We start from the raw sequence: 115,343 nt of genomic DNA, 5'->3' as shown, positions 1-115,343 counted from the left end.
CCTCTTGCTCCATATCCACCTCGAGAGGAGTGGCGTCCAGCACGGCATTCATGCCCGGATCTCCTGACGCATCGCCTGCCCGAGTTGGTTCACCAAATCACGGACCGGTGGCGTCAGGAAGAACGTCGCATCCATTGCGGCGCCAATGTCGAAACTGGGTGTATTTTCCGGCAGCGGCAGCACGCGGGCGATGTTCCCCGGCAGGGCGGTCACCTGTGCACGGACCAGCGCCCACATGGGCGCAGTGCCCGATGCCCTGCCGTCATCCATGCGTGCCTGCGCAAGATCGCCGCGCAGTCGCGATGACGCAGGGAAACCCATCAGCTGACCATCTGCAGGGTCCGTTATGCGGGGAACGCCGGCGCGCGGCGGTGGCCGCATCGCACGCTCGCCGGCATCGCCTTGCACGAGTTCCTGCAGCCAGGTTCCGCCATCGACGACCGGTTCCCAGAGCACGACGAGGTCGGCCACGCCACCGCGACCCAGCCAGTTGCGCACGGCGAGCGCGCTGCCGCGCCACGCGAGCAGGACCAGCCGCTTGGCACCGGTCCTTTCACGCAATGCCGTTGTCGCCAGGTCCAGATCGCGATGCATGGACGCGAAATCCAATTCGTCCCCGCTGCCTGTGGAATCACCGGTGCCGTGGAAGTCGAAGCGAAGCGAGGGCAGCCCGATCGTTGCAAACTCCCGGGCCACCTCGGCGATGAATCGCCGGCTGCGTGGCATCTCGTGCAGCAACGGGGGCACGAGGACGACGCCCGTCGAGGGCGAGCCAGGCACGCCATGCAATGCGGCGTAGAGCCGGCGCGAAGACGGCCCCAGCCAGAACGGCTCCCAGTCGCCGATGCTCATCGCAGTCGCCTCCGATGGCTCCCGGGTGTGCAACCGGCGCGGTTCATGGGCGCGCTCCCACGGCACGTCGGAACAGTCGTCGCAGCTTGTTGCTGATGCGCCCACTTGCACCCGGCGTGGTTTCGTCGGCCGGAATCGGTAGCGCCGCCGCGACCTGGGCCAGGGTTTCCGCGCCCAGGCGGATCAGCTTGATCCTGTGGCCCGTATCGCGCTCGACCCGACTGGCCATCTGCACTGCGAGCATCGAGTGGCCGCCCAGGTCGAAGAAGTTGTCGTCCGGCCCGGCAGGCAGGCCGAGCAGACCGGACCAGACATCCGACAGGTAGCGGACGCGCGGGTCGATGTCCGCTCCGATCGCGCTCGACGGACGTGGAGCGGCCGCTTCCATCGCAACGGCTGGTGGCAGGGCCTTCCGGTCGATCTTGCCGTTGGGCAACAGCGGAATCTCGTCAAGCACGACAAAGTGCTGCGGCAACATGTATGCCGGCAGCAACTCACGCAGGTGCGCGCGCAAGGCAGCCTCTTCGATGGTCGCACCAGGCTTGGCGACGAGGTAAGCGACCAGTCGCTGATCGTCCACGCGGTCCTCACGCACGATCACGAGCGCGCGTGCGATCTCGGCCCGCGTGGCGAGATTCGCCTCGACCTCGCCAAGTTCGATGCGATAGCCGCGTACCTTGACCTGGTGGTCGAGGCGTCCCAGATGCTCGAGGTTGCCATCGGCTCGCCAGCGGCCGCGGTCACCGGTGCGATAGAGCAATGCCGGGTCAAGAGCGAAGGTTCTGCCCGGCGAGGCGGTAAAACGATCCGCGATGAACCGTTCCCCGGTCAACTCGGGGCGCTGCAGGTATCCCTTGGTGACGCCCTGCCCGCCTATGCAGATCTCACCGGGCACTCCGAATGGGCAGAGCTCGCCGTGCGCATCGAGTATCCAGACGCTGGTGTTGTCGATCGGACGGCCGATGTGGACGTCCGGCGTCTGTCCATTCGGCGCGGCACTGATGCGCGCACAGGTCGACCACACCGTGGTTTCGGTGGGCCCGTATACATTCCACAACGATCCGCAACGCGACAGCAGGGATGCCGCCAGTTCAGGCGCCATGGGCTCGCCGCCACACAGCGCCTTGAATTCACTCGAGCCTGGCCAGCCCGCATCGACCAGCAGGCGCCAGCTCGATGGAGTGCCCTGCATGACCGTCGCCGCGCTGTTTTCCAGCAGTGTCCGCAGCGCCTTGCCATCGGCGGCCGTATCCTTGTCCGCCAGGACGATCTGCGCCCCCGCCGCCAGTGGCAGCATCAATTCGAGCACGGCGATATCGAACGACAATGTCGTGATGGCGAGCAGGCGGTCGTGTTCCGCCAGCCCTGGTTCGCGACGCATGCTGTGCAGGAAATTCGACACCGCGCGATGCGGAACGACAACGCCCTTGGGGCGTCCCGTCGAACCGGAGGTGTAGATGACGTACGCGGGGTCCTCGGGCTGCGCGGCGCCGTCATCAGCATCCAGGCGCGTCGTTGCAGCAGCAGCGAACTGTGCGGCGTGGTCGTCGAGCAGCAGCACCGGCCTGCCGCGCAGGTCGAAACGCTCGGCGTGCGCCCGTGTGGTCAACAACATCGCGAGCCCGGCATCGGCGGCCATATACGCAAGACGCTCGGTCGGGAACTGCGGATCCAGGGGCACGTAACCGGCGCCTGCTTTCAGGATGCCCAACAGCGCCGCGAGCATGTCCGCACTCCGATCGAGCGCCAACCCGACCAACGCGCCGCGCCGCACGCCATGACCGCGCAGTACGTGCGCTACCCGGTTCGCCCGCGCCTCCAGGTCGGCGTAGCGCAGGACGATGCTGCCCGCACTGAGTGCAATGCGTGTCGGCGTCCGATCGCATTGCGACTCGAAGTACTGGTGCATGCGATGGGCGCGTGCATAGRCAACCGGTGTCGGTTGCAGCGCATCCAGTTCCGCGCGCGCTACCGCATCGACCAGCGGCAGGCTTGCAAATTGTGTGGCTTCGCCCTCGACTGCCGCACGCAGCAAGGTCTCGTAGGCACGCAACCAGCGCCGCACGGTGGCGGCGTCGAACAGATCGGTGTTGTACTGGCACTCGAGCACCAGCTTGCCCTGCGTATGCACGGCATTTACGAACAATTCGAACGCCTCGCAGGTGCGCGGATTGCTCTCATAGTCCATCTTCAGGCCGGGATAGCCCGTGCTTTCCTGGTCGAACCCCGTGTCGACATTGAACATCACGCTCACCAGCGGCATCCGCGCGGGATCGCGCGGGACTCGCAGCTTCTTGAGCAGCGTGCCGAAGGTGTATCCCTGGTGTTCGATCGCATCGATCAGGGCCGCCTGCGCACCCTCGATCAGCCTGGTGAAGGGCGCGGACGTATCGATATCGAAGCGCAGCGGCAGCGCATTGACGCAATGTCCCACCAGCGAATCGCTGCTCGCGGCCGGCTGCCCGGCAGAGGGGATGGCGACCACGATGTCCGATTGCCCGCTCAGGCGCGCCAGCAATCCAGAAAAGCCGGCCAGCAGGGTGGCAAACATGCTTACCCCGCGGCGGGCGCCCAGCTTGCGCAGGGCCGTCAGGAGGGCGGCATCGAGCACGTGGTCTTCGCGGGCGGAAGTGAAACTGCGCACCGCTGGTCGCTGCCGATCAGTAGGCAATTCAAGCACCGGTGGTGCGCCTTCGAAGCGCGACAGCCAGTACGCCTCGTCCGCGACATGCGTCGCGTCCGACGCCTGTTCGGACTCGTTCAGGGCGTACTCGGCAAAGCTGGCCGGCGCATCCAGGGGTTCGGTGTCCAGCCCACGGTGTTTCCCATACAGCACTCCCAGTTCCTGCACGAGCACCCACCAGGACCATCCGTCACAGATGACGTGGTGGGTGGTGAGCAGCAGCAGGTGATCCTGATCGCCCAGACGCAGCAGCTCGGCCCGCAGCAAGGGATCGGTACTGAGCGAGAACTGGGTTTCCACCTTCGCGCGCACATGCGCCGCGACGGCCTCATCGCGCGCGGAATCGTCCAGGTGTGCAAGGTCAACACTCGGAAGCGGGATATCCAGGCGCTTCAGCACGGTCAGGCTCTGGCCGTCTGGGCTGATATTGGCGCGCAACGCGTCGTGCCGGTCGACCAGCTCCTGGAGCGCGCCGTGCAACGCGCCCACATCCAACGCGCCCTTCAGTCGCAATGAAATCGACAGGTTGTACGCCAGCGAAGCCTCACGGCCCAACTGGTCCGCGAGCCAGATTTCGCGCTGCGGTTCTGTCGATGGCACGACCATGGCCAGTTCACCCCGGGCGAAGGGGTCGTAGTTCACGGGCTCGAACGCGCGCGACGTCATGAGTGCTGCAGTGTTCATGTCCCCACCTTGAGCAACCTGCTTGAGAATCTTTCCGGGCTGGTCCGGATCAGCGATGAACCACGCTGGACGACCATCGGGTTCATGCCCGAGGCGTGCGCCGGGCATCACCGGCTGCGCAGCGTTCATCACTCTGCGCATGGCGCGACGCGGCAGGAATCCCGCATCCTGCAATTCCAGTATCGAGCTGCGGAACGCCTCGACGATGTGGCGGCACTCCGCGTCCCCATGCGCGGTGGTCAGGAAGCAGGGGAAATTGTCGAGCATGTGGACGCCGCGGCTGCGCATCATCGCGAACAGAAGGTCCTGGAACGGATGCTCCTCGAGGAACGCCGTTTTCCACACGGACGCGAAGTGGTTCACCACTACCGGAGCACCCATCTCCGCGCAGAAGGCATTGATCTCCTCGACCATCGCCGTCGTGCGCGCGTTCAAGCGCTCCTGCAACGCGGGCCCCTCGCGCTTCAACGTTTCCAGCACCGCCTTTGCGGATGCCAACACCAGTGGGTGCCGCACGAACGTGCCTGCGAAATAGGTGACGCCCACCGTGGGCACGGATTCGTCGCCGAACTGCCATGCGCCGCCATCGAGCGCATCCATGTATTCGCGCTTGCCCGCAATGACCCCGATCGGATTGCCGCCGCCGATCACCTTGCCGTATGCGGCGATATCGGCCTTGATGCCAAACAGGGCCTGGGTACCGCCGGGATGCGAGCGGAAGCCGGTCACCACCTCGTCGAAAATCAGGACGGCACCCGCGGCGCGGGTGATCTCACGCACTTCCTTGAGGAACTCCACAGGACGCAAGTCGGTGTGGCGGCTTTGCACGGGTTCGACCAGCACGCCGGCCAGCTCATGCGCGCGTTCGCGGATGATCTGCAGAGACTCGGGCGTGCCGTAGTCGAGCACCAGCACATGCTCGGAGGTGTTCCTGAGGATGCCCGGTGCGGCGGGCACGGCACGCAGCTTCCGCGTGCCACGCACGAGCACTTCATCGTTGATGCCGTGATACGAGCCGTTGAACAACACGATGGTCTCGCGCCCGGTGACAGTGCGCGCGATCCGCATCGTTCCCAGCACGGCCTCCGATCCCGTATTGCACAGCGCGGCACGGTCGTGCCCGGTCAGCTCGCATACCAGCCTGGTCACGTCGCCCGCCAGCGGATGCTGTGGCCCGATCTCGTAGCCCAGATCCAGCTGGCGTCGCACCGCCTCGAGCACGAAGTCGGGCTGCCATCCGAACAGGCTCATGCCGAAGCCGTTGGTGGCGTCGACGTATTCGTTACCGTCGATGTCCCACAGGTGCGCGCCCTTCGAGCGTTCGATCACGATCTGGTAGATGATCTCCTTCAGCAAAGGACGGAAGCCGTTGACCACTCGCGGGTCGGCCATGTGCGACCGGTTGGCCTGGTTGTATTCCTTGGATTTCCGGGTACGGGCGACGTAGCGCTGGATGAATGCGTCGAGCTTTTCGTGCTGGACTGCACTCAGTTCCTGCTTGTCGGTCGTCGTGATCCTGGCGATCGCGCCAAAGGCTTTCTTGACATCGTATTTGGTGTGGGCAAGTTCGGCTTCGTCATCGGCGGGCGGCGGCGCCGCCGCGGCCACCGGAGCCACCACCTTCGCCGGCGCCGCGACGGGTGCCGCGCCACCGGTCAACAGGGCCAGCTGTTGGGTCAGCAATTGCATCTGCTGCTGGAGCATCTGCATGGCAATGTCGCCACCCGTGATCGGCGCCGCCTGGAATCCTGACGGGCCGGACGCGGGAGTCGCCGCCGCTTGCGTCGCCAACGGAGTCGGCTCCGGGGCCGTCACGACTTCTGCGGGCAATTGCGCATCGACGAACGCGGCCAGTCGATCCAGGCTCGCAAGTTCGCCCATCAATTGCCGGAAACTTATCTTGACCGGGAAGCTCTTCTGCAACTGCAGGGAGACCTGGGTCAGCATCAGGCTGTCCAACCCGAGTTCCATGAAGTTCGCATCGGGATCGGCGTCGGCCAGGTCGAAACCCGCCACGTCCTCGAACAGGTCTCTGAGCTGCGCGATCAGGCGCGAACGCCGGTCGCCCGTTTGTTGCTGCATGGCAAGTGGCTCGACGGTGGGTGGTGGGGCCACGTGCAGCTCCGGCTCCGCGGCAACGACGCCCGACAGCGACACGACGTTGTCCGTTGCGGGGACGGCATCGACCCAGAAACGCTGGCGCTCGAACGGATACGTCGGCAACCGCACACGCCGGCGCACGTGGCGACGATCGAACATGCCTGGATCCAGCGTGATGCCCTGCGTCCACAACTGGCCCGCGGCCAGCCGGACGCTTGCCAGCTCTCCTTCCGGGTTGTCAGCGAGCGTTGCCACGCTGGGTACGTGGTCTTTCTGGACGCCGGGATGCTGGCGCGACAGCGTGCACAGGGTGGCGCGTGGTCCCACTTCCAGCAGGACGCGCGAGGGCGTGCCAAGCACCTGGCCCAGTGCCGTCGCAAACCGCACGGGCTCACGCAGGTGGGAAGCCCAGTAATCAGGCGAAGTCGCCCGCGCTGCATCGAGCCAGTCGCCGGTCGCCGTCGAAACGATGGGGATGCGCGGAGCGGACAACTCGAGCGACGCCACTTCCGCACGGAACGGCGCAACCACGGGGGCCATCATCTGCGAGTGGAAGGCGTGCGACGTCCGCAACGCCCGGCAGGCGATGCAATCGGCTTCGAGCAGCGCCTGGAATCGCGCGATCGCCTCCAGCGGGCCCGACACGACGCAATTGCCGGACGCATTTTCCGCCGCCAGCGACAAGTCCGCGGGGAGCCGCGCAAGCAGCTCGTCCAGCGGCAGCCGCACGGACAACATGCCGCCGGCAGGCTGTGCCTGCATCAGCGCGCCGCGGCGCGCGACCAGCCGCAGTGCATCCGGCAGGGTGAAAACCCCGGCGAGCGTCGCAGCCACGAATTCACCGATGCTGTGGCCGATCATCGCCGCCGGCATGACGCCGTGGCTCATCCACCACTGGGCCAGGGAATATTCGATCGCGAACGTCGCCGGTTGCATGATCGCAGTGGGCAGCAACGCTTCCGGATCGTCGGCGAAAACACGTTCGCGCAGGTCGAATCCGAGTTCCGCGCGCAAGGCGTCGGCGCAGTCATCGAACGCCACCCGGAAGGCGGGCTCCGATTCATACAGGTTGCGCCCCATGCCCGGATAGGTCGCGCCCTGCCCCGGGAACAGGAACACCACATCGCCTTGTCGCGCCGGGACCCCGCGCGCGGCAGCCGAGGCGACCTCGGAGCTGCGGAGTTGTGCGATCGCGTCGTTGATGTCGGCGGCGACCACGGCGATGCGCTGGGCGAAAGCCTTGCGGCCGACGGCGAGCGTCCAGGCCACATCGGCGAGGTTGGCATCCGGCTGCGCTTCGAGGTGGTCGGCCAGTTGCGTGGCGGCGTTGGCGAGCGCCGTGGAGGTGCGCGCCGACAGCACCAGCAGATTCGGACCGCTCGCCGGTTCCGATGCCGGCAATTGCGGCGCTTCTTCCATCACCACATGGGCGTTGGTTCCGCCCACGCCGAACGAACTCACGCCGGCCCGGCGCGGCACCTCCGTCAAGGGCCACTCGCTCTGTGTGGCGTTGACCACGAATGGCGACGTGGCGAAGTCGATGGACGGGTTGGGCGCGTCGAAATGCAGGCTGGCCGGAATGCGCTGCTCGGCCAGCGAGAAAGCGGTCTTGATGACGCCGGCGGCACCGGCGGCGATCACCAGGTGGCCGACGTTGCTCTTCACCGATCCGATCCTGCAGAACCCGCTGTCATCGGTCGCGCGACGGAAGGCCCGTGTCAATCCTTCGATCTCGATCGGATCTCCCACTGGCGTGGCGGTGCCGTGGGCTTCGACATAACTGATGGTGCGCGGATCGATCTGGGCGCGATCATGGGCCATTGCGATCACTGCCGCCTGCCCTTCGCCACTGGGTGCGGTGAAGCTGGCCTTGCCGGCGCCGTCGTTGTTGACGGCGCCGCCGCGGATAACGGCGAAGACCTGGTTGCCGTCGGCCACCGCATCGGACAGACGCTTGAGCAGCACGATCGCGGCGCCATCGCTGAAGACCGTGCCCTGCGCATTGGCAGCGAACGGCCGCGTATGGCCGTCGGGCGACAGCATTGCGCCTTCCTGGTGGAAATAACCACTGCGCGGCGGACAGGTCACGGTGATTCCACCGGCCAACGCCATGTCGCAATGACCGAGGCGCAGGCTGTCCATCGCCTGGCAGATCGCCACCAGCGATGTCGAGCAGGCCGTGTGCACGCTGACCGCGGGACCGGTAAGGTTGAGTTTGTGCGCGACGCGCGTGGCGATGAAATCCTTCTCGTTGTCCAGCATCACCTGGAAGGCGCCGACCTTGTCGATCAGGTCCGGACGCCCGGAGACGTGACGCTGGAAGTAGCTGGCATTGAACATCCCGGCAAATACGCCGACCGGGCCAGATGTCGCATCGGGAACATGGCCGCCCCGTTCCAGGCATTCCCACGCCAGCTCAAGGAAGATCCGCTGCTGCGGGTCCATCAGTTCGGCTTCCTTCGAGCCGATGCCGAAGAACGCCGCGTCGAACTGCTCGACACCGTCGATCACACCGCGCGCCTTCACATAGGCCGGATCGTTGCGCTCCTGCGCGCTGACGGCGGGATCGAGGTCATCGGGGCCGAACATCGTGATCGAATCGCGGCCCTCGCACAGATTGCGCCAGAACGCCTCAACGTCCTGGGCCCCTGGAAAACGACCGGCCATCGCAACGATGGCGATGGGCTCGCCTGCCATCTGGCTGTTGGTGCGGTGTGCCGCCGCGAACCGCTTGGGCTCTATCCCGGTGCCTTCACGCCCTTCCAGCGACGCGGCAAGCGTCGCCGGAGTGGGATTGCGGAACAGGAGCGATGTCGGAATCACGCCGCCGGATTCGCGCGGACGTGCCTTGCTGATCTGCTGCAACAGGCGCGCCGCGAGCAGCGAGTCGCCGCCCAGTTCGAAGAAGTTGTCGTGCCGGCCGACATTGTCCATCGCAAGCAGGTCGCCGAACGAAGCGCACAGGTAGGTTTCCATCGGCCCTATCGGCGGCTCGTAGGCATAGGCCAGCTCGGGGCGCTGCCGCGTGGGTGCCGGAAGCGCGCGACGATCGAGCTTGCCGTTCTCCGTCAGGGGCAGCGCCTCGAGTTCGACGAAGGCGCTGGGAATCATGTAATCCGGCAACGACGGCGCGAGGTACGCGCGCAGCGATGCGTGCGATGCCGCTGCTCCCCGGGGCACGACGTAGGCCACCAGTCTTGCTTCGCCGCCAGCGCCGTCGTTGCGCGCGATCACTGCGCATGCGCGCACGGATGGGTGGCGGGCAAGGACGCTCTCGATCTCACCCGTCTCGATGCGGAAACCGCGGATCTTCACCTGGTGGTCGCTGCGCCCCAGGTATTCGAGATCGCCATCCGGAAGTTGGCGTGCGAGGTCGCCGGTCTTGTAGAGACGCAGGGATTCGCCGGCGGGAGACTGCCATTGCAGGAATCGTTCGGCCGTCAATTCCGGACGATTGAGATAGCCACGCGACACACCGGCGCCGGCCACGTGGATTTCGCCGACTTCCCCAACCGGGACGGGCACGAGGCCAGGGTCGAGTACGAACAGGCGCAGGTCCGGGATGGGTTCTCCGATGACGCTGCCGGCGTTGCGCTGGAGGTCATCGACGCTGATCGGGCGGTAGGTGACGTGGACGGTGGTTTCGGTGATCCCATACATGTTGATCAGTTGCGGATGCTGGTCGCCATGGCGCTCGAACCAGGGATGCAGCATCTGCAGTTCGAGCGCTTCACCGCCAAAGATCACGTATCGCAAAGAAAGCGCGGAAGGTGCGACGCCGGAAGCCAGATCGGCATGGATCAGGTTGCGGAACGCCGATGGCGTCTGGTTCAGCACGGTGACGCGTTCGCGCACAAGCAGAGCGTGGAACATCTCTGGCGAGCGGGTGTGCAGGTACGGGACCACGACGACGCGGCCACCATGGATCAGTGCACCCCATATCTCCCACACCGAAAAATCGAAGGCGTGGGAATGGAAGAACGTCCACACGTCCGCTGGCCCGAACTGGAACCAGTCGCGGGTCGCGGTGAACAGGCGCGCGACGTTGGCGTGCGTGACCTGGCAGCCCTTCGGCTTTCCGGTCGAACCGGAGGTGTAAATCACATAGGCGAGATTGTCCGGCTGCGCCAGCGGCACCGGATCGTGTGAAGACTCCGTTGCGAACTGCTCCCAGCCCTGGTCCAGCAGCAAGGTCGGCACATCGCTGGCAGGCATGGAGTCGCGCTGCCCGGACGATGTCAGCAACACCGCCGGACGCGCATCCTCGAACATGAACTGCACTCGCTCGCGTGGATATGCGGCATCGATCGGCAGGTACGCCCCGCCCGCCTTGAGGATGGCAAGAAGCCCGACCACCATTTCCAGCGTGCGTTCCAGGCCGATTGCGACCAGGGTTTCCGGGCCGACACCCAACGCGCGCAGCCGATGGGCCAGCTGATTGGCCCGGCTGTTGAGTTCCCTGTAGCTCAGGCTGGCGCCTTCACAGGTGACCGCTGTCGCATCCGGCTGTTTCGCGGCCTGCTGCTCGATCTGTTGCGGTATGCACGAAGCCAAGTTGGTTGGAAAAATACGCGGTGAAGGACCGTCGGATTGCCTGTTCATGCCCACCTTCCAATGCCCGCGCTGCACCACCAGGGATAACCTGTCATTCGTGATGCCCCACTCAAGTCGTCCCCGGTTCGCGCCGGCCGGGCGGTCATGAAGAGATCGCGCTGATGTCCGGGCAAACGTCCTGGGACACCCCATGCGGCCACGCAGTGACCGCGGCGAACCTCTCCTGGGGGCGTTTCCAAGGCTGGCCCGCGTTACGATAGGTCGATGGATGGCACGCCATGAAACCCGACCTCACCATGCTCTACTCCGAGCTGGGGCTGAAGCCGAACTGCAGCCTGGCGGAGCTCCAGCTCGCGTACCGTCGACGGATCTCCGAACTGCAGCCCAATCGCACCGGCGGCGCACAATCGCCCGAGTCCACTGCTGTCCTGCGTGAACTGATCGGTCTGTACACCACCGCAAACCGCTTCTACCGACGATACGGGCGTCTTCCGGGCGCAGCGCCACATCAATCAGGCGTGTGGAGTTCCGGCGTAGTAGGTGCCCGGCGAAGGTACGCGGAGGACGACAGCCCTCCTCCTTCCGGCAATCGCGCGTCATCGCAGCCCCGGGTCGCGTTGGCCCTGGCCGTCATGCTCCTTGTCTTGCTGTTTGTCCTGCTCGCCATGGCCTCGGGTGAGTGGCTGAGGTGATCCCGGGGTGACGGGACCCGGCACTGCTCCGTCCATCATGTGAATGTGCCTTCGGGCACGCCACGGTTTGACCGCAGATATGTGGCAGCCCCGTTTGTCGAAATAGGACGACAGGGGATCACGTGAATGGCTGCACGCCCGATTTCCCGACGGACCAGCAAGGTCTCGATCGATCCCTGGGCCATCACCTGGCTGCTGACCCTGGCGGCGGCCCTGCTGGTGGTCGTCAGCTTTGGAATGCAGCTGTACCGGCTCGCGATCCATCGCGAGTACGTCTTTGGCCTGGCGATGATGAGCCTGGACCGCGAGCACAACATCCCCGCGCATTTCTCGACGATATTGCTGTTGATCGCGGCAGCGCTCCTTGCCCTCATTGCGACGCTCGAACGAAAACGCCGTGAATTCGACGCGCCGAAATGGGCCATCCTGGCCGCGGGCTTTGTATTCATGAGCCTGGACGAAGCCGTTTCGCTGCACGAGCACCTGATCGATCCGATGCGCCACCTGCTCGGCGGCGAACACCTCGGTCTTCTCTACTTTGCCTGGGTCATTCCGGGCATTGCCCTCGTCGCCGTCCTTGGAATGTTCTTTCTTCCCTTCATGCTCCGCCTCCCTCGCCGGACCGCAATCGCATTCGCGCTATCCGCAGCGATCTACCTCGGCGGCGCCCTGGGCGTGGAACTGTTCGAAGGCGCGTGGAAGGAAGCATATGGGCACCGCAACGTGGTCTATCACGCGTTCGTCACCCTCGAGGAGGCCATGGAAATGGCCGGTGTCATCTTCTTCATCAACGCGCTGATGCGTCACGTCGCCGGACGCTACGGTGAAGTGGGATTGAATTTTGATGGCGTCCGGGCCGCGGCTGTCATCGAGCCGGCGCATGCATCAACGCGAGCCGCGGTGAAATAGCACCACTTCCACCGTCTGCAGCAGGATCAGCAGGTCGAACACCAGGCCGTGGTTCTTGACGTAGAAGAGATCGAACGTCAGTTTTTCCTCGGCGTCCTGCACGGATGCGCCATAGGGATAACGCAGCTGCGCCCAGCCGGTCAGGCCGGGTTTGACGCAGTGGCGGACGTTGTAATAACGCACTTCCTGGCTGAGCATGTCGACGAATTGCGGGCGCTCGGGTCGCGGGCCGACGAAGCTCATGTCGCCACGGATGACGTTGAACAGCTGGGGAAGTTCGTCGAGGCGCACCAGGCGGATGATCCGTCCAACGCGGGTAGTGCGATCGTCGCCCTCGCTGGCCCAGCGGGCGACGCCATCTGCTTCGGCATCCACGCGCATGCTGCGGAACTTGATCAGTTCGAATCGTCGTCCGTTCTCGCCGATGCGTGTCTGCCGATACAGGATCGGGCCGCGCGATTCCAGCGCGACGCATGCCGCCACTACCAGCATGACGGGCCAAGCGACCAGCAACAGTGCGCCGGCCGCCACCAGATCGAAGAAGCGCTTGTTGAGGCGACGTGGAATCGAATGGTCGAAGCCGCCGCCGAATGCGAGCCAGGACGGGTCTGCCACGCTGAGCTTGACCATTCCCGCTTCGCGCTCGAAGAACGTCGAGAGATCGGTAACGGTGATCCCCCGCTGCGCGCATTTCAGCATCTCTTCCATCGGAAGTGCGCCGCGTCGTTCGTCGGGCGCGACGACGATTTCGTAGACCTGCAACCATTCCGCTATTTCGGACAGGGAAAAATCCGTATTGAGCAGGAGTTTTTCCGGCACGAGCACGGGCTGGTCCGGCACTGCCAGGAATCCCACCACCACGAAGGATTGCCTGTCGGAGCGCCGGCGAAGGCGGMTGTTGATGAGATCGGCATTCTGGCCCGCGCCCAGCACCAGCACCCGGCGCCTGAATATGTCCGTCTTGACCAGGCGCCCGACGGCCATGCGCAGCGCCGCCACCGCGACAAGGCCGATTGCCAGCGCCAGCGCCAGCACGCCGCGGCCAATGTAGGCAGGCGGGACCAGGTAATACAGGACCAGCAACGAGACGCCGCCGAATGCGAACGACAGCAACAGCCGAATGAAGAACTCCATGCGGTTGTGGCGTACATGCACCTGGTACAAGCCGAACGCCACCATCGATACGGTGATGAAAGCAGCGAACAGGAAAGCCCGTTCCGGCGCGGATTCGAAGAAGACCCCATAGCCTTCCGAATCGCGCAGGAAGCGCAACCCGGCCGCGCTTATGACGGCAAGCATCAGCAGCCCCATCTCTGCCAGCCATAGCAGCACCAGTGCACGACTCTTCCGGCTTGCCAGGGCGATGCTCATGGCGTCACCCATTGCGCGCGGAAAGCAGCGACGGCCACTCGTTCACGATGGCAATGCACCATGGCGCAGGACTGCTCGCACATTGCAACGGGAGACGAAAGGGCTTGTGACCCCAGACGCTTTTCCTGCCGACGCATTTCGCCCCCAAAGTTGTGGTGCCTGAGCAGGCCGATGTTGCGATCCAAACGGGTCGGCTCGATTAGTGAAACGACAGAAACGCCGTTTCCCGGCCGCTTGCGCAGGCGGTGCGATGATTGACCTGGACGGGCCAACAAGCGATCGCCGGTGCTATTCAGTTCCAGTGGTGCAAATCCGCAGCCAGCGGCTTGCAATCGGGACCTCCGGCGCTCCCGCCACCGCGGCGACCCAGTGCGGCCCTGCCTCGAGCATTCGCACCCGTGTCAGCTCGCCACCGGGCAATTCGAGCAGCGCATCCCGTGGCGCCGCGAAGGTCCCCATCTCACGCTGCAGGCCGATGCCCGCCGCCTTGAGGTAAGCCTCCTTGCGCACCCAAAGCGCGAGCAGGGCTTCGCTTCGCGCGGGCTCCGCCAGTAGCCTCAATTCAGCCATTTCGTGGGGATGGCACACGCGTTCGGCCAGCTCCGGCATGACCGATGCGCGATTCGAGGACTCGATATCCACGCCTACGCGCCCGGTTGCGGTAATCGCCAGTGCCAGGACGCGACGGTCCGCATGGCTGAGGCTGGTGCACAGGATCCCACCCGGCAGGCAGGGACAACCCGCCGCATCCCGCCCGATCGGTACCTCGGCGGGATCGCAGTCCAGCACCTTGCCCAGCAGCAGGCGATGCAGCGCGTAACAGAGTGCCAGCTGGTCCCGATCCACGACGGCGCGCCGGCGCTGCACGCGCCGCTGTTCCTGCGCATCCAGCATCGCGTAGGCGCCCGCCAGCCACGGCAGCCAGTCATCGAGATCGAACAGCCCCACGAGCACACAGGCGTCCGCCGTCGCGCTCCAGCCCGACTCCTTCAATGCGCTTTCGAACGCCTCGCGCAACGTTTTGCATGACCACCGCGTGTCCGCGAAGCCAGGGCTGGCTTTCAGTTGCAGCATGGATCCTGCCGTCAACGCCGCATCGGCGCCGTACCTGAAACAAACGCCTTGCCGCTGGCAGAACGGACGCCTCGGATGCTGGCCGCGCGTGGCGGAAGGACGCAGGGCGCCCACTGCCTGTCCGGCAAGCAACGCCGCGCCAGGCTCCGCTGCCGCCACGAATAATTTCGTCTTCAACTGGAATTAGTGATCGTAACCAGCTGAAATAGCTAGTCTTAATATGTGAGACCGCATTGTTAGTATTATTACTAACATGCATCTCTCCTACCCTCGCCCGACATCACGAGACCTGCCGTCATGGGCTCGGTGACGGCACTCGGCGGAATCGCAGCGGAAGGCGCGAATACGCCTTCCCTCGACGGCCTGATCTCACAACGCCGGGTGTGGCGCGGGCAGTCGTCCGCGGTCACGCCGGCCTTCGAACACCCGACGGGATGGCCCGCACTCGATGCGGTGCTGCCCATGCACGGCTGGCCCGATGCCGCATTGAGCGAACTGCTGCTGCCAGCCGATGGCATTGGCGAGATGCAGCTGCTGTGGCCCGCGCTCGCGCGCTTGAGCCAACCCAGGGATGGCGTCATTGCACTGATCGCTCCGCCCTACCATCCGTATCCGCCGGCATGGCATGCCGCGGGCGTGCGCCTAGGCGCCTTGCAGGTGATCCGGACGAAGACGCCACGCGATGCGTTGTGGGCCGCCGAGCAGTGCCTGCGCTCCGGCGCATGCAATGCCGTGCTGTGCTGGCCGCAGCAGGCGGATGATCGCGCCCTGCGGCGCCTGCAGGTCGCCGCGGAAACCGGCCAAGCGCTGGGCTTTGCCTTCCGGCCGATGAAAGCCGCGGTGAATCCGTCACCGGCGGCGCTGCGCATCGCCCTCGATGCATCGCCGCGGCAGCTGCGCGTGCTCAAGTGCCGCGGCGGTATGCCGCCGGCGCGGCCGATTCCTTTTCCGCAAGTTGGGCATCCGGAGTTGCCTTCGCGTCAGCCCGAACGCCGGGAAGGCGCTGTCTTCCCCGCGGCCGCGCAGCAATTCCCCGTTGCGCGGGAAAGAACGGTTTCCGATGCCCGGCATTTTCCGCGCATCGCTGAGATCGCTGAGTTCGTCCCGCTCGCATCCGCGCGCAACGCGCCGGCCAGGATCGGCGCCCCTGAGGCCTGATCGATGCACTGGGCCTGCCTGCTCCTGCCGCAACTGGCGATCGACGGCGTCCTCCGGCGTCATCCCGCCCCGGAAGCGCCGATGGTCTTGATCAGCGGCCCGGCGCAACGCCGCGTGCTGCATGCCGTCAATCCCGCGGCGCGTGCACTGGGCCTGCGGCCGGGCATGCCGCTCGCCGCCGCGCAAGCCCTGGGTAATGGCTTCGCCACCGTCGAGCACGATCCACTCGATGCCGAGCGCTGGCGCCAACTGCTGGCCGCATGGGCCTATCGCTTCAGTTCGCAGGTAAGTACCGACCTTCCGCATGCCCTCGTGCTCGAAGTCGGCCACAGCCTGCAGTTGTTCGGGCCCTGGCCGCGCCTGGAAGCGCAGATGCGCGAGGAACTGCGCGCACTCGGTTTCCGCCACCACCTCGTCGCGGCGCCAAACCCGTATGCGGCACGCGTGCTGGCCAACGTCCATGACGGGCTGGCCGTGGGCGACAGCACGTTCCTCAATGCGCTGGGCCAGTTGCCGGTGGAGCGTGCCGGTTTCGCGCCGGACGTGGCGCGTTCGTTGTCGCACATGGGCCTGCGCAAATTGCGGCAGGTATTCGCCCTGCCGCGCGATGCGCTGAATCGGCGCTTCCCGCGCGAGGTGCTGCAGCATCTCGATCGCCTGCGTGGCGCGGAGGCACCGCTGGCCTGGTACCAGCCGCCGGATGTGTTCGAAGGCCGCATCGAATTCGACCACGAGGTCGAATCCAGCCAGGCCTTGCTGTTCCCGCTGCGCCGGCTCACCGCGGATCTCGCGGCTTTCCTCGCCGGCCGCGATGGCGGCGTGCAGCGCTTCACCGTGGTGCTGGAACACGAACTCGTCGCGCACAGCGAAGTCGAGATCGGCCTGCTGGCGGCCGAGCGCGAGCCGACGATGCTGTTCGAACTCGCGCGCGGCCGCATCGAGCAGGCACAGGTACCTGCACCCGTGCGCGGCATGCACCTGGTCGCGCGCGAATTGCCTGCGTTCGTTCCCGCCGAGCGCGACCTGTTCGATCCGCGCCCGCAGCAGGCCGTGCCATGGACGCAGCTGCGCGAACGCCTGCGTGCACGGCTCGGCGATGACGCCGTGCAGAACGTCGGCTGGCTGCCCGACCATCGGCCCGAACGCGTGGCCAGCGAAGCGCCACTGCGCAGGACACCGGACGGGCCTGCCCTGCTTCGCCCCGGCTGGCTGCTGCCGCAACCCATGCCGCTTCGCGATCGCGTTCAGCACGTTCTTGCCGGCCCCGAGCGCATCGAGTCGGGCTGGTGGGACGACGAGGACATCCGCCGCGATTACTACCTTGTCGAAACCGCGCAGGGGCAACGGGCATGGGCATTCCGCATCGCCGGCGAGCAGGCCGGGCCGTTCATGCTGCACGGGTGGTTCGCATGAACTCCCTGCCCGCCTATGCCGAGCTCCATTGCCTTTCGAACTTCAGTTTCCAGCGCGGCGCTTCGAATGCCCGGGAACTGTTCGAACGCGCCAGGCAACAGGGTTATGCCGCCCTGGCCATCACCGACGAATGCAGCATGGCCGGCATCGTGCGCGCGCTGGAGGCCGCGGAAGCCACCGACCTCAAACTGATCGTCGGCAGCGAATTCCGCATCGAGGACGGCCCGAAGCTGGTGCTTCTGGCCGAAACCCTGGCCGGCTATCAACGGCTATGCCAGCTGATCACCCTCGCGCGACGCCGCGCCGGGAAGGGGACGTACCGCGCCCTGCGCGAGGATTTCGAAGGCGCCAACGACGGCCTGCTGGCACTGTGGATTCCTGGCGATGAGCCACAGCCGGATGAAGCCCATTGGATGAAAGCGAAATTCCCGCATCGCACCTGGCTGGCCATCGAACTGCATCGCGGCCCCGACGACGCCGGACGCCTGCAGTCGCTGCAACAACTGTCGAGACAACTGGACATTCCCGCCGTCGCCTGCGGTGACGTCCACATGCACGTCCGCGGCCGCCGGGCCTTGCAGGACACGATGACGGCCATCCGCCTCCGCACCACGCTGGCAGAGGCCGGCCATGCCCTGTTCCCGAATGGCGAGCGCCACCTGCGCACGCGCCAGGCGCTGGCGGCGATCCATCCGCAAGCCTTGCTGGCCGAATCGGTTGTCATCGCAGGGCGCTGCGCCTTCAGCCTGCGGCAACTCGAATACCAGTATCCGCATGAGCTGGTGCCTTCCGGCTATGACGCCACCCGCTGGCTACGCCGCCTGGTGCGGATGGGCATTCGCAAGCGCTGGAAAAAAGCCGGATCCGGCAGGAAGGAAAAAGCGAAAGCCATCGAGCTGATCCGCAAGGAGCTCGCGATCATCGCGAAGAAGCGCTACGAGTCCTACTTCCTCACCGTGCACGACATCGTGCGTCATGCACGCAGCCGGGACATCCTCTGCCAGGGCCGCGGCTCCGCCGCCAACTCCGCAGTCTGCTATGCGTTGGGAATCACCGAGCTGCAACCCGGCGAGACCGAGCTGCTGTTCGAACGCTTCGTTTCGGAAGAGCGCGACGAGCCGCCCGACATCGACGTGGACTTCGAGCACGAACGTCGCGAGGAAGTCCTGCAGTACGTCTTCAACCGCTATGGCCGCGAGCGCGCCGCGCTGACCGCCGTCGCCATCCGCTATCGCGGACGCAGCGCGGTGCGCGACGTGGCCAAGGCCCTGGGGCTGCCATCGGACCAGGTCGAGGAGCTCGCCAAGACCATGGACCGCTGGGGCGAAGACGTGCCTCCCGCCGAATACCTGCGCGAGCATGGCTTCGATCCGGAGTCGCCGGTGATGCGGCGCGTGATCGCCTTGACCGCGCAGTTGCTCGGTTTTCCGCGGCATCTGTCCCAGCATCCGGGCGGATTCGTGATTTCCGAACGGCCGCTGTCGACGATCGGGCCGATCGAGAACGCGGCGATGGACGAGCGCACGGTCCTGCAGTGGGACAAGGACGACCTGGACGTGCTGAAGCTGCTCAAGGTCGACTGCCTGGCGCTGGGCATGCTGACCTGCATCCGCAAGACCTTCGACCTGCTGCGCGACAGCGGGCGCCGCGACATGAGCATGGACGACATCCCACGCGAGGACACGGCGACCTACACAATGATCCAGACCGCCGATACCGTCGGCGTGTTCCAGATCGAATCGCGCGCGCAGATGGCGATGCTGCCGCGCTTGAAGCCGAAGACGTTCTACGACCTGGTGATCCAGGTCGCGATCGTGCGCCCGGGGCCGATCCAGGGCGACATGGTCCATCCCTACCTGCGGCGTCGCAATGGCGAGGAGCCCGTCGACTATCCATCGCCGCAACTGGAGGAAGTGTTCAGGCGCACGCTCGGCGTGCCGTTGTTCCAGGAACAGGTGATGCAGGTCGCCATCGTCGCGGCCGGGTACACGCCCGGCGAAGCCGATGCGTTGCGTCGCTCGATGGCGGCGTGGAAGCGCCACGGCGGACTCGAATCGCATCGCGAGCGCCTGTTCGACGGCATGCTCAAGCGCGGCTACACGCTCGAATTCGCCACGCGCCTGTTCGAGCAGATCAAGGGCTTCGGCAGCTACGGCTTCCCGGAATCCCACGCCGCCAGTTTCGCCCTGCTCGCCTACGCCAGCAGCTGGCTCAAGCGGCACGAGCCGACAGCCTTTGCCGCGGCGTTGATCAATTCGCAACCGATGGGCTTCTACTCACCCGGCCAGATCGTGCAGGACGCGCGGCGCCACGGCATCGAGGTGCGTCCGGTCGATGTGCGATACAGCAATTGGAACTGCACGCTGGAACCGGTTTCCATCGATCCGGCAACGCAGCCTGCCCTGCGCCTTGGATTGCGCCTGGTCAACGGCTTCCGGGAAGACGCGGCATCGCGCATCGAGCAGGCCCGCGCACGGCAGGCCTTCCACGATGTCACCGATCTGTGCCAGCGCGCGGACCTGGACCAACGCCTGCGCGGCATCCTGGCCGATGCCGCGGCCTTGCGCGGGCTGGCAGGCCATCGCCACAAGGCGAGCTGGGCCGTGGCAGGCGTGGAAGCGCAGCGCCCCTTGTTCGATGCCATCGGTGCCACGGCCGAAGCCGCGGTGGCCCTGCCGCTGCCGAGCACGGCCGAGGATGTGCATGCCGATTACGCAACGACCGGACTCAGCCTGGGCCGGCATCCGTTGAGCCTGCTGCGCAAGCAACTGCGCGCACGCCGCTTCAAACGCTCCTCGGAATTGCGCGACCTGCCGCATGGCCAACGTGTCAGCTTCGCCGGCCTGGTCACCATGCGGCAGCGGCCGCAGACCGCCAGCGGCGTCACTTTCATCACCCTCGAAGACGAGGACGGCCTGGTCAACGCGGTCGTCTGGCAACACGTGGCCGAGCGGCAACGGCGCGAATTCCTCGAATCCAGGCTGATGGCCATTGAAGGACGGATCGAACGTGCCGACGGCGTGCAACACCTGATCGCCACGCGCCTGGAAAACCTGACGCCGCTGCTGTCGGGCCTGGTTACTAACTCACGCGACTTCCACTGACAGCACGGCGAATGAACTGAAGCCGGGCTACCTCTGAAGCACCGTAGTGGCGTACCCCGCCTTGTTGAAGGCTGGCTCAGAGACGCTCGGTGTGCTGAGGCTTCACCGCGGTACTTCCGGCACGTTCACCGGCCCATGTTCGAGGTCTAGCGTTGCGGCGCATCGACAACCGCAACGCACCGACAACCGCAGGTGGTCCGACATGCCGACGCTCAGCCGCCGCCATTTTCTGAAGCTCGCCGCCGCGCTGGGCGCGACCCTGGCATGGGGCTGCGCGACGGTGCGTCCTTCCTCCAGTGGCTGGCGCGAGCGTCGTGACCTGTTTCCGCAAGGCGTCGCTTCGGGCGATCCCGATGACCAGAGCGTCCTGCTCTGGACGCGACGCCCCTATGCCGATGGCCGCGAGCGCGCCACGCTGCTGGTTGAAGTGGCGCAAGATCCGGCATTCATGCGCGTCATCGCGACCACGGCGGCGCCGGTGCTGGCCCAGGCCGACTGGACCTGTCGCGTGCTGGTCGGCGACCTGCCGCCGGCCGGCGAATACTGGTACCGCTTTGTCGACGAGGAGGGCAATGGCAGCCGGATCGGCCGGACGCTGACGGCACCCTCGCCCGACGATGCGCGCCCGGCGCGCTTCGCCTTCGTCAGTTGCCAGACCATTTGCGAGGGTGCCCAGAACGCATATCGGCGGATGATCTGGGAAGACGAGCGCGCCGCGCCCGAGGAAAGGCTCGGCTTCGTGCTGCACCTGGGGGATTTCGTCTACGAAGTCGTGCAGTACCCGGACCAGGTCAAGAACGGCCATCGCTACGACCGCCTCATCAAGTTTCCGATCAAGTTTCCGAAGGGCAAGGCGGTCGCCAAGAACCGCTTCTGGGCGCCGGACTCGTTGGAGGACTATCGCGCTCTCTACCACGCCTACCTGCAGGACCCCGACATCCAGGATGCGCGTGCGCGCTGGCCGTTCGTGGCGATGTGGGACAACCACGAATTCTCCTGGCAGGGCTGGCAGTCGATCCAGGAGTTCCCTGGCGACGAGGGCTGGGTGCCTGCGCAGACGCTCAAGGTCGCGGCGAACCAGGCCTGGTTCGAATACCAGCCGGCACGCGTTTTACCGCCAGGCTCCGCGCGGGACACCTTCAACGCGCCGAACGTCGTCGACACGCTGGTCAAGGATTTCGACGACGATGGACTGGGAACCGAAGCCAACAACCTCGCCGCGATCAACAGCCTGATCGCGTATCGCGCCTTGCGCTGGGGCCGGCACATCGACCTGATCATCACCGACCAGCGCAGCTTCCGCTCGCGCGACCCCGGTAATCACGACGAAATCAACCCGCTGTTCGAAGACGACACGCTGGGCTTCGTACCCGAGGAATTGATGCGGCAACTCGACGGCGGCCGCGACTATGCCAACGGCAATCCACCGGCGAAGCTGTCCTTCGGCGCGAAGAGCGTGGCCAATTACCGCGCAGGCGAAGCGGCGCAGACGATGCTGGGAGCGAAGCAGAAAGCCTGGTTTCTCGAGCGCCTGCGTGGTGCGAAGGCCACCTGGAAGATCTGGGGCAATTCCCTGGGAACCCCCGACTGGCGCGTGGATCCGCAGAATCTCCCGACCGCGCTCGGCAAATATCCCGAGGGCGCAGGCTTTGCCATCATGGCCACCGGCGACTGGGGTTGCACCTACCACGAACGCGCCGAGATCTTCGATGCCGTGCGCGATGCCGGCATCACCGGTTTCGCCATCGTGTCCGGCGATCGCCACAGCTTCTGGGCGGGCTACGCGGCCAAAGCCTTGCCGCCTACGGCGTTCGAACCCGTGGGCGTCACCTTCGTGACCGGCTCGATCTCTGCCCCGGGCATGGCCGAAGCCAACGAGCACAACCAGAAAAAAGAAAATCCGTTGCGCCCGCTGTACGTCGCCAACCCGGGTGGCGGATCACCGCAGGCTACCGTCAACCTGCTGTTGCACCACGGCGTGCGTTCGGCGCTGGAGTTCGCAAGCAGCGGCGACCTTCAGAAGGCGCACGCGGTGAGCAATCCCGACCTGGCCCCGCACCTGTCCTTCGTCGACATGGGCGGACACGGCTACGCCACGGTACGGGTCGACGCCAGCACGATGGTGACCGACTTCGTCTGCATCCCGCGGCCCATCGAACGCAGCCCCGGCGTGGACGGCGGGCCCCTGCGGTATCGCGTCCGCCACGAGGTGCCGCTCTGGCGGCCAGGCGAACGGCCACGGATGCAGCAGACAATCCTGGAAGGCGATGCCGGAGTGGCTGTGTGATGCGCGTAGTGCGTGGACAACTCGATGTCCGCTTCGGGTCGTTAGCAGCCGTTGATGACCTCGTCTAGCGACGGACTCGCCTCACCCTTGGGTCCGCTTCCGGCCAGACGCGGCCAATCGCCTAGCCCCGCGAACTACGCTGAAAGTGCATCTCCTGCCAATCACTGACCCGAGAGCGGTCAATGAGGATACGCCCATGGGCGCCATGGCTTGCCCCGTCGGGCGACAGGCAAGAAAATCTAATCGGCAGGGCCCAAAAAACCTGCTTGAGGGCGATCGGGGACGCACCTAGCATGCGTAGCGCTAAACGACCGTCCACATGAGCAATGGTCACCATGCAACCCCATGCGCAGATCATCGATACCTGCTTCGCCGCCTCGCCCAACGTGCGCTATGTCGCCGTCTACCTCGACGGGAAAGTTAGCTTGCGTTCGCGGGAAGACGTCCAATTGCTGGGCTCAAACGAATCGGACCAGTATGAAGAAATAATCGTCAACCCGACGCTACTGAAGCTTGTCACGCAACGCGGCAACATCGATTGCGGCGGTGTGCAGCATGTCGTCGTGCGATACGGAATGTTCGTCGCGCTCATCCTTCCGATCGACGGTGGACACGTTACGGTGAGTTTCGAGCTCGATTCGAACCTCGATGAAGAGATTCCCAGGGTCACGGCAGTGATCCATGGTGTCGTTCCGGTGTCGACGACCTGCGGCTCACAAGCCGACGCATAGCTTGGTTGACGGATCGAATGTCCGCTAAGGGTCGCTGGCGGTCATTCGCCACTGTGTTCCACGCTGCCTTCCCCAGAGCCGATTCGACCGGCTCCACGTAGCGAGCCGTGCCAGCGGACGATCAGCGGACGCTCGCTCACTACGCTCACGGCTCCTTATCGAACCTGGAGCCGCTCATGGCGATCTTCGATACCAACCGAACGTTGTTCGCCGAAGACGATCAGGCGACCGTCGTCATCTTCAATCATTCCCGGCCGCACTCGCGCGCGCCGGTGTTCGTCTGCCTGCCGGCGATGGGTGTCGCCGCGAGCTTCTATACACCGTTCGCGGAAGCGCTTGCGCAAGCCGCCGCGGGCGCGGCGGTGCTCGCCGATCTGCGCGGCCAGGGCGACAGCGCGGCGCTTGCACGACGCGGCGCGCGATTCGGCTACCAGGAAATCGTCGCGCAGGACATTCCGTCGTTGATCGCCGCGATCGCCGCGCAGTTCCCCGGCCGGCCCATGTATCTCGTCGGCCATAGCCTGGGCGGCCAGCTCGGCAGTCTCGCGGCAGTGCACGCGGCGCCCGGACTCGCGGGTTTGATCCTGGTGGCGAGCGGCACCGCGCACTATCGCGTGTGGCCAAAAGCGTTGCGGTGGCGCGCGGGCATCGCGGTGCAGGCCGTCCGCGTCGTGGCTGCATTGCTGCCCTGGTACCCGGGCCGGCTGCTGGGCTTCGGCGGCGATCAGCCGCGTCGATTGATGGCCGATTGGAGTTACAACGCCAGCACCGGCCGGTATCGCTGTGCGGGCAGTAGAATCGACTACGAGGAGGCACTGGATGACCTCGTGTTGCCCGTCCTGTCGATCGAAATCCGTGCCGATCCCGTCGCACCGACGGGCGCGACGACCGAGCTGCTCGCGAAGCTCGCATCCTGCGCGATCGAGCGCCGGCAGATCGATGGCGTCGCGGCCGACGCGCCGTGGCGGCGTCACTTTTCCTGGGCGCGGAGTCCGGACGAGGTGGTCGCAGAAATCATCGCCTGGGTGCGCGCACCATTGTGCCGAGCCAACGTCGAAGTTCTCGAGCGGGCCGTTGCATGAGCCCTGAAGTGACTGGACGTCTCGTGCTTCGCGTGCTCGGGCCGGTGCGGCTCGAGCACGAATCGGGGGCGTTCGAGCCGGGCGCACGGCGCGAGCAGGCACTCCTCGCCCTGCTCGCCGCCGAGGCGCGTCCGATGAGTCGCGCCCGCCTCGCTGCCATGCTCTGGCCCGATGCCGGCGACGTTGACGCGCGCGGGCGCATGCGCCGGTTGTTGCACGAGCTGTCGAGCCGCGTTGGGCACGACGCGCTCATCACCGATCGTCACACTGTCATGCTCGCGAACGATGTGTGTGCCGCCACCGATCTCGCTTCGCTACGCCGCTCCCTCGCGCAAGGACTCTATCGCTCGACCGATGACGCGAGCGATGACGCGAGCGAGGAGAGCCTCGCCCCCCTCGAGCACGCGGCACGCCTGGCTGCCGCCGAGTTCGCGGAAGGGTTGGTGCTCGACGAATGCGACGAGCTGTCGGCGTGGCTCGAACGACAGCGCGAATCACTGCGTCAGGCACGCGCGCAGGCGCTGGCGCAGCTTGTCACGCGGCTCGAGGGCGCACGGCAGCACGAGCGCGCGCTCCACCATGCGCTAGACCTGGTGGCAATCGACTCGCTGAACGAAGCTGCGCAGCGCCAGCTCATCCGGCTGTATGCCGCCGTCGGACAGCCCCACGCAGCGTTGCAACAGTTCGAGCGATGCCGGCAGCTCCTGCACGACGAGCTCGGCGTCGAGCCGGAAGCCGCTACGCGCTGGGTCGCCGATGAGGTACGTGCCGGTGAAGTACGCGCCTATGAGGTCCGTACCCATGAGATCCGCGCCGATGAAATCCGCGCGCGCGACGCCGCCACGACGACGCTTGCCGACAACCCACCCACGCCGGTAGCGGTGCGGTACACGCGCAGTGGCGACGTTCATCTCGCTTATCAAGTGCTAGGTTCCGGTCCACTCGATGTGCTTCTTATCAGCGGCTTCGTCTCGAACCTGGAGCAGGCCTGGGAGCCTGGCGGTCCCGCGGCCTTCTTCCTCGAACTCGCGCGCGACTTCCGGCTCATCCTCTACGACCGGCGCGGTGTCGGGCTCTCGGATCGCACCGTCGATCCCGCCGATACGTCGGTGAGTAGAGCCGACGCGCTATCGGTACTCGACGCCGTCGGCAGCCGACGCGCGCTCGTGTTCGCGGTGTCCGAAGGCGGGCCGATCGCGATCCGGCTCGCGGTCGAACATCCAGAACGCGTTGCAGGGCTGGCCCTTTGGGCAACGCTTGCGCGAGGTACCGCCGCGCACGACTATCCGTGGGCACTGACCGCCGAGCAGTTCGAGCGTTGGCTCGATGCGCTCGTCGCGCAATGGGGGCGGCCGGCGGCAATCGACACCTTCGCGCCCGACCACGCGAGCGATCCGCTGCTGCAGCGCTGGTGGGCGCGCATGCTGCGCCTCGGCTCCAGCCCGCGCTGCATGCAAGCCGTCCTGCGCACGCTCGCGCTGAGCGATGTACGCGCCTTGCTGCCGCAGGTGCGCGTGCCGACGCTTGTCATGCATCGAACGGGCGACCGCGCCGTGCGCGTCGACGCCGGCCGCCAGGTCGCGACCGCTATTCCTGGCGCCCAGTGGCTCGAATTGCCCGGGACCGCGCATTGGTGGTGGCTGGGCGAGACGGCTCCCATCATCGAAGCGATCAATGGCTTCGCACAGCGTTTGGCTGATAGCGTCGAGCGCTAGCGAGTGCCCGATCCCATGGCCGCTATCGGCCACAAGCGGACATAGACCAACGCCAGAATTAAGCTGAGCCGCGAAGCCGCTTCGGCTTGAATAAATTGTCAGACCTGTTCACTGAGCAAACTGGACGGAGCAATGTCGAGGAGACACATGTCTGAGTTAAGGACGCATGCTCCTGGACCTTGGTGGGTCGAGGAGCTGCCAAGATCAGACGTAACGCCTGACCGGATCCCCACCGCATGGAAGGCACGGCTTGTGCTGCACGCTAGTAGAAGGGGCCGGAGCATGAGCAGCGCCAGCCGCTGCGCTGCCTCGCACATCAAAGGCAGCACGCCGACGCGCCCTTCACTTGGGGGCGGGCCGTGCGCTTCCGCCGTCGTTGTGTTGCGCAGTCGCGCGACTTTGCGCGAACTCCGGAAAGGTCTCCGCTAGCGGCGCCGTGTCCGGCAAGATATAGAACACCCCGCCCCGCTCGAACGTCGGACGGATGATCTGCTCGTAAAATTCGGGCGGAACGTTGATGCAGCCATGAGTGATTCGGTTGTCGTCCGGCGAAGGCGATGCAAGGCGTTCGGCGCGTCTCTCGACCGGGATGCCAGTAGCCGTGGGGTGCATGGAGATCGCGGAATCGTAGTCCACCCACAGCACGCGCCCAGCGTCGGTTGATGGGCCGAAACCGCCCACAAAGCGACCCGCAGGCGTCGTGCGATCCCGGCCCGGAATTTCGCGAAGCGCGAGACCGGCGATGCCGGGGGCCGAATGATCGCCGATCGCCGAGCCAAAGAGCCCAGGCGCGGCGCCGCGAAGCCGGCCGTCACCGCCGAACACCAAGACCTGTGCAGCGGCCTTGTCGATGATCGCGAACGGATAGCCTTGGCTGTCCCTGGTTGCGACAACCCAGCCCGCGAGCTCAATCACCGTCTCGGACACTTCTTGGCCTGGCGGAAGCTGGTCGACGGCGGCCACCGGTTGCACGGCGGTTTCCTCTGCGCTGGCCACGTCGAAGCTCGCGAACGCCAGCGCGAGCGCCAGCGCGCCACAGGCGGCCCGGATCGCAGGGTGTATGTAGGTATTGATGGGACAGTTCCTTGGAACGAAGACTGGGGAAAGAAAAAAGACCGGTGGCCAGAAAACGCCACCGGTCTCGAGTTTAAACCGTTCGTAAAAGATTGAGAGCGACTAACCGCGCGGCTTGCGGCGCGGCGACGTTTCGAGCTGCTGGACGCGGCCTTCCAATTGATCCAGCCGCTGGTTGGCCTGCTGCGCGGACTGATTGGCCTGTTGCGCGGACTGATTGGCGGATTCGGCGCTCTGGGCTGCGGTCTGGACCTTCGCGTCGAGTGAATCGAGGCGCGAGTTGATCGTTGCAAACTCCTCTTTATAGGTGGCGCAGCCGCCAAGGCCTACGGCGGCGACGATCGCCACGCCGAGCGTACGCGCCATCGACAGATTTTTCTTGGTCAGAAACATTCCAATCTCCTTAGTCTGCGGTATCGGAAATATAGCGGCGGGCCTCCGTTCCGCCTGTGATGCCGCGCCGGAGTCTGGCCCGCATTCAGCTTACGTTGGAATACGTAGATGGATTGTGAAGATGTGGGAGAGTTGCAATGTCCGCTATGGGTCGGAAGCGGACGCTCAATGGCTTCCACTCCATGCCTTGCCGCGAAACCATCAAATCGGATCTTCGAGCGACCTGGCCAGCTTGGTGAAAAGTTTCGGACCGGTCTCGGTCATGTACCAGCAGTCCTCCAGCCGGATTCCGAATTCGCCGGGAATGTAGATTCCCGGCTCGTCGGAAAAACACATGCCGGGTGCCAAAGGTGTGGCGTCGCCATGTACAAGATAGGGCGGCTCGTGGCCGTCCATGCCGATGCCGTGGCCGGTGCGGTGAGGAAGACCAGGCAGGTGGTAGCCCGGGCCCCAGCCTTCTTTTTCGTAGTAGGCACGCACGGCGTCGTCGATGGTGCCCACCGGGGTACCCAGCTTGGCGGTCGCCAACGCAAGCTCCTGGCCCCGCTTGACGGTATTCCAGACCTTTCGCTGCTTCGCGGTTGGCTCGCCCATCACCCAGGTGCGCGAGATATCCGACTGATAGCCATGCACGTTGCAGCCCACGTCCACCAGGATGACCGAGCCCTCGCGCACGGTCTGCGGCTGGTTCGAGCCGTGCGGATAGGCGCTGGCCTCGTTGAGCAACACGAGGGCGAATTCCGGCACGCCACCCAGGGCCACGGTGGCGGCGTTCGTCATGGCGGCGATCTCGTCGGGGCGCATGCCGGGGCGGACGTTGCCATGGACGTGGCGCAGCGCTGCCAGGGTGACGTCATTGGCGGTTTGCAGCAGCGCGAGTTCGGCCGGGGACTTGATCAGCCGGACGGTTTTCACCAAGGCGTCGCCGGAAACCACACGGTAGGCCCCCGCGCTTGCCTCGCGCACTCCATCGACGATGAACAGACGCGTGGTGGATTCGAAGGCGATCGGGCCGGAGGAAACACCGCGGGCGGCAAGCGCGCCAACGAGGAGCGCGAACGGGCTTTCATGCTCATTCCAGGGCCGCACGTCGCCGCCCACCGCCAGGGTCTCGCGGACAGAGGGTTCTTCGAAGGCCGGGGTCACGACCACGACGTCACCCCGGGCCGGGATCACGGCGGCCGTCGTGCGCTCCGAACGATGCCACTGGACGCCGGTGAAGTAATCCAGGCTCGAGCCCGACTCCAGGATCAAGGCGCCGATCTTCTGGTCGACCATCAGCCGTTGCAGCTTGGCGATCCGCGCCAGGCGCTCCTCAACCGGAATCGGCTTGGCGCCGGCGGTCATGGAGGCCAATCCGGCCCTTGCGGCAGGCGCAGCCTGAGCCGACCTGCCGGCCAGCATGAGCGCACTGGACGCAGTGCCGGTGGCAGCTACAGCCGCAGTGAGGAAGTCGCGACGACGCATGAAGACTCCGGACCGATGCCAGGGATGCTTCGCAGTATGAGGCCGAGTCGGCGCTCGCTCCGCCCCTCTGGGCGCGTGGTCGAACTCCCACCCTGGGAGTTCGACCATGCCAGGGCCATCGGCTTATCGGATGTTCGTTGGCCCTCGGCCGGTCCGAGCCGACCCAGCCTACGGTCCTGCGCTGGCTTGCACCGGAAGCTCACTTCCCACGACTTCGCCAGTGTCCATATCTTCTATCCAGAAGCGGATTGAGCCGCCCACGATCAGCTTCCGGACGATGTACTTGCTTTCCGCTTTCGCATCGAGAGTGAGCAATGCATTGGCATAGTTGACGACAGGTCCGCCCATGCTGCTATGCAGGTATCGAACACCTATCGAGTGCGTTCCCGGCCATATCCGCATCGCTTCTGGATATTCAGTTGTCCACCCCATCCGATACAGGCTCTTTCCATCCAGTTGAGTGATGAACACCTTCCTGTCCAAGAGCACGGCCACGGAGTGATCGTTCTCGGAATCCGTCTTCAACAGCGCCCTGCCGTACCACCAAGGACTATGTCCTGATCAAGGCGGACTTCGTCTCTCAGGGTGCCCATTTTGCAACCCGTGACAACAAGAAGCAGCGCAAAGGTGCAGACAAGATGTTTGAACTGTGACATAGCCGCTTAGCCCCTGACGCCCGACATAAAGTCCGCGATTTCCGTCGCGTGACTTTCGATCAAGCCGCCCGCCGTGCCCATGGCAGTCGGGTTATGGGAGTCCACTTCGATGCGGCCAAGTTCCTCGCCGCTCTTCACATCCGTAATCGTTACGACACTATGGATGTTGTCGCGACCGGCCATGATTCCGACCAGGAATCTAGCTGCAGCGGCGCGCATGTAGTAGTTGGTGATAGTGATTTTTACCTTCCGGGCTTCCGGATCGGTCTCCACCGCCAGGAGATTTCTGCTGCGAAGCTCGATATCCAGCTCCTTGCGCAATTCCTGCACACCCGCCTCGGACATTTCTGCTGAGTTGACGATTTCGTACCAGTAGCGCGAACCCACTGCCTTGTTCGGCACGTAGACCTGCCCGGTCGTCCCCATGCAGCCGGACAGGAAGCCAGCAATAAGAAGAAAAAGTACCGGCCTGAAGTTCATTCTGTTTTCCCCTGACTCATGCACACGTCGCTGCCGCCGGACAGCGGCCCCCAAGCGACGTGGAGTGCGTGACCTTAGCAAAGGCGTCAGGCGCTGCAAAGATCATTGCGCCCTGCTGTGCGGGCCTCATCCATCCATTCGTGTACGGTCGCGCGCGACACACCCTTTCATTTTTGGCACCGGTATTGACGTTGTTGAGCAGGCGTTCTGGAACCAGCAGGTGCACCGGAGCGCGGACGAAGGCGCGACTTGGAACGTGTGGGGCAACGAGGGCAAGTGGCTTCACGAACGGGCGCCAGGCCCTGCGTCCGCGGCGCCCTGAGCCGCAACGAATTGGATGAAACGACGAGGGCGGCCACTGGGCCGCCCTTATCGTTGGTGCCGTCGGAGACCTGACAGCATTAAATGTCCAGCCCCTGCTCGACCGCGTGTTGAGCCACGGCCGCGTAATCCTTGATGGCTGCACCGAGGCGAAGCCCCTCGCCTCCATCACTGTGCGGAAAACTCCGCGTCCCACTTGCCATCGTGCAGACCGAGGATGCTCGCGTCCGGCGCCATGCATAGCACGGGCAGGTCCGGCGCGATGCGCATCAGGCGGCAGTTGAACGGCGCTTCGCCCGATTTGTCCCAGTCGTTCTTGGCGGGAACGAAGGTGTACGTCTCCCAGGCACCGCCAAAGGCATTCATGTTCCAGCGGCTCGCCCAGCCGCGGTCGGTGCCGTCCATCTGCACGTCACTTATGATGTACGGCGGGCGACCGATCTGGGTCCAGGTGTCGCCGTGATCGGATGAGATGTAGACCTTCGAGAAGCCGCCCTGGCTCCAGAGCGCGGTTACCACCTCCGTGGTCGGATCAACGCGGTGGGAGGAGATGCGCGGGCCCGGCGTGATGGTCTTCCAATCGCCGCTGGCGAGGTCCAGGCGCTGCAACGCCGTACCTGCCATCACATAGTAGTGACTGCCTACCAACTGTCCGCGCGCACCAAGCCAACCGGCCTGGTCCTTGGGGGCCAGCGTGAACTCCTTAGAGAGCGCGAGGTCGTTGAGGTCTTCGCGGTGTCCGACATACACGCGCAGGCGGACCGACAGCGTGCCCCTCGCCGCGACCACGAAGCCGCTACCACGCTCTGCATCGGGATCGTCGAACCTCTCGGTCGTGGTTACGACCCACGCGTCGCGGGTGTGGTCGATGTCGAGGATGGACTCCAGGCGCCCGAGCGCCTTCAGGTCCGTCCACGTCGCTCCGCCGTCGCGACTGGCGCGCAGATGGCCGTCGTCGCTGCCAGCGATCAGGCGGCCGTCCGCATGCTCCACTGCGAGAATCTGGCGCATCGTGTCCATGCCCAGGCTGCTCCACTGGCCGTCGGGAGTGCGCTTGCGCAACTGGCCCAGATCCGCGGGAAAGAAAAGCGTGCCATCGGGAAGTCGCCCGGGCTCATCCTGCAGCGGCGGCGTGATTCCTCGCAGCAGGCGCAGGAACTCGTTGGGGTCCTTGGCGGCGATCAGCGCATCCAGCGTGGAGGGCTTGTTGACCTTGCGGTCGTGCGCCACCAGCAGATCCCAGATCAACCCCATTCCACTCGGCTTCTGGCCGATAGTGATGGGCGGAGATATCGCGGTCATCGTAGCTGGAATAGGCGTGGATTCCTTCAGCACCGACGCCATGGGCTTGATGGCTTCAGCCAGTGATCCCGCGTGTTCCGGGTGCGTGACAGGTACCACGACGAACTGATATCCGCCAACGTTCACCGGCATCAGGTCGCCGAGATCCGTCACGCGCCCGGCCTGCACGTCGAACTCCGGCCCGTCGGGCCACTGCCACACGCCCCACTGCTTGATCCGGTAGCGCCCCGCGGGCAGCCACTGGCCAAACGCCTGTGCGGCAGGCAACGACACGGCGGTGGCCGGTGTGTTGACTTTCAGATCCCTGCCGCCCGCCACCGGAGCGACCGTGATCGCATCACCGCCACCCTTCGGAAATGCCAGATAGACATAGCCGTGTGTTGGCGCCAACACGGCGGGCACCTGCGGCTTTTCCTTGGCGGCCACCGGCAACGCCAGCAGCAGGCCAAACGCAAACAACACACTTCGCATTACAGACTCCCCCTGTACGAAATAACTAAGCCGAGCCGCGAAGCGGCTTCGGCTTGACCAACGCCCCGTTGCTTGGTCGGCCCATACCCACCTGCGGCCTACTTCCGGAGCAAAGGCCCGCGCAAGCGGGCCTTTGTCTTCTGGGTTCGATCAACGGGTTGAGCCTCGAGGGCGGCAGGTCGCGCCACCCCGGCCTCGCTCATTCGACGCTCTCTGGCGCGCCTTGCACTGCAGTCCCGGCGGACTCCGCTGACCCCGTAGACTCCGCGGCTGAAGTATCGCCATGGGCAGCCTTGTACTCCGCGATCTTGCCAGCGTGCGACAGCTTGCCGGCGAAGTAGTCGCGCATTCCGGCCTTTTCGGGGACGTGGTCCTCCGCGATGATGTAGTAGTCCGTGTGCTCGTTTACAGCCAGATCGACGTGGTCAACCAGGTCGAGATCGACCGCCCATTGGCCTTGCGAAAAAACTTGTGCATCACGTTGCCACTTGTCCGCGTACGAGAGGTAGACGGTACTGGGGACGGGCATGGGGATGAGGCAAACCTTTCCCTTTTCCAGCGTGCCGTGAGCCAGGAAGGAGCCCAGGTAAAGGGTTTTGCCTCGCTTGACTTCGAACGGGACGGAGAAATCCTTCTCACTGGCGAACATGGTTGGGCTGTTTCCGCCCACGCAACCGGGGAGGTCATACGACCCGGCGACTCGAGCGATTTCGTAGCGGCCCTCGGGCAACTGCATCTTGAAGGCTGCATAACGGAACTTGCCGTCCTTCAGTGCCCCGGCGTTCTTGTCAATGCCCAACCACCCACGCGAGACATGAGCGTACCCGTACTCCTGTGATCCCGCCCTTCGAAAAAAGAAGGCCGCGTCACCGACCTTTGGTGTCTTGTCGACGCGGTAGCCGATCGTGCCGATGACCGTGCCCATCGTTTCAGCCGGTGCATCGACGGCGTCCTTCGGAACGCTGGCAACGTTGTCATCAGCAGCCAGTGCCTGGAGCGGCGCAAGAATCAAGCCGAGCAGCAATACAAATCTGTACACGTACATCGTCCCCTGGATTGGTTTACACAACACCCCGTCGCCATGCTTGGCACACGCCCGGGATCCCCTTGGTCACATTCTGCCCCCGCAGAATGATTGCACCGCCGGTGCGAGGACGAGATTAGGTGCCCTGAAACTCGATCGCAAGCCTGCATACGTCCTGCGCCCTTATGCGCGCGCGTAGCGACGGTCGGCAGCACGCGATGCCCGCGAAGTGACGTCGGCTTGAATGAAGTGTCAGGAACCCTTTTTGACGACGACAGGGTTGCCGCATTCTGAGCAGAATTTGTCGATAGGTAGTGCCTTGTGGCCCATCTTGCACACCGCATCCCCCAGCAACTCCGGCTTCATGAGCGCCGAATAAGCAATTGCGAAGGCTGCGTAGTAGAAGACCATCCAGTGACCAGAGAATCCCCGAATCACTTGCGGCGAAGATGCCGAATCGACTTGAGACGCACCGCTTGCGGCACTTCCCATGAACAAGAAGAAGTTCAAGAAAGTGTAGGCGAACAAGCCGTAGAGCAGATATGTCATCCACCTTGGGCAGCCCGACAGGACTTGTTTCCATGACATGAAGCCACCAAAGCCCCAGGCTGATGCCTTCTTGCCACGACCCATCCTCATCGACAGGAACACGGCCGGGAACCAGACAACGAAGATGCCGACGTGGAGCGCGAAAACAGACTCGCCTAGCTGCGGATCAAAGCCCAGCAGCGCGATGATGTGCACAATGACGCTGAGGAAAAGGCCGATGGCTGAAAGAGCGAGTACGGGTTTGACGAGGTATCTCATGGGTGCCTAACGCCTGAGCTATGCCGAGCTGCGAAGCAGCTTCGGCTTGAATGAATTGTTAGGCCTAGGGCCCGGTTGCCGCAAAGGGAAACTCTTGAGCTGCCAGGGATGCGACAGCCCGGCCATTGAAGGAAGCAGGCTGAAATCGCCAAGCCTGCATGGCCTCCAGGGCAGCGTCCGCCAGTTGACTGTCAGTACTTTCGATCACCACCGGATCTGCGGCGACCCCCTCGACAGTGATGATGTACGCAACAAGGACCTTGCCCGCCTTGGGCTGCCCGTCAGCTCCGATTGGTGCCTTAGGTAGTCCACCGGCTGTGGGTCTGGCGCGCTCCATGCCGCCAAACACATCAGCAAATATGTAGCGGCAGCCGTAGGCCTTCTTTGCGGCGGCATCAATCTCGAGGCTCTCAGGTGTGATGCGGTTGAAGACTGTCCTGGCCGGAACGGACTCAGATGACTCGCCGCCAGAGCTAGCTGGCTTTTCGCAAGCGAAACTGGGTAAAGCGAATGCCAGAGAAAGCATAAGAACTGCTGCTACAAACCGCATGGCTGTTTCCCCATAGACCTAACTGCTAGGTCCGGTTATACATCTGTGGCAGTGCAATGACCGACCCGCGCAACCCCTTGATCAAGTGGCAGATTAGCGACGCGACATCCGGCTAACAAGCTGGCGTATAGCCGGAGCAAGCGGGACGTGCCAACTGTCCGTTTTGGGCCGTTAGCGGCCACTCGCCAGTTCACCGCAGCAGACTTCCTGGCCATGTCCGCTTTGGCCAGAAGCGGACGTCGACGTTTACAGCAAGCCCAGTTGCGTGGCTTTCAACGTAGCCGCGGCACGTGTGGCGCACTCGAGCTTGCGAAACACGCTTTCGACATGGGTGCGCACGGTGCTTGGGCTGATCGACAGCTTCTGCGCGACAACCTTGTTGCTCGCTCCAAGACTGATCCAGCGCAGCACATCCCGCTCGCGTTCCGAAAGGAGACTGGTCAACGGCGCGGTGGACACCCTGCCCTTGGCCGGTCGCGGCTTGCGCAAAAGGGCACGGACGACATCGACGTCGTAACGCCCGGCGGTGGCTTCGGCCATCAGCAGCGAACCGGCGGCGTCTTCTGCAAGTGCATCGCGCCAGGGACGTGCGACACGCAGGGCAGCCAGCGCTGCGGCGGCGGCAAGGATGCGTCCTTCGATGGGAATGCCCGCCGCCCTGGCCTCACGGAAATAGCCGGACCCATCGGGTCGTTCATAGGCATACGACGCGATTTCCGCCTCGCCCGCGAGGGAACCGATCTGGCGCGCGGCGCGCCCGGTCCAGTAGGGAACCAGCCGTACGCGCTCCCATGCCGATTCCGCGAGCTTGCCCGGGGTTTCCCAGATCATGTTGGGCACTGCGGCGCGGCCCATGCCATGGATCAGCGCGGCGCGATACACCTTCTGCTGGCCGAGCGCACCCAGACCGAGCTCGATCGCTGCATTGCTGGCCAATTGCGCCACCGCGCGCGAATAGCCGGTCATCCACGGCAGCTTCAGGTCGATGACGTGGGCCAGGATTTCCAATGACGTCGTGCGATCGGCGAATGCGGCGTCGAGCGAACACGGGCCGGACAACGTCGGATCGTCGTCGAGCGCCATCAGCCAGCGCGAGGCATGGGCGACGACCAGGCGGGCGAGCGCTTGCGGATACAGAGCGTCCGCACGCTGTTCGATGAGCTTGCATGCCTGCTCGAGGCCATACAGCCGATTGAAGATATCCAGATCGCCGGCGAGCGAGGCCGTGTAGACCGAAGCGGGCACCTGCTCGCCGCGCAGGCCGTCAGGCGCGCCGCTGCCGTCGTGGCTTTCGAACAGGTGGCGCAGCGCGAACTGCGTCGCTTCGTCCAGTCCCAACTGCACCGCTATGTCGCCCGCCACTTCACAGTGGATGCGCGACAGCGAGAGGAATGCCGATCCCTTGTGGCGCGTGCCGGAACGAAACCCGCTGCCGGACGACTGGATGGCGAGCAGGGCCTTGCGTCCGCTCACATCGTCGCCGAACAACTGCGCGAATTCGGGCGCGTTGGCGGTGCAACCCGACCAGCGCAACAGGGCGACGGTAGTGGCTTCCCGGCAATTGATGTTATCGCGCCGGCGGCCCTGGCCAGTTGCCCGGCCAGCCAGGCAGCGCGCGGCGAGTGATCGGTGGGCTGCCCCATCGCCAGGTCGCCCACGAACGCGAGCGAACGGATCACATCCAGCAGGGGAACGGTGGAAACGTTCACGGCGGATCAAGTACCTGTACCGGGGCCGGGAAGTCTAGTGCCCTCCCCTCCGCAGCGACCTCGGTCATTCAACCGATGGTGCGCACAGGGGGCGGAGCGCAATCTGTGCCTCGAGGGTGATCGCGATGTCCGCTCTCCCCCGGTTGATGTATGTCCCAGCCTCGCCTCGCCACCTAACCTCTGGAGCTCACTCCGTGAACATCAAGATGCTCGGCCTCGCCGCCGCTACCGCCATGACCCTTGCCTCCAACTCGAATGCCGCGCCCGCCAAGGCCCCTGAAGCCATCAAGAACGTCGTGCTGGTGCACGGCGGATTCGTCGACGGCTCCGGCTGGGCCAAGGTCTACAACATCCTGAAGAAGGATGGCTACAACGTCACCATCGTGCAGAACCCGACCACGACGCTCGCGGACGACGTTGCGTTCACCAAGCGTGCCATCGCGCAGCAGGACGGCCCGGTCGTACTGGTCGGCCATTCCTACGGTGGTGTGGTGGTATCGGAAGCCGGCACCGATCCCAAGGTCGAACGCCTGGTCTACATCGCCGCGTTCGCGCCCGACAAGGGCGAGTCGGTGCAGTCGCTGATCGCCAACCCGCCCCCGGGTGCGCCGCAGCCGCCGATCCTGCCGCCGCAGGATGGTTTCCTGTTCCTCGATCGCGCGAAGTTCGCGGCCTCGTTCGCCGGCGACGTCTCCGCCGACGAAGCCGACTTCATGGCGAACTCGCAGGTGCCGTGGGGTGTCGAGGCGCTGGGCGGTGCCGTCACCGAGCCGGCCTGGAAGTCGAAGTCGAGCTGGTATCTGGTCGCCACCCAAGACCACATGATCCCGCCGCCGGCGCAGCAGATGATGGCCAAGCGTGCAGGCGCGACTGTGGTCGAAGTTGCCGGCAGCCACGCGATCTATGTGTCGAAGCCGGAAGCCGTAGCCAAGCTCATCGAGCAGGCGGCGCACGGCAAGAAGTAACCGCGACTCGGGGCGGAGCGTCATCGCTCCGCCCTATTCCTCGTTTGCGGCACGAAGGCCGCCGCATCCCGAAGGGGGACGCGCCGGCGCGCCGAATGAGTCGACGCGCCGGCACGTGCCAGAGGCTGCCGGAACTCCCCCGAGATACCGGCAACCCCTTCCCAGCGTTGAGGCCGGCAGCCATCACAGATGGCTGCCGGCCAAGTCGTTTCCGCGGTATCAGCCGTGCCGGCCCGACCAGTGGATGTGGGTGATCTTCCAGCCCGACGTCGTCCTGGCGAGCACCATGGATTCGACGACCACTTCGCTCGGTCCCTGCGCCGCACCCGTGTGCACGCGCTTCTCGCTCAGGACCCAGGCGACATCGCTGCCGGCGCGGGCGTCGCGGCGCAGGAGTTCGCGCGAGACGGTGCGCAGCGCGGCGGCGTCTTGTTTCGCGGCGCCGTCGATGTAGGCGTCGCGTTCGCCCAGCACATGGCCGTTGGCGATGACGACGGCATGGGGCGCCATCAACTGCCGCGCGCTGTCGAGCTGCCCGCTGACCAGCGCGGCCATGAAGGCGTCGACGACCTGCGCGGCTTCCCTGGCGGCGGGCGATTCGCTCGCGTTCGCGCCCACTGCAGGTGCGCTGGGGGCAGGCACGCTGGCTACGGGCACGCTGGGTACGGGCGCGGACGAGCGCGCGAACACAGACGCGGGAGCAATGGCGACAAGGGCGAGGAAAGCAGCGGGAAGAAGGCGGCGCACGGGGCATCTACCGGACAGTGGGGGTGGCGCCATTGGGCACCGACACCGCCCCCCGCACGCCCCCCCACCGCGGGGGGGCGCAGTGCGGCCCCGCCGGCAGCAAAGTCCGACCGTTGGCGCGTCAGGCCCAACGCAATGTCCGGCCGTCGCCGATCCATCCTTTCAGGGGAATCTTTTCGTGAAAACCGCTCGTAACGCGCGCTCCAAGGCCCTCCACCGCGCAAACCTCACCGCTTCCTTGCTCGTGGCCATGGGCCTCGCGCCGTCGATCGCGCTGGCAACTGATTGCGACACCGCCACGCCAGGCCAGACCCAGTGCACCGGCGCGACCGCGACCGGCGCGTTCGCCACCGCCGTCGGCAACCTGGCCAACGCCACCGGCGCCAACAGCGCCGCCTTCGGCAACAACGCCCGCGGCCTCGGCGCCAACTCCACCGCCATCGGCAACAATGCGACCGCCGGCAGCGCCACCGCCACCAACGCCACCGCGGTAGGCAATGCCTCCAGCGCCACCGGCAACAATTCCTCGGCCTTCGGCACCGGCGCCAACGCCAGCGGCAGTTCGTCCACCGCGGTCGGCGTCAACGCCATCGCCAGCAACACCAGCACCTCCGCGTTCGGCACCGGCGCCAACGCCGGCGGCCTCAACGCCACCGCACTGGGCCGCTCGGCCAATGCCGCCGCCAACAGCGCCACGGCCGTCGGCGACGGCGCCAAGGTCCTGGTCCTGGGTACCAGCGGCACGGCCGTCGGCCAGTCCGCCCAGGTGACCGACAAATACGGCGCCTCGTTCGGCGCGATGTCCAAGGCCGGCGCGTACGGCACGGCCATCGGCACCCTGGCGAGGGCGACGGGCCCCAACATGTCCACGGCCGTCGGCGCCGCGACCGAGGCGTCGGGCCAGTTCGCCATTGCGCTCGGCATCGATTCGCATGCCACGAAGCAGAACACCCTCGCCGTGGGTTCGTATGCCCGCGCGCTGCAGAACTACGCCATCGCCATGGGCACCGGCGCCTACGCCACCGGCGCCTGGTCGATGTCGCTCGGCAACGAGTCGTTCGCCAACGGCTTCGACGCGATCGCCCTCGGCTCCTACGCGGGCGGCATCGGCGAAGCCTCCATCGCCATCGGCAGCAATGCCTGGGGTATGGCGAAGAACAGCATCGCGATCGGCCAGATGTCGACGGGGGCCTCTGATTACACCACCGGCGTCGGCGCGTTCGCCAACGCCTACAGCTTCGCCAGCACCGCGATCGGCACCTACTCCAATGCCTTCGGCGCCTTCAGCAACGCCACGGGTGCGTATGCCTGGACCGCCGGCGATTTCGCCAGCGCCACCGGCGCGTACAGCACGGCGCTGGGCACGATGAGCACCGCCGACGGCGCGTATGCGCAGGCGCGCGGCCACAACAGCGTCGCCACCGGTTCCTACAGCCTCGCCGTCGGTGACTTCAGCACGGCCGTCGGCTCGCTGGCGACCGCGGGTGGTGTCTCCAGCGCCGCGCTCGGCGACACCTCGTCTGCCGTCGGCGACTACAGCACCGCGCTCGGTGCGTACAGCACGGCGTTGGGGACCAACAGCGTCGCACTGGGTTCGTACTCGGTGGCCGATCGCGACAACACGATCTCCGTCGGCGCCGCCGGTGCCGAGCGCCAGATCACCAACGTCGCCGCCGGTACCCAGGACACCGACGCGGTCAACGTGGGCCAGCTCAACAACACGCTGGTCGCGATCGGTGCCAGCAACGTGGCACAGCTCAACACCGTGGCCGCCGCATTCGGCGGTGGCGCCACGATCGACATGAATGGCCTGCTCGGGATGCCCAACTACACCATCCAGGGCAGCAGCTACTTCAACGTCGGCGACGCGTTCGGCGCGCTCGACGGTGCGCTCTCCACGCTCAGCAGCCGAGTGTTCTCGCTCGAGACGACCCCGGGCCTTGGCCTGCCGGTCGGCACCGGTAGTGGTCTGGCGCTGGGCGATGGCAGCCATGCCCAGGACAGCCGCGACACGGCCTACGGCAGTGGCGCTTCGGTCATGGCCGACGGCAGCACCGCGGTCGGCAGCAATGCGGTGATCGACGCGACGGCCACCAATGGCGTTGCCATCGGTGCCGACACCCACGTCAGCGCCGCCAGCGGCACCGCCCTCGGCCAGGGTGCCACGGTCAGCGCCGCGGGTGCCGTGGCGATCGGCCAGGGCTCGGTGGCCGACCAGGCCAACACCGTGTCGATGGGCAGCGCCACGCAGCAGCGTCGTGTGACCAACGTCGCCGCCGGCACTGCCGCAACCGATGCCGCCAACGTCGGCCAGATGCAGGCCGGTGACGCTGCAACGCTGGCTTCGGCCCGGACCTACACCGACACCACCGCCACGCAGACGCTGACCCGCGCCAACAGCTACACCGACACCCAGCTGCAGTTGATGAACGACCAGTTCACCGAGATCGGTTCGCGCCTGAACAAGCAGGACCAGCGCATCGACCGCGAAGGTGCGATGAGCGCGGCGATGATGAACATGGCGATCAACACGGCCAACAGCCGTAGCCCGCGCGGCCGCATCGGCGTCGGTGCCGGCTGGCAGAACGGCGAGAGCGCGTTGTCGGTCGGCTACTCCAAGCAGATCGGCGAGCGTGCGTCGTTCAGCCTGGGCGGCGCCTTCAGCAGCGATGACCAGTCGGTTGGCGCCGGCTTCGGCATCGACCTCTGATCGAGGCCGGCGCGGCGCCTCCTGAGGCGCCGCGCTCGATGTAATCCGGAGAGTTGCCGTGCCGGTCCGATCTGGACCGGCACGGCTTTTTTATGCACCCGTCGGCGTAGGAAGCCGGGACGCCCAAAAGCACCGGGACGCCCAAAACAAAAGGGAGGCGCTGCGCGCCTCCCCACAATCAATTTATACAACGCAGGGGGGCTTGCGGCCAGCCCCCGGTCGTCATGCAGCATCGCCGGCCTGTCGGAATGGCAGGAAACCGGAGCGACGCGATGACCGATTCGCAGACGTACTACCACGGCACGAAGGCCGACCTGAAGGTGGGTGACCTGATCGAGCCGGGGTATGCCTCCAACTACGGCCAAAGGAAGCAGGCGGCTTTCGTTTACCTGAGCGCCACGCTGGATGCGGCCACCTGGGGCGCCGAGTTGGCCGTTGGCGCAGGACACGGAAGGATCTACATCGTGGAACCGGCAGGGTCCATTGAAGATGACCCCAACCTGACGAACAAGCGGTTTCCCGGAAATCCCACGAAGTCATACCGTTCCCGGAATCCGTTTCGCATCATCGGCGAGGTCACGGATTGGCAGGGTCACTCCCCCGACCAGCTCAGGGAAATGCACGACCACCTCGAGAACCTCAGGCAGCGTGGTGTCGAGGCAATTGAGGAATGAGCACGGCTTGTGCCATACAACAACTCGTTCGAACCGAACCCGCTTCGCGACTTCATTCAGGCGTCAGGCGCCAGGTGAGTAACCATGAGTCTCTTCAGGCAAAGGAAGAATCTTGCGCTTGGCCTGGTGTTCGCGGCGCTGGTTGGCTGCGCAACTGCGCCGACCCCGGCGTATGAGGATCGCGATCAGCCGGTATCCCTCAAGGATGTCGAGATCCTGGATAAAGCGGATGCACTGCTGGCCGATGAATCCGACTGGAATCGAAAAGACACGAGAGAGTGCCCACCTGACGCGCAGACGCTAAGCCTCTTCTGCGCTCTCCAGGAGGCAAGCATCGAAGCGCTTGGTTCCTATGATCACAGACGGGTAGCCCTGCAAGAGGTGCGTTTTGCCATCGAGGATGTATCAGGTGGCCGCGAGTTCGAGCATCGCCTGATGGATTTCAACAACCTTCCGGAAACAACCTTCGATGACATCAAGAAGGTCCTTGCCATTGCCCGAGCCAAAGTGGCAGCGCGTCTGGCAGCTGCGACGCACTAGGCACCCCACGATCATTCAAGCCGAAGCCGCTTCACGGCCCAGCCTGATTTTTTTGCGCGCAGGCGGGACCGCCTGGCCGGCGCCTAGGCGGCGGCCGCGCCAGCCGGCTGCACCGATGCGTCTTCGGCTTCGTAAGCCTCGATGAGGTCGGCCAGCAACGCCTGCACCGGCGCCATCCCCGCCTCATAGCGGCGCCAGCCACCGATGTTGCGGGTGTGGATCGGCTGGCGCAGCTGCAGCGTGCTGGCCGTGGTCGTGACGGTCTTGTTGGCGAGGATGTCGGTGACGCCCTCGACCTCCGGCAGCCCCAGGTACGCCTGCACGCGCCGCGCTTCGACGTCCGGTTGCGACGCGAGGTCCTCATAGCGCACGTCCAGGATCCGCCCCGGCGCGATGGCATGCCAGTGGCGCATGAGTCGCGCGTAATTGCGGTAGTGCGCGGCCAGCTCGTCCAGCGCGTAGCTGTACGGGTAGTAGTGGTGCGCGAACAGCTCCTTCAGGTTGGAGAAGCAGCTGTCCAGCGGATGGCGGCGCAGGTGGATGATCTTCGCGTGCGGCAGGGCCTTGAGGATCGCGCCGCACCACTGGTGGTTCATCGGATGCTTGTCGACGTAGAACGCATTGCCGTCGGCGACCCACGCGGTCTTGGCCAGGTAACGGTTGCCGAGCAGCGTCGGGTCCAGGCGGGCGACGTAGTCGCCGATGCCCGGGTCCAGGGTCAGCGACAGCCGCTGGTTGTTGACCCACTGCATCTGCTGCCGGAAGTCGTTGAGCTCGCCACAGGTCTTGATCTGCGGATGGTTGCCCAGAATGCGCTCCAACAACGTCGTGCCGGTGCGCGGCATGCCGACGACGAAGATCGGCGTGGCATCGCGGGGGACGTCGCCACAGGCGTCGAGGAAGCCCTCCGGCGTGGCCGCGATCAGGGCGTCGTAGGCCGCGGTCTCCCGCGCAGCATCGTGCTTGGTGACGCTGCGACGCGCCTGCGCGCCGGCCATAAGTGATGTCCATGCCTCATCGGTCTCGCCGAGGCTGTCCAACTCCTTGAACAACCCGTAATGCAGGTAGGTGATGTCGTCGTTGTCGAGGCCGGGGTGCCGCAGTGCCTCGCGCATGCGCGTCACGCGATCGCGTGCGCTGTCCTTGCGTCCGACCTGGGCGGCGAACCAGTGGGCGTGGCCATGGTGCGGGTCCTTGGCGACGCTTTCCTCGCTGGCCGCGATCGCGGCCTCGATCGGGCCCAGGAAGCTCTGCACGATGCCGTGGATATGCGCCGCGAACGCGCTGTCATCGCCGCGGGCGCGGGCCAGCTCGATGCAGCGCAGGGCGAGCGGCTGGTCTTCGAGCGTGCTGTACAGCTTGGCGAGCGCAAGCAGGACGCCGGCGTTGACCGGGTCCTCGGGGTTCACGAACCCCAGCACGGCATGGGCCAGCTGGTTCTCGCCGAGCTCGGTCAGGACGGAAGCGACCTCGAGGATCTCGGGGGCGGCGGCGTTGGCGACGCGCTGGCCGGCCAGGAAGGCATTGGAGGTGGCTTCACGGGTCAGTCCTGCCGCGTGGCAGGTCCTCGCCAGCATGGCGTAGGCCATGGGATTGCCGGGCGCATGCTGGATCAGCTGGAAGCACAGCGCTTCCGCCTCGGCGTAGCGCTGCTGCTGGAAATGGTCGACGGCCTGCTGCCACAGGGCCTGGGGATCGGATTGCTGCATGACGGATGCCGGATCGCGGGGGGGAGGACCGCACGGACAGTGGACCACCCCACCGACGGCCGTTCACCCCCCCGCGCTGGGGGGGACGGGCGGGCCTCGGCAAGCGCGAGTCTGCGCGTGTCGCGTTGCTCGCGTCATCCAACATATTCGAGGGGAATACATGTCATCGCTTGCCAAGGCCATTTCCGTGGCCATTCTCATGGGTACCGCCGGCCATGCGGCCGCGGCCATCAACGGGGCCGCGGTCGACCGCGCCCTGACCGCCGTCCGCCTGAACCCGACGGCGACCCGCCTGTCCGCTGCCGACGCCTTCACCGCGCGCAGCGTGATTGTCGACGCCAACGGAACCGAACACGTGCGCATGGACCGCACCTACCGCGGCCTGCCCGTGATCGGCGGCGACATGGTCGTGCACTCCCGCGCCGGCATCGTGCAGAGCACCAGCGTGACCCTGGCCGCGCCGATCAACGTTGGCGTCACCCCGGCCCTGTCGGTCGATTCCGCCATCACCGCCGCGGGCGTGCAGTTCGGCACCCGTTTCGAGGCCGTGCCGAGCGCCAGCCTGGTGGTTTTCGCCGGACGCGCCACGCCGAAGCTCGCCTATGACGTGCTGTACACCGGTACCGCGAAGGACGGCACGCCGCAGCGCATGCACTACTACGTCGACGCCCTCGACGGCGCGATCCTGGCCAAGGAAGACGCCGTCAAGACCGGCATCCTGCCCGGCACCGGCGCACAGACCGGCACGCCGTCGACGCCGCCGGTCCTCACGCCGGCGACCGGCCCGGGCTATTCGCTGTTCGCGGGCACGGTTCCGCTGAATACGCAGTGGAACGCGACCCGCCGCATCTACGAGTTGAAGGACTCGACCCGCGGCGACACCCACATCACCGACATGGGCAACGGCTACCGCGGCGCCGGCACGCTGATGGTCGATGCCGACAACAAGTGGGGCAACGCCGCCCTCAGCGACCGCGTCAGCACCGGCGTCGACGCGGCCTACGGCTTCGCCAAGACCTGGGACTTCTACAAGAACACCTTCGGCCGCGTGGGCATCCGTGGCGACGGCGTCGGCGCGTACGGCGCGGTCCACTACTCGCTGAACTACGTCAACGCGTTCTGGAGCGACGATTGCTTCTGCATGTCCTTCGGCGACGGCAACGGCACCACCGTGCGTCCGCTGGTGGCGATCGACATCGTCGGCCACGAAGTGAGCCATGGCGTGACCGCTGCCACCGCCAAGCTGATCTACAACAGCGAGTCGGGCGGCCTGAACGAGGCCAACTCGGACATCTTCGGCACGATGATCGAGTACTACGCCAACAATGCGAACCAGCCGCCGAACTACGTGATCGGCGAACAGATCTTCGCGACGCAGGCCTGGAACAATGCGATCCGCTGGATGTTCAAGCCGAATCTGGACGGCATCTCGCCGGACTGCTACCCGAGCGCCACCACCCCGTCGAACGGAATCACTTTGGCCAATTTCAAGGCCATGAACGTGCACTACTCCTCGGGCGTGGCCAACCACTTCTTCTACCTGCTCGCCGAAGGCGCGGTGGTGCCGGCCGGCTACGGCGCGGGCACCCCGGCCAACCTGACCCCGAGCAGCCTGGTCTGCAACGGCAACACCGCGCTCGCCGGCATCGGCCGCGACGCCGCCCAGCAGATCTGGTACCGCGCCCTGACGGTGTACATGACCTCGAACACCGACTATGCCGGTGCGCGCGTCGCCACCCTCAACGCCGCCGCCGACCTGTACGGTGCAGGCTCGGCGCAGCAGCAGGCCGTGGCCGACACCTGGGCGGCCGTCTACATGCCCTGAGAAACCCGGCATACGTCGCGTCGTCCCCGTGGGGGCGGCGCGATGTATAACCGAATTGAGAACCCGCCGCTCGGCGGGTTCTTTTTTTGGGTCGTCGACACAGGTGGGCGGGCGACTCTCGCAGGGCGTCACGCAGCGGCGTCCAGACCAGACCGGATGGAGCCGTAACCGCTACGGCCGTCACGGCGTCCCCCCCGCCATGGGGGGGCGCTGCGGGGGTCTGCCGCCCCCCAAATACACGGGCTGCCCTCCCCCTCGAGAACGCCCCCCCATGACCACCCGATTCCTGCGCGCGGGCGCTGCCGCGCTTTCCCTCGCCGCTCCGCTGCCCGTACTGGCGGCGCCTCCTGCGGCATCGGCTTCGAAGACCATCTGAGGTCAGCGCCATGCGCTCTTTTGCCATGCCTTCGGGGCACGCCGTGCCCGTGAATCCCGCGCACGATGGGACTACCCCTGCCCTCGAGACCGGCGCGGAACCGGCACGCCGCGACGGGCCCGCGCTTGCACTTGTGGCGAGCGCGGATCCGTCCCCCGGCCAGCCCTGGCCCATGTCCGAGTCCGAGCTCGCCCTCAAGGCCACGCCGCCGCGCATGCCGCGCACGGCGCTCGAACGCGAGCGGCTGCAGCGGTTCTGGGTCGATGTCCACGACCGCACCGCGATCGCGGTGGTCGCACCGGCCGGCTTCGGCAAGACGACCCTGCTGCTGCAATGGCGACGCCGTTGGCTCGAACAGGGCGCGCGCGTCGCGTGGCTGACGGCCGGCACGCAGGACGATCCGGTGCGTTTCGCCGAAGCCGTGTGCCAGGCGATACGCGAGGCGAACCGACGCCCCACCCAGTCCGTCGCGCAGCGGGCCGGCAAGACCGGGATGGAAGCCCTGACCGCATTGCTCTCCGAAGTCGCCCAACAGGGCGTGCAAACGGTGCTGATGCTCGACGACGCGGAGCGCCTGCCGCTGCCCACGCTGCGTGGCGCAGTCCAGTACCTGCTGTTCAACGCTCCGGCGAACCTGCATCTCGTGTTCGGCTCGCGCGTGCCGCTGTCGCTGCAGGTGGCGGAACTGGCCGCCAAGGGCAATTACGCAACCCTGGCGACCGACGCGTTGCGCTTGCGGATGGAGGAGTCGATCGAACTGCTCGAGAAGCGCCTGCCGCAACTGAGCGTAGATGCGCGCGCCCACCTGCACGAGACCACCGAGGGCTGGCCGCTCGGATTGCAGCTGGCGATCGCGGCGATCGAGCACGCACCGGATCCGGTGGCCGCGCTCGAGTCGCTGTCGGCGCGCCACGGCACCATCCAGGATTACTTCGTCGAATCCCTGCTCGCGCAACTGTCGCCGGCGCTGACGGAATTCCTGCCCCGCATCGCCATCCTCGATCGAATGAACTCCGAGTTATGCGCCGCGGTAACGGGCGCCGACGATGCGGCCGAGCTGTTGGCGCAGTTGGCCGCGGAAACGCCGATCATGATCCAGGGCGAACGCACCGACTGGATCCGCCTGCACCCGTTGGCGCGGGATTTCCTGCTGGCGCGCTTCGAGCGGTTACCGATGGCCGAGCAGGCGACGCTGCATTCGCGCGCCGCATCATGGTTCGCCGGCAAGGAACGTTTCCATGAGGCGGCCGGTCACGCGCTTGCGGCAGGCAACCACGCACTCGCGCAATCCCATGCGGCGCGCTCGCTCTGGACACTCGGCATTTCGGGCAAGTACGCCGAAGCACGCGAATGGCTCGACCACCATATTCCGCAAGAGGTGCTGAGCGGCGACCTCGATCTCCGCTTGGCCGCGGCATCGATCCTTGCGCTGGGCAACCGCAACGCAGCCGCGCTGGAGATCTCGCGAGAGGTCATCGACAACCCGGCGACCCCGCCGGCAACCTTGGCGGTCGCGCTGCGCGTCGCCGCCGGCGCAGCGGCCTATGCGGACCAGCTGGGCCTCCTGCCGGAGTTCGTTGCGCGCTGGCCCGGCCTGCACGAGTGCGGCGGTGAGCCCCTCTATGCCGCGACGCACCTCAATTTCCGTGCGCTCGTCGCGCTGCACGAGGGCGCGACCGGCGACGCCCGCGCGCTGGTCGCGCAGGCTGCCCGGTTCGGCAACAGCGGCTCGCTGCGGCTATCGGCGCAAGTCGGACACATGCTGGTGGGATTGAGCCATCTCTGGGAGGGCGACGCCTGCCAGGCCGAGGCGGTGATCCAGCCGGCACTCGCCCAGGCCGAACGCGAGGGCCAGCGCCGCGGCATGGCAGCCGCGCTCCTGGCGTCGGTACTCGCCGCCGCACTCTTCGGGCGCGACCAGCCCGCGGCCGCGCAGGCCGTGCTCGCGAACCGGCTCGACGTCATCGAACGCAGTGGCTTTCCCGACAACGTCCTGTTGGCCTATCGCACGCTCGCCAACGTGGCGCTCAGCCAGCATGACGAGCGTCGTGCCCTCAATGTGCTCGGCAACCTCGAAGCCGTCGCCGAACGCCGGCAGCTGCCACGCCTGCGCGGATATGCGTTGGCCGACCAGATCCGTATCCATGCACTGCGTGGCCGCAACGAAACCGTCGCCATGCTGCTCGTCGCCCTTGAGCGGCTGGCGCCCACGTTCGAGCACGAACAACTGCACCCTCTCGCATTGGAATACCGGCTCATCGCATCGCTCGCGCGCGCGCATGCCGCACTGGCGAAGCGGGAACTGGATGTAGCGGAGTCGGAGGTCGCGGTAGTCGGTCGGCTCGCCGCGCAATTGAACCGTGGCCGCGACGCGCTCACGGTCAAAGTGCTACGCGCGGTCATCGCACGCCAGCGCGGCAGCGCCGATGCGTTGCCGTTGTTGCAGGAAGTCCTCGAGCTGGCCGAGATTTCCGGCTACGCGCGCCTGCTGATCGACACCCACCCGCTGGCGGTGGAGATGGCAGCCGAACTGCACCCACCGTCCAGCGGCCAGACGCCGCCCCCGGCCCCGACGCCCATCCGCGCGGCGCCACCACGGCATGGCCTGCTCACCTCGAAGGAAGCACAGATCCTGTCCCTGATCGACAAGGGCATGTCGAACAAGGAAATCGCCCGCACCCTGGACATCAGCGGCGAGACCGTGAAGTGGCACCTCAAGAACCTGTTCCTCAAGCTCTCGGCCGGCAATCGCAAACATGCGGTCGACCGCGCGCGCCTGCTCGGGTTGACGCACTGACGATTCGTGGATTCGTCGATGCAGCATGCGCGGGCTGGGCTCCAATCACTGTCCGGTACTACCCGCAGTAATCACGAGGCACTGCATGCGGATGAATCGACGCGGCGAACGTTCACGTTGCCACTTGCCTGCTCATGATGATCATTGCCAAGCGCCGCCGGACGCATTCCAATGCAGCTCAAATAGTTTTTGCTGATCCGACAGGCAGCCCGCACGAAAGCCACAAAAACAACAAGGGCCCGGTTTCCCGAGCCCTTGTTGCTGTATCAATTGGCGTCCCCACGGGGATTCGAACCCCGGTCGCTACCGTGAAAGGGTAATGTCCTAGGCCTCTAGACGATGGGGACGCTGTAGAACTTTGCTTTCACCGAGATGGACTTCGTTGAAAAGCCGGCCTGTTTTGAAACTTGTTTCCGATGCGCCTTCTGAAAACGTGTCCAGAAGTTGGTGGAGCCAGGCGGGATCGAACCGCCGACCTCCTGCATGCCATGCAGGCGCTCTCCCAGCTGAGCTATGGCCCCACGGCGCTGGAAAGACGGCAAGTTTAGGGGGCTGATACAGGACCGTCAAGCCACCTTTTCGATTTTTTTCACATCCGCCGCTGCACGCAGGCGCAAGGTCGCAACGCCGTGGCCGCTCTCGGCCAGGTATTGCAACCATTTCCCAAGGAACGTGTTCATCCGCAGTCGATGGCCGATCACTTCAGCGGGTGGCGGATACATGCCGATCACGTCCTGCCAGCGGCGGCCGACGTAGCAATGCGTGGCTTCGACCTGGCGGGCATCGTGGTAGACACGCAGGTACGCCGAAGGGTCCGGCTCTCCGGTCACCGGATCGAGCATGTTGTAGGTCAGGCGCAATTCGGTGGTGTAACGATGCTGCCCGAGCACGTCCAGCTGCAGGGCCAAGCCATCCCCGATATCGGATGCATAGCGGCCAGGGGCGAGATCCGCAGGCTCGAACAGCCGCTGCAGGCGGCCATGGTTTTCCGCATACAACGCCATCAGCCAGCCGAACTTGCCGAGCCGGAGACGGCCCAGCGCGTCGGCATGCGTGGCGCGGGAAACGAGCTGCTGCATGGACCCGATGCTACACGCGCGGTGCGCAATGCGCAGCGTTGACGGGCACGATGAACGCGCCTATCGTCACAGTTCTCCCGCGCCAGACGACGCTTGCAGTTCAGGCGCCGCTCAGAACATTTCGCGGTGGATCCCCAGGGTCGTAAGCACCTTGCTGGCGATTTCCTCGATCGAGGTATGCGTGGTGCTGAGGGTCGGAATGCCCTCGCCACGGAACATCATTTCCGCCGCCGCCACTTCCCGCTTGCAGGTATCGAATTGCGCGTAGCGCGAGTTCGGCCGACGTTCCTGGCGGATCTGCTGCAGGCGGACAGGGTCGATGGTCAACCCGAACAGCTTGTTGCGCCATGGCCGCAGGCGCGGGGGCAGGCGATCGTGCTCGAGGTCTTCCTCGGTCAACGGATAATTGGCCGCGCGGATGCCGTAATGCAGGGCGAGATACACGCAGGTCGGCGTTTTGCCCGCGCGCGAGACGGCCACGAGGATGACGTCCGCCCCGGCGTAATCGGTGGCTGCGCCGTCATCGTGGGTCAAAGCGAAGTTCATCGCGTTGATGCGGCGGTGGTAGGTCTCGAAATTGACCAGCCCGTGCGCCTGGCCGATGCGACGCTCGCGCGCCTCGCCCAATTCGCGTTCCAGCGGTTCGATGAAGGGCGCGAACACGTCGAGCATGAGTGCCCCGCTCTCGGCCAGCGCACTGCTCACGACGCTGTCGACGCAGGAATTGATCACCACGGCACGGACCCCGTACTCCTGGGCGGCGGCCCGGATCTTGGGGGCGATCTCGGCTGCACGCTCGACGCTGTCGACGAAGGAATAGCGCTCGGTGACGAACCGAGTCTGGGTGAACTGCGTCAGCAGACTGTGGCCGATGGTCTCGGCGGTGATGCCCGTGCCGTCGGACACATAGAAAACCGGCCGCACTCCGGGCATCACACACCTCGTCAAGGGTTCGCCATCGCCAGAAAGCCACCGGGCTACGTTTGTCTGGGCCCGATGCAGCGGCGATAATAACGGTTTCGCCACGTTAGGCCCTCCGGCCCTACCCCCACGGAGCCCCCGTCTTGAACGAGAACATCCTCTGGCTGCACGCGCTTCGCCTGTCCGACCTGGCCCGCGTGGGCGGCAAGAATTCCTCGCTCGGCGAGATGATCGGCAACCTTGCGAACCTCGGCGTCTCCGTTCCCGGCGGTTTCGCGACCACGGCGGAAGCCTTCAAGGCCTTCATCGCCCACAACAGCCTGCACCAGCGCATCTACGACAAGCTGGCTACGCTGGACGTCGAGGACGTGCCCGCCCTCACCGCGGCCGGCGCCGAGATCCGCGGCTGGGTCATCGGCGCCCCCCTGCAGGCCGACCTGGATGCGGACATCCGCACGGCCTACAAGCAGTTGTGCGACGAGAACGGCGGCTCGGACGTCGCCGTCGCCGTGCGTTCCTCCGCGACCGCTGAAGACCTGCCCGATGCGAGCTTCGCCGGCCAGCAGGAAACCTTCCTCAACGTGACCGGTGCCGACGATGTCGTGCACAAGGTCAAGGAAGTCTTCGCCTCGCTCTACAACGACCGCGCCATCGCCTACCGCGTGCACCACGGCTTCAAGCACGAGGACGTGTTCCTCTCCGCCGGCGTGCAGTTGATGGTCCGCTCGAACGTCGGTTCGTCCGGCGTGTTGTTCACGCTGGACACCGAATCGGGTTTCCGCGACGTCGTTTTCATCACGTCGAGCTTCGGCCTCGGCGAGATGGTCGTGCAGGGCGCGGTGAATCCGGACGAGTTCTACGTCTACAAGCCGACGTTGCAGCAGGGCAAGCCGGCGATCCTGCGCCGTTCGATCGGCGCCAAGCAGCTGCGCATGGTCTATTCGGACCAGCCCGGCGAGCGCGTACGGACCGAGGAGACCCCGGCCGAGCTGCGCAACACCTTCTCGATCAACGACGCCGACGTGCACGAACTCGCCAAGCAGGCGCTGGTCATCGAAAAGCACTACGGCCGCCCGATGGACATCGAATGGGCGAAGGACGGCGTTACCGGCAAGCTCTTCATCGTGCAGGCGCGCCCGGAAACGGTGAAGTCGCGCGCGCACGCCACGCAGATCGAGCGGTATGCACTGGGCAAGCGCGGCGACGTGATCGCCGAAGGCCGCGCCATCGGCCACAAGATCGGCAGCGGCATTGCCCGCGTCGTGCGTTCGCTGGATGACATGAGCCGCGTGCAGCCCGGTGACGTGCTGGTCGCGGACATGACCGACYCGGACTGGGAACCGGTGATGAAGCGCTCGGCTGCGATCGTCACCAACCGTGGCGGCCGCACCTGCCACGCCGCGATCATCGCGCGCGAACTCGGCGTGCCTGCCGTCGTCGGCACCGGCAACGCGCTGGACACGATCAAGGACGGACAGGAAGTCACCATCTCCTGCGCCGAAGGCGACACCGGCTTCATCTACGCCGGTGCCCTGCCCTTCGAGCGGCACGTCGCCGACCTCGACAAGATGCCGCCGGCGCCGCTCAAGGTGATGATGAACGTCGCCAATCCGGAACGCGCGTTCGACTTCGCCATGCTGCCCAACGCCGGCATCGGCCTGGCGCGCCTGGAAATGATCATCGCCAGCCACATCGGCATCCACCCCAAGGCGCTGCTCGAATACGCATCGCAGGATGCCGAAACCAAGAAGAAGATCGACGCGAAGATCGCCGGTTACGGCAGTCCGGTCGACTTCTACGTCGACCGCCTCGCCGAGGGCATCGCCACCATCACCGCTTCGGTCGCGCCGAACCCGGTGATCGTGCGCCTGTCCGACTTCAAGTCGAACGAATACGCCAACCTGCTCGGCGGCGCGCGCTACGAGCCGCATGAAGAAAACCCGATGATCGGCTTCCGCGGCGCCAGCCGTTACGTCGATCCCAGCTTCGCCGAGGCCTTTGCGCTGGAATGCCGCGCGGTGAAGAAGGTGCGCGAGACGATGGGCCTGACCAACTGCTGGGTCATGATCCCGTTCGTGCGCACGCTGGACGAAGGCCGCAAGGTCATCGAGGTGCTGGCAGCCAACGGCCTCAAGAAGGGCGAAGGCGGCCTCAAGATCATCATGATGTGCGAGGTGCCGTCGAATGCGTTGCTGGCCGACGAGTTCCTCGACATCTTCGATGGATTCTCGATCGGTTCGAACGACCTTACCCAGCTGACGCTGGGCCTGGACCGCGACTCGGCGATCGTTGCCAACCTGTTCGACGAACGCGATCCGGCCGTGAAGAAGCTGCTGTCCATGGCCATCCAGGCCGCGCGCGCCAAGGGCAAGTACATCGGCATCTGCGGCCAGGGCCCGAGCGATCATCCGGACCTGGCCGAGTGGCTGATGCAGCAGGGTATCGAGTCTGTGTCGCTCAATCCGGACACGGTCGTGGATACCTGGCTGCGCCTGGCCAAGGTCAAGGCGGGCTGATCGCAGCGCCATGGAACAGGCCGTCACTACCACCACGCTGAAGGAACTGCACTCGCTGGATCACTGGCGCGCCCTGGGCGAGACCTACGGCCTGAAGCTGGTGGGCGCGGTGCTGATCCTGCTGATCGGTTTGTGGCTGGCCAAGCGTGTCTCGCGCGCGCTAGACCGGGTCCTCGAGCGCACGCATACGGAGACCACCCTGCGTGGTTTCCTGCGCAATATCGCCTATGGCGCGATGGTGGCCGTGGTGGTTGTCGCCGCCCTGCAGGTCCTGGGTTTCCCGACAGCTTCGCTGTTCGCGGTGCTCGGCGCGGCGGGCCTCGGCATCGGCCTGGCGCTGAAGGATTCGCTGTCGAATCTCGTTGCCGGTTTCCAGCTGATCGCCCAGAGCCCTTTCCGGGCTGGCGATTATGTGCAGGCTGCGAATGTCGAGGGCACCGTTGAACAGGTGCGCGTCTTCCAGACCCGCCTGCGTACCCCCGACAACCGCGTGGTGATCCTGCCCAACAGCCTGGTCACCGCGGCGGCGATCACCAACTTCACCGCGACGATGAAGCGGCGCATCGACATCGCCACCTCGCTGGCCCATGGCGACGATCTCGCGGCGGCGCGTTCGCGCCTGCTTGATATCGCCCGCACGGAGTCGCGCATCCTGCATGAGCCCGCCCCCGTGGTTCTTGCAACCGGCCTCACCGCCGACAACCGCATCAACATCGAGCTACGGGCCTGGGTACGCACCGGCGATGTGCAACAGCTCCGCAGCGATCTCACCGAAGCCGTGCGCAACGGCATGGTCGAACTGGGCTTGGGTTTGCCGGCAACGGTGCGCGACGTGCGCGTCTACCACCATGGTGCCGACGGCCGTGCGCTGGATGAAGCGCTGGGCGGCCAGGTCATCGGAAATCCCGGCGCCAATACCCCCGCGGGCTGATCGTCAGCCCAGTCCGCCGAGCTTGCCCATCGCCGTGCGGTAATGCCGCAGCTCGGCGATCGAATCATGGATGTCGCTGAGCGCGGTGTGCTTGGCATCCTTGCGCACGCCATTGAGGACGTCCGGCGCCCACCGGCGTGCCAGCTCCTTGATCGTGCTGACATCCAGGTTGCGATAGTGGAAATGCCTCTCCAGCTGCGGCATGCAACGGTGCAGGAAACGACGGTCCTGGCAGATCGAATTGCCGCAGATGGGCGAGGCGTTGGCTGGAACCCATTGCGCCAGGAAATCGAGTGTCCGCTTTTCGGCGTCCGCCATCGTCACGCCCTGCTCCAGCACGCGCTGCCATAGACCGGACTTGCCGTGCTGGTTGCGATTCCATTCGTCCATCGCCTGGAGGCGCTCCACCGGGTGCGCGATGGCCAGTTCGGGACCCTCGGCGAGGATCTCGAGTTGCGCATCGGTCACGATCGTGGCGATCTCCAGGATGGAGTCATTGTCGGTATCGAGCCCCGTCATCTCGAGGTCGATCCAGATCAGGCGTTGTTCCTTTTGCGGGTTGGCTGCCATGCGCTCGCGCTGCTCGTCAGGACGTCGCATCATAGCCCAGCCTCCGTCCCGTCCCGGCGCCATGCTTTCGAATCCGACCTACGTCCACTACGCCATCCTCACTTCGATGCTGGCGCCAGCGTTCTTCCTGACCGCGACAGCCGGATTGCTGGCGTCGGCCAACACGCGGCTGGCACGCGTGGTCGACCGGCTAAGGGCCTTGATCGTGGCTTGGGAGGAGGAGGCACCGGATCGCTCCGAACGCGATGAGCAGATCACCCGGCACCGGCTGCGCGCGCACCTGGTGCTGCGGGCGTGCCAGATGCTCTACGCGGCATTAGCCAGCTTCGTGGGCACGAGCCTGACGCTCGCAATGGACGCATTCCTGGGTTTCCGCCTGGGCGTAGTGCCTACCTTATTGGCGGTCGTCGGCGTTCTGTTCCTGCTCGCCGCGAGCTTTTCACTGTGGCGTGAGGTCAGCCTGGCGGTGCGCAGCTTCGACGACGAGCTCGACCAGGAGCTGGCGCGCAAGCGCAGCTGAGCTTCCGCTCAGATCAACGGGCGGCCGCGCTTGGCGCGGAAATAGTTCGTGAGGCGCTGGCTGGCTTCTTCCGCCAGCACCCCGCCCTGTACTTCCACGCGATGGTTGTGGCGCGGGTCGGTGAGCAGGTCGAAGACGCTGCCGGCGGCGCCCGTCTTGGGGTCGGTCGCGCCGTAGACCACGCGACTGACGCGCGCGTGCACCATCGCCATCGCGCACATCGCGCAGGGTTCGAGGGTGACGTACAGCGTTGCGCCGAGCAGGCGGTAGTTGCCCACCTTCGCACCTGCCGCGCGCATCGCCACGACTTCCGCGTGCGCCGTAGGGTCGCTTTGGGTGATGTTGCGGTTCCAACCCTCGCCAAGCAGCTCGCCTTCGGCGGACACCACGACCGCACCGACCGGGATTTCGTCGTCCTCGTGCTGGCCGCGCAGCGCCAGGTCGAGTGCGTGGCGCATCCAGCGCGCATCCGGCTGACTCACCCGCACTTCCTGAGCCTGTCGAAGGACCCGCTCATCCTGAGCCTGTCGAAGGACCCGCTCATCCTGAGCCTGTCGAAGGACACCCCGCTCATCCTGAGCCTGTCGAAGGACCCGCTCATCCTGAGCCTGTCGAAGGACGCCGCGCCGCGCTGTTCTGGCAAGTGATGGCAACAGGTCGAAACGCCCCGTTATCAACGCCTCCTTCTTTTCCCGCCGCCATCCCTTGATCTGGCGCTCCGCGCGGAAGGCATCCTCCCGCTCATCAAAGGCCTGCGAATAAACCAGCTCGACCGGTCTACGCGAAAACGTGTGGCACGTCGGCATCGCGCCTTGATCGTGCTGCGCCAATCGAAACTCGAGATCGTCCGTGTGGCCCGTGTAATAGGAGCCGTCCGCACACTTGAGAATGTAGGTCCAGAATGTCACGGCTAGCTCTCGGGGCATCCTTCGACAGGTTCAGGATGAGCGGGATGGTTGGCTGTCAACGGGATGGTTGGCTGTCAATAGGACCAGCCACACATCCAACATTACTCCCACTCGATCGTCGCTGGCGGCTTGCCACTGATGTCGTAGACGACGCGCGAGACACCGCGCAGTTCATTGATGATGCGATTGGACACCGTGCCGAGCAGTTCGTAAGGCAGGTGCGCCCAATGCGCCGTCATGAAGTCGATGGTTTCGACCGCCCGCAGTGCGATCACCCATTCGTAGGCACGCGCGTCGCCAACCACGCCGACCGACTTCACCGGCAGGAACACCGCGAACGCCTGGCTGGTCTTGTCGTACCAGCCGGCCTTGCGCAGCTCGTCGATGAAAATGTGGTCGGCCCTGGCCAGGAGTTCGGCGTGCTCGCGCTTCACTTCACCAAGGATGCGCACGCCCAGGCCCGGACCCGGGAACGGATGGCGGTACACCATCTCGCGCGGCAGGCCGAGTTCGACGCCCAGGCGTCGCACTTCGTCCTTGAACAGTTCGCGCAGCGGCTCGACCAGCTTGAGCTTCATGTCCTCGGGCAGGCCGCCGACGTTGTGGTGGCTCTTGATGACGTGCGCCTTGCCGGTCTTGCTGCCGGCCGACTCGATCACGTCCGGGTAGATCGTGCCCTGCGCCAGCCACTTCGCATTGGCGAGCCTGGCCGATTCCTCATCGAAGATCTCGATGAAGAGATTGCCGATGATCTTGCGCTTGGCTTCCGGATCGTTGACGCCCTTGAGCCTGTCGAAATAGCGGTCGGCCGCGTTGACGCGGATGACCTTGACGCCCATGTGCTCGGCGAACATCGCCATGACCTGGTCGCCTTCGTTCCAGCGCAGCAGGCCGGTATCGACGAATACGCAGGTCAGTTGCTTGCCGATGGCCTTGTGCAACAGTGCGGCCACGACGGACGAGTCGACGCCACCGGACAAGCCGAGGATCACTTCGTCCGAGTCGACCTGCTCGCGCACGCGGGCAACCTGGTCTTCGATGATGTTGGCCGCGGTCCACAGCGTCTGGCAGCCGCAGATGTCGACGACGAAACGGCGCAACAGCGCCTGGCCCTGCTTGGTGTGGGTGACCTCGGGATGGAACTGCACGCCATACCAGCGCTTTTCCTCGTTCGCCATCGCGGCAACGGGAATGCGATCGGTGGTTGCGGTGATCGTCCAGCCCGGCGGTGCCTTGGCGACATGGTCGCCATGGCTCATCCACACGTCGATGCGCGGTTCGCCGTCGTGGTCGCTCAGGCCGCCGAGCAGCGCGTCGTGCGCGACCAGTTCGACTTCGGCGTGGCCGAATTCGCGGGCATCGGCCGCTTCGGTGGCACCACCGAGCTGCGCGGCCAACGTCTGCATGCCGTAACAAATGCCCAGGATCGGCAAGCCGCTGTCGAAGACTTCCTGCGGCGCCGCCGGGGCGCCGAATTCAGTGGTGGACTCCGGGCCGCCCGACAGGATGATGCCCCTGGCGCCGTACCTGGCGATCTCCGCCGGGTCGTGATCCCACGCCCAGACTTCGCAATAGACGCCGATCTCGCGGATGCGGCGGGCGATCAGCTGCGTGTACTGCGCGCCGAAGTCGAGGATGAGGATCTTGTCGCTGTGGATATTCGTCGTCATGGGGGCGGCGGTGCGAAGTACGAATTGAAAAAACCGGACTCAAAAACGAAGAAGGGAAACTGCCGTCTCCCTTCTGCGATCAAACTCATCCAGCACGATAGTTCGGCGGTTCCTTGGTGATCTGCACGTCGTGCACGTGGCTCTCGCGCGCGCCGGCACTGGTGATCTTCACGAAGGATGGCTTCTTGCGCATTTCTTCGATGGTGGCGCAGCCGACGTAACCCATCGTGGCGCGCAGGCCACCGGCGAGCTGGTGCACGACACCGCGCAACGGGCCGCGGTAAGGAACACGGCCTTCGATGCCTTCCGGCACCAGCTTGTCGGCGTCGGAGGCATCCTGGAAATAGCGGTCCTTGGACCCCTGCTCCATCGCTCCCAGCGAGCCCATGCCACGGTAGCTCTTGTAGCTGCGACCCTGGAACAGTTCGACTTCGCCCGGTGCTTCTTCGGTACCGGCGAACAGGCCGCCGATCATCACCGTCGATGCACCCGCGACGATTGCCTTGCCGATGTCGCCCGAGTAGCGGATGCCGCCATCGGCGATCAGCGGGATGCGGTCCTGCAGCGCCTCGGCGACCATGTCGACGGCGGTGACCTGCGGCACGCCGACGCCAGCAACAATGCGCGTGGTGCAGATCGAGCCCGGACCGACGCCGACCTTGACCGCATCCGCGCCGTGGTCCATCAGCGCGAGCGCCGCATCGCCAGTGACGATGTTGCCGCCGATGACCTGGAGCTGCGGGAAGTTCTTCTTCACCCACTTCACGCGATCGAGCACGCCCTGCGAGTGGCCATGCGCGGTGTCGACCACCACGACGTCGACGCCCGCGGCGGCCAGTGCCTCGATGCGGGCTTCGGTATCACCACCCACGCCGACGGCGGCGCCGACCAGCAGGCGTTCGCTGCTGTCGTAGGCGGCATTGGGATTGTCGGACTTCTTCTGGATGTCCTTGACGGTGATCAGGCCGCGCAGCTCGAAGCCGTCGTTGACCACCAATACCTTCTCGATCCGGTGCTTGTGCAGCAGTTGCACGACCTCATCGTCCGACGCGCCTTCGCGCACGGTAATGAGGCGATCCTTCTTGGTCATGATGTGGCGGACCGGATCGTCGAGCTTCTTCTCGAAGCGCATGTCGCGGCTGGTGACGATGCCGACCAGCGTGCCGTGCTCCACCACCGGCACGCCGGAGATGTTGCGGGCGCGGGTGAGCTTGAGCACCTCGGCGATCGTCGTGTCGGGGCCGACGGTGAACGGCTCCTTGATCACGCCCGCCTCGAACTTCTTGACGTGGGCGACCTGCGCCGCCTGCGCCTCAAGGCTCATGTTCTTGTGGATGATGCTGATGCCGCCGAGCTGGGCCATCGCGATGGCGAGGCGGGCTTCGCTGACCGTGTCCATTGCCGCCGAGACGATCGGCAGACGCAGGGTCAGGTTGCGGGTAAGGCGCGTGGCAAGCGAGACGTCCTTGGGCAGGACGGAAGAATGCGCGGGGACGAGCGAGACGTCGTCGTAGGTCAGCGCTTCAGCCTGGATTCGCAGCATGGGCGGTCCCGGATGGATGAAGCGCGTCATTCTATCGTGTTTCGATGTCCCGGCGCTCGTCCCGGCAGGACGAGGTGTTGCGGAACCGCTCAGGCGACGCCGGCCTCGGCGGCTTCCAGGGTGTTCTGCATGAGAGTGGCCACCGTCATCGGCCCCACCCCACCCGGCACCGGGGTGATCCAGCTGGCGCGCCGGGATGCGGCGTCGAAGCCCACATCGCCCACCAGGCGGCCGTCATCGAGCCGGTTGATACCCACGTCGATCACCACGGCGCCCGGCTTCACCCATTCACCCGGGATCAGCTGGGGCCTGCCTACGGCTACCACGAGGATGTCGGCGTTGCGGACAGACTGCTCCAGCACCTCGGGCGGGGTGAATTTGTGGCAACTGGTCACCGTGCAGCCCGCGATCAGGAGTTCCAGCGCCATCGGCCGGCCCACGTGGTTGGAGACCCCGACGATCGTCGCGCTCTGCCCGCGCACCGGGCGGTCGGTGTAGGCCAGCAGCGTGGTGATGCCGCGCGGCGTGCACGGGCGCAGGCCGAACTGGCGCAGGGCCAGGTGGCCGACGTTCTCGGGATGGAAGCCGTCGACGTCCTTGCGCGGGTCGATGCGGTGGATCAGCCGGGTCGCGTCGCGATGTCCCGGCAAGGGCAACTGGACCAGGATGCCGTGGACCTCCGGGTCGGCATTGAGCCGGTCGATCAGGGCCAGCAACTGCTCGTCGCTGGTGTCGGCTGGCAGGTCGTGGTCGATGGCGCGGATGCCCACCTTCTGCGCGGCCCGGCGCTTGTTCTTGACGTACACGGCCGAGGCCGGGTCGTTGCCCACCAGCACGACGGCCAGTCCGGGCGCCTGCTTGCCGGCGGCAATACGGGCGTCGACCTGCGCCTTGAGGTTGTCGAGCAGGTCTTCGGCGATGCGTTTGCCGTCAAGGATGCGGGCGGTCATGCGGTGGCCAATGGGAATCCAGACGATGAAGGCGCACATTATCGCCCAACACTCCATCGATCCGACCTCGCCGGCGCCCCCCATGTCCGATACCGATTTCGAAACCACCCAGATCGAAGCCGCCGTCTTCCGCCGGCTCCGCGACCACCTGCTGCAAGAACGGCCCGAGGTGCAGAACATCGACCTGATGATCCTGGCCGGGTTCTGCCGCAACTGCCTGGCGGACTGGTACCGCGAAGCCGCCGAGCATCGCGGCATCACCATGACCCGGGACGAGGCGCGCGAGTCGGTGTATGGCGAACCCTTCGCGCAATGGAAGGCGAAGCACCAGCGCGAGGCCACCCCGGAACAACTGGCCGCGTTCGAGACGGCACAGCGTTTGCACAAGAGCTAGCCTCCTTCGGCGACGCAGCGGACGCATCCGCTATGCATCCGCATCACGTGGCCGGGGGCAGGCTTCTCCCAGGGCCGCGTCGATAAAACAGGTGCTGCGATGTTCTGGATCGCGCTACCGCTGTCATTGGTGTACCTGGGGGCTTGCGGCCTGATGTATGTCCGCCAGCGTGAGCTGGTGTATTGCCCGCAGGACACACGGGTGGAAGCCTCCCAGACGGATTTTTCGCTGGTGCGCGAGGGCGTCACGCTGCGCGGCTGGGTCGTCAACCCGGGACAGGCGCAGGCGCTGGTCTATTTCGGCGGAAATTCCGAACCCGTGCAGGTCAACCGCGAGCGCTTCGCCCGCTGGTTCCCACGCCATACGGTCTATCTCGTGGCCTATCGCGGCTTCGGGGCGAGTGAAGGCGCGCCGACGGAAGCGGGAATCACCGGCGATGCGCTCGCCCTGTACGACCATGTGGAACAGCGGCATCCGGGCATGCACATCGATGTGATCGGGCGCAGTCTCGGCTCCGGGGTCGCCGCCCACGTCGCGGCCAAACGGCCCGTGCGCCGCCTGGCCCTGGTCACCCCCTACGACACCCTCGCCGACCTGGGACAGGCGTATTACCGCTGGCTGCCCATACGTCTGCTCGCCCGTGACCGTTACGACTCGATTTCCCATCTGTCCGGCTATACCGGTCGTTTGCTGGTGGTCCGTGCCGGACTGGACAAGGTCATCCCCGCCGCCAACACCCAGCGCCTGATCGATTCCCTTCCCCGTCCGCCGCAGGTGCTGGAGTTGCGATCCGCCGATCACAGCAACATCGCCTCTTCGCCGGCGCTGGCGCGAACGCTCAAGACGTTCTTCGCGCCCGTCGATCCGAGTGCCAGCAAGCCCCGGCCCAAATTGCGCGGTCCGGGTCGGCAGGTTCAAGCCCCTGCCTTCTCGAACACCACCGCACAAGTCCGCATCACCCCCGGAGAGAAATCACATGATCAACCAAGGCGACTGCCCGAAGTGCGGCAAGCGACTGTTCCACGTCCGCATCGAGAGCGTTCTCGGCCAGAACAACGACAGTGATGACATCCGCTGCCTGAGCTACAGCTGCATCCACTGCAACGTCGTGCTCAACATCCAGTTGGACCCACGAGCGAAGCCGCGGCGCAGGACCGCAGCCGCAGGCGTCGAACGCGTAACCTGATCCGCCCGCACGCTCCGAAAACGTCCCTCAACGACCTGCGCGCTTGCGATCAGCGCGGATGGTCCGCTGGCGCGGGCGGCGCATCCACCGGCCGCTGCAGCACCGGGCAACGCTTCATGTTTTCCGGCATGGGCAAGGGGCACAGGGTGCAGCACTGCTGGGGCCGGACTCCGGGCAGCGGCAGCATTCCCTGCGGTGCGGGCAATGGCTTGAGCTTGAGCAGCGCCACCCAATCCTGGCGGTTGAAACTGCAAAACCCCTCATTGCCGGGCTGGCAGTCGCCGGGAACACCCAGGCGCCGCGGCAAATTGAAGATGGCGCCATTCCGGTTCAAAGGCAGGACGCGCATGGTCACGCCCTGGAGCACGTTGCCGCCCACGAGGTAGACCTTGCCGTCGCCACCGGGATTGGCTGCGACGACGATGTCGCAATGCATGTTCAGGCCTTCGCCCGATCCGTTGCCAAGGAAATCACGCAATCCCTGCGGCCCAATCGTGTTGCGGCCACGCGCGAAACACAGCAGGTCGCCGGCCGCCGGCGCGGTGGTATCGGGGTCGTCGAATACATAGGGCGACAAGGCAGGAGTCCGATAGGCGTCCCGGATGAAATCGATGTGGCTCGCCGAACTCCTGAAACCGGGCAAACCGGCCCGGTTCATCACGTACGACACGAACACCGCGGACCATGGGGTGTCGCTCAGGAAGGCCCGGCACGAAGCCGATTGCAGGACTCCGTAGCCGCCATAGCTGCAATCGGTCGCGCCGGCGAAATTGGACATCTGCGGCAGCAGGCCGCTGCCCTTCCAGTACTCGGCGACGCGCTGCCACGCAGGCGTGGTGCCGTCGTGCAAACGCACGCGCTCGGTTTCAGAGACCGTGAGGCTTGCCAGTCGCCCCTGTACATCGATGAACGGTGCGTACCAGAGCGCGTTCTCGGTGCAGGCCAGCAGGGCAATGCGCGTGGCGTACGACGGCGGCGATTGCGGGATCTGGCTGCATATCTGGGTCGCCGACGCGCGCGCTGGAATCAGCGCGCTGCAGGCCAGCAGGATGAGCGAGGCAGACAGCACCAGGCGGCGAACGATCCGACTTCCCTTCCGACCGCCTGGACTGCCCATCGGTGACCTCCGTCAGGTTCCCGAGCAGAACCTCGCATAGTCGATGTAGCCGGGGAATTCACGCCCCGGAGCGCACACGACGCAATCCTGGTCCGGCCGCAGCCTGGTCTCCCGGAAACGCATCGCCAATGCATCGAAATTCAGCAACCGCCCGCGCAACGGTTCACCTATTCCGAGGATCAGCTTGATCGCTTCGGTCGCCTGCAACAGGCCGATGACCCCTGGAAGGACACCGAGCACACCTGCTTCAACGCAATTAGGCGCCGCTTCCGGCGGGGGCGGCTCGGGAAACAGGCAGCGGTAGCACGGCGCCTGGCCACGGTGCCGGCCCGCGTCGTACACGCTCACCTGCCCCTCGAAGCGATGCACAGCGCCATATACCAGCGGCTTGCGCAGCTTCACGCACGCGTCGTTGAGCAGGTAACGCACGGGGAAGTTGTCCGCGCCGTCGATGACCACGTCGGCACCGGCGATGAGCCGTTCGACGTTGTCGGCGGTGATGCGCTCGGCGAAGCCTTCGATCGTCAGGCGCGGATTCAACGCGGACAACGCGGCGCGCGCGGACTCGACCTTCGCCATCCCGATGCGCGCGTCGGTGTGCAGGATCTGCCGTTGCAAGTTGCTGCGGTCGACCACGTCGTCGTCGGCCAGGACAATCGTGCCGATGCCCGCGGCGGCGAGGTAATACGCGGCGGGCGAACCGAGTCCGCCTGCACCCACCATGGCCACGCGCGCGGCCTCGAGCTTGCGCTGCCCCGCCTCACCGACTTCCGGCAGGCGCAGATGGCGCGAATAGCGGTCGTAGAAATCGGCATCGATGTCGGGCCGGGTGACCGGCAGGCCTTCGGCGAGCCAGCGCGTCGTTCCGCCCTCCACGGAGGCGAGATTGGTGTAGCCCGCGGCTTCCAATGCCTGGGCCGCCTTCATCGAGCGACCGCCCGACTGACAGATCAGCAGCACTTCGCTGCCGAGCCCGGGAATCGCGGACCCGGGATCCGCCTCGAGCTCGACCCGCGCGATGCCGAGGGCGCCGGTGGCGAAACCGGTGGCGCGTTCATGCGATTCGCGCACATCGACCAGCACGGCGCCCGCCTGCAATCGGCGCAGCGCTTCTGCGGGGGAAATCGTTGCAATGGCCATGCGGGGATTATCGGCGCCCGTGCCATCCGGCGCCAACGCGGCGTTACAGCGGCATCACCTCGACCACGGCGCCCGCGGCATAGCGTTGCGGTCCCTCGGGCACCACGATCAGTGCATTCGCGTCCGCGGCGGCACGCAGCCGGTGCGAACCCGTCGCTGCGCTGGCCTCCACGTGCAGCGCGCCGTTGCTGCCGCTGAACAGATGGCCGCGGATGAACTCGCGGCGCGGATGGAGCTTGTCCAGCGGCGCCACCAGTTGCGCCTGCCATGTCGGCCGCGGCTCCCGGCGCCCCTGCAGGGCGTCGATCAGGGCGCGGCCGAAAGTGAGCCACGTCGCCAGCACGGAGACGGGGTTGCCCGGCAGTCCCAGCACGCGTGCCTGGTCGAGGCTGCCGAACAACAGCGGCATGCCCGGCTTCATCTTCACCTTCCAGAAATGCGTCTCGCCGAACTGGGCAAGCACGCCCGGCAGGTGGTCCTTCTCGCCCGCGGACACACCGCCGGCGGTGACGATCAGGTCGAAAGCGCAACCCGCATCGCGCAGCGCGATCTCGACCTGCTTCGGATCGTCGGGTAGGCGCGGCCAGGCGGTGGGTTCCAGTCCGTCGGCGCGCAGCAGCCCCATCAACAGGTCACGATTGCTGTCGTAGATCTGGCCCGGGGCGAGCGGCAGGCCGGCTTCGACCAGTTCGTCGCCGGTGGTGAATACAGCCACGGTGGGCTTGCGCGAAACCCGCAGCGACGCAACGCCCAGCGAGGCGGCGAGCGACACGCGCGCGGGGGTGAGCAGGTCGCCTGCGCGCAGGACGCCATCGCCTTCGCGCACGTCCTCGCCTGCACGACGCACGTTCGCTCCCATGGGCGTGGCGCCCGGGACGACCACCGTCGCACCTGCGATGCGGCAGTTCTCCTTGATGGCGACGCTGTCGCTACCGGGCGGCATCGGCGCGCCGGTGGTGATGCGGATGCATTCGCCGGCTTGCAGCGGCAGGTTGTTGGCGATGCCTGCGAACTGCTCACCAACCAGGCGCAGGGCGGTCTCTTCGCCGTCCAGGTCGCCATGACGGAATGCGAAGCCGTCCATCGYGCTGTTGTCGAACGGCGGCAGCGCCATCGGCGCGACGAGGTCCTGGGCCAGCACGCGGCCATGGCAGCGGGCCAACGCCAACGATTCGGTTTCGAGCCGGTGTCGCGCGGCCGTATCACGCAGCACGGCCATGGCTTCATCGAACAACAGGCCAGTCGGGAAATCAGTCATGAGGGGATTCTGGCGTCACGCCGGCAGCGCGCAGATCATCGGGAGTATTGAGGTTGCCGAAGCGTACGCCTTCAAGACGCACGCCCGTCATGCGGAGGTGTCCATGCAAGGAGTGGATCGCGACTTCGTTGCGTTCGACGGCCTGGGAGAGTGCCAGCGTTGCGGCTTCGACACGCCAAAGCGCGACCAGCGGCTGCGGACCGTCATCATCGATGGCGAACGCACCGTTCTCGCCGCGCGCGGAGCACAGACTGGGCAACAGGCAATCGTTGACGCCGACCAGGTCCACGGGAAGGGTCAACAGCCACGGTGTGCGGCACGCTGCCAGCAAGGCGTCCAGCCCGGCGATGGGGCCACGGTCGCCTTCGATGCGGTCCGCGACCGCGTGCAGGCCTGCTTGCGCGTAACGCGGCAGGTCGCGATTGGCGCTGACCAGCAGCGCTCCCGTTTCATGTGCGAAGCGGCGCTGCCAGCGCAACACCTGTGGGATGCCGTCGCGCTCCATCCAGGCCTTGTCGATGCCGCCCAATCGCGTCGCACGGCCGCCGGCGAGGATGCCCAGCGTGATGTCCACGGCGCGGATTGCAGCCGTTATGGATTCGTCGTCGCGTCCGACAGGCGCAGGCACGCTCGCATCACTTCCCGCGTTTGACGTGGCGGATGAGGCGGCGCTTTTTCGCCACCTGCCGCTCGGTCAGCACGTTCTTCTTGCCTTCGTACGGATTGGTGCCTTCCTTGAAAATGAAGCGCACCGGCGTGCCCACGAGCTTGAAGCGTTTTCGGAAGAAGTTCTCGAGATAGCGCTTGTAGCTGTCCGCCAGCGTGCGCAGGCGCGTGCCGTGGATGATGAAGGTCGGCGGGTTGACGCCACCCGGGTGGGCGAAGCGCATCTTCGCCACGTGGCCGCGAACGACCGGCGGCGGGTTGGTTTCGTAGGCGATTTCCATCGCCTTGGTCACCTCGCTGGTACCCAGCTCGGTGGTCGCGGACTTGTGCGCGCGATGGATGGCGTTGAACAGCTCACGCAGGCCCGAACCGTGCTTGGCGCTGATGCGCACCGCTTCGGCCCATTCGACGAACGCGAGCTTGCGTACCAGCAGGTTTTCGGTCTGCTGGCGCTGGTATTCGGTCTGGCCATCCCACTTGTTGACCGCAACGACCAGCGCACGGCCCGCATCGAGCGCGTAGCCGAGCACGCTGGCATCCTGGTCGGTCACGCCCTCGCCCGCATCGAGCATGACCACGGCGACCTGGCATTCCTCGATCGCGGCGAGCGTCTTCACGATCGAGAATTTCTCGACCGCCTCCTCCACCTTCGACTTGCGGCGCAGGCCGGCGGTGTCGATCAGGCGGTACAGGCGGCCGTCGCGCTCCATGTCGATCGAGACCGAATCGCGCGTCGTGCCCGGCACCTCGGACGCGATCATGCGTTCCTCGCCGAGCAGGCGGTTCACCAGCGTCGACTTGCCGACATTGGGGCGGCCGATGAAGGCGACGCGGATCCGGTTGGGGTCACTGTCGAGTTCGACCGAGCTGCCCGCTTCCGGCAGGTGCTTCTGGATGTCGACGAGCAACTCATCCAGGCCGACGCGGTGCGCGGACGAGATCGCGATGACATCGCTGAAGCCGTAGCGGGCGAATTCGGCCATCGCGGCGCGCGCATCGAGGCCATCGGTCTTGTTGACCACGAGGACCGTCGGGCGTGCGGCCTTGCGCAGCCATTGCAGGATGTCGTCGTCCAGCGATGACGCGCCTTCGCGGCCATCGACCACGAACAGGACGAGATCGGCTTCTTCCGCTGCCGCCCGGGCCTGGCGCGCGGTGGCGCCGGCAAGGCCTTCATCCACGCCGGCGATGCCGCCGGTATCGACCACGGCGAAGTGGCGCTGGCCTTCCGGCCGGCATACGCCGTAGTTGCGGTCGCGGGTCACGCCCGGCTGGTCGTGCACCAGCGCGTCACGGGTACGCGTCAGCGCATTGAACAGCGTCGACTTGCCGACATTGGGGCGGCCCACCAGGGCGACGAGGGGAAGCATGGAAACCTGCCAATCAAGGGTCCGGATCGAGGGACGAACCGGACGGGGGCACAGAGTGGTACCCGGAAACAATAACCCCGGCCACGGGCCGGGGTCATCGGTAAGCGAAAACGTCGATTACTGGCCGAGGCGGAACGCTGCCAGTTCACCGTCGATGTTCTGGGCCACCAGGATGCCGTCGGCGACCACGGGCGAGCCACGCAGCGCATCGCCACCCATCCGGGCGCGGGCGGCCAGTTCGCCGGTGTCCAGCTTCATCCAGTGCAGGTAGCCGTCATAGTCACCGACCACCGCGTAATCACCCTGGACCACTGCCGAGGTCAGCAGGCGACGAGCCAGCGCAGGTTGCTGCCACAACGAGGCGCCGCTGCTCTTGTCCAGTGCGTAGACGCTGCCGGAGGCGTCGGCCACCACCAGGCGATCGCTGGCGACACCCAGGCGACCGGCGCCACCGAACTGGCTAGCCCACATGGCCCGGCCGCTCGGCGCATCGATGGCTACTGTCTGTTTCTTGAAGCTGGTCGCGAACAGCGTGCTGCCCTCCAGCACCGGCGTACCGTCGACGTCGGCAAGGCGATCCAGCTCGCTGCGGCCTTCCGGCTGTGCAACAGCCACGTTCCAGAGCGAATGACCATCGGTGGCCGACAGCGCGCTGACCGAACCATCGTCGTTACCGGAAAACACGTAGCCAGGTCCCAGCACCACGGCGTCGTTACCGCGCAGGCTGAGGGTCGGCACTTCATAGACCCAGAACCACTTGCGTTCGCCGCTGGCGGCGTCGAAAGCAGTGACATGGCCATCGTTGGAGCGGACGAAGACGCTGCCGAGGCCGATCGTCGGGGACGCGATGACTTCGGCCGGCACCTTGGCCTGCCACTTCTCGGCTCCGGTAGCGGCATCGAGCGCGATTACCTGGCCATCGAGGCCACCAACCACCACCAGGCCGTCGCCCGCACCGGGACCGCCGGACAGGAGCAGCTTGCTTTCGTAATGCCAGACGGGCTTGCCGGTCTGCAGGTCGAAGGCGCGCACGCCACCCTCCACGGCCGCGGCATAGACGCGGCCATCGGCCACGGCCGGTCCCTGTCGGACCCCGACGCGCCCTTCGCCCTTGCCTGCATTCGCCGACCAGATCTTGGACACCGTCACGGTCGGGGTGAAGTCGGTGAGCGCCGCCGGCTCGTTCGGCTTGGCCTCGCTCTTGCCACCGAACCAACCCTTGACGGTCGAGCAGCCGCCCAGTGCGAGAACGCACATCAGCACGGCGGAAGTACGCAACGTGGCCGCGACGGCCGGCGTGCGGGAGGTCGGGCGCTTGATCGACGTCATCAGGACTGGCTCTCGGTCTTGGGGGGAGTACCGCCGGCTTGGATCAGCTTCAGTTCGATCAGGCGTCGCTGCGGCGTGCCGACTTCGGCCTTGAGCAGGGCCTTGCTGTAGCTGTCGCGGGCCTGGTCGCGCTGGCCCAAGGCCAGTTGCGCGTCGCCGCGGATCTCCAGCACGACCAGCGAGTCTCCGCCGGCGACCAGCTTGAGCGCGGCATCGGCCTGCTTCGCATCGATCAGCACGCGCGCCAGGCGCTGGTTGACGATTGCCGTCAGCGCAGGATCGCTCGTCCTGACCGAACGCAAGGTCGCGATGGCGGCGTCGTTCTGGTTGGCCTGGAGCTGGGACTTGGCCAATTCCAGCTGCGCCAGCGCGCGGAAGATGCCTTCCGGCACGGCCTGGACCTTGGCACCGGCCGCCTTGTCGTTGGCCTGGATGGCATCGACGGCGGCCTGGTAGTCGCTGGCAGCCTTCGACTGCTTGTCAGCCTGGTGGCGCTGCCACCACTGCCAGCCGCCAATCGCGGCGAGGCCGAGCGCAATGCCAAAGACAAGAGCGCTGCCGTTGCGGCGCAGCCATTCGCGGACGCGCTCGCTCTGTTCGTGTTCGTCTAGTAGTTCGTCGATCGCCATGGAATCTCACCCCGCCCGGAAGGCAGGGTTCATCAGGAACCGGTTTTGCGCCGGTGGGAGGGTCGACCCGCGTCGCGGGTCAGTTGGCGACCGGCGCGAGGGAACCGTCAGAGGATAGCGTAAAGCGCGCCACATTCGCGCGGCTGAACGGTTCCAGGTCGACAATCGCGCCCCCGCGCTTCACTTCGACCGCATTGACGTTGCCGAGCTTGATGCGCCCGACTTCGCCAGGTGCGTAGCTGCGCTGCTGTCCGGCGGTCAGCAGGCCACGCTCCAGCACGCGCTGGTTGTCGGCCGCGAGGATCTCGACCCAGCTGTCGCCGTTGAACGTGATCGTCAATGCACCGGCCGCTTGCGGGGCAGCCGGCAGCGAGGCGATCGAGGCCACCAGCGGCGTGCGCCTGGAAGCCGCCTGTGCGGGCGAGGCGTTTTCCGTCTGCTCGATCGTGGCGGGAACATCGAGCGATTGCACGGCCAGGTCGCCATTGCCGAAGTGCGAACGGGTACCCAGCCACACCGGCACGGCGATCGCCGCGGTGATGGCGACGTAGATGGCACGCCGGCCGATCTGCTCGGCGATGCGCTGGTAGCCCGGTGTATGGGCATGGCTGACGAGGGTGGACGGCGCAACCGCCGCAACCGGGGTCTGCTCGATATAGGGTTCGATGTCGACGCCGAGCAGTCGCGCATAGCTGCGCAGCTGGCCACGCACGAAAACCGGGGCGCCCAGGGAGGTCCAGTCGTCGGACTCGAGGTTGGCAACGCTGCGCACGGTCATGCGCAGCTGCGATGCCACCTGCTCGATGGACATGCCCGCTGCTTCACGTGCCTGCATAAGGACTGCGCCGCAGCCAGCACTCACGCCCGGTACCGCCTGGTCGGAATCCATCATTGCCTGCCACCATCCCCCATTACGGAGTTCCGTGCTTCCGGTGCATCGGGGAACTCCGTTTTCAGGCGCGAAACGTAGCGCGCGGCTGAAGCACTGTCTCCGAGTTTTTGTTCAATCTGTGACGCAAGCAACAACGCCTTGGGGTCCGCTGGTGCAGCAGCGAGACGCCGTTCCGAAAATGCCCTGGCCTCGAAAGCGTCTCCTGCGCGGAACTTGCGTTCGGCGAGCGACCCCAGCGCCACAGGGTTGGTCGGATCCAGCTCGACAGCGCGATGCAGGTCACGTTCGGCCCGCTCCTGCTGTCCGACCGTGCTGGCGCAGGCACCGGAATTAGCCAGGATCACGGGGGAATCCGCATAGCCGGGAAGCGCCAGCGCGCGATCGAACCAGTCCAGCGATTCGCCCGCCCGCCCCTGCTCACACAGCCAGATGCCGTAGTTGCCGAGCACGCCTCCGTTCTTCGGAGCGAGCTCGGTCGCGCGCAGGTAATGCTTGCCCGCACCTGCACCGTCGCCGGACTTGTCCAGCGCCACCGCCAGATAGGTGTGGGCTTCGAAGGAGTTGGGTTGCCGCTTGAGCAGACCGGTGGCCTGGCGCTTGGCGGCGTCGAAGTCGCCGATGGCCAGTGCCCTGCCGATCTCCGCAAGGTCGCGCTGCATGCCTGCATCGCTGTTTGCGTGCTTGTCCTCGCTGATGCGATTGACCGCCGGCTCGATGTGATGCTCCTTGCCGAGGCTGGTGCTCACATAGCTGCCACCACTGCCACAGCCGCTGATGGCGACCATGGCTACGGCAAGAACAACGGCGCGGACGTCACGCAGCAGCATCGCCCGCCTCCTGTGCATCCAGTCGCTTGCGGAATTCGGCCTGGCGGCGGGTGCGGTCCATGACCTGGCCCTTCAGCTGGCCGCAGGCCGCATCGATATCGTCGCCGCGCGTACGACGCACGGGCGCGATCATCCCCGCGTTGTTCAGCAGCTTCTGGAAGCCGCGGATCGCCTCTTCGTCCGGGCGCGCGAAACGCGTCCCCGGGAACGGATTGAACGGAATCAGGTTGACCTTTGCCGCGTCCTTCATCTGCACGGCATTGTCGAATGCCCGCAGCAGGCGGATGAGTTCGCGCGCATGCTGCGGCTGGTCGTTTACGCCCTTCATCAGGGTGTATTCGAAGGTAACGGAGGTGCCGCGCTTGCGCAGCGCATAACGCACGCAGGCTTCCATCAGCGCTTCGATCGGATACTTCTTGTTGAGCGGTACAAGCTCGCTTCGCAGCTCGTCGTTGGGCGCATGCAGCGACACGGCCAGGGAGACGTCGCTCACCTCGCCCAGCTTGTCGATCATCGGCACCATGCCGGCCGTGGAGAGCGTGACCCGCTTGTTGGCCAGCCCGTAGCCGAGGTCGTCGCGCATGATGCTCATCGCGCGCACGACGTTGTCGAAGTTCGCCAGGGGCTCGCCCATGCCCATCATCACCACGTTGGTGAGCTTGCGCTGCTGGTGCGGAACATTGCCCAGGTGGCGCGCCGCGATCCAGACCTGGCCGATGATCTCGGCGGTCGACAGGTTGCGGTTGAACCCCTGGGTGGCGGTCGAACAGAACTGGCAGTTCAGCGCGCAGCCGACCTGCGAGGACACGCACAGCGTGCCGCGTCCCTTGTCGGGGATGTAAACCGTCTCGATCGCGTTCTTGGGATCCATGCCGAGCAGCCACTTGTGCGTGCCGTCGGTGGATTCCTTGTCGAAGATGAGCTGCGGGGCGTGCACCACGGCCCGCTCCTCGAGCTTGGCGCGCAGCGCCTTGCCGAGGTCGGTCATGTCGGCAAAGTCGGTGACGTAGCGGTGATGGATCCACTTCATCACCTGGTGCGCACGAAACTTCTTCTCGCCCAGCTCATGCTCGAAGAAATGCTCCAGCGAAGCGCGGTCGAAGTCGAAGATGTTGGTCTTCGACTCCGACGCGGTCTTGCCGGCAGGCTCGCGCAGCGCCGCCTGCGTCGCCTCGTCGGCGGCTGCGCCGATGGGAACGATGTCGATGGCGATGTCGCGGGTCTGGTTCATTGCTCTACTTCAAATCAACGTGCGAAGACGTCGGTCGCCGGGAAGAAGTAGGCGACTTCGACCGCCGCGTTCTCCAGCGAGTCCGAACCGTGCACCGCATTGGCGTCGATGCTGTCGGCGAAGTCGGCGCGGATGGTGCCCGGCGCAGCGTCCTTCGGATTGGTGGCGCCCATCAGGTCGCGGTTCTTGAGCACGGCGCCTTCGCCCTGCAGGACCTGGATCATCACCGGGCCGCTGATCATGAATTCAACCAGCGCATTGAAGAAGGGACGCTCGCGGTGCACGGCGTAGAAGCCTTCGGCTTCGGCGCGCGAGAGCTGCGTCATCTTCGAGGCGACGACCTTCAGGCCGGACTTCTCGAAACGCGAATAGATTTCGCCGATGACGTTCTTGGCGACGGCATCGGGCTTGATGATCGAAAGGGTGCGCTCCAGCGCCATGGGAATTTCTCCGGATAGGCGGGCCGCGGGGACAGTCCTTGTTCGCGCCCGAGAATAACAGAAAAACCCGCGTCGAATCGCGGGTTTAGCCAATATGGCTGGGGGAAATTCTAGCGGAAGTACGGTCTGTTTTGGAGATTTTTTCGCCAACGGCAGTTGACGTGCGGTGCGGTATGGTTCTAGCCTGAAACGATTGTTTTAATCGACCTTTGGAACGACGCTTCGACCCCATGGCCACACCGCATCCCTTCTCCACCAAGGACCGCATCCTCGGCGCCGCCGAGGAGCTCTTTGCCCAGTTCGGTTTCGCCGGAACCTCGCTACGACAGGTCACCAGCCGCGCCGACGTGAACATAGCGGCAGTGAATTACCACTTCGGCAGCAAGGAAAACCTGGTCAACGAGGTATTCCGGCGCCGCATGGACGAAATGAGCCAGCGACGGCTGGCAGCGCTCAAAAGCGCAGTCAAAGAACATCCGGGTGAACTGGAGCCGATCCTGGCCGCCTTCGTTGAACCAGCCTTGGCGATGGCCCAGGACCGCCACAACGGCGCCTTCGCCCGCATGGTCGCGCGCGCCTACGCCGAGAAGAACGACGTTCTCCGGAGATTCCTGTCCGAACACTACGGCCATGTACTGCGGGAGTTCGCCAAGGCAATCAGCACCTGCCTGCCCGGCCTGAGCAAGGAATCCCTGTACTGGCGCCTCGACATCGTGGTCGGGGCCCTGACCTACGCCATGGCCGATTTCGGCCTGATCAAGCGTCCTGCCGGTGTCACCGAGGCGGCGCACCGTGACCGTGCCGCACGCGAGCTGATCGAGTTCGCGGCTGCCGGCTTCCGCAATTCATAGAGGCGACAGAGAAGCCCCCCCGACTTCGGCTTCGAACCGTATCGCTCAAACGACTTTGTTGTTAATACAAGGACTTATGAATCATGTCTAATAAACTACTTTTGCGCCGCGCGGCCGTACTGGGCGCAGGCGTGATGGGTGCGCAGATCGCCGCCCACCTGACCAACGCCGGTGTCGACACGGTGCTGTTCGACTTGCCTGCGAAGGAAGGCGACCCCAACGGCGTGGTGACCAAAGCCATCGCCAACCTGGCCAAACTCAGCCCCGCCCCGCTCGCCGACAAGGCGCTGGCCGAACGCATCGTCGCGGCCAATTACGAAACTGGGCTGGAATTGCTGAAGGACTGCGACCTGATCATCGAGGCGATCGCCGAGCGGATGGACTGGAAGCAGGACCTGTACAAGAAGATCGCCCCCTTCGTGCCCGCGCATACGGTGCTGGCCTCCAACACCTCCGGCCTGGGCATCAACAAGCTGGCCGAGGTGCTGCCGGAAGAAATGCGCCACCGCTTCTGTGGCGTGCACTTCTTCAACCCGCCGCGCTACATGCACCTGGCCGAACTGATCCCCGCGCGCACCACGGACGCCGCGGTGCTCGAGAGTCTCGAAGCCTTCCTGACCACCACGCTCGGCAAGGGCGTGGTCTACGCCAAGGACACGCCGAACTTCATCGGCAACCGCATCGGCGTCTTCTCGATGCTGGCCGCCATGCACCACACCGAGCAGTTCGGGCTCGGCTTCGACACCGTCGACGCGCTGACCGGCCCGGCCGTCGGCCGCCCGAAATCGGCGACCTATCGCACGGCGGACGTGGTCGGCCTGGACACCATGGCCCATGTCATCAAGACCATGGCCGATACGCTGCCGGAAGATCCCTGGCACCAGTACTTCCAGGCGCCGAAGTGGTTGACCGCCCTGATCGAAAAAGGCGCGCTGGGCCAGAAGACGGGCGCCGGCTTCTACACCAAGAAAGGCAAGGACATCCTCGTCCTCGACCTGAAGGCGCAGGACTTCCGTGTCTCGGCCGGCGAGCTCGATGCCGACGTTGCCACCCTGCTCAAGGAAAAAGATCCGGCGCAGAAGTTCGCCGCATTGCGCGCCAGCGAGAATCCGCAGGCGAAGTTCCTGTGGGCCTGTTTCCGCGACACCTTCCACTACAGCGCCTACCACCTGGAAGCCATCGCCGACACCGCACGCGATGTCGACTTCGCCATCCGCTGGGGTTACGGCTGGTCGTTGGGCCCGTTCGAAACCTGGCAGGCCGCGGGCTGGAAGCAGGTGGCCGAATGGATCGCCGACGACATCGTCAAGGGCCTGGCGATGAGCAATGCGCCACTGCCGGACTGGGTGTTCGATGGCCGCGACGGCGTGCACGGCACCGCCGGCAGCTACAGCCCGGGCCGCAACGCGATGGTGCCGCGCTCTGGCAATCCGGTGTATGCGCGCCAGCGTTTCCCCGATGCGCTGGTCGGCGAGAAGTTCTCGCAGGGCCGCACCGTGTACGAGAACGATGGCGTGCGCATGTGGGTCGACGAGGGCGACGATATCGCCGTAGTCAGCTTCAAGACCAAGCTGCACACGGTCAACGACCATGTGCTCAACGGACTCCAGGAAGCCATCGCGATCGCCGAGCGCGATTTCCGTGGGCTCGTGATCTGGCAGCCGAAGGAACCCTTCTCCGCGGGCGCCGACCTGTCGGGCGCACTGGGCCTGCTGCAAGCCGGTGACGTGAAAGGCTTCGAGGCGATGGTCGCCAACTTCCAGAACACCAGCCAGCGCATCAAGTACGCGCAGGTCCCGGTCGTGGCCGCGGTGCGCGGCCTGGCACTGGGCGGTGGTTGCGAATTCCAGATGCAGGCGGCGAAGACCGTATTGGCATTGGAAAGCTATATCGGCCTGGTCGAAGCGGGCGTGGGCCTGCTGCCGGCCGGTGGAGGTTTGAAGGAGCTCGCAGTGCGTGCTTCCGAAGCGGCCGGTCCGGGCGGCGACGTGTTCGCGCAGCTCAAGACCGCATTCGAGAGCGTGGCGATGGGCAAGGTGTCGACTTCGGCCTTCGAAGCCCGTTCGCTCAAGCTGGCGCGGGAGAGCGACGTCGTGGTGTTCAACGCGTTCGAATTGCTCCACGTCGCCCGGCAGCAGGCACGTGCACTGAGCGAATCCGGCTACCGCCCGCCCCTGCCCGCCCGCCGCATCCAGGTGGCCGGCGACGTCGGCATCGCCACCTTCAAGATGATGCTGGTGAACATGCTGGAAGGCCGCTTCATATCAAAGCACGACTACGAGATCGCCTCCCGCATCGCCACAGTCCTCTGCGGCGGTGAAGTCGATCGCGGCACGCTGGTGGACGAGGAATGGCTCATCCGCCTGGAACGCGAACACTTCGTCGCCCTGGCGCAGATGCCCAAGACGCAGGAACGCATCGGACACATGCTCAAGACCGGCAAGCCGCTGCGCAACTAAGCGACGACGACACAGGAATCAAGACAATGACCAAGCAAGTTCAAGAAGCCTACATCGTCGCCGCCACCCGCACTCCGGTCGGCAAGGCCCCGCGCGGCGTGTTCCGCAACACCCGTCCCGACGACATGCTCGCGCACGTGCTGCGCAGCGTGGTCGCGCAGGCACCGGGCATCGACGTCAACCGCATCGACGACGCGATCATCGGCTGCGCCATGCCCGAAGGCGAGCAGGGCATGAACGTGGCGCGCATCGGCGCGCTGCTCGCCGGCCTGCCCAATACCATTGCCGCGCAGACCATCAACCGCTTCTGTTCGTCGGGCCTGCAGGCCGTGGCGCTGGCTGCGGACCAGATCCGCCTGGGCAATGCCGACCTGATGCTGGCCGGCGGCACCGAATCGATGTCGATGGTGCCCATGATGGGTAACAAGGTAGCGCTGTCACCGAGCGTCTTCGCCAACAACGAGAACGTCGCCATCGCATACGGCATGGGCATCACCGCCGAGAAAGTCGCCGAGGAATGGAAGGTCTCGCGCGAGGACCAGGACGCATTCGCCCTCGCCTCGCACCAGAAGGCCATCGCCGCGATCCACGCGGGCGAGTTCAAGTCCGAGATTTCGCCGTACGAAGTCGTGTCGCACCTGCCCGATCTTGCCGGCAACGCGATCCGCCTGAAGAAAGCGCTGATCGAAATCGATGAGGGCCCGCGCGCCGATTCCTCGCTGGAAGGCCTGGCCAAGCTGAAACCGGTATTCCGCAGTGCCCAGTTCGGCGGCACCGTGACCGCAGGCAATTCGTCGCAGATGAGCGACGGCGCCGCCGCCGTGATGCTGGCCTCGGAGCAGGCGATCAAGGACTACGGCCTGACCCCGCTCGCGCGCTTCGTGAGCTTCTCCGTGGCTGGCGTGCGCCCGGAAGTAATGGGCATCGGCCCGATCGCCGCGATCCCGAAGGCGCTCAGGCAGGCGGGCCTCACGAAAGACCAGCTGGACTGGATCGAACTCAACGAAGCTTTCGCCGCACAGGCATTGGCGGTGATCCGTGATTCGCAACTGGATCCGTCCAAGGTGAATCCGCTTGGCGGTGCGATTGCACTTGGCCATCCGCTCGGCGCGACCGGCGCGGTCCGTACCGCGACCATCGTCCACGGCATGCGCCGCCGGCAGCAGAAGTACGGCATGGTGACGATGTGCATCGGCACGGGCATGGGCGCTGCGGGCATCTTCGAAGCCTTGTAAGCGGCTTGTCATTTCCCTTCTCCCCGCACCGCGGGGAGAAGGTGCCCGAAGGGCGGATGAGGGGCGAGCGCAGCGACAAGCGATCGAATCGCCGTAATGCACGAAGGGCAGCCAGTGGCTGCCCTTCGTCGTTATCGACGCCCGATGTTTACTTCGGGCAAGCCACGAACTTGCCCTTGGCATCGCGACAGTGCTGCGGCGCGGCCGTCTTCGCACAAGCGACGAAGTGGCCCTTCGTGTCCCGGCATCGGACCGATGCCGCGGTCTTCGCCGCGGGTGCGGCAGCACTGGCCGTGGGAACAGCCTTGGTTGCAGGTGCGGCCGCGCTGGCCGCGGGCGTGGCCGCCATCACATTCAGGCTGGCAAACGCCAGTACGGCGGCGGCTGGGATCAGAAAACGGCGCATCGGCGGACCCTCGTCTGGTGGAGCTTCGAGGCTAGGCGCGCCTGACTTTCGCGACGATTACATGAAGATTAAATCCGTTTCATCCATGCATCGGTTGCGCTTGGTGCGCCTTCACGCCATGCGTGCGCCATTCACCGGCCGTCCGTCCATCGCTGGTGAACCCACCACCCAAGGTGCAGTCGTCCGCCTGCCGACCGAGGCCGGTGGCACCCGTCCCGTTCTGTGACGGTTGATTGCAGCGCTTGGGGAGATGCTCAATGGAAATCCATCACGCGGACAAAACCTATCGCAAGCGGGCGCTGTGGCTGCTTGCCGGAATCGTGCTCATGTGCGGTGTGCTGCTGTGGCAGCTGCACACATGGCTGGACCAGTTGACCGTGCAATTGGGAGGCCGCGACCCGGACACCGTGCGCACGTGGGTGCGGTTGCTGCTGTGCGTGCTTGGAGTCGCACTGGCGATACCGGCAATCGGCCTGGGCCTGACGCTCCGGCAGATGGGCTACCTGGCACGACTGGAGGGACGGTTTCCGCCTGCACAATGGAAGACGTTGCGCGACGTGCGGGTGTTGCGCGATGCCGCCGGGCTGGCGTGGGCTAAAAGGATCGAAGTTGCGGGCGTCGCCGCACTGGCGCTGGCCGGCTTGCTGATCGGCTGGTCGATCTGGGCCTGGTGGCGTTTTGGCGCCTGAGCGGAAGGCGTGGGCGGCCGCGCCGCCCTGCCCCGATACCCGGTTCTACAGGTCTTCGACGCCGAGCTCATCCAAGGCGTTCTGCATCAGCCGGCGTGCTGAATCACTGAGTTTTTCGTGATCCAGCGCGTAGCGGATCGTGGCTTCGATCAAGCCGATGTGCGTGCCGCAGTCGAAACGCGTGCCCTGGAACCTGTACGCATTGACCGACTCTTCGGCCAGTAATGCAGCGATGGCATCGGTCAGCTGGATTTCGCCCCCGGCGCCGGGCTTCGTGGACTCCAGGAGCTCGAAGATGCGCGGCGTCAGTACATAACGGCCCACGACCGCCAGCGTGCTCGGGGCGACATCGGGCTGGGGCTTCTCGACGATGGCGTTGATTCGTCCGCGGCGATTCTCGAAGGAGTCGGTGGCGACGATGCCGTAGCTGCCGGTCTGTTCGCGCGGCACGTCCTGGACGGCGATGACGCTGGTGCCGGTCGTTTCGGCGACGTCCGCCATCTGCTTCAAGGCACCGGGACCGCGGTTCCAGATCAGGTCGTCCGGCAGCAGCACGGCAAAGGGCCGGTCGCCCACGATGGGCTTGGCGCACAGGACAGCGTGGCCAAGTCCAAGCGCTTCGGCCTGGGTCACGAACACTGCGCGCACGTGCGGCGGCAGCACGTTGCGGATGAGGTCGAGCTGCTCGGACTTGCCGGCGCGCTCCAGTTTCTGTTCGAGCTCGTAGGCTTTGTCGAAGTAGTCGGCAACGGCATGCTTGTAGCGGTTGGTGACGAACACCAGCGTGTCGCAACCTGCTTCCACCGCCTCGTCGACAGCGTATTGGATGAGCGGCTTGTCGATGATCGGCAGCATCTCCTTGGGCACCGTCTTGGTGGCGGGGAGGAAGCGCGTGCCGAGGCCGGCTACTGGAAAAACAGCAGTGCGAATACGGGTCTGCTTTGACACGGGAGACATCAAACTTTCCTGACGTTACGAGTTGGGAATGCCACTACCGTGGAGGCTTCGTAATGCACGCCGTGCGAACCCACCGGCTCGAATTCCGGTACCGCTGCGCGCAACTGGAGTTTCAGCGCTTCGACGTCGTAACGCGCGCTGGCGTCACGCAGCTGCGAAATCGCGTGATCGATGACCTGCGCCGAGACCTGGCGCGGTTCGGCCTGCAGGATCTTGGGATGCACGGTAGGCCGATAGCGCTCGTCCGCGTGGAATAGCGTTTCGTGCAGCTTTTCGCCCGGCCGCAGGCCTGTGTAGACGACGGCAATGTCGCGACCGGGTTGCTTGCCGGCCAGCCGTATCATCTGCTCAGCGAGCAGGCGGATCGGGACCGGTTCTCCCATGTCGAGCGTATAGATCGCCTCGTGCGTCCCGATCGCCGAAGCCTGCAGGATCAGCTGGCAGGCCTCGGGGATCGTCATGAAGAAACGCGTGACCTCAGGATCGGTGACGGTGACGGGCCCCCCGTTGCGGATCTGATCGCGGAACAAGGGCACCACGCTGCCCGCCGAGTCGAGCACATTGCCGAAGCGGACGGTGACGAAACGCGTGGAGCGATGGTCGGCCAGGGACTGACAGGTCATTTCCGCCAGGCGCTTGGTGGCACCCAGCACGTTGACCGGATCCACGGCCTTGTCGGTGGAGATCAACACGAATGTACCCACCCCATGCTCGCGGCAGGCATGGGCCACCGTGCTGGTCGCGAGCACGTTGTTGCGGATCGCTTCCCGCAACTGCTCTTCGAGCAACGGAACCTGCTTATAGGCGGCGGCATGGAAAACCGCATCAGGCTCGGTCCGCGAAAGCGCATGGTTGATCAGGGCGGGATCGCCGCAATCGCCCAGCAGCGGTACGTATTCGATGTCGGGGAAGTCGCGCCTCAGTTTCGCCACCGTCGTGGTCAGCGCGATCTCGTCCATCTCGATCAACGCGATGCGCCGCGCACCATGGCGCGCGCACTGACGACACAGTTCAGAGCCGATCGAACCACCCGCGCCCGTCACCAGAACCGTGCGGGCGCCGAGCCAGCCACGGATGGATTTCCAGTCGGGCAATACGGGCTTGCGGCCCAGCAGGTCCTCGATCGCCACTTCCTTCAGTTCGCCCGGCAGGGAGCGTCCCTCGAGTACGTCCTGCAGGCGCGGAACCATCCGGAATGGCAGTCCGGTGCGTTCACAGGCGGTCAACACGCGCTGCATTGCGCGCGCATCCGCGGACGGCATCGCGATGACGAGCAGCTTGGCCGCTGTCTCGCGCGCGATTTCCGCTACGTCCTGCACGGTTCCAAGGACAGGGACACCCTGCACCTTGCTGCCGCGCAGGGCCGAGGCATCATCGAGGAAACCGACGGGCTGGTAGGTTCCGACCCGGCGCAGATCGCGCACCAGCGCCTCACCGGCGCGGCCGGCGCCGAGAATCAGCGTGCGAACGCTCCCCTCCCTGCTCCTGCCTTCGATGCGGTTGTCCTTCCACGCGCGATACAGGAGCCGCGGCGCACCCAGCAGCGCCATCAGCGCAAGCGGATACATCACCAGAACGGTGCGCGGCACCATGTCGAGCCGGTTGTAGAGGAATAGGCCCAGCAGGATCGCGAACAGCCCGAGCACGCAGGCCTTAACGATGTTCCAGAGGTCAGGCACGCTGGCGAAGCGCCAGAGCCCCCGGTACAGACCGATCTGCCAGAACACGAGCCCCTGCGCCGCGAGCACCAGCGCGATTTCCGTATTCCACAGCGCGATTTCCGGGGGGTTGAGGGCCATGCCCCAGCGCAGGCGGTGCAGACCCTGCCACACCACCCACACCATGAAAAGGTCGTGTACCACCACGGCTTGGCGCGGCAGGAGGTTCTTCCATTGCTCAAACCAGGAACTCATTTCCTGCCCTTCCCTATCGCCGCAGCCTGCGGCTCCTTGCGATCCGAATACGAATGCTGCAACCAGCCCCAAAGGGCGGCCGTCATTGTGAACCAGAGAGCGCACCAAAACGTCATTTGCCCCTCCGTTTTGGTCGCGAGCCACCAGGCGAGCATCCACGCGGCGGCGGTCCAGCCTGCGTACATCAATGTCACGAGCGCGTGAGTACCGGCACCGGCAGCCCAGCGCTGGTAAGCGTGCTGGGCGTGCGGCGTCCACCAGCGCTCTCCGATGAGCAGGCGTCGCAGCAGGGTCAGCCCACTATCGACCAGGAAGGCAGACAAGGGCAGCAGCAGCAGGATGCCGCGCGACGGTTGGCCCAGCCCTGCCAGGGCGGTCACCAGCAAGGCGGCGAGCGCGAACCCCAGTGCCCCGCTCCCGACGTCGCCGAGGAAAATCCGCGCCTTGGGGAAATTGAACGGCAGGAATCCCAGGCAGGCAGCGGCCAGCGCCAGGGTCAGCCAAAACCAGCTACCGCCGAGTACGAAAGCCAGCCCGACCGCCACCAGGGTGGCCTGGCTGGCGGCGATGCCGTTGATGCCATCCATGAAGTTCCAGATGTTGGTCAGGACCATGACAGCAACGAACGCAATCACCGCCATCGACAGGTCCCCCCATGTACCGGCGACGGCCAGGGCAAATATGCCGGCCGCCATCGCCTGCACGCCCAACCGCAGCCACGGCGACAACGGCCGGTGATCGTCGATCATCCCCACCCCGGCAACCAGCAGCAGCCCCATGGTGAATCCAGCGATCAGGATGAACTGGTGTGGATTGCGCCAGCCAAGCACGCATGCGGCGACCAGCAATGCGATGACGATGGCCACGCCGCCGCCGCGCGGCGTGGGGACATCGTGGCTGCGACGCTCGCCTGGGTGGTCGAGAAGGTCGCGCCGTAGTGCATAGCCGCGCGCCATCCACGTGCCCGTCAAGCCGATGATGAAGTGCAGGGAAAGCCAGAACAGCATGTTGCTCAGACCACCGCGTAGTTCAACAGCGGCTTGACCGTGCCCCATTCCTTGCAACTCGGGCACTGCCAATGGTGGCTGCGCGCGCCGAAGCCGCAACGCGTGCAGCGGTAACTCGGATTGCGCACGAGCAATTGGTCGGTGATGTGCTTCAGGTCATTCAAGGTCGCCAACGGGTCAGCCCGCTCCGCCAGCGTGAGGTCAATCAGCGCCGCCTCGCCGCGCACCGAAGGACGATCCTTGAGTTGACGCGCCAGATAGGCGCGGGCTGCGGACACGCCTTCATCCGCTTCAACCATCTGGGTCAGGGCCAGCACGGGTGCGATGCCGCGATAGTGTTCGCACATCTCCGCCAGGAAGGCTCGCGCGCCCGGGTTGTCACCAACGCGCTCATAGGCGGAAAGCAGCGGCGGCAGGATTTCCGGCAAGTAGTCGGGATCGGCGCGTGCGACCCGCTCGAAGGCGCGGATCGCGCCGGGGTCATTGCCGGCATCGAGTTCGATGCGCCCTTCGATCATGCCCGCGCGCACCGAATTCGCGTCGGCTTCGTATGCGCGCGCGGCCGCCGCACTTGCGGCTCCGGTATCGCCCGCTGCGCGCTGGCGCTCAGCGACCTCGCACTCGAATTGCGCGATCAGCTTGCCCATCGGCTCGCCCGTGGCGGCTTCGTAACGGCGCGCATTCTCGATCGCCTTGTCCCAGTCGCGTTCCGACTGGTAGATGCCAATGAGATGCTTGAGCGCCAGCGGCGCCATATCCAGCGCGACCAGGTCACTGAAGACCGTTTCAGCACGATCCAGCAGGCCGGATCTCATGTAGTCCTCGCCAAGCGCCAGCAGCGCCTGCACTTTCTGCTGGTCGCTCAGGCCGGGACGCTGCACCAGCGCCTGATGCAGGCGGATGGCGCGGTCGACCTCGCCACGGCGACGGAACAGATGCCCCAGGGCCACCTGGGTTTCAAAGGTGTCCTTGTCGAGTTCGGCGATATGCAGGAACAGTTCGATCGCCTTGTCGGGCTGTTCGTTGAGCAGGTAATTCAGTCCACGGAAGTACGTGGTCGACAGCTTGCTTACCTGGCTGTCGCTGTGGCGCTCACCACCGCGACGACCGATCACCCAGCCACTGACGGCGGCGATGGGGAGCAGGAGGAAGAACCAGAACCATTCGTTGATGAATTCCATCGATCATGCCCTGGTAGTGGAAGGTGCTATGGCCTGGCGCTCGCAGCGAGCCAGCCGACGCCGTAATGGCAGGACGACGCTGGTTGCAATCGCCGCCCCTCCGAGAACCACGCCCAGCAGCAACGCAACCAGCAGGGCCACGCCAAGCATCGTCGGAATACGCGCAGCGCCGAGATCGATGGTCGCCGCCTGGCGGTTCAATGCGCCCACGATCGCACCCAGTGCGATGCAGGCAAACGCAATCAGCAGGCGTAGCACGCGCATGACGGCCTCCAACGGCCATGTCGTCATTGACGTAGCTTAACGGACGCGTTGCGACGAAGCGACGCGCAATCAGGCGAAATCGAAGCCCGGGGCCTTGCATGCACCCGGCACTACAGCGATGGATGGACTCACGGGCGCGTGATGTGCCCCTGCCGGCTCAGTCGTTCTCTTCGACCGGAATCACGCCGCTGACGCGTTCGCGCAATTCCTTGCCTGGCTTGAAATGCGGGACATGCTTGCCCGGAAGGGCGACCGATTCACCCGTCTTCGGGTTGCGGCCCAGGCGCGGCGGGCGGAAATGCAGGGAGAAACTGCCGAAGCCGCGGATTTCGATCCGCTCTCCGCTGGACAGTGAGCCGCCCATCATTTCGAGCAGGGCCTTCACCGCCAGATCCACGTCGTCACCCTTCAGGTGCGCCTGACGCTGCGACAGGATCTCGATCAGTTCGGACTTGGTCATGACGTGGCCTTACTCCCCTGACTTGCCGGAGGACGCACCCCTTTGCGCCTCCTTGACGACCCTGCAATGACACGCTGCGCGCTCAATGCAGGACCGGCTTACAGCCCGAAGGCGACCCGGACTGCCGGGCCGCCTTCGTTGTTTCAACTACCTCAACGAAGCAGCGATTACTCGCCCTTGTTGCCCAGCTGTTCGCGCAGCAGCGCGCCCAGCTTGGTGGTACCACTGGAAGCATCGGCGGCCGCACGGTTGTAATCGGCCAGGGCTTCGGCCTGCTCGGCCTGGTCCTTCGCCTTGATCGACAGCTGCATGCTGCGACCCTTGCGATCGGTGCCCACGATCTTCGCTTCGACTTCGTCGCCGACCTTCAGCACCTTGCTGGCATCGTCCACGCGGTCGTGGGAGATGTCGCGCGCGGCGATGTAGCCTTCGATGCCGCCATCGAGTTCGATGGTGGCGCCCTTGGCGTCGACTTCCTTCACGATGCCCTTGACGATCGAGCCCTTGGCGTTGGTCGCCACGAACGTACCCATCGGGTCCTGTTCCAGCTGCTTCACGCCGAGCGAGATGCGCTCGCGTTCCGGATCGACGGCCAGCACCACGGCTTCCAGCGTGTCGCCCTTCTTGAAGTTGCGCACGATGTCTTCGCCGGTGGTGTTCCAGCTGATGTCGGACAGGTGGACCAGGCCATCGATGCCGCCATCCAGGCCGATGAAGATGCCGAAGTCGGTGATCGACTTGATCTGGCCCGACACCTTGTCGCCCTTCTTGTGCAGCACGGAGAAGGTTTCCCACGGATTCGAGGTGACCTGCTTCATGCCCAGCGAGATGCGGCGGCGCTCTTCATCCACGTCGAGGACCATGACCTGCACTTCATCGCCGACCTGGACGATCTTGCCCGGGTTGACGTTCTTGTTGGTCCAATCCATTTCGGAGACGTGCACCAGGCCTTCGACGCCCGGCTCGATCTCGACGAACGCGCCGTAATCGGTGACGTTGGAGACCTTGCCGAACACGCGGGTGTTGGCCGGGTAGCGGCGCGCGATGTTGTCCCACGGATCCTCGCCCAGCTGCTTGAGGCCCAGCGAAACACGGTTGCGCTCGCGGTCGTACTTGAGCACGCGGACGTCGAGCTCGGCGCCGACTTCCACGACTTCGGACGGATGACGCACGCGCTTCCACGCCATGTCGGTGATGTGCAGCAGGCCGTCGATGCCGCCGAGGTCGACGAACGCGCCGTAGTCGGTGAGGTTCTTGACCACACCCTTCAGCACGGCGCCCTCGACCAGCTTCTCAAGCAGCTGCTCGCGCTCTTCCGAATGCTCGCTCTCGACCACCGCGCGGCGGGAGACGACGATGTTGTTGCGCTTGCGGTCCAGCTTGATGAGCTTGAACTCGAGTTCCTTGCCTTCCAGGTAGGACGAGTCGCGCACCGGGCGCACGTCGACCAGCGAACCGGGCAGGAAGCCACGGACGTCCTTGATGTCGACGGTGAAGCCGCCCTTGACCTTGCCGCTGATGCGGCCGGTGATGGTGGCGTTGGCCTGCAGGGCCTCTTCGAGCTCGTCCCACACCATCGAACGCTTGGCCTTCTCGCGCGACAGCACGGTTTCGCCAAAACCATTCTCGATGGAGTCGAGGGCAACCTTTACTTCGTCGCCTTCAGCGACGTCGATTTCGCCGGCGTCGTTACGGAACTGTTCGATCGGCACGATGCCTTCGGACTTGAGGCCGGCGTTGATCACCACGACATCGCCGCGAACTTCGACGACGGTACCGATGACGATGGAGCCCGGCTTCAGCTTGGCCAGATTGGTCTGGCTCTGTTCAAACAGTTCGGCAAATGATTCGGTCATTGAAAAATACTCGGTTGAACACACGGGTCGCAGACGGGGGACGGGGACTTCACAGTCCACCAGGATCCGGCGACCCACCCGTTGTGCGGCGCGAAGGATTCGCACCTGTGGATGGACCCGCCGCGGGATTGCGACGGGCATTCTTGTCTGCCGCGCGAAGCGCTCAGTGCCGTGGCAACAAGCCCAGCACCTGCTCGACGACCGCTTCGATTCCCAGCCCCGTGGTGTCGATGCGGACGGCGTCATCGGCCGGCCGCAGCGGCGCTACGGCACGCTGGGCGTCACGGGCATCACGGGCGAGGATCTCCCGCAGCAGACCGCTCAATGTAACCGAAACCCCTTTTTCCATCAACTGCTTATAGCGTCTTTCTGCCCTTTCCTCGGCACTGGCGGTCAGGAAGACCTTGTGGGCGGCATCGGGGAAGATGACCGTCCCCATGTCCCGACCGTCGGCCACCAGGCCGGGCGGCTGGCGGAAGGCACGCTGGGCATCCTTGAGTGCAGCCCGGACCTCGGGGATCGCGGCGATGGCCGAGGCGGCGGCGCCGGCGGTTTCGGTGCGCAACTCATCGGTGGCGTCCTGGCCGTTTACCAGCACCCGCAACTCGGTGCCGGTTTCGCGGAATTCGACCTGGGTATCGAAGGTGCAGCGAACCAGGGCGGAATGGTCATCCAGGTCGATCGCGGCCCAGCCCGCAGCGACGCCGACGGCCCGGTACAGCGCCCCGGAATCGAGGTAGTGCCAGCCCAGGCGCTGGGCGACGAGGCGGCTGATGGTGCCCTTGCCGGAACCGGAGGGACCATCGATGGTGAGGACGGGAATGGGTTCGTTCATCCAGCCATTATGCTGGCAGCGCCTTGAAAGACGGTGCTCCCGGCGCCCCTGATGTGAGGCGAGCACGCAACCACTTGATCCTCCGGCGATTTGTCCGCTAGAATTGCGGGCTTCGTTTCGCACCACTCCGTTTTTCCACCCTTACGTATTCGTCCGAGGTCTGTCATGAAGGTCCTGTCCTCCCTCAAGTCGGCGAAGGCCCGTCACCGCGACTGCAAGGTCGTTCGCCGCCGTGGCAAGGTCTTCGTGATCTGCAAGTCGAACCCGCGTTTCAAGGCGCGTCAGCGCTGATCCGACGCTTCGCCTGCCCGACAGTCGTCGGGTAGCGAATTCGACAGAAGGGCCGCCGCAAGGCGGCCTTTCGCGTTTCAACACGCGGCTCCACGGAGACGCCGGCGAAGCACCGGCATGCCGAACCGTGACGGCGTCTTGCTGCCGACCCGCGCAGGCTTATGCGTACAATCGCCCGTCCACTGGGGAGTGCCACGCCATGAAAGCTCGTATTGCTGCCGTCCCGATGTTCGCCCTGCTGGCCATTGCCGGCGCCGCCTCGGCCCAGACCGAGACCGAAGCGCCTCAAGTCGACACCACCACCAGCGCCGAAACCACCACCAGCACCGATACCACCGGCAGCACGCTGCTGATCGAGCGAGTGCAGGAGGAAAACAAGGCAGCGATGCCGGTCCGTGGCCAGACCATGGCCGAGGTCGAGGCCAAGTACGGCGCCCCCACTGAAAAGCTCGATCCGCGCGGCGGCCAGAAGCGCCAGTGGCCGACGATCAATCGCTGGATGTACCCCAGCTTCACCGTGTACTTCGAGAAGAGCCGCGTGATCGACGTCGTCGCCAACAAGGCCGACGCAGAGGAAATCGGCCCGAAGCCGCCGATCAAGTAACCGGGCCCTCGGCCCGATGATTTAACATTCCCCACCCGCGCGCCGGCTTCGTCCGGCGCCGGGACGGCATTGTTTCTCCGCGGGCCGTCATGGCCCGCTTTGCGTTTGCAGGCACCCATGAACCCAGCTTCCACAGCGCGTTTCCCCGCGGAATGGGAACCCCAGTCCGCCATCCTGATCGCCTGGCCCCATGCCGATACCGACTGGGCCGAACGCCTGGGTGATGTCGAGGAAACCTACATCGCGCTGGTTGCGGCCATCACCCGCTTCCAGCCAGTGCTTATCTGCGTCGCGGACGACGACCTGCAGACGTACGCGGAAGCCCGCCTGCGGTCGGCACGGATCGACCTGTCTCGCGTGCGCTTCGTGCCGGCCGAGTACGACGACACCTGGCTGCGCGATTCCGGGCCGATCTCGTTGAAAGACGGCAACGGCTTCCAGCTCCTCGATTTCCGTTTCACCGGTTGGGGCGGGAAGTTCGAAGCCAGCCGCGACGACCAGTTGGTCGAGCACCTCGACCAGACTGGAATATTTCTCAACAGTTCACGGCAACCTATTGATTTTGCTTTGGAAGGCGGTGCCATCGAAACCGATGGTGACGGCACGCTGCTGAGCACGTGGCGGTGCTTGCAGGAGCGCCATCCGGCGGCCAGCCGCGACGACATCACCCGCAAGCTGGCGGGCTGGCTGCGACAGGACCGAGTCCTGTGGCTGGATCACGGGTACCTCGAGGGCGACGACACCGACGCCCACATCGACACCCTCGCCCGCTTCGCCGCCGCGGATGCCATCGTGTTCCAGGCCTGCGACGACCCGGCGGATTCGCACTACGCCGGGCTCGACGCGATGGCCAGGGAAATCGCGGCGCTGCGTACCCGCGACGGCAAACCCTACCGCCCGTTTCCGTTGCCCTGGGCCAAACCCATCATCGACCAGGATCGACGACTGGCCGCCAGCTATGCCAACTTCCTCATCATCAACGGCGCAGTACTGATGCCCGCATATGGCGATGAAGCCGATACCCGCGCGCAGGCGGTGCTGGCCGAAGCCTTCCCCGACCGCGAGATCGTCCCGGTGCCGTGCCGTCCACTGATCTGGCAGAACGGCAGCCTGCATTGCATCACCATGCAGTTGCCGAGTGGACTGCTGGGCTAACGCCCAGCAATCCCCCAAAGTTTGCTGAGCAACTTTGGGCCCCGCTCCATTTCCTCCAATCCCCATTCGTGCCTTCGGCACGAATCGCCCCTTACCAAGGGGCTTACTTACAATATGTCCGCGCCCTCCTGGACTTGCAGACCGATGAAAAAAACCACCCTGCCCGTTGCCCTGATCCAGGAACGCAACCATGGCGATGCGGATGCCAACCTGTCGGTGATCGAGGCCCGCGTCGCCGAGGCGGCCAAGCGCGGCGCACGCCTGGTCCTGCTGCAGGAACTGCATAACGGTCCGTACTTCTGCCAGCACGAGTCGGTGAGCGAATTCGACCTGGCCGAAACCATTCCGGGCCCCAGCACCGAACGTCTGGGCAAGCTGGCGAAGCAGCATGGCGTTGTGCTGGTCAGTTCGCTGTTCGAGAAGCGCGCCACCGGCCTGTACCACAACACCGCCGTGGTCTTCGAGAAGGACGGCTCGACCGTTGGCAAGTACCGCAAGATGCATATTCCGGACGATCCGGGTTTTTACGAGAAGTTCTATTTCACGCCGGGCGACATCGGCTTCGAGCCGATAAATACCTCGGTGGGCCGACTTGGCGTCATGGTGTGCTGGGATCAGTGGTATCCCGAAGGCGCGCGCCTGATGGCGCTGGCTGGCGCGGAGTTGCTGCTATACCCGACCGCGATCGGTTGGGATCCCGAAGACGAGCAGGCCGAGAAGGATCGCCAGCGCAACGCCTGGATCCTCAGCCATCGGGGCCATTCCGTCGCCAATGGCCTGCCGGTTCTGTCGTGCAACCGCATCGGGCATGAAGCCTCGCCGTTGGGGACGTCGGGAATCCAGTTCTGGGGATCCAGCCATGTGCTGGGACCGCAGGGCGAATTCCTCGCCGAAGCCAACCAGAACGAGCCGGAAATCCTCATGTGCGAAGTCGACATGGAGCGCAGCGAGCACGTCCGCCGCATCTGGCCCTTCCTGCGCGACCGCCGTATCGACGCATACGGCGACCTGCTCAAGCGGTACCGGGACTAGACCCCGCCAGCGTGACCCGCCAGCGGGCGGCCTTCCTTCGTCCGACGAACGGCAGACATAAAACGATCGGTCGTGCTATTTTCCCGGCATGACCAGCCTGACCGCCACCAGCAAGGGCGCCGCCACCCGCGACGCGATCATCGAGCGGGCCTACGAGATCGCCCGTTTTTCGGGCGTGGAAGGGCTTTCGATCGGCCCCCTGGCGCAGGCGGTCGGGATGTCGAAGAGTGGCGTTTTCGCCCATTTCGGCTCGCGTGAGGACCTTCAGCTTGCCGTGATCGAATCGGCGGCCACCCGCTTCGCCGGGGCGGTCCTGCTCCCAGCCCTATCGCAGCCGCGCGGTTTGCCGCGCCTGCGCGCGGTAATGCACCACTGGTTCGAATGGGTGCGCGGCAATTCCGGCGGATGCGTACTGCTGGGCTCGGTGACCGAGTACGACGACCGTCCGGGCGTGCTGCGCGACCACGTGCTGCTCAACGAACAGCGCTGGCGTACCGAACTGCGCCGCGCCATCCAGCTCGCCATCGACTGCGGTCACCTGCGCGATGGCGACACCGACCAGTACGCGTTCGAGCTCTATGCCATCCCCCTCGCCGTTCACCACGAATCCGGGCTGTTCGGCTACGAACAGGCCCGTCGCCATGGCGACACCGCCGTCGAGCGCTGGATCGCCAATCACTCCCCCACTGCCTGATCGCTGATGAGGTGCCCCATGCCTGCTTCCTTGTCCAAAATTAGCACGACCGTTCGCACCGCCGTTCCGCTTTACGCGTTGCGGCTCGAGTTTCTCCTGGGCGGCCCGATTGCCCCCGAGGCCATGGCCCGCAGGGCCGGCGAACTATTCACGCGCCCGTTCCGCTCCGCACGCGAGCGGGCATTGGTTGCACCGACCCTCGGCGCGGCCGAACTCGAACTCAACGTCGATGGCACGCCGATCCATGCCTATGTGTGGGGTGATCCCAGCAGGCAGCCCTATGTCCTGTTCGCCCATGGCTGGTCGAGCTACGGCACGCGGGTCGCCTCCTGGCTTAAACCGCTCCGGGACGCCGGCTACGCCGTGGTCGCCTTCGACCAGGCCGCGCACGGCCGCAGCGGCGGCACGCACACCACCCTGCCCGATTTCACCTCCCATCTGCTCGCGGTGGGCCACCACTTTGGCCCGGCGGCCGCCGTCATCGGGCATTCGCTTGGCGGCGCGGCGACCGCGCTTGCGCTGGCACGCGGACTTGAGGCGCAACGCGCCGTGCTGATCGCACCGGCAGCGGACCCGCTTGCGGCCGTAGAACGCTTTTCCCGTTTCGTCTGGCTCGCGGGTTCCGTCGGGCGACGCATGTTTGCGGGTTTCGAGCAGGCCATGCAGTTCGACGCCGGCGAGCTGCAGGCGCACAACAACGCACCGAAAATCGCGCGGCCGGCGCTGATCGTGCACGACGTGGAGGACCGCGAAGTCCCGTGGTCGGAAGGCGAGCGCTACGCGCGGTTCTGGCGCGATTCACGCCTGTTGAGCACCCGTGGCCTGGGCCACAACCGCGTCGTCGACGACGCCGGCGTCATCGCCGCCACGCTGCGCTTCCTGCGGGGAGAAGCGGTTGGCGACCGCGTCGTTTCCAGCCCCAACCTGCCCTACGGGTTTGCCTGAACCGTTCGGCACGGAATGCCGGCGCGGCACCGGGCACCGCTGCGCCGGAACGACTATGCTGCGCGACCACCGGGAGAATCCCGGCGTTCCGCAGCAAGCCGACCCATCGATGACCGCTGAAACCCTCTCAACGACCGAAAATTTCCTCGCCACGCAGCCGCATGCCATCGTCGAACGCGACGGCGTGCGCTACACCCTCCTCGGCACCGCGCATGTCTCACGCGCCAGTGTCGACGCGGTGAAGGAAGCCGTCGGCAGCGGACGCTTCGATGCCGTCGCGGTCGAACTCGATCCGCCGCGCCTGCAGGCGCTGACCGATCCCGAAGCGCTGGCCAAGCTCGACCTAATCCAGGTGATCCGCACCGGGCGCGTGGCGATGTTCGCCGCCAACCTGGCATTGTCCGCCTACCAGCGCCGCCTCGCCGAGCAGCTCGGCATCGAGCCCGGCGCCGAACTCAAGCAGGCGGTGCTGGAAGCACGCGAGCGCAACCTGCCGGTACACCTGATCGACCGCGAAGTCGGCCTTACCTTCAAGCGCGCCGCGGCGAAGCTGGGGTTCTGGGGACGCATGAAGCTGGGCAGCGGCCTGGTGACCGGCCTGTTCGCCAATGAAGAGGTTGGCGCGGAGGAAATCGAGAAGCTCAAACAAGGCGACATGCTCGAGGCGAGCTTCAGTGAATTCGCCAGCAGCAGTCCCGAGCTGTACGAGGGCGTGATCGCCGAGCGCGACCGCTACATGGCCGCGCGCCTGCGCGAAACGCATGGCGATGCGCGTGAAGTGCTTGCCGTCGTCGGCGCCGGTCACCTGCAAGGCCTGGCACGGCACCTGCGCGAGGAAACACGCGACCCGGCGGCCATCCGCGAGGAACTGGAAGTCGTGCACCGCAAGAGCAAGGTGCCGTGGTTCACGCTGGTGTTGTCAGCGATCCTGCTGGCCGGTCTGGTCTGGGGCTTCAGCCACGGCGGCCTGAAGGTAGGCACCGACGTGCTGTTGCAGTGGATCGCGATCACCGCGAGCCTCACCGCCGTAGGCTGTGCGCTTGCCGGCGGCCACCCGCTGAGCATCCTCGCCGGCGCCGCCGCGGCCCCGTTCAAGCCGTTCCGGCCCGCGATGCCGTCTGGCGCCTTCAGCGCCCTGGTCGAAGCCCGACTGCGCAAGCCGACTTACGCCGACTTCCTCGCGTTGCGTGAGGATGCCCAGACGCTGCGCGGCTGGTACCGCAATCGCGTCTCGCGGGTGCTGCTCAACTTCATGCTGACCTGCTTCGGCACGATCGCGGGCGAGTGGATCGGCCTCGCGCGCATCCTGGGCAGATTCGTTGGATGAAGCCAGGACGGCGGACGAATCCGCCGTTCCTTCGGGCACCCAAGGCAAGACCAGCCCCTGCAGTTCTGCAGCTGGGCGTTGTCCGCAGCGTCCTTGCTCCCCCTATCAATGCGCCTCCATCGACGGGGCGCGCGGTGCGCAGCACGAAGCCCGGCTGAGGCGCAGCGCATCGGCCAGCGCGTCTGCATGTCTTCGTAACCTGGCCTGTGATGAGCACAGCCATCTGTCACCTCGATCGGGTGACTGCGGGAATTACGACCGCCTGATGCGAACGGGGCGGAACCGCATCAGCGGAACCGCCCCGTGATGCACGCCTAGTCGACGTTGATCGCGGCGACCGAAGCGCCCGGCACCGAAACATCCGACTTGCCGCGGGCACGCTGGATGACGCGGGTCGTACCGGCGCGCAGGTCGTCGAGGATCGCGTAGATGGTCGGCAGGAACAGCAGGCTGACGATCGTCGAGAACGCCAGTCCGCCGGCTATGGCACGCGCCATCGGGAAGTAGGCCGGGCCATTGCCGCCCATCTGCGTGCCGCCGATCGCGATCGGCACCATCGCGAGGATTGCGGTGCCCATCGTCATCAGGATCGGGCGCAGGCGCTCCTTGCTGCCCTCCACCAACGCCTCCGTGCGCGACATGCCACGCCGGCGCAGGTTGTTGATGTGCTCGATCATCACGATGCCGTTGTTCACCACCACGCCCATCAGCACCAGGATGCCGATGAAGGCCATGATGTTGAATTCGGTATTGGTGATCCAGAACAACCAGAACACGCCGAACACCGAGAACAGCACGCCGCTCATGATCGCCGATGGGAACAGCAGCGACTCGAACACCGCCGCCATCACGATGTAGATCAGGACCAGGGCGATGCCGAGGTTGAACAGCATCTGGCCCATTGCCTCATCGTCGTCACCGAAACCGCCGCCCTCGAAGGTGTAGCTGTAGCCGGCCGGGAACGATATCGACTTCAGCGTGTCCTCGATGGCCTTGCGCGCCTCGGGCATGGTCACCTTGTCCGGCAAGCCTGCCGTGATGGTCAGCGTGGTCTGGCGGTTGGCGCGCTTGATCGAAGTCGCGGCCGGCGTGACCTTGACATCCACCATGGCCAGCAACGGCACGTTGCGGCCGTCCGGCGCACGCACGGTGAACGAGGCGATGTCCTCGACGCCGTAATTGTCCGCACCGGCAAAGCGCACCCACACCGGCACCTCGTTCTCGCCACGGCGGAACTCGCGCAGCGGCGCGCCACGCAGGGCCAGGCCCACGAACTGCGACACCTGCTGCGCGCTGAAGCCGAAGGCCGCCGCACGCTCGCGGTCGACGCGCACGTTCAGTTCGCTGTTGGTATCGCCGATATCGACGCGGACATCACGCAGCTCCTTGCGCTTGGACAGGATGGGCACCAGGTCGCGGCCGAGTTCCGACAGTGTCTCGGTCGAGTCGCCGACCAGGTATACCTGCGCCTTCTGGCCCGGCCCGCCACCTCCACCCGGACCTCCCTGGTCGCCCGCGCCGATGGTGGCGCGCGCCGACTTGGGCAGTTCCTTGCTGATGGCGTCCACCAGCGGCTTGATCGAACCGGCGTCGTCGGCGAACGTGACGCGCGTTCCCGCAAAGCCCTGCTCGCTGTACCAGGAATAGATCTGCTCGATGTGGAAGCGCTTGCGGTTGGCGTCGAAGAAGTTCTCGACCCGCAGCACTTCGTCCGACATCTGTTCCTTGGTGTAGCTGCCGTTCCACTGGTAGTAGAACTCGGTTTCCTTGCCTTCCTCGCCGCCGAACATGTTGACCTTGGTCAACTTCATCGGCACGAAACTCACCGCGATGATCAGCAGGATGCCCAGGATGCTCTTGCCACGATGTTCCAGCGTCCAGCGCAGCAGTCCGGCGTACTTGCGCTGCATGCGCGGGATCAGGCCGCCGTCGCCCTTAACCGCCGGCGGCGTCTTCAGCCGCGCGGAGATCATCGGGATGAGGCTCACCGCCACCAGCCACGAGGACAACAGCGACACCGAGATGGTGATCGCGATCTGCGCCATGTAGATGCTGAGGAAGTTGCGCTCGCCGAAGAGGTTGGGCACGAACACGATGCAGTGGCACAAGGTGCCCGCCGACAGCGCGATTGCGACGTGGCGCGTGCCCAGGATCGAAGCCAGGCGCGGCTGGCCGGGCATGCGCTCGCGTTCCTGGTAAATGCTCTCCACCACGACCACGGCGTTGTCGACCAGCATGCCGACCGCCAGCAGCAGGCCCATCATCGACAGGATGTTCAGTGTGACGCCGGCGAAGTACATGAAGCCCAGCGTCATCACGAAGCAGATCGGGATCGCCAGGGTCACCATCAGCGTCGACGGCCAGTGGCGCAGGAAGAAGAACAGCACCGCGATCGACAGGATCAGGCCGATGCCGCCCGCTTCGGCGAGCTCCAGCAGCGACGTGGTGACGTTGTCGCCCTGGTCCTCGATGATCTTGACCTGGATGCCGGCCATCACCGGTTCCTTGCGGATCCGGTTCACTTCGGCCAGCGCGTTCTTCGACACATCGACCAGGTTGGCGTTGCGCTCCTTGAAGATGTCCAGGCCCACGGCAGGGTGTCCGTCCAGGCGCCGGCCCATGTCCATGCGCGCCGGCTTCAGCCGCACCTGTGCGATGTCGCCCAGGCGCACGCCGCTGGTGACCACCACGTCGCGCAGCTGCTGCAGGTCGGTCAGCTCACCGACCGGCTGCACCCGCAACCGGCGCCCACCGTCTTCGATCTCGCCCGCGGAGACCGAGAAGTTCAGCGCCTGCAGGCTCTTGGTGAGGTCGTTGAGGCCGATGTTGTGCGCGGTCAGGCGATCCGGCTCGATCGCGATCTCGACCTCGTTGGCCGGCGCACCGGAAATCTCCACCCGCGCCACGCCCGCGATGCGCTCCAGCGGCCGCTTGAACTCGCGCTCGATCAGGTCGTAGGCGCCGACGAGGTTCTGCGACTCGCTGGCCAGGCGTACGCGCAGTACGGGCTGGTCGGTAGTGGAGAACTTCAGCACGAAATAGCGCTGCAGGTCGTCCGGCAGGTCGTCGCGGATCGCATCGATTCGCTCGCGCGCCTCGGAGGCAGCGATGGCGACATCGCGTTCCCAGTCGGTGAACTGCATGAACACGGTGGCGCCGTCGGCCTTGGCTTCTGACTCGATGCGCTTGATGCCGCTCATGGTCGACATCGCTTCCTCGACCGGACGCAGCACGTTGCGTTCGACTTCCTCCGGCGTGGAGCCGGCATAGGGAATCTGGACGAAGATGAAAGGCGGCGAGACCTCGGGGAAGGCCTCGAGCGGCAGGCGCACCGCCGCTATGAGGCCCACCACGAACAGCGATATGAAGAACATGATCGCCGTAACGGGCCGCTTGATGCTGAGCTCGGCGATACTCATGCGGATGTGCTCCCCTGCGCCAGGCGGACGATGGTTCGATCGGCAATGGCGAAGGAAATCATCCTGCAGCCTCCGGATCGGCATCGATGGCGGCGGTCACTTCGGCCTTCTCGCGCCGCGCGCGCAGGCCGCGTTCGCGGTAATACTCATCGGCGCGGCGATCCAGCAGGTCGTACACCACCGGGATCACCACCAGCGTCAACATCGTCGAGACCAGCAGGCCGCCGATCACCGTGATCGCCATCGGCGAGCGCACTTCCGCGCCCTCGCCAAGGGCCAGCGCCAGCGGCAGGAAGCCGAACAGGGTGCAGGTCGTGGTCATCACGATCGGACGCAGGCGCGAACGCGCGCCCTCGACCAGCGCATCGCGCTTGGCCACGCCTTCCTCGCGCAGCTGGTTGACCTTGTCGATCAGGATGATCGCGTTCTTCACCACCAAGCCCACCAGCAGGATCAGGCCGATGAACACCACCACCGACACCGGCGAGCGGGTCAACAGCAGCGCCAGCACCGCACCGACCAGGGCCAGGGGGATGGTGAACAGGATGACGAACGGATGCAGCAGCGATTCGAACTGCGATGCCATCACCAGGTAGACCAGGAAGATCGCGAGGCCGAACGCGAACATCAGCGACTTGACCGACTGGTCCAGCTCTTCGCCCTGGCCACCGATATGCATGCGCACGTCGGCACCCAGCGGTTGCTTCTCGACCATGTCCTGCACTTCCTGGACGGCGCCGCCCAAGTCGATGTCGCGCAGGTTGGAGGAGACGATCGCCACGCGCTCCTGGTCGGCACGATGGATCTCGCTCGGACCGGTGGTGGCGATGACATCGGCGACGGAATCGAGCGTAACCTGGCGCGCGCTGCCTGGATTGACGATCAGGTGGCGGATGCTCTCGACCGATTCACGATCCGCTTCCCGGGCGCGCACCAGCACGTCGATCTTGCGGTCGCGGAAGCTGTAGCGCGTGGCGACGTCGCCGCGCACCTTCTTCACCACCACGTCGGCGATCTGGCGCGTGGTCAGGCCCAGCGAGGCCGCGCGGTCCTGGTCGAAACGGATCTGGATTTCAGGGAAGCCCTGCTCCACCGTCGACTTCACGTCGGCATAGTGCGGGTTCTTGCGCAGCATCGCCGCCATCTGCTGGCCGGCCCGCGCGATCGTTGCCTGGTCGGCACCGCGCAACTCGATTTCGAGCGGTGTGGAGAAGCTGAAAAGCTCGGGACGGGCGAAGTTGACCTGGGCGTTTGGATGCCCGGACATGGTTTCCCGCAGGCGCTCGGTTTCGACCACTTCGGTTTTCGGACCGCCTGCTCCAACCATTCGCAGCAATTTGGTGGCGACGCCGTCGGGCCGCATCACGATCGTCAGCTTGCCGATGTTCTCGCCGCTCTCGGTGGGATTGGCATCCAGTCGCGTGCCGCTACCGCTCACGCCGTACAGCACCGAGATGCCGTCGTCCTTGGCGTGCTGGCGCTGCAGTTCGCGCACCAGTGCATCGGTGTCGCGCAACGGCGTGCCGGGCGGCAGCTTGACGGTCATTTCGAAGCGGTCCTGCGCCAGCTGCGGAATCAGGTCGGCGCCGAGCATCGGCACCACCAGCAGCGTGAGCGCAAACACGATGGCGGCCGAACCCAGCACCAGCCAGGGACGGCGCAGCGCCGCCGGCAGCAGCTTGAGGTAACCGCTTTCGGCGCGATGGTACGGCGCCATCGACAGGTCGCTGGCCTTGCGCATGATCGGACCGACGACGGCACTGAGGCCGCGCCAGGCCCGCACGACGAGCCATGCGATGCCGAAGAAGCCACCACGCGAGGCGGCCCCGATGCCGTGCTCCACTGCCGCTACCGGCTTGAGCACGCGCGACGCGGGCGTCCACTTCGGATGCGGCGCCTCTTCCGGGAAGGACATCGGCGCACGTCCCTTGAGCGCGCTCAGCATCGGGATCAGCGTCATCGCCACGACCAGCGAGATCGCGATGGCGAGTGCCACGGTCAATGCCTGGTCGCGGAACAACTGGCCTGCGATGCCTTCGACGAACACCAGCGGCAGGAACACCGCGATCGTGGTCAGCGTCGAAGCGACCACGGCCATGCTCACTTCGCGGGTTCCCGCGATGGCGGCATCGAGGATGCCCAGTCCGCGTTCGCGCGCCTTGGCGATGGATTCAAGCACCACGATCGAGTCGTCGACGACCAGGCCCGTAGCTAGCGCGAGGCCGCCCAGCGACATCACGTTGAGGCTCAGGTCGAGCTGTCCCATGAAGAAGAACGTCGCGATGATCGAAACAGGCAGCGACAGGCCGATGACGAAAGTGCTCCAGCCATCGCGCAGGAACAGAAAGATGATCAGGATCGCGAGGAAGCCGCCGATCACGGCATCCCACTTGACGTCGCTGATGGCGTGGCGGATGAACTGCGATTGGTCGTCGATGGTGGTCAGTTCGACGTCGGCCGGAATCTGGTCCTTGATTTCCTTCAGCTTGGCCTCGATGGCGTCGGCCGTGGCTACGGTATTCGCATCACCTTCCTTGTAGATAGCGAGTTCGACCGTTTCCTTGCCACCGAGGCGGATGATCGCTTCGCGTTCCTTGTAGCCCTGGCGGATGTCGGCGATGTCCTTGAGCCGGACCGGCATGCCACCGGCCACGGAAGAGGAACTCGACGAGTTCGCGCTCTGCACCGACTGCGCGGCCGCCATGGCCGCCGCATTGCCGGTAGCTGCGGCAACGCGCGCCATCTCCGCGGCCGCATTGGCCGCGGCACCGGCGCCGGCGGCCTGCGTCGTCACCAGCATCTCGCGGATTTCGTCGATGGTGGCGAACTGGTTGACGGTACGCACGAGGTAACGCTGCGTACCTTCTTCCAGGCGGCCGCCGGAGATGTTGATGTTTTCCTGCTGCAACCGCTGGATCACGGTGTCGATGGGCAGGTTGAGCTGGGCGAGCTTCTGCTGGTCGATGTCGACCTGGATTTCGTCTTCCAGGCCACCACCGATCTTGACGGCGGCGACGCCATCGACGGGCTCGAGCTTCTTCTTGAGGTCTTCGTCGGCATAGCGGCGCAGCGAGGTCAGCGCCCGGATCGAGTCGCCATCCTGCTTGGAGGTAAGCGCGAGGCGGAGTACCGGCTCGGTCGACGGATTGAAGCGCAGCAGCACCGGCTTCTTGGCTTCCAGCGGCAGTTGCACGACTTCCATCTTGTCGCGCACCTCCAGGCTGGCCTGGTCCATGTCGGTGCCCCAGGCGAACTCGAGCACCACGTCGCTCTGGCCGGTGCGCGATACGGACTTGAGCTTGCGCAGGCCCTTCACCACGCCGACGGCTTCCTCCACCGGCTCGCTGATCAGGGTTTCGATTTCAGTCGGCGCCGCGCCGGTGTACTCGGTGCGCACCGTCAGCGTGGGATAGCTGAGGTCAGGCAGCAGGTTGACCTTGAGGCCGAACAGCGCGATCACGCCGAACAGCACGAAGGTGAGCGTCACCATCGCCACGGTGACGCGGCGACGGGTGGCGAACTCGATCAGGCCGGATGAGGCTTGGGATGTGTGGCTCACGTGAAGCCTCCGGCTCAGCGCTGCGCTGTAGCGGTGGCGGGCGCGGCGGTCTGGTTCTTCGCGCCCGGCTGGCCGATCACCTGCACTTCGGTGCCGTCACGCAGCGCGCTCTTGCCTGCGATCACGACCTGGTCGCCCTGCTTGATGCCGCTGCGCACTTCGGCCCATTCGCCATCCATGTAGCCGAGCTTGACCGGGACGCGAGCGCTCTTCTTGTTGCGCACCACGAACACGGCCGGATCGCTTTCGTCCTCGAGCAGCGCGGCGCGCGGGACCACGAGGGCATCGGCGCGCTGGTCGTAGTCGATCTTGATGCGGCCGAACATGCCCGGACGCAGCTGGTTGCCGTCAGCGAAAGTGCAGACGACACGGAACGTGCCGCTGCCCGAATCCACCACCGGCGCCACGCGGTCGACGGTGCCGGCAAAGCCCTTGCCCGGCAGGGCGTCGACCGCGAGCTGCACCGGCAGCCCGGCCTTCAGCGTGGCCAGTTCGCGCTCGGGCACGTTGAGCACGGCCTCCAGGCGCGACACATCGACGATGCGCAAGATCGGGGTGTTGATCTGCACGAAATTGCCGGACTTGATCGAACGCGAAGCGATCACGCCGGAGATCGGCGCCGTGACGTTGGCGTAGGCAAGTTCGAGGTTCGCGGCCTTGTTGGCGGCGCTGGCGTTCTCGAGGTCGTAGCGCAGCAGGTCGATGTCGTTGGCGCTCATCAGCTTCTGGTCGCCCAACTGCTTGGAACGGGCGTAGTTGGCTTCGAGCTTGCGCAGCTGGGCGGCGCTCTGGGCGGCGATCAGGGCGGTGCGGGCCGAATCCAGGCGGACCAGGGTCTGGCCGGCGTGGACGTACTGGCCTTCCTCGACCAGCACCTGCAGGGCGACGCCCGAGACCTTGGCGATGACCTGGGCCTCGGCGCGGGCTTCCAGGGGCGCGGTGCCGGTGTAGCTGGCCGCCACGGCGCGGCGCGAGGCCTGCGCGACTTCGACCGGGACCGCTTCCGGGCCCTTCTTCTTCGGATCCTTGCCATCGGCGGCCGCTTCTCCAGCACCACCTCCCTTGCAGGCGGACAGGGCCAGCATCCCGGTCACGAGAAGGCTGGCAAACACGGTGGGTACGCGGCTGAGTGGGGTCTGGCGCATGGAATCGGTCCCTGGGGGCAAGCGGTTAATTGCGGGTTTCCGGCTGTTTTGCTGGCTGTATGCCGGTGTTGTACATAGGTATATCACCTACCTTAACGCCAGCCATCCGCCGAAGGTCATGGTGACTGCCGCCACGGCTTTCGCGCGGCCGCTGGTCGGCCGTAACTTGGCCTCCACTTCGGCGTGGCGGCTGCTACATGGATGCAGGATGGTGCACGCGGGTTGCACTGATTCGATGCGGATTCCGGCGCCCGATTGGTATGTACGTTTCTTCGGGAGGGGACGGCCCGCTATACTTTCCGACTTGTGCGCGCCCCCGGGACAACGGATCGGCCGCAATACCTGCTTCACAACGCAGCCCTTCAACAACTCAGCCCTTCGAGAGTGCGGATTACATGATGCGACCGCTGATGATCGCCGCCTGCCTCGCCCTGACTACGGCCGTCGCTTTTGCCGACGAACCGAAGCAGGAGCCGGCCGCCACCACCACCGCGGCAACGCCCGCACCCGCCGCCACGGCCGCCCCGGCTACCCCAGCCATCAAGGGCGATTCCGCCGCCGGCAAGCAGCTCACCTACACCTGCCAGGGCTGCCACGGCATCACCGGATACAAGAACGCCTACCCGAGCTATCACGTGCCCCGTCTCGGCGGTCAGTCCGAGCAGTACCTGCTCAATGCGCTGGGCGAATACAAGAAGGGAACGCGCAAGCACCCGACGATGCAGGCCCAGGCGCAGAGCTTCTCTGACCAGGACATCGCCAACATCGCCGCCTACCTCTCGACCATCAAGTGAGCAGACACCCCATGACGAAGAAGATTCTCGCCATCGCCCTGCTCACCGCGGCCGTCGCCCTGGCTGGCTGCAGCAAGTCCGAAGAAGCCGCCGAAGGCGCCGCTGAAGCGGGCGAGCATGAAGCCAGGTCGTCGTCCGCTGGCCTGCCCGCCGGTAACATTGCTGCCGGCGAAACGCTCGCCAGCACCAAGAACGCCAAGACCGGCCAGGCCTGCGTCGATTGCCACGGTGCCGAAGGCAATGCGCCCATCGATGCGTCCTATCCGAAGCTGGCCGGCCAGTACGGCGACTACATCGCCCACTCGCTGCAGGGCTACCGCGATGGCAAGCGCGAACACGCGCTGATGTCGAGCCAGGCCGCCGGCCTGACCGACCAGCAGATCTCGGACCTGGGCGCCTACTTCAGTTCGCGTACCGGCAACCTGCGCGACCTGCACGGCGTGCAGTAAGCGTCCGGTTGAAGCCAAGCAAAAGGCCCGCATCGCGGGCCTTTTCTTTTTCGGTCGACATCACACACGGGTCACCCGCCCTGCTTCGGCTTCACGCTGCCGTTGTCTTCCTGCAGCTGCGGTTTGAACGGAATATCGGGCGGCGGACGCCCCTCCGCGGGCTGGTCGTTGAGGTTGGGGTCGGAGATGCCGCAACCACCGCCCAGCTGCAGGATCGACACCACGCAGTCGATCTTCTTGTTGGTGCCCGGGATCGGGATCGCCATCTTCTTTATGCCCTTGCGCACCCACTCCGCGAGCAGCGTTTCGCTGGGAATCCAGTACTTGTCGAACGTGGTCGGCTCGTAGCCCGTCGGCTTGCGCTTGAGCCAGGTACCCGAGCGGTCCAGGTCCACGATGCGGTCGTCCAACGTGCCTGGTGGCTGGCCGGTGTTCACCGGTTCCTCGGTCAGCCGAGGCCCGCCCTCGGCGTTGTACAGCCCGAGCGGCTCGCCGCGCTGCCCGCCCGGCACGTTGCGTGTGGAGGCGCCCCAGTCGTCGGCTTTGGCGGGCGTGGGGAAACCGCCGGGCGCCGCTACCGGCTTGGGTCCCCGCCCCGCGCCAGCCGTGGAGGGCGACGTGCCGCCTGGTTGCGCCGGCGTGGGTGCGGTGCCGCTTGCAGCCGGTTTCGGCGCACTACTTGCGCTGGATGCCGGCGCACTACTTGCGGTGGATGCCGGCGCAGTGCCGGATGCGGCGGGATGCGGAGCCGCCGACGTTGCAGCGGACGTCGACGCTGCGGCTGGCGCAGCGGGCGCGGGCACTTCGCGCATGCGCACGCTGGCTTCGGGCGCACGCACGGTCGGTTGTGCGATCGCGGGTGTTGCGACCTTCGGCAACTCCCGGCGCGCGACTGGCGCAGCGACTTCGCGCTGCGCCACCTCGGGAATGCGCGCTTCGATCTGTGGCGCGGTGATCGGTCGCTGCGCCACTTCGCGATGGATCGGCTGCACGGGTTCGGGCACTTCAATGGCGCGTACCGGCGCGGTCGGCATCGCGACTTCGGGCACGGCGATCTGCGCTTGCGCGACGTGCGGCGTCGGCGCGGTCAGCACGAACTCGCTGGCTTCGGGAACAGGCGCACTCACCGCGACGTTCTGCTGCACCGGGGGCGTCGGTGGGAGCTGCGGTTCGGGGACATCACGCTGCGGGACTTCCGGGATGCGTGCTTCGATCGCAGGCGCCGGCGGGGTCGGAACCTGTGTCGCGACGGCTCGTGCTGCCGGCGCGGGAGCTGCTTGCTCCGGAACGGCCGCAGCCTCCGGGGTCTCCTGCGGGGGTTCCTGGCTCTGGCCGCCGCCGACTTCTGCCGGCGTGCCACGGCCGATGAATTCGACCTGCACCACTTCCTCGCCGCGTCGCTTGCTCGCCTCTTCGATGAATTGCAGCTGCGTGTACCAGAACCACAACAGCAGGATGCACAGCACCACGTGCCATACCGCGGTGATTGCGCCGGCGAACCATCGCACCTTGCGGTCTTCCGGCTCGGGCGCATGCCAGTCCTGCCGCCACAGCGTATTGAATGCCTGCCAGCGCGTGAGCTCGCCCATTCGGCGCGGGCGCTCGGCGAGTGGACGCTGCAGGAAGATGTCGACCAGGGCCTGCGCGGTGGCACCGGTGACCGCGCCGACACGCGCCGGCATGGATTCGAACCACTGCTTCCACCCCGGGGGAAATTCACCGGGTGGGCGACGAAGGTGGGAGGGCAGTAACTGCAGCCGCCGCTGCAGAACGAAGATCAGGTCGGCGGCGGTGAACAAGCGCCGCGGTCCCCTCAGGCCGCGTCGCGTGGGATGTAAGGTGCGGCGCCGGTGTCGTGATCGGTCGCGTCACGCACCGCGATCACACCGGGGACCTTTTCCAGCAGGGTCTTCTCGATGCCCTGCTTGAGCGTCACGTCGGCCATGCCGCAACCGTGGCAGCCACCGCCAAAACGCAACACCACCACGCCGTCCGAAGTCACTTCCTGCACCGACACATGGCCGCGATGCTGCGCGAGCTGCGGGTTGATCTCGTTCTCCACCAGCCATTGCACGCGTTCGATCAGGGATGCCGAATCGCCCGGCACCACGCCTTTGATCTTCGGAGCGCGGATCTGCAGCTGGCCGCCGGTGTCGCGGGTTTCATAGTCGATTTCCGCCCCGTCGAGATAACTCACGCTGCCGGCATCGAGCCAGAGGGTGAAGCCCTCGCAATCCACCGCCCATTCGTCGCCCTGCAGGTCCGTGGGCTCGGCAAATTCCAGGCGCACGTCCGCACGCGCGGTACCCGGATTCATTGCCGACAGCCTCACCCCAAGGCCGGGCAGCGCTTCGCGCTCGATCAGCTTGCGGAAGTGAGTCTGGGCGGATTCGGAAATATTGATCATCGGGCTATTCTACCGGGGTCCACGTGGCCTTAAGCCGCCCCGTGCCTACCCTACGACACCGGCCGATGCGTTTTCGTTCAGAACCTTCGTTTTGAAGCGGACGTACCTGCATTCCAGGAAGACTCCCATGAGCGACCTCGTTCCCCTCTCCCAGGCCCATTGCCTGCCCCGCCGCGGCAGCGAACACCGCCTCAGCGCGGCGCGGGTGCGCGAGCTGCTTCCGGAGGTCCCCGGCTGGGAGCTGGTGGAGGATGGCCACGCGATCAACAAGACCTTCGGTTTCAAGAATTACTACGAAACCATGGCCTTCGTGAACGCGCTGGCCTACATGGCCCACCGCGAAGACCACCACCCCGATCTCGGCGTGCACTACAACCGCTGTGTGGTGCGCTTCTCCACGCACGACGTGGGCGGGCTGAGCGAGAACGATTTCATCTGCGCGGCCAAAGCCGAAGCCCTGAAGGGCTAAGCGAGGAACCATGTCCAGCCGGCACTGCTCACCGAAAACCGATGGCGGCAGGGTCCTCCGCGGACCGGGCGCCTGGTGGATGTTGTCCCTGCTCGTCCTGCTGGCTGCCTGCCAGCAAAGCCCGCAGACACAGGAACCTGCGCCGCCGGCACCCACCCCACCGATGGCTCAGGACACGCCGCCACCCGACTACCCTCCGGAATATGCCTGCAAGCGGATCGGCGGCACGGTGGTGCTCGACGTGGCGCTGGCGGCAAACGGTTATCCGGTGAAGATCGACGTCTCCAAGAGCAGCGGCACCAAGGCACTGGACGACCTGGCGGTGACGGCCGTGCACGGCTGGAAGTTCCGGCCTGCCACCGTTCGCGGCAAGCCCGCGCCGAGCAAGGTGCAGGTGCCCGTTACCTTTTCGCCGCCGAATCCGCCGCCGGACGAGTGCAACCAGTACCTGTAGCGGTCCCTGGCCAGGCCCGCGGCCTTCAGGCCAAGCGGTCGAGCACGTCGAGCAATTCCGGCACCAGCGGCGCATTCAACAGATAAGGGGCCTTGCCGCCATCGAGCGCGAATTCGAGCGTCGAGGCATGCAGGAACATCCGTTTCAGGCCGACCTGCTCGCGCAGGCGTTTGTTGGCTTCGGCATCGCCGTATTTGTCGTCGCCCGCGATCGGATGGCCGATGTGCTGCGAATGCACACGGATCTGATGGGTGCGGCCGGTTTCGATGCGCACTTCGCAATAGGACTGCCCGCCGCGGCGTTCCAGCACCCTGAAATGGCTCAATGAGGCCTTGCCGGCGGCATTGACCTGCACGTGGCGCTCGCCGCCCTGGCGCAGGCCGACGTGCAGCGGCGCGTCCACGCTCATCACGCCGTCGGGCATGCGGCCGGTCAGCAGCGCGAGATAGCGCTTGGCGATCCCGCCCTCCTCGCGCATCAGGGCCTGCATCTCGGTGAGGGCCGAACGCTTCTTGGCCATGATCAACAGGCCGGATGTGTCGCGATCGAGCCGGTGCACCAGCTCCAGCGACTGCTCGGGGCGCAGTGCGCGCATGGTCTCGATCGCGCCAAAAGAGATGCCGCTGCCGCCATGGCTGGCGACGCCGGAGGGCTTGTTCAGGGCCAGCAGGCGCGCGTCCTCGAACACGATCGCCGCTTCCATCGCTTTCAGGAAGCCGGTCGGTGGCGTCCCCTTGTCGCTGGGCTCGCCGAGACGGACCGGCGGAATACGCACTTCATCGCCCGCGGCCAGCTTGCGCTCCGCCTTGGCCCGGCCACCATTGACCCGGACCTGGCCCGAGCGCACCAGTTTGTAGACCAGCGAGCGCGGGGCCCCCTTGAGCTGGCCCAGCAGGAAGTTGTCGAGGCGCTGGCCATCACGGTCGTCGGGCACGCGAACGGTGCGCGCGCCCGGGCCGGACGAGGCGGGGGGGTCTGAACGGGTCATAGGATTGGTTGATCTGCTACACTGAGCGCGCGAGATAAGGTTTTGATTTCGCTGGAGTTGCCACAACCCCCGGTCGATCCGGAGGCACGCTTCCAAAAGCCATGCTTTTGAAGGCTTGGGGCCGAAAGCCCCGCTCCTGCGATCCGGTCCGCGCCTGACCACTGCCCTGGGGGCAGCCATGTTAGCAGCGACGGCCCGGCGGAACCGGCTCCCGCCCGGCGGGTCAAACCGCCGTGAGATGAACAACGACCCGTGCGACGGGAGTTGGTAGCGACGCACCGAGGGACGAGCAACAGCGCAATGCCTGGCTCGCCTCCGTACGATCGGTTCCCGCTTCATAGTCGCCGGCCTTAAGGAACAGCAACAAGAAGCGCTCCCGCGGTTTGCCGTGGTGTCGTAGCGCTGGAAATTGAAGCCGACTGCGCGTGCCACGCGCGGTCAAGCAGTTCGGCAGTCGGGCACATCGATGAGATGCAGCCCCGCGCCAGTCGGCTTGCGGTATCCAGAGGCGAAACGCCCACGGCGTTCCGCGCGGCCTGCTTTCGGGCAGGGTGTAGCGCGCGAGGACGCAACAATGAAGCGAATGCTCATCAACGCGACGCAGGCGGAAGAACTGCGCGTCGCCATCGTCGATGGCCAGACCCTGTACGACATCGATATCGAACAGCCGTCGAAGGAACAGAAGAAGTCCAACATCTACAAGGGCAAGATCACCCGACTCGAGCCCTCCCTCGAAGCCGCCTTCGTCGATTACGGCGCGGAACGCCACGGCTTCCTGCCGCTGAAGGAAATCTCCCGCGACTATTTCCAGCCGGGCGTCGACCACAATAAGGCCGGCCTGAAGGAACTGCTGCGCGAAGGCCAGGAAATCGTCGTCCAGGTCGACAAGGAAGAACGCGGCAACAAGGGCGCGGCCCTGACCACGTTCATCTCGCTGGCCGGCCGCTACATGGTGCTGATGCCCAACTCGCCCACCGCCGGCGGCGTCTCGCGCCGCATCGAGGGTGACGATCGCGCCGCGCTCAAGGAAGCGATGGACAAGCTCACCATCCCCGACGACATGGGGGTGATCATCCGCACCGCCGGCGTCGGCCGCGATGCCGAAGAGCTGCAGTGGGACCTCGATTACCTGCTGCAGGTATGGAAAGCGGTCGCCGAAGCCGCGCTGACCAAGCCGTCGCCGTTCCTGATCTACGCCGAATCGCGCCTGATCATCCGCGCCCTGCGCGACTACATGCGCCCGGACATCGGCGAGATCCTCGTCGATACGCCCGAGATGTACGCCGAGGCCCGCGAGTTCGTCGAACAGGTGATGCCGCACAACCAGCGCAAGCTGAAGCACTACACCGACGACACGCCGCTGTTCAACCGCTTCCAGATCGAATCCCAGATCGAGAACGCGTACGAACGCGAAGTACGCCTGCCCTCCGGCGGCGCGCTCGTGATCGACCAGACCGAAGCCCTGACCGCGATCGACGTCAACTCGGCGCGCGCCACCAAGGGCGGCGACATCGAGGAAACGGCGTTCCACACCAACCTGGAAGCGGCCGAAGAAGCCGCCCGCCAGCTGCGCCTGCGCGACCTCGGCGGCCTGGTGGTGATCGACTTCATCGACATGGCCTCGAACAAGCACCAGCGCGAGGTCGAGAACCGCCTGCAGAACGCCCTCAAGCAGGACCGCGCCCGCGTCCAGCTCGGCCGCATCTCGCGCTTCGGCCTGATGGAGATGTCGCGCCAGCGCCTGCGTCCGTCGCTGGGCGAATCCAGCCAGATCGTGTGCCCGCGCTGCGAGGGCCATGGCCGCATGCGCAGCGTGGAATCACTGTCGCTGTCGATCCTGCGCCTGGCAGAAGAACACGCGATGAAGGAGAACACCGGCCAGGTGCTGGTGCAGGCTCCGACCGAGATCGCCAATTACCTGCTCAACGAAAAACGCCGCGCACTGAGCGAGATCGAAAAGCGCCACGACTCGCCGATCGTGATCGTCGCCGACGAGCAGCTGCACACGCCGCACTACGAAGTCACCCGCATCCGCGAAAACGAACTCGGCGAAGAGTCGAGCAAGCCCAGCTACCACCGCGGCACCCCACGCAAGCTGCCGACGCATGCGCTGACCAAGGCCCACCTCAACATCCCCGACCTGCCGGTCGTCACCAACGTCAGGCCGGCCTCGCCCGCGCCGCTGCGCGAACCGCGTGAACCGCGCGAGGCGCCGGTTGCGGCAGTGGTTGCAGCTCCAGCGCCGGTGGCCGCACCGGTGCAGTCGGTCGGCATCGTCGAACGCATCCTCGGCTTCTTCCGCGGCAGCAAGCCGATCACGGTTGAACCGACGCGGGCCGAGCGCGCCGCACAGGGCCGTCCGCAGGAGGGTCGCGGCGATCGCGGTAGCCAACGTCGCGATGAACGCCGCGATGGCCAGGGTCGCGATGGCCGCAATGCCAAGCAGGGACGCGACGGCCGTCGCGACGAGCAGCGTCGCGAAGAGCGCCGTGCCCAGCCGCAGCAGCAGCAACAGCAGCCCAAGCAGCAGAAGCAACAGCAGCCCCAGCAGCAGAAGCAGCAACCGCAACAGCAGCCGAAGCAGAACGCGCCGCGTCAGCAGACCGAGGAGCGCGCGCAGACGCAGGCCCCGCGTCCGCCCCGCGAACAGCAGCAGCCCAAGCCGCAGCAGCCCAGGCAGGAGGCCGTCCAGCCTGAAACCGCTACCGGTGCCGCAACGCCTGAACTGGTGAATGTCGCGCCCGTGATCGCGGTCGCCAGTGCCGCGACGATCGCTGCCGACACCGTGACCACCGCTCCGGTGGAGACGGGTGCACCTGCCCCAATCGAAGCGGGCACGACTGCTGCCGGTAGCGAAGCCGCCGCCGAAGGCGCGGGCCGCCGTCGTCGTGGCCGTCGTGGTGGTCGCCGCCGTCGTCGCGGTGGTGGCGCCGCTGAAGCCGGTGCGAGTTCCGCAGGCGACGCGCTGCAGGATGAAATGATGGCAGGCGACGACTTCGACGCCGACGATGGCGACGACATCGCCGCCGACGGCGACGAACCGACCCCGGTCACTTCGGTGGACCGTGCCCAGCCCGAGTTCGAGTTCGACGACATCGCGCCTGCCAAGCCCGCCAAGCCGGCTCAGACCGCTCAGACGCAGGCGGCCCTGGCCGTGGCGCCTCTCGCTGTCGCGGTTGCCCATGCCATCGACGCATTGCCCACAACACCAGCGCAAAAGACCCCGGCCGACTCCGCCGCCGAGGCCATCAGCGAGGCGCCGCCGACACTGCAGGCCAGCGGTACCGGCGGGACGGGCGAAGTACCGGCCGGCGCCGGGCAACCCGCGGTCGTCGTCCGCGACGAGGTCGTCGAACCCGTGGTCGTCCCGACGCCCGAGTCGGTTGAACCCGAAATCGTCACCGACACCGTTGTCGACGTCGTCGAATCGACGGATGACGCGAGCGCCGTCACCAACACGCTTCCTGGCGACAGCGGCCATGTGGTTGCCAACGTCAGCGCCGAAGTCGAACCCGCCTCGACGCCGGCACTTGGCATCGACGAGGACGAGTCCGCCGGTGCCGCCTCGCAATTGCCGGTGGAAGAACTGCCACGCACGGCGGGCCTGTTCGACGACGTGCCGCAGCCGATCGCACTGCCTCCGGCTGACGCCGCGGCCAGGGCGATCGAGCAGGAAGGTGGCGAACAGCGCATCTGAGCGCTGCCGCCAGGTTCAACAGAAACGGCCGCTCATCGCGGCCGTTTCTTTTTATGGATCACGGCGCGTCCTAGAACGGCAGGGCTGGATCAAGCAGACCGTGCTGCTTCAACATGCGCACCAGCGCCACCGTGTCGCCGATCCCGAGCTTGTCGAACAGCCGCGATTTGTGGGTGTTCACGGTCTTGGGACTCAGGCTCAATCGCTGTGCGATTTCGTTCTGGCGGATGCCCTGCGCCAGCAGCAGGCCGATTTCGAGCTCGCGCGCAGTGAGGCTGTCGATCGGCGTCGCACTGCCGACGACTCCGGACAGTGCGATGCCCCGCGCGACGGCATGGGCGAGATAGCGCTTGCCGCGTGCGACTTCGCGAATGGCATCCAGCAGTTCGTGCGCATCCCCGGCCTTGCCCACGTAGCCCGACGCACCCGCTTCGAGCAGCCTTCGCGGCATCGGCCCGTCCTCGAGCACCGACACGATGATCACGCGGGGACCATGCCCGCCACGCGTCAGGCGCTCGGTGACCTCCAGGCCGCTCAGTCCCGGCAGGTGCAGGTCGCACAAGACAATGTCCGGCCTGAGTCGCCTGATCAGCGGCAAGGCCGCCTCGCCGGTATCGACTTCCCCGATCACTTCGATGTCGGTCTGCGCCGACAGCATCAGGCGCATGCCCGCGCGTACCAGCGCGTGGTCGTCCACGATGAAGACCCGAATACCCATCCTTGTCCTTCCTTGGTTGAAACTCCTTGCGGCCGAGGCTAGCGGGCACGACACGCCCGTGCAACCACCGCGACCGGTCGCCATGGGCGCGTGGAAGACACGGATTCCGTGACTTTTTGTTGCAAACTGCAGGCTCGTCCAACATTCCGCCCGCCATGCGCCCTCACCTCCTCCCTGTCGTCGTTGCCTGCATCCTTGCCCTGCCCGCCTGCGCGCATCCCGCCCAGGAAGCCGCGGCGCCCAACTCCCCCGCGGCCAAAAGCTGGCTGGCCGATGTCGGCGCCATCGCGGATGCCGACGCTACCGCCGGACGGCGCAACGCGATTGCAAGGCGCCTGGACACGCTCGGCATCAAATGGCGTAACAGCCCGTTCGAGATCGAGGGCCAGCACGGCACCAACATCCTCGCCGACGTCGCCGGCGACAGCGCAGCGCCGCTGCTCCTGCTGGGCGCGCATTCGGACCAGGTGAGCAAGGGCGAAGGCGCTACCGACAACGCTTCCGGCAGCGCGACCGTGCTTGCGCTGGCAGAGCGCCTCAAGGCCAGGCCGCTCGCCCACCATCGCGTTGCGATCGCATTCTGGGATCTCGAAGAAAAAGGGCTGCTCGGCTCCAAGGCCTTTGTCGCCGACGGCAGCGTCAAACCCGCGCTATACGTCAACTTCGATGTCTTCGCCTGGGGCGACACGGTATGGATGATGACGCCCGACACCGACGACAGCCTGGCCAACGCAAGCCGCCAGGCTGCAAGTGCGAACGGATTGAAGCTCGCCGCGGGCGAGCACTACCCGCCCACCGATCACCTCGCCTTCCTCAAGTCAGGCTGGCCGGCGGTTTCCTACTCACTCGTCGGCGGCGACGAGATCACGGCAATACTGGCCGCCTATGACGGCAAGAAGCTGACGTCCGTGCCGAAGGTGATGCAGGTCATCCACACCGATGGCGACACGCTGGCACAAGTGGACGCCAATGCAGCGGCGCACGGCGTCGACGCGGTGGAAGCCGCCCTGCGCCGCTGGGATGCGGACGCCACGGTCGCGCCCGCCACCTCGCAATAGGGCGGCTCAGCGCAGCAGCAGCTTGAGCATCTTCGCCGGGAAGCCGACATAGGGCGGCTTCAATTTGTCCGACAGCGTCCAGCGCGCCTGCCGCAGGATCGGCATGGCCTTGCTGAACGTGATGAAGCCATCATGGCCGTGGTAATGGCCCATGCCACTGGCACCCACACCGCCGAACGGCAGGTTGCTGCAGGCGTATTGCAGCAGCGTCTCGTTGACGCAGACACCGCCGGCGACGGTGTTGCCGAGCAGCCGCTCGATCTCGGCGCTGTCGTGGCCGAAATGGTAGAGGGCGAGCGGGCGATCGTGGGCGTTGATGTAGTCGATCACTTCATCGAAGTGGCGATAGGTGCGGATCGGCAGGATCGGCCCGAAGATCTCGTCCTGCATGACCTTGGCGTCGTCGCCCGGTTCGATCACCAGGGTGGGCGGAAGTAGCCGCCTTGCCTCGGCGCGCTGGGCGTCCTTCAACTCCACCAGCGGCATTACTTCCAGGCCGCGTTCGCGGGCGTCATCCAGGTAGCCACGCAAGCGACGGTAGTTGGGCTCGTTGATGATCGTCGTGTAGTCGGACGTGCTTTCCAGGTCCGGATAGCGCGACGCCACTTCCCGGCGCAAGGCCTGCACGAACTCGTCGCGGCGCGCGTGCGGCACGAGCACGTAGTCGGGCGCGATGCAGGTCTGTCCACCATTGAAGAGCTTGCCGGTGGTGATGCGCGCGGCGGTCGTATCCATCGGCGCATCCGAACCGATCACCGCAGGCGACTTGCCACCCAGTTCCAGCGTCACCGGCGTCAGGTTCGGCGCGGCCGCGGCCATGATCTTGCGCCCCACCGACGTCGAGCCGGTGAACATGATGTGGTCGAACGGCAGCGCCGCGAACGCCGCGGCCACGTCGGCGCCGCCCAGGGCCACGGCGACGCGGTCGGGGGGGAACACTTCGGCCAGCAGTTCGCCCAGGAACTGGTTGGTGCGGGGGTTGTACTCGGAAGGCTTCAGGTAGACATGGTTGCCAGCCGCGATGGCGGTCGCCAGTGGCACCAGTGAGATGTTGACGGGGTAATTCCACGGCCCGATCACGGCGACGACGCCCAGCGGCACATGCCGTACCTGCGCGCGCGCGGGCCACAGGCGCCAACCGACGCCGCGGCGTTGCGGGCGCATCCAGCGGCGCAGGTTCGCGATCATGTGGTCGAGTTCGGCCAGCACCGTCATGCCATCGGCCAGCAGGCTTTCATGCGTGGAGCGATGGCCAAAATCGGCGCTGACCGCAGCCGCCATTTCGTCGAGGCGCGCGTGGAATGCCTTGCGCAGGCGTTGCAGGTCATCGCGACGCTGCTGGTAGTCCGGGCGCTGCTTCAACCACGCCTGACGCAGGCGGTGCAGTGTCGGCGCGAGCTCGGAGACAGGGGTGGTGGCGGCGATGTCCATGACGGCAATCCGGGGGGTAGCTACGCCGGAGTATGGCCGAGAAGCGATCACTGCGCAGCCGCATCCATCAGGACGCATCCATCAGGAACGGCGCCGGGATGTCATGGACCAGACCACCGCCGCCCAGCCCCAATGTGCCGACGCGTAACCCGATCGAGCATGGAGCCAACGGCATGCGCCGCCGGATTCAGCTAATGCAGCAATCCGTCGTTGTCACACCAATATCGGACACGCTCCGCCACCGCTTCCCAATGCGGGCAGGTGGGGCTGCGCAATCGTTCCCAGGTTGCCGCCAGGGCCGGTTCGACCTGGTCCCAGTCGCCGCGCGAACACTCTTCATGTGCGACACGAAGAACGGCATTCAAAAGGACTTCATCTCGGTGCGTTGACATGTACGCCATGACTCATTGCCTCTGCAGGGAATGCATCTGTACTGCGCTGTCCGCGGACATTCAACAGATGCAGCGGCCGGAAACTGAACGGCTCAGGTGGAGCACGCCAGAAAATTTGGCGTCAGCGGCGCGCTACAGAGGTCCTGCTCTTTTCCTCGTTCTCGACCATTCCTCTTTATTCAATAAAGAAAGGCAGCTTTCTGGAGTCGACTATCGAACGTACCCGGCGGACACGATTGGGACAGAGGCACTAACCTGCTTCCTATGTGGAGTTACGCGAAACGGATCAATGCGCAGCGATGTAGATGTCACGCAACACATCTCGCTCGAGCGCGAGTTCGTCGAGCCGGTTCTTGACGATGTCGCCCAGGCTGACGATGCCCACGAGCACATCGTTGCTGATCACGGGCAGATGACGCAGGCGTGCGTGCGTCATCATCGACATTGCCTGTTTGAGGCTGGTGTCCGGCGCGATGCTTTCGATGGCACTCTTGATGATCTGGCTCAAGGGGCGTCTGCCCGCCTGCGTGCCATCTTCAGCCACAGCGGCCACGATGTCCTGCTCGGATATCACGCCCACTGGATGCGAACCGCGGGTAACGACCAGCGCGGCAATCTTGTGGGTCGTCATCTTCTGGGCTGCCGCGCCGATTGTGTCGCCGACATCGATAGTGACCACGGCGCCCGACTTGGACTTCAGTAGTTCTTGAATCTTCATGACGAATAATCTCAGGGGTTGATCAGGCTGCGTCCACCAGGACCAGCCCACAGGTTGAGGGTGGAACTCCACACCATCGACATGGCGGAACGGACGGCCTTCGCTGCAAGTTCGCCGTCGACGGTGCGTCAAAGTTTGCGTTGCCAAGCCGGAGCACTAGTCCAATGGGCGTTACAAACTGTTGCGCCGTTAACAACGCCGTGTGCATTGGTCGAGAAAACCGGGCGGATGGCTGTGAGCGCTTGTTCCTAGCGCGCTATTGATTCACCCGTGATCATGGATGCTTGCCGAAGCGTGCTTTCAAGGCTGCGGCGATGGCTTTCTCCTTGCCATTGCGGGCAAGCTCCGTGATGTCTTGCCCGTCCTTCAACGGGTGCTTGCTGAGGTATTG

89 protein-coding genes, 2 tRNA genes and 3 pseudogenes (1 of these 94 running past the window's edge) are annotated in these 115,343 nt (G+C 65.6%); 38 read left to right on the top strand and 56 right to left on the bottom strand.

From position 1 onward, the window contains the following. The 3 genes in view from ACXJJ9_RS14270 to ACXJJ9_RS14260 are tightly spaced (at most 43 nt apart) and all read right to left on the bottom strand, a layout consistent with a single transcriptional unit that may run on beyond the window. Nucleotides 1-52, bottom strand: the beginning of a protein-coding gene (locus tag ACXJJ9_RS14270) for a hypothetical protein (RefSeq protein ID WP_457097801.1). 791 nt of this gene lie to the left of the window's left edge; only the first 52 of its 843 coding nucleotides appear in the window; the start codon lies at nt 50-52; the stop codon falls past the left edge of the window. Then, nucleotides 49-852, bottom strand: a complete 804-nt coding sequence (locus tag ACXJJ9_RS14265; protein WP_457097800.1) for a hypothetical protein — start codon at nt 850-852, stop codon at nt 49-51. Before ACXJJ9_RS14265 ends, ACXJJ9_RS14270 begins: the two co-directional genes overlap by 4 nt. 43 nt (nt 853-895) lie before the next feature. After that, nucleotides 896-10,921 (bottom strand): amino acid adenylation domain-containing protein, encoded by a 10,026-nt coding sequence (locus tag ACXJJ9_RS14260; RefSeq protein WP_457097799.1) that lies wholly within the window; start codon nt 10,919-10,921, stop codon nt 896-898. Nucleotides 10,922-11,151: 230 nt separating this feature from the next. Between ACXJJ9_RS14260 and ACXJJ9_RS14255 the strand changes: the two genes are divergently transcribed. Next, nucleotides 11,152-11,565, top strand: coding sequence for a hypothetical protein (locus tag ACXJJ9_RS14255; protein ID WP_457097798.1), 414 nt, complete (start codon nt 11,152-11,154; stop codon nt 11,563-11,565). A gap of 237 nt (nt 11,566-11,802) precedes the next feature. Beyond that, a complete protein-coding gene (locus ACXJJ9_RS14250) occupies nt 11,803-12,474 on the top strand; it encodes a hypothetical protein (protein WP_457097797.1) in 672 nt (223 codons plus the stop codon). On the opposite strand, the gene ACXJJ9_RS14245 is transcribed toward ACXJJ9_RS14250, so the two are convergent. Both ACXJJ9_RS14245 and ACXJJ9_RS14240 read right to left on the bottom strand, forming a co-directional pair. After that, complete coding sequence (locus ACXJJ9_RS14245) at nt 12,451-13,845, bottom strand: TIGR03013 family XrtA/PEP-CTERM system glycosyltransferase (RefSeq protein ID WP_457097796.1); 1,395 nt, start codon at nt 13,843-13,845, stop codon at nt 12,451-12,453. The two genes, ACXJJ9_RS14250 and ACXJJ9_RS14245, sit on opposite strands and share 24 nt — an antisense overlap. Before the next feature lie 288 nt (nt 13,846-14,133). Beyond that, the gene (locus ACXJJ9_RS14240; protein ID WP_457097795.1) at nt 14,134-14,919 is read right to left on the bottom strand and encodes a 4'-phosphopantetheinyl transferase family protein; all 786 of its coding nucleotides are present in this window, start codon (nt 14,917-14,919) and stop codon (nt 14,134-14,136) included. 297 nt (nt 14,920-15,216) lie between these two features. Between ACXJJ9_RS14240 and imuA the strand changes: the two are divergent. The 7 genes and pseudogenes from imuA to ACXJJ9_RS14205 form a co-directional block, all read left to right on the top strand. Beyond that, nucleotides 15,217-15,864, top strand: a pseudogene (gene imuA / locus ACXJJ9_RS14235) (translesion DNA synthesis-associated protein ImuA); the annotation flags it as partial. A 216-nt stretch (nt 15,865-16,080) separates the two neighbouring features. Further along, nucleotides 16,081-17,490 (top strand): Y-family DNA polymerase, encoded by a 1,410-nt coding sequence (locus ACXJJ9_RS14230; protein ID WP_457097794.1) that lies wholly within the window; start codon nt 16,081-16,083, stop codon nt 17,488-17,490. Then, nucleotides 17,487-20,594 (top strand): error-prone DNA polymerase, encoded by a 3,108-nt coding sequence (locus tag ACXJJ9_RS14225; RefSeq protein ID WP_457097793.1) that lies wholly within the window; start codon nt 17,487-17,489, stop codon nt 20,592-20,594. Before ACXJJ9_RS14230 ends, ACXJJ9_RS14225 begins: the two co-directional genes overlap by 4 nt. Nucleotides 20,595-20,796: 202 nt before the next feature. Beyond that, nucleotides 20,797-22,881, top strand: a complete 2,085-nt coding sequence (locus tag ACXJJ9_RS14220; protein WP_457097792.1) for an alkaline phosphatase D family protein — start codon at nt 20,797-20,799, stop codon at nt 22,879-22,881. 326 nt (nt 22,882-23,207) lie between these two features. Further along, nucleotides 23,208-23,612 carry a hypothetical protein gene (locus tag ACXJJ9_RS14215; RefSeq protein WP_457097791.1) on the top strand — a complete coding sequence of 135 codons (405 nt, stop codon included), beginning with the start codon at nt 23,208-23,210 and terminating at the stop codon, nt 23,610-23,612. A gap of 176 nt (nt 23,613-23,788) precedes the next feature. After that, nucleotides 23,789-24,694 (top strand): alpha/beta fold hydrolase, encoded by a 906-nt coding sequence (locus tag ACXJJ9_RS14210; RefSeq protein ID WP_457097790.1) that lies wholly within the window; start codon nt 23,789-23,791, stop codon nt 24,692-24,694. Between the two features lie 8 nt (nt 24,695-24,702). After that, a complete protein-coding gene (locus tag ACXJJ9_RS14205) occupies nt 24,703-26,409 on the top strand; it encodes an alpha/beta fold hydrolase (protein WP_457097789.1) in 1,707 nt (568 codons plus the stop codon). Between the two features lie 342 nt (nt 26,410-26,751). On the opposite strand, the gene ACXJJ9_RS14200 is transcribed toward ACXJJ9_RS14205, so the two are convergent. The 10 genes from ACXJJ9_RS14200 to ACXJJ9_RS14155 form a co-directional block, all read right to left on the bottom strand. Then, nucleotides 26,752-27,459 (bottom strand): hypothetical protein, encoded by a 708-nt coding sequence (locus tag ACXJJ9_RS14200; RefSeq protein WP_457097867.1) that lies wholly within the window; start codon nt 27,457-27,459, stop codon nt 26,752-26,754. Nucleotides 27,460-27,585: 126 nt separating this feature from the next. After that, a complete protein-coding gene (locus ACXJJ9_RS14195) occupies nt 27,586-27,876 on the bottom strand; it encodes a hypothetical protein (RefSeq protein ID WP_457097788.1) in 291 nt (96 codons plus the stop codon). Nucleotides 27,877-28,077: 201 nt separating this feature from the next. After that, a complete protein-coding gene (locus ACXJJ9_RS14190) occupies nt 28,078-29,223 on the bottom strand; it encodes a M24 family metallopeptidase (RefSeq protein ID WP_457097787.1) in 1,146 nt (381 codons plus the stop codon). Nucleotides 29,224-29,511: 288 nt separating this feature from the next. Further along, the gene (locus tag ACXJJ9_RS14185; RefSeq protein WP_457097786.1) at nt 29,512-29,838 is read right to left on the bottom strand and encodes a hypothetical protein; all 327 of its coding nucleotides are present in this window, start codon (nt 29,836-29,838) and stop codon (nt 29,512-29,514) included. Between the two features lie 167 nt (nt 29,839-30,005). Then, a complete protein-coding gene (locus ACXJJ9_RS14180) occupies nt 30,006-30,479 on the bottom strand; it encodes a DUF4410 domain-containing protein (protein ID WP_457097785.1) in 474 nt (157 codons plus the stop codon). Nucleotides 30,480-30,968: 489 nt separating this feature from the next. After that, a complete protein-coding gene (locus ACXJJ9_RS14175) occupies nt 30,969-32,573 on the bottom strand; it encodes a hypothetical protein (RefSeq protein ID WP_457097784.1) in 1,605 nt (534 codons plus the stop codon). Nucleotides 32,574-32,772: 199 nt separating this feature from the next. Continuing rightward, a complete protein-coding gene (locus tag ACXJJ9_RS14170) occupies nt 32,773-33,612 on the bottom strand; it encodes a hypothetical protein (protein ID WP_457097783.1) in 840 nt (279 codons plus the stop codon). Between the two features lie 237 nt (nt 33,613-33,849). Then, the gene (locus tag ACXJJ9_RS14165; protein WP_457097782.1) at nt 33,850-34,404 is read right to left on the bottom strand and encodes a hypothetical protein; all 555 of its coding nucleotides are present in this window, start codon (nt 34,402-34,404) and stop codon (nt 33,850-33,852) included. 64 nt (nt 34,405-34,468) lie between these two features. Further along, nucleotides 34,469-34,954, bottom strand: coding sequence for an energy transducer TonB (locus tag ACXJJ9_RS14160; RefSeq protein ID WP_457097781.1), 486 nt, complete (start codon nt 34,952-34,954; stop codon nt 34,469-34,471). A 246-nt stretch (nt 34,955-35,200) separates the two neighbouring features. Beyond that, complete coding sequence (locus tag ACXJJ9_RS14155) at nt 35,201-36,487, bottom strand: HD domain-containing phosphohydrolase (RefSeq protein ID WP_457097780.1); 1,287 nt, start codon at nt 36,485-36,487, stop codon at nt 35,201-35,203. A gap of 370 nt (nt 36,488-36,857) precedes the next feature. On the opposite strand from ACXJJ9_RS14155, the gene ACXJJ9_RS14150 reads away from it, so the two are divergent. Continuing rightward, on the top strand, nt 36,858-37,628 hold the full coding sequence (locus ACXJJ9_RS14150; RefSeq protein WP_457097779.1) for an alpha/beta hydrolase: 771 nt from the start codon (nt 36,858-36,860) through the stop codon (nt 37,626-37,628). Nucleotides 37,629-37,847: 219 nt separating this feature from the next. Here ACXJJ9_RS14150 and ACXJJ9_RS14145 read toward each other — a convergent pair whose 3' ends face one another. Then, nucleotides 37,848-38,375 (bottom strand): nuclear transport factor 2 family protein, encoded by a 528-nt coding sequence (locus ACXJJ9_RS14145; RefSeq protein ID WP_457097778.1) that lies wholly within the window; start codon nt 38,373-38,375, stop codon nt 37,848-37,850. 178 nt (nt 38,376-38,553) lie between these two features. Here ACXJJ9_RS14145 and ACXJJ9_RS14140 point away from each other — a divergent pair, with 178 nt between their 5' ends. The 3 genes from ACXJJ9_RS14140 (at nt 38,554) to ACXJJ9_RS14130 (ending at nt 42,299) form a co-directional block, all read left to right on the top strand. Continuing rightward, on the top strand, nt 38,554-41,085 hold the full coding sequence (locus tag ACXJJ9_RS14140; protein WP_457097777.1) for a YadA-like family protein: 2,532 nt from the start codon (nt 38,554-38,556) through the stop codon (nt 41,083-41,085). A 272-nt stretch (nt 41,086-41,357) separates the two neighbouring features. Next, nucleotides 41,358-41,759 (top strand): NAD(+)--rifampin ADP-ribosyltransferase, encoded by a 402-nt coding sequence (gene arr, locus ACXJJ9_RS14135; protein WP_457097776.1) that lies wholly within the window; start codon nt 41,358-41,360, stop codon nt 41,757-41,759. Nucleotides 41,760-41,843: 84 nt separating this feature from the next. Continuing rightward, nucleotides 41,844-42,299, top strand: coding sequence for a DUF6197 family protein (locus tag ACXJJ9_RS14130; RefSeq protein WP_457097775.1), 456 nt, complete (start codon nt 41,844-41,846; stop codon nt 42,297-42,299). A gap of 83 nt (nt 42,300-42,382) precedes the next feature. Here ACXJJ9_RS14130 and ACXJJ9_RS14125 read toward each other — a convergent pair whose 3' ends face one another. Beyond that, nucleotides 42,383-44,008 (bottom strand): tetratricopeptide repeat-containing sulfotransferase family protein, encoded by a 1,626-nt coding sequence (locus tag ACXJJ9_RS14125; RefSeq protein WP_457097774.1) that lies wholly within the window; start codon nt 44,006-44,008, stop codon nt 42,383-42,385. A 160-nt stretch (nt 44,009-44,168) separates the two neighbouring features. Between ACXJJ9_RS14125 and ACXJJ9_RS14120 the strand changes: the two genes are divergently transcribed. Together ACXJJ9_RS14120 and ACXJJ9_RS14115 are read left to right on the top strand one after the other, a co-directional pair. Beyond that, nucleotides 44,169-45,833: a M4 family metallopeptidase gene (locus ACXJJ9_RS14120; RefSeq protein ID WP_457097773.1), complete on the top strand. Its 1,665-nt coding sequence runs from the start codon at nt 44,169-44,171 to the stop codon at nt 45,831-45,833. A 548-nt stretch (nt 45,834-46,381) separates the two neighbouring features. After that, nucleotides 46,382-49,006, top strand: a complete 2,625-nt coding sequence (locus ACXJJ9_RS14115) for a LuxR C-terminal-related transcriptional regulator (protein ID WP_457097772.1) — start codon at nt 46,382-46,384, stop codon at nt 49,004-49,006. Between the two features lie 271 nt (nt 49,007-49,277). On the opposite strand, the gene ACXJJ9_RS14110 is transcribed toward ACXJJ9_RS14115, so the two are convergent. The 4 genes from ACXJJ9_RS14110 to ppsR all read right to left on the bottom strand — a co-directional run bounded on the left by ACXJJ9_RS14110 (nt 49,278) and on the right by ppsR (nt 51,018). Continuing rightward, a tRNA-Glu gene (locus ACXJJ9_RS14110) sits at nt 49,278-49,353 on the bottom strand. 98 nt (nt 49,354-49,451) lie between these two features. Then, nucleotides 49,452-49,527: transfer RNA gene (locus tag ACXJJ9_RS14105), tRNA-Ala, on the bottom strand. 45 nt (nt 49,528-49,572) lie between these two features. Continuing rightward, nucleotides 49,573-50,085, bottom strand: a complete 513-nt coding sequence (locus ACXJJ9_RS14100) for a DUF1249 domain-containing protein (protein ID WP_457097771.1) — start codon at nt 50,083-50,085, stop codon at nt 49,573-49,575. Between the two features lie 111 nt (nt 50,086-50,196). Beyond that, complete coding sequence (ppsR, locus tag ACXJJ9_RS14095) at nt 50,197-51,018, bottom strand: posphoenolpyruvate synthetase regulatory kinase/phosphorylase PpsR (protein ID WP_457097770.1); 822 nt, start codon at nt 51,016-51,018, stop codon at nt 50,197-50,199. 131 nt (nt 51,019-51,149) lie between these two features. On the opposite strand from ppsR, the gene ppsA reads away from it, so the two are divergent. Both ppsA and ACXJJ9_RS14085 read left to right on the top strand, forming a co-directional pair. Continuing rightward, nucleotides 51,150-53,522 (top strand): phosphoenolpyruvate synthase, encoded by a 2,373-nt coding sequence (gene ppsA / locus ACXJJ9_RS14090; protein WP_457097769.1) that lies wholly within the window; start codon nt 51,150-51,152, stop codon nt 53,520-53,522. A 10-nt stretch (nt 53,523-53,532) separates the two neighbouring features. Further along, on the top strand, nt 53,533-54,453 hold the full coding sequence (locus ACXJJ9_RS14085; protein ID WP_457097768.1) for a mechanosensitive ion channel family protein: 921 nt from the start codon (nt 53,533-53,535) through the stop codon (nt 54,451-54,453). 3 nt (nt 54,454-54,456) lie between these two features. Here ACXJJ9_RS14085 and orn read toward each other — a convergent pair whose 3' ends face one another. Continuing rightward, nucleotides 54,457-55,023 carry an oligoribonuclease gene (gene orn / locus ACXJJ9_RS14080; RefSeq protein WP_457097866.1) on the bottom strand — a complete coding sequence of 189 codons (567 nt, stop codon included), beginning with the start codon at nt 55,021-55,023 and terminating at the stop codon, nt 54,457-54,459. 61 nt (nt 55,024-55,084) lie between these two features. Here orn and ACXJJ9_RS14075 point away from each other — a divergent pair, with 61 nt between their 5' ends. Beyond that, nucleotides 55,085-55,543, top strand: coding sequence for a DUF2721 domain-containing protein (locus ACXJJ9_RS14075; protein WP_457097767.1), 459 nt, complete (start codon nt 55,085-55,087; stop codon nt 55,541-55,543). Nucleotides 55,544-55,551: 8 nt separating this feature from the next. On the opposite strand, the gene tadA is transcribed toward ACXJJ9_RS14075, so the two are convergent. Next, a complete protein-coding gene (gene tadA / locus ACXJJ9_RS14070) occupies nt 55,552-56,001 on the bottom strand; it encodes a tRNA adenosine(34) deaminase TadA (protein ID WP_310053832.1) in 450 nt (149 codons plus the stop codon). On the opposite strand from tadA, the gene ACXJJ9_RS14065 reads away from it, so the two are divergent. Beyond that, complete coding sequence (locus tag ACXJJ9_RS14065) at nt 55,993-56,190, top strand: hypothetical protein (protein WP_457097875.1); 198 nt, start codon at nt 55,993-55,995, stop codon at nt 56,188-56,190. The genes tadA and ACXJJ9_RS14065 overlap by 9 nt on opposite strands. 48 nt (nt 56,191-56,238) lie before the next feature. Here the strand turns inward: ACXJJ9_RS14065 and ACXJJ9_RS14060 are convergent. The 4 genes and pseudogenes from ACXJJ9_RS14060 to folD form a co-directional block, all read right to left on the bottom strand. Further along, nucleotides 56,239-56,469: pseudogene (locus tag ACXJJ9_RS14060) on the bottom strand (GIY-YIG nuclease family protein); the annotation flags it as partial. Nucleotides 56,470-56,552: 83 nt separating this feature from the next. After that, the gene (gene guaA, locus ACXJJ9_RS14055; protein ID WP_457097766.1) at nt 56,553-58,121 is read right to left on the bottom strand and encodes a glutamine-hydrolyzing GMP synthase; all 1,569 of its coding nucleotides are present in this window, start codon (nt 58,119-58,121) and stop codon (nt 56,553-56,555) included. A gap of 85 nt (nt 58,122-58,206) precedes the next feature. Then, nucleotides 58,207-59,664 (bottom strand): IMP dehydrogenase, encoded by a 1,458-nt coding sequence (guaB, locus tag ACXJJ9_RS14050; RefSeq protein WP_310053831.1) that lies wholly within the window; start codon nt 59,662-59,664, stop codon nt 58,207-58,209. 89 nt (nt 59,665-59,753) lie between these two features. Continuing rightward, a complete protein-coding gene (gene folD / locus ACXJJ9_RS14045) occupies nt 59,754-60,614 on the bottom strand; it encodes a bifunctional methylenetetrahydrofolate dehydrogenase/methenyltetrahydrofolate cyclohydrolase FolD (RefSeq protein ID WP_457097765.1) in 861 nt (286 codons plus the stop codon). 82 nt (nt 60,615-60,696) lie between these two features. Between folD and ACXJJ9_RS14040 the strand changes: the two genes are divergently transcribed. Both ACXJJ9_RS14040 and ACXJJ9_RS14035 read left to right on the top strand, forming a co-directional pair. After that, nucleotides 60,697-61,008, top strand: coding sequence for a DUF1244 domain-containing protein (locus ACXJJ9_RS14040; RefSeq protein WP_310052609.1), 312 nt, complete (start codon nt 60,697-60,699; stop codon nt 61,006-61,008). Between the two features lie 99 nt (nt 61,009-61,107). Further along, nucleotides 61,108-62,073: an alpha/beta hydrolase gene (locus ACXJJ9_RS14035; RefSeq protein ID WP_457097764.1), complete on the top strand. Its 966-nt coding sequence runs from the start codon at nt 61,108-61,110 to the stop codon at nt 62,071-62,073. Between the two features lie 170 nt (nt 62,074-62,243). Here the strand turns inward: ACXJJ9_RS14035 and ACXJJ9_RS14030 are convergent, their stop codons facing one another. The 11 genes from ACXJJ9_RS14030 to ndk all read right to left on the bottom strand — a co-directional run bounded on the left by ACXJJ9_RS14030 (nt 62,244) and on the right by ndk (nt 73,093). Further along, nucleotides 62,244-63,311, bottom strand: coding sequence for a DUF2272 domain-containing protein (locus ACXJJ9_RS14030; protein ID WP_457097763.1), 1,068 nt, complete (start codon nt 63,309-63,311; stop codon nt 62,244-62,246). A 12-nt stretch (nt 63,312-63,323) separates the two neighbouring features. After that, nucleotides 63,324-64,451 carry a molybdopterin-synthase adenylyltransferase MoeB gene (moeB, locus tag ACXJJ9_RS14025; protein ID WP_457097762.1) on the bottom strand — a complete coding sequence of 376 codons (1,128 nt, stop codon included), beginning with the start codon at nt 64,449-64,451 and terminating at the stop codon, nt 63,324-63,326. 43 nt (nt 64,452-64,494) lie between these two features. Next, nucleotides 64,495-65,709: a molybdopterin molybdotransferase MoeA gene (locus tag ACXJJ9_RS14020; RefSeq protein WP_457097761.1), complete on the bottom strand. Its 1,215-nt coding sequence runs from the start codon at nt 65,707-65,709 to the stop codon at nt 64,495-64,497. Next, nucleotides 65,702-66,283, bottom strand: coding sequence for a molybdenum cofactor guanylyltransferase (gene mobA, locus ACXJJ9_RS14015; RefSeq protein WP_457097760.1), 582 nt, complete (start codon nt 66,281-66,283; stop codon nt 65,702-65,704). Before mobA ends, ACXJJ9_RS14020 begins: the two co-directional genes overlap by 8 nt. Nucleotides 66,284-66,344: 61 nt before the next feature. After that, the gene (der, locus tag ACXJJ9_RS14010; protein WP_457097759.1) at nt 66,345-67,745 is read right to left on the bottom strand and encodes a ribosome biogenesis GTPase Der; all 1,401 of its coding nucleotides are present in this window, start codon (nt 67,743-67,745) and stop codon (nt 66,345-66,347) included. Between the two features lie 117 nt (nt 67,746-67,862). Next, nucleotides 67,863-69,074, bottom strand: coding sequence for an outer membrane protein assembly factor BamB (gene bamB / locus ACXJJ9_RS14005; RefSeq protein WP_457097758.1), 1,212 nt, complete (start codon nt 69,072-69,074; stop codon nt 67,863-67,865). Beyond that, nucleotides 69,074-69,703 carry a YfgM family protein gene (locus ACXJJ9_RS14000; RefSeq protein WP_457097757.1) on the bottom strand — a complete coding sequence of 210 codons (630 nt, stop codon included), beginning with the start codon at nt 69,701-69,703 and terminating at the stop codon, nt 69,074-69,076. Before ACXJJ9_RS14000 ends, bamB begins: the two co-directional genes overlap by 1 nt. 79 nt (nt 69,704-69,782) lie before the next feature. Next, a complete protein-coding gene (locus ACXJJ9_RS13995) occupies nt 69,783-70,592 on the bottom strand; it encodes a helix-turn-helix domain-containing protein (RefSeq protein WP_457097865.1) in 810 nt (269 codons plus the stop codon). After that, the gene (locus tag ACXJJ9_RS13990; protein WP_457097756.1) at nt 70,592-71,422 is read right to left on the bottom strand and encodes a tetratricopeptide repeat protein; all 831 of its coding nucleotides are present in this window, start codon (nt 71,420-71,422) and stop codon (nt 70,592-70,594) included. Before ACXJJ9_RS13990 ends, ACXJJ9_RS13995 begins: the two co-directional genes overlap by 1 nt. Then, the gene (gene rlmN / locus ACXJJ9_RS13985) at nt 71,409-72,653 is read right to left on the bottom strand and encodes a 23S rRNA (adenine(2503)-C(2))-methyltransferase RlmN (protein ID WP_310052597.1); all 1,245 of its coding nucleotides are present in this window, start codon (nt 72,651-72,653) and stop codon (nt 71,409-71,411) included. Before rlmN ends, ACXJJ9_RS13990 begins: the two co-directional genes overlap by 14 nt. 14 nt (nt 72,654-72,667) lie before the next feature. Next, a complete protein-coding gene (ndk, locus tag ACXJJ9_RS13980; protein WP_457097755.1) occupies nt 72,668-73,093 on the bottom strand; it encodes a nucleoside-diphosphate kinase in 426 nt (141 codons plus the stop codon). A gap of 230 nt (nt 73,094-73,323) precedes the next feature. Between ndk and ACXJJ9_RS13975 the strand changes: the two genes are divergently transcribed. The 3 genes from ACXJJ9_RS13975 to ACXJJ9_RS13965 all read left to right on the top strand — a co-directional run bounded on the left by ACXJJ9_RS13975 (nt 73,324) and on the right by ACXJJ9_RS13965 (nt 77,638). After that, nucleotides 73,324-73,944 (top strand): TetR/AcrR family transcriptional regulator, encoded by a 621-nt coding sequence (locus ACXJJ9_RS13975; protein ID WP_457097754.1) that lies wholly within the window; start codon nt 73,324-73,326, stop codon nt 73,942-73,944. An 83-nt stretch (nt 73,945-74,027) separates the two neighbouring features. Further along, nucleotides 74,028-76,403, top strand: coding sequence for a 3-hydroxyacyl-CoA dehydrogenase/enoyl-CoA hydratase family protein (locus ACXJJ9_RS13970; protein ID WP_457097753.1), 2,376 nt, complete (start codon nt 74,028-74,030; stop codon nt 76,401-76,403). A 26-nt stretch (nt 76,404-76,429) separates the two neighbouring features. Continuing rightward, nucleotides 76,430-77,638, top strand: a complete 1,209-nt coding sequence (locus ACXJJ9_RS13965; RefSeq protein ID WP_457097752.1) for an acetyl-CoA C-acyltransferase — start codon at nt 76,430-76,432, stop codon at nt 77,636-77,638. Nucleotides 77,639-77,786: 148 nt separating this feature from the next. On the opposite strand, the gene ACXJJ9_RS13960 is transcribed toward ACXJJ9_RS13965, so the two are convergent. Then, on the bottom strand, nt 77,787-78,044 hold the full coding sequence (locus tag ACXJJ9_RS13960) for a hypothetical protein (protein ID WP_457097751.1): 258 nt from the start codon (nt 78,042-78,044) through the stop codon (nt 77,787-77,789). Nucleotides 78,045-78,301: 257 nt separating this feature from the next. Here ACXJJ9_RS13960 and ACXJJ9_RS13955 point away from each other — a divergent pair, with 257 nt between their 5' ends. Continuing rightward, entirely contained in the window at nt 78,302-78,733 is a 432-nt protein-coding gene (locus ACXJJ9_RS13955; RefSeq protein WP_457097750.1) for a hypothetical protein, read from the top strand. Between the two features lie 45 nt (nt 78,734-78,778). Here the strand turns inward: ACXJJ9_RS13955 and galU are convergent, their stop codons facing one another. From galU to cmk, 8 genes are all read right to left on the bottom strand, one after another. Further along, entirely contained in the window at nt 78,779-79,690 is a 912-nt protein-coding gene (gene galU, locus ACXJJ9_RS13950; RefSeq protein WP_457097749.1) for a UTP--glucose-1-phosphate uridylyltransferase GalU, read from the bottom strand. Continuing rightward, a complete protein-coding gene (locus tag ACXJJ9_RS13945) occupies nt 79,690-81,603 on the bottom strand; it encodes a polysaccharide biosynthesis protein (RefSeq protein WP_457097864.1) in 1,914 nt (637 codons plus the stop codon). Before ACXJJ9_RS13945 ends, galU begins: the two co-directional genes overlap by 1 nt. Continuing rightward, a complete protein-coding gene (locus tag ACXJJ9_RS13940; protein ID WP_457097748.1) occupies nt 81,600-82,610 on the bottom strand; it encodes a lipopolysaccharide biosynthesis protein in 1,011 nt (336 codons plus the stop codon). The genes ACXJJ9_RS13945 and ACXJJ9_RS13940 overlap by 4 nt, the downstream gene beginning before the upstream one ends. A gap of 5 nt (nt 82,611-82,615) precedes the next feature. Then, entirely contained in the window at nt 82,616-83,791 is a 1,176-nt protein-coding gene (gene lapB, locus ACXJJ9_RS13935) for a lipopolysaccharide assembly protein LapB (RefSeq protein WP_457097747.1), read from the bottom strand. 3 nt (nt 83,792-83,794) lie between these two features. Further along, on the bottom strand, nt 83,795-84,055 hold the full coding sequence (locus ACXJJ9_RS13930) for a hypothetical protein (RefSeq protein ID WP_457097746.1): 261 nt from the start codon (nt 84,053-84,055) through the stop codon (nt 83,795-83,797). A 157-nt stretch (nt 84,056-84,212) separates the two neighbouring features. Beyond that, nucleotides 84,213-84,515, bottom strand: a complete 303-nt coding sequence (locus ACXJJ9_RS13925) for an integration host factor subunit beta (protein WP_310052585.1) — start codon at nt 84,513-84,515, stop codon at nt 84,213-84,215. Nucleotides 84,516-84,682: 167 nt separating this feature from the next. Further along, complete coding sequence (rpsA, locus tag ACXJJ9_RS13920) at nt 84,683-86,371, bottom strand: 30S ribosomal protein S1 (protein ID WP_310052584.1); 1,689 nt, start codon at nt 86,369-86,371, stop codon at nt 84,683-84,685. A gap of 163 nt (nt 86,372-86,534) precedes the next feature. Beyond that, nucleotides 86,535-87,206 (bottom strand): (d)CMP kinase, encoded by a 672-nt coding sequence (gene cmk / locus ACXJJ9_RS13915; RefSeq protein ID WP_457097745.1) that lies wholly within the window; start codon nt 87,204-87,206, stop codon nt 86,535-86,537. A 165-nt stretch (nt 87,207-87,371) separates the two neighbouring features. On the opposite strand from cmk, the gene ykgO reads away from it, so the two are divergent. The 7 genes from ykgO to ACXJJ9_RS13880 all read left to right on the top strand — a co-directional run bounded on the left by ykgO (nt 87,372) and on the right by ACXJJ9_RS13880 (nt 93,254). Beyond that, nucleotides 87,372-87,497 carry a type B 50S ribosomal protein L36 gene (gene ykgO, locus ACXJJ9_RS13910; protein WP_010342887.1) on the top strand — a complete coding sequence of 42 codons (126 nt, stop codon included), beginning with the start codon at nt 87,372-87,374 and terminating at the stop codon, nt 87,495-87,497. Between the two features lie 199 nt (nt 87,498-87,696). After that, nucleotides 87,697-88,101: a hypothetical protein gene (locus ACXJJ9_RS13905; RefSeq protein ID WP_457097744.1), complete on the top strand. Its 405-nt coding sequence runs from the start codon at nt 87,697-87,699 to the stop codon at nt 88,099-88,101. Between the two features lie 117 nt (nt 88,102-88,218). Further along, nucleotides 88,219-89,256 carry an agmatine deiminase family protein gene (locus ACXJJ9_RS13900; RefSeq protein ID WP_457097743.1) on the top strand — a complete coding sequence of 346 codons (1,038 nt, stop codon included), beginning with the start codon at nt 88,219-88,221 and terminating at the stop codon, nt 89,254-89,256. A 144-nt stretch (nt 89,257-89,400) separates the two neighbouring features. Further along, a complete protein-coding gene (locus tag ACXJJ9_RS13895; protein WP_457097742.1) occupies nt 89,401-90,288 on the top strand; it encodes a carbon-nitrogen hydrolase in 888 nt (295 codons plus the stop codon). An 88-nt stretch (nt 90,289-90,376) separates the two neighbouring features. Next, the gene (locus ACXJJ9_RS13890) at nt 90,377-90,982 is read left to right on the top strand and encodes a TetR/AcrR family transcriptional regulator (RefSeq protein WP_457097741.1); all 606 of its coding nucleotides are present in this window, start codon (nt 90,377-90,379) and stop codon (nt 90,980-90,982) included. A 123-nt stretch (nt 90,983-91,105) separates the two neighbouring features. After that, on the top strand, nt 91,106-91,927 hold the full coding sequence (locus tag ACXJJ9_RS13885; protein WP_457097740.1) for an alpha/beta hydrolase: 822 nt from the start codon (nt 91,106-91,108) through the stop codon (nt 91,925-91,927). Between the two features lie 109 nt (nt 91,928-92,036). Continuing rightward, nucleotides 92,037-93,254: a TraB/GumN family protein gene (locus ACXJJ9_RS13880; RefSeq protein ID WP_457097739.1), complete on the top strand. Its 1,218-nt coding sequence runs from the start codon at nt 92,037-92,039 to the stop codon at nt 93,252-93,254. Between the two features lie 314 nt (nt 93,255-93,568). Here ACXJJ9_RS13880 and ACXJJ9_RS13875 read toward each other — a convergent pair whose 3' ends face one another. Genes ACXJJ9_RS13875 through ACXJJ9_RS13865 form a run of 3 tightly spaced genes read right to left on the bottom strand, consistent with a single transcriptional unit; the run spans nt 93,569 to nt 101,377 of the window. Continuing rightward, nucleotides 93,569-96,673: an efflux RND transporter permease subunit gene (locus ACXJJ9_RS13875; protein WP_457097738.1), complete on the bottom strand. Its 3,105-nt coding sequence runs from the start codon at nt 96,671-96,673 to the stop codon at nt 93,569-93,571. 58 nt (nt 96,674-96,731) lie between these two features. Then, on the bottom strand, nt 96,732-100,250 hold the full coding sequence (locus ACXJJ9_RS13870) for an efflux RND transporter permease subunit (RefSeq protein ID WP_457097863.1): 3,519 nt from the start codon (nt 100,248-100,250) through the stop codon (nt 96,732-96,734). Then, nucleotides 100,247-101,377, bottom strand: a complete 1,131-nt coding sequence (locus ACXJJ9_RS13865) for an efflux RND transporter periplasmic adaptor subunit (RefSeq protein WP_457097737.1) — start codon at nt 101,375-101,377, stop codon at nt 100,247-100,249. The genes ACXJJ9_RS13870 and ACXJJ9_RS13865 overlap by 4 nt, the downstream gene beginning before the upstream one ends. Before the next feature lie 398 nt (nt 101,378-101,775). Between ACXJJ9_RS13865 and ACXJJ9_RS13860 the strand changes: the two genes are divergently transcribed. Both ACXJJ9_RS13860 and ACXJJ9_RS13855 read left to right on the top strand, forming a co-directional pair. After that, entirely contained in the window at nt 101,776-102,171 is a 396-nt protein-coding gene (locus ACXJJ9_RS13860; protein WP_457097736.1) for a c-type cytochrome, read from the top strand. Between the two features lie 11 nt (nt 102,172-102,182). Continuing rightward, nucleotides 102,183-102,620, top strand: coding sequence for a c-type cytochrome (locus tag ACXJJ9_RS13855; protein WP_310052566.1), 438 nt, complete (start codon nt 102,183-102,185; stop codon nt 102,618-102,620). A 71-nt stretch (nt 102,621-102,691) separates the two neighbouring features. Here the strand turns inward: ACXJJ9_RS13855 and ACXJJ9_RS13850 are convergent, their stop codons facing one another. Both ACXJJ9_RS13850 and ACXJJ9_RS13845 read right to left on the bottom strand, forming a co-directional pair. Then, nucleotides 102,692-104,302, bottom strand: coding sequence for a hypothetical protein (locus tag ACXJJ9_RS13850; RefSeq protein WP_457097735.1), 1,611 nt, complete (start codon nt 104,300-104,302; stop codon nt 102,692-102,694). A 131-nt stretch (nt 104,303-104,433) separates the two neighbouring features. Beyond that, a complete protein-coding gene (locus ACXJJ9_RS13845) occupies nt 104,434-105,027 on the bottom strand; it encodes an NfuA family Fe-S biogenesis protein (protein ID WP_457097734.1) in 594 nt (197 codons plus the stop codon). Between the two features lie 127 nt (nt 105,028-105,154). On the opposite strand from ACXJJ9_RS13845, the gene ACXJJ9_RS13840 reads away from it, so the two are divergent. Continuing rightward, entirely contained in the window at nt 105,155-105,496 is a 342-nt protein-coding gene (locus tag ACXJJ9_RS13840; protein ID WP_457097733.1) for a 4a-hydroxytetrahydrobiopterin dehydratase, read from the top strand. A 79-nt stretch (nt 105,497-105,575) separates the two neighbouring features. Continuing rightward, a complete protein-coding gene (locus ACXJJ9_RS13835) occupies nt 105,576-105,950 on the top strand; it encodes an energy transducer TonB (RefSeq protein ID WP_457097732.1) in 375 nt (124 codons plus the stop codon). Nucleotides 105,951-105,975: 25 nt separating this feature from the next. Here ACXJJ9_RS13835 and ACXJJ9_RS13830 read toward each other — a convergent pair whose 3' ends face one another. Further along, complete coding sequence (locus ACXJJ9_RS13830; RefSeq protein ID WP_457097731.1) at nt 105,976-106,938, bottom strand: RluA family pseudouridine synthase; 963 nt, start codon at nt 106,936-106,938, stop codon at nt 105,976-105,978. 583 nt (nt 106,939-107,521) lie between these two features. On the opposite strand from ACXJJ9_RS13830, the pseudogene rne reads away from it, so the two are divergent. Continuing rightward, a pseudogene (rne, locus tag ACXJJ9_RS13825) lies at nt 107,522-110,074 on the top strand (ribonuclease E); the annotation flags it as partial. Nucleotides 110,075-110,705: 631 nt separating this feature from the next. Here rne and ACXJJ9_RS13820 read toward each other — a convergent pair. After that, entirely contained in the window at nt 110,706-111,353 is a 648-nt protein-coding gene (locus ACXJJ9_RS13820; protein WP_457097730.1) for a response regulator, read from the bottom strand. 155 nt (nt 111,354-111,508) lie between these two features. Between ACXJJ9_RS13820 and ACXJJ9_RS13815 the strand changes: the two genes are divergently transcribed. Further along, nucleotides 111,509-112,411 (top strand): M28 family metallopeptidase, encoded by a 903-nt coding sequence (locus tag ACXJJ9_RS13815; RefSeq protein ID WP_457097729.1) that lies wholly within the window; start codon nt 111,509-111,511, stop codon nt 112,409-112,411. A gap of 6 nt (nt 112,412-112,417) precedes the next feature. Here ACXJJ9_RS13815 and ACXJJ9_RS13810 read toward each other — a convergent pair whose 3' ends face one another. Then, complete coding sequence (locus ACXJJ9_RS13810; RefSeq protein ID WP_457097728.1) at nt 112,418-113,842, bottom strand: coniferyl aldehyde dehydrogenase; 1,425 nt, start codon at nt 113,840-113,842, stop codon at nt 112,418-112,420. Nucleotides 113,843-114,520: 678 nt separating this feature from the next. Continuing rightward, nucleotides 114,521-114,952: a CBS domain-containing protein gene (locus tag ACXJJ9_RS13805; protein ID WP_457097727.1), complete on the bottom strand. Its 432-nt coding sequence runs from the start codon at nt 114,950-114,952 to the stop codon at nt 114,521-114,523. Between the last annotated feature and the right edge of the window lie 391 nt (nt 114,953-115,343).

This window comes from Lysobacter sp. P5_B9, from assembly GCF_054049835.1.
The sequence above is the reverse complement of the archived record's forward strand: the minus strand, read 5'-3'. Positions and strand labels throughout refer to the sequence as shown.

Excerpts from the sequence above, each read along its gene's own strand:
- ACXJJ9_RS14265 (WP_457097800.1), bottom strand. The coding sequence starts at position 852 with ATGAGCATCGGCGACTGGGAGCCGTTCTGGCTGGGGCCGTCTTCGCGC.
- ACXJJ9_RS14255 (WP_457097798.1), top strand. The coding sequence starts at position 11,152 with ATGAAACCCGACCTCACCATGCTCTACTCCGAGCTGGGGCTGAAGCCG.
- ACXJJ9_RS14250 (WP_457097797.1), top strand. The coding sequence starts at position 11,803 with ATGCAGCTGTACCGGCTCGCGATCCATCGCGAGTACGTCTTTGGCCTG.
- ACXJJ9_RS14240 (WP_457097795.1), bottom strand. The coding sequence starts at position 14,919 with ATGCTGCAACTGAAAGCCAGCCCTGGCTTCGCGGACACGCGGTGGTCA.
- ACXJJ9_RS14230 (WP_457097794.1), top strand. The coding sequence starts at position 16,081 with ATGCACTGGGCCTGCCTGCTCCTGCCGCAACTGGCGATCGACGGCGTC.
- ACXJJ9_RS14225 (WP_457097793.1), top strand. The coding sequence starts at position 17,487 with ATGAACTCCCTGCCCGCCTATGCCGAGCTCCATTGCCTTTCGAACTTC.
- ACXJJ9_RS14220 (WP_457097792.1), top strand. The coding sequence starts at position 20,797 with ATGCCGACGCTCAGCCGCCGCCATTTTCTGAAGCTCGCCGCCGCGCTG.
- ACXJJ9_RS14215 (WP_457097791.1), top strand. The coding sequence starts at position 23,208 with ATGGTCACCATGCAACCCCATGCGCAGATCATCGATACCTGCTTCGCC.
- ACXJJ9_RS14210 (WP_457097790.1), top strand. The coding sequence starts at position 23,789 with ATGGCGATCTTCGATACCAACCGAACGTTGTTCGCCGAAGACGATCAG.
- ACXJJ9_RS14195 (WP_457097788.1), bottom strand. The coding sequence starts at position 27,876 with ATGTTTCTGACCAAGAAAAATCTGTCGATGGCGCGTACGCTCGGCGTG.
- ACXJJ9_RS14190 (WP_457097787.1), bottom strand. The coding sequence starts at position 29,223 with ATGACCGCCGGCGCCAAGCCGATTCCGGTTGAGGAGCGCCTGGCGCGG.
- ACXJJ9_RS14180 (WP_457097785.1), bottom strand. The coding sequence starts at position 30,479 with ATGAACTTCAGGCCGGTACTTTTTCTTCTTATTGCTGGCTTCCTGTCC.
- ACXJJ9_RS14175 (WP_457097784.1), bottom strand. The coding sequence starts at position 32,573 with ATGCGAAGTGTGTTGTTTGCGTTTGGCCTGCTGCTGGCGTTGCCGGTG.
- ACXJJ9_RS14165 (WP_457097782.1), bottom strand. The coding sequence starts at position 34,404 with ATGAGATACCTCGTCAAACCCGTACTCGCTCTTTCAGCCATCGGCCTT.
- ACXJJ9_RS14160 (WP_457097781.1), bottom strand. The coding sequence starts at position 34,954 with ATGCGGTTTGTAGCAGCAGTTCTTATGCTTTCTCTGGCATTCGCTTTA.
- arr (WP_457097776.1), top strand. The coding sequence starts at position 41,358 with ATGACCGATTCGCAGACGTACTACCACGGCACGAAGGCCGACCTGAAG.
- ACXJJ9_RS14130 (WP_457097775.1), top strand. The coding sequence starts at position 41,844 with ATGAGTCTCTTCAGGCAAAGGAAGAATCTTGCGCTTGGCCTGGTGTTC.
- ACXJJ9_RS14125 (WP_457097774.1), bottom strand. The coding sequence starts at position 44,008 with ATGCAGCAATCCGATCCCCAGGCCCTGTGGCAGCAGGCCGTCGACCAT.
- ACXJJ9_RS14120 (WP_457097773.1), top strand. The coding sequence starts at position 44,169 with ATGTCATCGCTTGCCAAGGCCATTTCCGTGGCCATTCTCATGGGTACC.
- ACXJJ9_RS14115 (WP_457097772.1), top strand. The coding sequence starts at position 46,382 with ATGTCCGAGTCCGAGCTCGCCCTCAAGGCCACGCCGCCGCGCATGCCG.
- ACXJJ9_RS14100 (WP_457097771.1), bottom strand. The coding sequence starts at position 50,085 with ATGCAGCAGCTCGTTTCCCGCGCCACGCATGCCGACGCGCTGGGCCGT.
- ppsR (WP_457097770.1), bottom strand. The coding sequence starts at position 51,018 with ATGCCCGGAGTGCGGCCGGTTTTCTATGTGTCCGACGGCACGGGCATC.
- ACXJJ9_RS14085 (WP_457097768.1), top strand. The coding sequence starts at position 53,533 with ATGGAACAGGCCGTCACTACCACCACGCTGAAGGAACTGCACTCGCTG.
- orn (WP_457097866.1), bottom strand. The coding sequence starts at position 55,023 with ATGGCAGCCAACCCGCAAAAGGAACAACGCCTGATCTGGATCGACCTC.
- ACXJJ9_RS14075 (WP_457097767.1), top strand. The coding sequence starts at position 55,085 with ATGCTTTCGAATCCGACCTACGTCCACTACGCCATCCTCACTTCGATG.
- tadA (WP_310053832.1), bottom strand. The coding sequence starts at position 56,001 with ATGCGCCACGCACTCGACCTGGCGCTGCGCGGCCAGCACGAGGACGAC.
- guaA (WP_457097766.1), bottom strand. The coding sequence starts at position 58,121 with ATGACGACGAATATCCACAGCGACAAGATCCTCATCCTCGACTTCGGC.
- guaB (WP_310053831.1), bottom strand. The coding sequence starts at position 59,664 with ATGCTGCGAATCCAGGCTGAAGCGCTGACCTACGACGACGTCTCGCTC.
- folD (WP_457097765.1), bottom strand. The coding sequence starts at position 60,614 with ATGACCGCCCGCATCCTTGACGGCAAACGCATCGCCGAAGACCTGCTC.
- ACXJJ9_RS14040 (WP_310052609.1), top strand. The coding sequence starts at position 60,697 with ATGTCCGATACCGATTTCGAAACCACCCAGATCGAAGCCGCCGTCTTC.
- ACXJJ9_RS14035 (WP_457097764.1), top strand. The coding sequence starts at position 61,108 with ATGTTCTGGATCGCGCTACCGCTGTCATTGGTGTACCTGGGGGCTTGC.
- ACXJJ9_RS14030 (WP_457097763.1), bottom strand. The coding sequence starts at position 63,311 with ATGGGCAGTCCAGGCGGTCGGAAGGGAAGTCGGATCGTTCGCCGCCTG.
- moeB (WP_457097762.1), bottom strand. The coding sequence starts at position 64,451 with ATGGCCATTGCAACGATTTCCCCCGCAGAAGCGCTGCGCCGATTGCAG.
- der (WP_457097759.1), bottom strand. The coding sequence starts at position 67,745 with ATGCTTCCCCTCGTCGCCCTGGTGGGCCGCCCCAATGTCGGCAAGTCG.
- bamB (WP_457097758.1), bottom strand. The coding sequence starts at position 69,074 with ATGACGTCGATCAAGCGCCCGACCTCCCGCACGCCGGCCGTCGCGGCC.
- ACXJJ9_RS14000 (WP_457097757.1), bottom strand. The coding sequence starts at position 69,703 with ATGGCGATCGACGAACTACTAGACGAACACGAACAGAGCGAGCGCGTC.
- ACXJJ9_RS13995 (WP_457097865.1), bottom strand. The coding sequence starts at position 70,592 with ATGGATTCCGACCAGGCGGTACCGGGCGTGAGTGCTGGCTGCGGCGCA.
- ACXJJ9_RS13990 (WP_457097756.1), bottom strand. The coding sequence starts at position 71,422 with ATGCTGCTGCGTGACGTCCGCGCCGTTGTTCTTGCCGTAGCCATGGTC.
- rlmN (WP_310052597.1), bottom strand. The coding sequence starts at position 72,653 with ATGAACCAGACCCGCGACATCGCCATCGACATCGTTCCCATCGGCGCA.
- ndk (WP_457097755.1), bottom strand. The coding sequence starts at position 73,093 with ATGGCGCTGGAGCGCACCCTTTCGATCATCAAGCCCGATGCCGTCGCC.
- ACXJJ9_RS13975 (WP_457097754.1), top strand. The coding sequence starts at position 73,324 with ATGGCCACACCGCATCCCTTCTCCACCAAGGACCGCATCCTCGGCGCC.
- ACXJJ9_RS13970 (WP_457097753.1), top strand. The coding sequence starts at position 74,028 with ATGTCTAATAAACTACTTTTGCGCCGCGCGGCCGTACTGGGCGCAGGC.
- ACXJJ9_RS13965 (WP_457097752.1), top strand. The coding sequence starts at position 76,430 with ATGACCAAGCAAGTTCAAGAAGCCTACATCGTCGCCGCCACCCGCACT.
- ACXJJ9_RS13960 (WP_457097751.1), bottom strand. The coding sequence starts at position 78,044 with ATGCGCCGTTTTCTGATCCCAGCCGCCGCCGTACTGGCGTTTGCCAGC.
- ACXJJ9_RS13955 (WP_457097750.1), top strand. The coding sequence starts at position 78,302 with ATGGAAATCCATCACGCGGACAAAACCTATCGCAAGCGGGCGCTGTGG.
- galU (WP_457097749.1), bottom strand. The coding sequence starts at position 79,690 with ATGTCTCCCGTGTCAAAGCAGACCCGTATTCGCACTGCTGTTTTTCCA.
- ACXJJ9_RS13945 (WP_457097864.1), bottom strand. The coding sequence starts at position 81,603 with ATGAGTTCCTGGTTTGAGCAATGGAAGAACCTCCTGCCGCGCCAAGCC.
- ACXJJ9_RS13940 (WP_457097748.1), bottom strand. The coding sequence starts at position 82,610 with ATGCTGTTCTGGCTTTCCCTGCACTTCATCATCGGCTTGACGGGCACG.
- lapB (WP_457097747.1), bottom strand. The coding sequence starts at position 83,791 with ATGGAATTCATCAACGAATGGTTCTGGTTCTTCCTCCTGCTCCCCATC.
- ACXJJ9_RS13930 (WP_457097746.1), bottom strand. The coding sequence starts at position 84,055 with ATGCGCGTGCTACGCCTGCTGATTGCGTTTGCCTGCATCGCACTGGGT.
- ACXJJ9_RS13925 (WP_310052585.1), bottom strand. The coding sequence starts at position 84,515 with ATGACCAAGTCCGAACTGATCGAGATCCTGTCGCAGCGTCAGGCGCAC.
- rpsA (WP_310052584.1), bottom strand. The coding sequence starts at position 86,371 with ATGACCGAATCATTTGCCGAACTGTTTGAACAGAGCCAGACCAATCTG.
- cmk (WP_457097745.1), bottom strand. The coding sequence starts at position 87,206 with ATGAACGAACCCATTCCCGTCCTCACCATCGATGGTCCCTCCGGTTCC.
- ykgO (WP_010342887.1), top strand. The coding sequence starts at position 87,372 with ATGAAGGTCCTGTCCTCCCTCAAGTCGGCGAAGGCCCGTCACCGCGAC.
- ACXJJ9_RS13905 (WP_457097744.1), top strand. The coding sequence starts at position 87,697 with ATGAAAGCTCGTATTGCTGCCGTCCCGATGTTCGCCCTGCTGGCCATT.
- ACXJJ9_RS13900 (WP_457097743.1), top strand. The coding sequence starts at position 88,219 with ATGAACCCAGCTTCCACAGCGCGTTTCCCCGCGGAATGGGAACCCCAG.
- ACXJJ9_RS13895 (WP_457097742.1), top strand. The coding sequence starts at position 89,401 with ATGAAAAAAACCACCCTGCCCGTTGCCCTGATCCAGGAACGCAACCAT.
- ACXJJ9_RS13890 (WP_457097741.1), top strand. The coding sequence starts at position 90,377 with ATGACCAGCCTGACCGCCACCAGCAAGGGCGCCGCCACCCGCGACGCG.
- ACXJJ9_RS13885 (WP_457097740.1), top strand. The coding sequence starts at position 91,106 with ATGGCCCGCAGGGCCGGCGAACTATTCACGCGCCCGTTCCGCTCCGCA.
- ACXJJ9_RS13880 (WP_457097739.1), top strand. The coding sequence starts at position 92,037 with ATGACCGCTGAAACCCTCTCAACGACCGAAAATTTCCTCGCCACGCAG.
- ACXJJ9_RS13875 (WP_457097738.1), bottom strand. The coding sequence starts at position 96,673 with ATGAGTATCGCCGAGCTCAGCATCAAGCGGCCCGTTACGGCGATCATG.
- ACXJJ9_RS13865 (WP_457097737.1), bottom strand. The coding sequence starts at position 101,377 with ATGCGCCAGACCCCACTCAGCCGCGTACCCACCGTGTTTGCCAGCCTT.
- ACXJJ9_RS13860 (WP_457097736.1), top strand. The coding sequence starts at position 101,776 with ATGCGACCGCTGATGATCGCCGCCTGCCTCGCCCTGACTACGGCCGTC.
- ACXJJ9_RS13855 (WP_310052566.1), top strand. The coding sequence starts at position 102,183 with ATGACGAAGAAGATTCTCGCCATCGCCCTGCTCACCGCGGCCGTCGCC.
- ACXJJ9_RS13850 (WP_457097735.1), bottom strand. The coding sequence starts at position 104,302 with ATGCCGGCGCGTGTCGGCGCGGTCACCGGTGCCACCGCGCAGGCCCTG.
- ACXJJ9_RS13845 (WP_457097734.1), bottom strand. The coding sequence starts at position 105,027 with ATGATCAATATTTCCGAATCCGCCCAGACTCACTTCCGCAAGCTGATC.
- ACXJJ9_RS13840 (WP_457097733.1), top strand. The coding sequence starts at position 105,155 with ATGAGCGACCTCGTTCCCCTCTCCCAGGCCCATTGCCTGCCCCGCCGC.
- ACXJJ9_RS13835 (WP_457097732.1), top strand. The coding sequence starts at position 105,576 with ATGTTGTCCCTGCTCGTCCTGCTGGCTGCCTGCCAGCAAAGCCCGCAG.
- ACXJJ9_RS13830 (WP_457097731.1), bottom strand. The coding sequence starts at position 106,938 with ATGACCCGTTCAGACCCCCCCGCCTCGTCCGGCCCGGGCGCGCGCACC.
- ACXJJ9_RS13820 (WP_457097730.1), bottom strand. The coding sequence starts at position 111,353 with ATGGGTATTCGGGTCTTCATCGTGGACGACCACGCGCTGGTACGCGCG.
- ACXJJ9_RS13815 (WP_457097729.1), top strand. The coding sequence starts at position 111,509 with ATGCGCCCTCACCTCCTCCCTGTCGTCGTTGCCTGCATCCTTGCCCTG.
- ACXJJ9_RS13810 (WP_457097728.1), bottom strand. The coding sequence starts at position 113,842 with ATGGACATCGCCGCCACCACCCCTGTCTCCGAGCTCGCGCCGACACTG.
- ACXJJ9_RS13805 (WP_457097727.1), bottom strand. The coding sequence starts at position 114,952 with ATGAAGATTCAAGAACTACTGAAGTCCAAGTCGGGCGCCGTGGTCACT.